The 115343-nt window shown below is 70.9% G+C and carries 101 protein-coding genes, 1 pseudogene and 1 riboswitch (1 of these 103 only partly in view); of the genes and pseudogenes, 49 read left to right on the forward strand and 53 right to left on the reverse strand.

Features of this window, described 5'->3' with window-relative positions; genetic code table 11:
- The 3 genes in view from Pka01_RS13850 to Pka01_RS13860 are tightly spaced (at most 10 nt apart) and all read left to right on the forward strand, a layout consistent with a single transcriptional unit that may run on beyond the window.
- Window positions 1-669, forward strand: the 3' portion of a protein-coding gene (locus Pka01_RS13850; RefSeq protein ID WP_203883132.1) for a carbon-nitrogen hydrolase family protein. 123 nt of this gene lie to the left of the window's left edge; 669 of the gene's 792 nt are visible here — the last part of the coding sequence; the start codon falls outside the window, past its left edge; its stop codon occupies window positions 667-669.
- Between the two features lie 10 nt (window positions 670-679).
- Window positions 680-1138, forward strand: coding sequence for a hypothetical protein (locus Pka01_RS13855; RefSeq protein WP_239114955.1), 459 nt, complete (start codon window positions 680-682; stop codon window positions 1136-1138).
- A complete protein-coding gene (locus tag Pka01_RS13860; RefSeq protein ID WP_203883133.1) occupies window positions 1135-1566 on the forward strand; it encodes a UCP033725 family protein in 432 nt (143 codons plus the stop codon). The genes Pka01_RS13855 and Pka01_RS13860 overlap by 4 nt, the downstream gene beginning before the upstream one ends.
- Here Pka01_RS13860 and Pka01_RS13865 read toward each other — a convergent pair.
- The 6 genes from Pka01_RS13865 to Pka01_RS13890 all read right to left on the reverse strand — a co-directional run bounded on the left by Pka01_RS13865 (window position 1545) and on the right by Pka01_RS13890 (window position 9334).
- Window positions 1545-3035 (reverse strand): carboxyl transferase domain-containing protein, encoded by a 1491-nt coding sequence (locus tag Pka01_RS13865; RefSeq protein WP_203883134.1) that lies wholly within the window; start codon window positions 3033-3035, stop codon window positions 1545-1547. The genes Pka01_RS13860 and Pka01_RS13865 overlap by 22 nt on opposite strands.
- A complete protein-coding gene (locus Pka01_RS13870) occupies window positions 3032-4204 on the reverse strand; it encodes a CaiB/BaiF CoA transferase family protein (RefSeq protein WP_203883135.1) in 1173 nt (390 codons plus the stop codon). The genes Pka01_RS13865 and Pka01_RS13870 overlap by 4 nt, the downstream gene beginning before the upstream one ends.
- Window positions 4205-4393: 189 nt before the next feature.
- Window positions 4394-4549 (reverse strand): hypothetical protein, encoded by a 156-nt coding sequence (locus Pka01_RS13875; protein WP_203883136.1) that lies wholly within the window; start codon window positions 4547-4549, stop codon window positions 4394-4396.
- A gap of 145 nt (window positions 4550-4694) precedes the next feature.
- On the reverse strand, window positions 4695-6530 hold the full coding sequence (locus Pka01_RS13880) for a hydantoinase B/oxoprolinase family protein (protein WP_203883137.1): 1836 nt from the start codon (window positions 6528-6530) through the stop codon (window positions 4695-4697).
- Entirely contained in the window at window positions 6527-8569 is a 2043-nt protein-coding gene (locus Pka01_RS13885; protein ID WP_203883138.1) for a hydantoinase/oxoprolinase family protein, read from the reverse strand. The genes Pka01_RS13880 and Pka01_RS13885 overlap by 4 nt, the downstream gene beginning before the upstream one ends.
- Before the next feature lie 99 nt (window positions 8570-8668).
- Window positions 8669-9334, reverse strand: a complete 666-nt coding sequence (locus tag Pka01_RS13890; RefSeq protein WP_203883139.1) for an SRPBCC family protein — start codon at window positions 9332-9334, stop codon at window positions 8669-8671.
- A gap of 361 nt (window positions 9335-9695) precedes the next feature.
- Here Pka01_RS13890 and Pka01_RS13895 point away from each other — a divergent pair, with 361 nt between their 5' ends.
- Complete coding sequence (locus Pka01_RS13895) at window positions 9696-11129, forward strand: cytochrome ubiquinol oxidase subunit I (protein WP_203883140.1); 1434 nt, start codon at window positions 9696-9698, stop codon at window positions 11127-11129.
- An 11-nt stretch (window positions 11130-11140) separates the two neighbouring features.
- On the forward strand, window positions 11141-12085 hold the full coding sequence (gene cydB / locus Pka01_RS13900) for a cytochrome d ubiquinol oxidase subunit II (protein WP_203883141.1): 945 nt from the start codon (window positions 11141-11143) through the stop codon (window positions 12083-12085).
- Here cydB and cutA read toward each other — a convergent pair.
- From cutA to Pka01_RS13930, 6 genes are all read right to left on the reverse strand, one after another.
- Window positions 12043-14445, reverse strand: coding sequence for an aerobic carbon-monoxide dehydrogenase large subunit (gene cutA / locus Pka01_RS13905; protein WP_203883142.1), 2403 nt, complete (start codon window positions 14443-14445; stop codon window positions 12043-12045). The genes cydB and cutA overlap by 43 nt on opposite strands.
- Window positions 14442-14945, reverse strand: coding sequence for a (2Fe-2S)-binding protein (locus Pka01_RS13910; RefSeq protein ID WP_203883143.1), 504 nt, complete (start codon window positions 14943-14945; stop codon window positions 14442-14444). The genes cutA and Pka01_RS13910 overlap by 4 nt, the downstream gene beginning before the upstream one ends.
- Window positions 14942-15826 (reverse strand): FAD binding domain-containing protein, encoded by an 885-nt coding sequence (locus Pka01_RS13915; protein ID WP_203883144.1) that lies wholly within the window; start codon window positions 15824-15826, stop codon window positions 14942-14944. Before Pka01_RS13915 ends, Pka01_RS13910 begins: the two co-directional genes overlap by 4 nt.
- 18 nt (window positions 15827-15844) lie before the next feature.
- On the reverse strand, window positions 15845-17215 hold the full coding sequence (locus Pka01_RS13920; protein ID WP_203883145.1) for a uracil-xanthine permease family protein: 1371 nt from the start codon (window positions 17213-17215) through the stop codon (window positions 15845-15847).
- A 313-nt stretch (window positions 17216-17528) separates the two neighbouring features.
- Window positions 17529-17747, reverse strand: coding sequence for an RNA-binding S4 domain-containing protein (locus Pka01_RS13925; protein WP_203883146.1), 219 nt, complete (start codon window positions 17745-17747; stop codon window positions 17529-17531).
- A gap of 15 nt (window positions 17748-17762) precedes the next feature.
- On the reverse strand, window positions 17763-19370 hold the full coding sequence (locus Pka01_RS13930) for a PucR family transcriptional regulator (RefSeq protein ID WP_239114956.1): 1608 nt from the start codon (window positions 19368-19370) through the stop codon (window positions 17763-17765).
- Window positions 19371-19528: 158 nt separating this feature from the next.
- Here Pka01_RS13930 and Pka01_RS13935 point away from each other — a divergent pair, with 158 nt between their 5' ends.
- The 4 genes from Pka01_RS13935 (at window position 19529) to Pka01_RS13950 (ending at window position 25381) form a co-directional block, all read left to right on the forward strand.
- Window positions 19529-20446: an oxamate carbamoyltransferase subunit AllH family protein gene (locus tag Pka01_RS13935; protein WP_203883148.1), complete on the forward strand. Its 918-nt coding sequence runs from the start codon at window positions 19529-19531 to the stop codon at window positions 20444-20446.
- Window positions 20447-21811, forward strand: a complete 1365-nt coding sequence (locus Pka01_RS13940) for an AllF/FdrA family protein (RefSeq protein ID WP_203883149.1) — start codon at window positions 20447-20449, stop codon at window positions 21809-21811.
- On the forward strand, window positions 21808-23193 hold the full coding sequence (locus Pka01_RS13945; protein ID WP_203883150.1) for a YlbE family protein: 1386 nt from the start codon (window positions 21808-21810) through the stop codon (window positions 23191-23193). Before Pka01_RS13940 ends, Pka01_RS13945 begins: the two co-directional genes overlap by 4 nt.
- A 154-nt stretch (window positions 23194-23347) precedes the next feature.
- Window positions 23348-25381, forward strand: coding sequence for a serine/threonine-protein kinase (locus tag Pka01_RS13950; RefSeq protein ID WP_239114957.1), 2034 nt, complete (start codon window positions 23348-23350; stop codon window positions 25379-25381).
- A gap of 28 nt (window positions 25382-25409) precedes the next feature.
- Here Pka01_RS13950 and Pka01_RS13955 read toward each other — a convergent pair whose 3' ends face one another.
- From Pka01_RS13955 to Pka01_RS13965, 3 genes are read right to left on the reverse strand one after another with little or no spacing between them, the layout of a single operon-like run.
- Window positions 25410-27017: a bifunctional 3'-5' exonuclease/DNA polymerase gene (locus Pka01_RS13955; RefSeq protein ID WP_203883151.1), complete on the reverse strand. Its 1608-nt coding sequence runs from the start codon at window positions 27015-27017 to the stop codon at window positions 25410-25412.
- Window positions 27018-27049: 32 nt separating this feature from the next.
- Window positions 27050-28555: a metallophosphoesterase family protein gene (locus tag Pka01_RS13960; RefSeq protein WP_203883152.1), complete on the reverse strand. Its 1506-nt coding sequence runs from the start codon at window positions 28553-28555 to the stop codon at window positions 27050-27052.
- 33 nt (window positions 28556-28588) lie between these two features.
- On the reverse strand, window positions 28589-30157 hold the full coding sequence (locus Pka01_RS13965) for an FAD-binding oxidoreductase (protein ID WP_203883290.1): 1569 nt from the start codon (window positions 30155-30157) through the stop codon (window positions 28589-28591).
- Window positions 30158-30243: 86 nt separating this feature from the next.
- Between Pka01_RS13965 and Pka01_RS13970 the strand changes: the two genes are divergently transcribed.
- The 3 genes from Pka01_RS13970 (at window position 30244) to Pka01_RS13980 (ending at window position 33175) form a co-directional block, all read left to right on the forward strand.
- Entirely contained in the window at window positions 30244-31794 is a 1551-nt protein-coding gene (locus Pka01_RS13970) for a glycerol-3-phosphate dehydrogenase/oxidase (RefSeq protein ID WP_203883153.1), read from the forward strand.
- Window positions 31795-31839: 45 nt separating this feature from the next.
- Window positions 31840-32745, forward strand: coding sequence for a ferredoxin family protein (locus Pka01_RS13975; RefSeq protein WP_203883154.1), 906 nt, complete (start codon window positions 31840-31842; stop codon window positions 32743-32745).
- Between the two features lie 115 nt (window positions 32746-32860).
- Window positions 32861-33175 (forward strand): WhiB family transcriptional regulator, encoded by a 315-nt coding sequence (locus Pka01_RS13980; protein WP_076434697.1) that lies wholly within the window; start codon window positions 32861-32863, stop codon window positions 33173-33175.
- Window positions 33176-33261: 86 nt separating this feature from the next.
- Here Pka01_RS13980 and Pka01_RS13985 read toward each other — a convergent pair whose 3' ends face one another.
- From Pka01_RS13985 to Pka01_RS14010, 6 genes are all read right to left on the reverse strand, one after another.
- Complete coding sequence (locus Pka01_RS13985) at window positions 33262-33921, reverse strand: phosphoribosyltransferase (RefSeq protein ID WP_203883155.1); 660 nt, start codon at window positions 33919-33921, stop codon at window positions 33262-33264.
- A 36-nt stretch (window positions 33922-33957) separates the two neighbouring features.
- A complete protein-coding gene (rsgA, locus tag Pka01_RS13990) occupies window positions 33958-35055 on the reverse strand; it encodes a ribosome small subunit-dependent GTPase A (RefSeq protein ID WP_203883156.1) in 1098 nt (365 codons plus the stop codon).
- A gap of 357 nt (window positions 35056-35412) precedes the next feature.
- The gene (gene glyA / locus Pka01_RS13995) at window positions 35413-36672 is read right to left on the reverse strand and encodes a serine hydroxymethyltransferase (RefSeq protein ID WP_203883157.1); all 1260 of its coding nucleotides are present in this window, start codon (window positions 36670-36672) and stop codon (window positions 35413-35415) included.
- Between the two features lie 26 nt (window positions 36673-36698).
- Window positions 36699-36802: riboswitch (ZMP/ZTP riboswitch) on the reverse strand.
- A 26-nt stretch (window positions 36803-36828) separates the two neighbouring features.
- Window positions 36829-38295 (reverse strand): serine/threonine-protein kinase, encoded by a 1467-nt coding sequence (locus Pka01_RS14000; protein ID WP_203883158.1) that lies wholly within the window; start codon window positions 38293-38295, stop codon window positions 36829-36831.
- A 69-nt stretch (window positions 38296-38364) separates the two neighbouring features.
- Window positions 38365-39315, reverse strand: a complete 951-nt coding sequence (locus Pka01_RS14005; protein WP_239114958.1) for a YihY/virulence factor BrkB family protein — start codon at window positions 39313-39315, stop codon at window positions 38365-38367.
- 160 nt (window positions 39316-39475) lie between these two features.
- Window positions 39476-40300: a TIGR03084 family metal-binding protein gene (locus Pka01_RS14010; protein WP_239114959.1), complete on the reverse strand. Its 825-nt coding sequence runs from the start codon at window positions 40298-40300 to the stop codon at window positions 39476-39478.
- Between the two features lie 72 nt (window positions 40301-40372).
- Between Pka01_RS14010 and Pka01_RS41250 the strand changes: the two genes are divergently transcribed.
- From Pka01_RS41250 to Pka01_RS14030, 6 genes are all read left to right on the forward strand, one after another.
- Window positions 40373-40504 carry a hypothetical protein gene (locus tag Pka01_RS41250; protein WP_275414463.1) on the forward strand — a complete coding sequence of 44 codons (132 nt, stop codon included), beginning with the start codon at window positions 40373-40375 and terminating at the stop codon, window positions 40502-40504.
- A 96-nt stretch (window positions 40505-40600) separates the two neighbouring features.
- Window positions 40601-40684, forward strand: coding sequence for a putative leader peptide (locus Pka01_RS41590; protein ID WP_357054749.1), 84 nt, complete (start codon window positions 40601-40603; stop codon window positions 40682-40684).
- A 144-nt stretch (window positions 40685-40828) separates the two neighbouring features.
- Window positions 40829-42511 (forward strand): nitrite/sulfite reductase, encoded by a 1683-nt coding sequence (locus Pka01_RS14015; protein ID WP_203883159.1) that lies wholly within the window; start codon window positions 40829-40831, stop codon window positions 42509-42511.
- The gene (locus tag Pka01_RS14020; protein ID WP_203883160.1) at window positions 42508-42660 is read left to right on the forward strand and encodes a DpnI domain-containing protein; all 153 of its coding nucleotides are present in this window, start codon (window positions 42508-42510) and stop codon (window positions 42658-42660) included. Before Pka01_RS14015 ends, Pka01_RS14020 begins: the two co-directional genes overlap by 4 nt.
- Before the next feature lie 45 nt (window positions 42661-42705).
- The gene (locus Pka01_RS14025; RefSeq protein WP_203883161.1) at window positions 42706-43434 is read left to right on the forward strand and encodes a phosphoadenylyl-sulfate reductase; all 729 of its coding nucleotides are present in this window, start codon (window positions 42706-42708) and stop codon (window positions 43432-43434) included.
- Between the two features lie 153 nt (window positions 43435-43587).
- Window positions 43588-44340 carry a sirohydrochlorin chelatase gene (locus Pka01_RS14030; protein WP_203883162.1) on the forward strand — a complete coding sequence of 251 codons (753 nt, stop codon included), beginning with the start codon at window positions 43588-43590 and terminating at the stop codon, window positions 44338-44340.
- A gap of 57 nt (window positions 44341-44397) precedes the next feature.
- Here the strand turns inward: Pka01_RS14030 and Pka01_RS14035 are convergent, their stop codons facing one another.
- Window positions 44398-45048, reverse strand: a complete 651-nt coding sequence (locus tag Pka01_RS14035) for a maleylpyruvate isomerase family mycothiol-dependent enzyme (RefSeq protein WP_203883163.1) — start codon at window positions 45046-45048, stop codon at window positions 44398-44400.
- A 92-nt stretch (window positions 45049-45140) separates the two neighbouring features.
- Complete coding sequence (locus tag Pka01_RS14040; protein ID WP_203883164.1) at window positions 45141-46043, reverse strand: DUF1707 SHOCT-like domain-containing protein; 903 nt, start codon at window positions 46041-46043, stop codon at window positions 45141-45143.
- A 199-nt stretch (window positions 46044-46242) separates the two neighbouring features.
- On the opposite strand from Pka01_RS14040, the gene Pka01_RS14045 reads away from it, so the two are divergent.
- The 6 genes from Pka01_RS14045 to Pka01_RS14070 all read left to right on the forward strand — a co-directional run bounded on the left by Pka01_RS14045 (window position 46243) and on the right by Pka01_RS14070 (window position 53338).
- Window positions 46243-47847 carry an isovaleryl-CoA dehydrogenase gene (locus Pka01_RS14045; RefSeq protein ID WP_203883165.1) on the forward strand — a complete coding sequence of 535 codons (1605 nt, stop codon included), beginning with the start codon at window positions 46243-46245 and terminating at the stop codon, window positions 47845-47847.
- A gap of 613 nt (window positions 47848-48460) precedes the next feature.
- Entirely contained in the window at window positions 48461-48889 is a 429-nt protein-coding gene (locus tag Pka01_RS14050; protein WP_203883166.1) for an OsmC family protein, read from the forward strand.
- A 262-nt stretch (window positions 48890-49151) separates the two neighbouring features.
- On the forward strand, window positions 49152-51272 hold the full coding sequence (gene glgX / locus Pka01_RS14055; RefSeq protein ID WP_203883167.1) for a glycogen debranching protein GlgX: 2121 nt from the start codon (window positions 49152-49154) through the stop codon (window positions 51270-51272).
- Between the two features lie 160 nt (window positions 51273-51432).
- The gene (locus Pka01_RS14060) at window positions 51433-52296 is read left to right on the forward strand and encodes an AraC family transcriptional regulator (protein WP_239114960.1); all 864 of its coding nucleotides are present in this window, start codon (window positions 51433-51435) and stop codon (window positions 52294-52296) included.
- Window positions 52293-53036 carry an AzlC family ABC transporter permease gene (locus Pka01_RS14065; protein ID WP_239114961.1) on the forward strand — a complete coding sequence of 248 codons (744 nt, stop codon included), beginning with the start codon at window positions 52293-52295 and terminating at the stop codon, window positions 53034-53036. Before Pka01_RS14060 ends, Pka01_RS14065 begins: the two co-directional genes overlap by 4 nt.
- Entirely contained in the window at window positions 53033-53338 is a 306-nt protein-coding gene (locus Pka01_RS14070) for an AzlD domain-containing protein (protein WP_203883169.1), read from the forward strand. Before Pka01_RS14065 ends, Pka01_RS14070 begins: the two co-directional genes overlap by 4 nt.
- A 3-nt stretch (window positions 53339-53341) precedes the next feature.
- On the opposite strand, the gene Pka01_RS14075 is transcribed toward Pka01_RS14070, so the two are convergent.
- Window positions 53342-54418: an ATP-dependent DNA ligase gene (locus Pka01_RS14075; protein WP_203883170.1), complete on the reverse strand. Its 1077-nt coding sequence runs from the start codon at window positions 54416-54418 to the stop codon at window positions 53342-53344.
- Window positions 54402-55139: a pyrimidine reductase family protein gene (locus Pka01_RS14080; protein ID WP_239114962.1), complete on the reverse strand. Its 738-nt coding sequence runs from the start codon at window positions 55137-55139 to the stop codon at window positions 54402-54404. The genes Pka01_RS14075 and Pka01_RS14080 overlap by 17 nt, the downstream gene beginning before the upstream one ends.
- Window positions 55140-55278: 139 nt before the next feature.
- Between Pka01_RS14080 and Pka01_RS14085 the strand changes: the two genes are divergently transcribed.
- From Pka01_RS14085 to Pka01_RS14095, 3 genes are all read left to right on the forward strand, one after another.
- Window positions 55279-55680, forward strand: coding sequence for a hypothetical protein (locus tag Pka01_RS14085; RefSeq protein ID WP_203883171.1), 402 nt, complete (start codon window positions 55279-55281; stop codon window positions 55678-55680).
- Window positions 55681-55738: 58 nt separating this feature from the next.
- Window positions 55739-57808, forward strand: a complete 2070-nt coding sequence (locus Pka01_RS14090; RefSeq protein WP_203883172.1) for an acyl-CoA dehydrogenase family protein — start codon at window positions 55739-55741, stop codon at window positions 57806-57808.
- Between the two features lie 118 nt (window positions 57809-57926).
- Window positions 57927-58163 (forward strand): hypothetical protein, encoded by a 237-nt coding sequence (locus tag Pka01_RS14095; RefSeq protein ID WP_203883173.1) that lies wholly within the window; start codon window positions 57927-57929, stop codon window positions 58161-58163.
- Window positions 58164-58238: 75 nt separating this feature from the next.
- Here Pka01_RS14095 and ligD read toward each other — a convergent pair whose 3' ends face one another.
- Window positions 58239-59252: a non-homologous end-joining DNA ligase gene (gene ligD, locus Pka01_RS14100; protein ID WP_203883174.1), complete on the reverse strand. Its 1014-nt coding sequence runs from the start codon at window positions 59250-59252 to the stop codon at window positions 58239-58241.
- 432 nt (window positions 59253-59684) lie between these two features.
- On the opposite strand from ligD, the gene msrB reads away from it, so the two are divergent.
- Complete coding sequence (gene msrB / locus Pka01_RS14105; RefSeq protein WP_203883175.1) at window positions 59685-60086, forward strand: peptide-methionine (R)-S-oxide reductase MsrB; 402 nt, start codon at window positions 59685-59687, stop codon at window positions 60084-60086.
- Window positions 60087-60143: 57 nt separating this feature from the next.
- Here msrB and Pka01_RS14110 read toward each other — a convergent pair whose 3' ends face one another.
- The 3 genes from Pka01_RS14110 to hemG form a co-directional block, all read right to left on the reverse strand.
- Complete coding sequence (locus tag Pka01_RS14110) at window positions 60144-60713, reverse strand: hypothetical protein (RefSeq protein ID WP_203883176.1); 570 nt, start codon at window positions 60711-60713, stop codon at window positions 60144-60146.
- An 87-nt stretch (window positions 60714-60800) separates the two neighbouring features.
- Window positions 60801-61502 carry a hydrogen peroxide-dependent heme synthase gene (gene hemQ / locus Pka01_RS14115; protein WP_203883177.1) on the reverse strand — a complete coding sequence of 234 codons (702 nt, stop codon included), beginning with the start codon at window positions 61500-61502 and terminating at the stop codon, window positions 60801-60803.
- Between the two features lie 18 nt (window positions 61503-61520).
- A complete protein-coding gene (hemG, locus tag Pka01_RS14120) occupies window positions 61521-62960 on the reverse strand; it encodes a protoporphyrinogen oxidase (RefSeq protein ID WP_203883178.1) in 1440 nt (479 codons plus the stop codon).
- A gap of 153 nt (window positions 62961-63113) precedes the next feature.
- Here hemG and Pka01_RS14125 point away from each other — a divergent pair, with 153 nt between their 5' ends.
- Entirely contained in the window at window positions 63114-64241 is a 1128-nt protein-coding gene (locus Pka01_RS14125; protein ID WP_203883179.1) for a DUF4349 domain-containing protein, read from the forward strand.
- Window positions 64242-64244: 3 nt separating this feature from the next.
- Here the strand turns inward: Pka01_RS14125 and hemE are convergent, their stop codons facing one another.
- A complete protein-coding gene (gene hemE / locus Pka01_RS14130) occupies window positions 64245-65282 on the reverse strand; it encodes a uroporphyrinogen decarboxylase (RefSeq protein ID WP_203883180.1) in 1038 nt (345 codons plus the stop codon).
- A gap of 315 nt (window positions 65283-65597) precedes the next feature.
- Between hemE and Pka01_RS14135 the strand changes: the two genes are divergently transcribed.
- From Pka01_RS14135 to Pka01_RS14160, 6 genes are all read left to right on the forward strand, one after another.
- A complete protein-coding gene (locus Pka01_RS14135; protein WP_203883181.1) occupies window positions 65598-65765 on the forward strand; it encodes a hypothetical protein in 168 nt (55 codons plus the stop codon).
- 69 nt (window positions 65766-65834) lie between these two features.
- On the forward strand, window positions 65835-66431 hold the full coding sequence (locus tag Pka01_RS14140) for a DUF3000 domain-containing protein (protein WP_203883182.1): 597 nt from the start codon (window positions 65835-65837) through the stop codon (window positions 66429-66431).
- A gap of 17 nt (window positions 66432-66448) precedes the next feature.
- Window positions 66449-67672, forward strand: coding sequence for a ribonuclease D (locus Pka01_RS14145; RefSeq protein WP_239114963.1), 1224 nt, complete (start codon window positions 66449-66451; stop codon window positions 67670-67672).
- Between the two features lie 77 nt (window positions 67673-67749).
- The gene (locus Pka01_RS14150) at window positions 67750-68895 is read left to right on the forward strand and encodes a Gfo/Idh/MocA family protein (protein WP_203883184.1); all 1146 of its coding nucleotides are present in this window, start codon (window positions 67750-67752) and stop codon (window positions 68893-68895) included.
- A complete protein-coding gene (locus Pka01_RS14155; RefSeq protein ID WP_275414464.1) occupies window positions 68892-70067 on the forward strand; it encodes a dihydrodipicolinate synthase family protein in 1176 nt (391 codons plus the stop codon). Before Pka01_RS14150 ends, Pka01_RS14155 begins: the two co-directional genes overlap by 4 nt.
- Before the next feature lie 402 nt (window positions 70068-70469).
- Entirely contained in the window at window positions 70470-71327 is an 858-nt protein-coding gene (locus Pka01_RS14160; protein ID WP_239114964.1) for a sugar phosphate isomerase/epimerase family protein, read from the forward strand.
- Here Pka01_RS14160 and Pka01_RS14165 read toward each other — a convergent pair.
- Window positions 71311-72300 (reverse strand): LacI family DNA-binding transcriptional regulator, encoded by a 990-nt coding sequence (locus Pka01_RS14165; RefSeq protein WP_203883186.1) that lies wholly within the window; start codon window positions 72298-72300, stop codon window positions 71311-71313. The genes Pka01_RS14160 and Pka01_RS14165 overlap by 17 nt on opposite strands.
- A gap of 132 nt (window positions 72301-72432) precedes the next feature.
- Here Pka01_RS14165 and Pka01_RS14170 point away from each other — a divergent pair, with 132 nt between their 5' ends.
- Entirely contained in the window at window positions 72433-73617 is a 1185-nt protein-coding gene (locus tag Pka01_RS14170; RefSeq protein WP_203883187.1) for a thiolase family protein, read from the forward strand.
- The gene (locus Pka01_RS14175; RefSeq protein WP_203883188.1) at window positions 73614-75722 is read left to right on the forward strand and encodes a 3-hydroxyacyl-CoA dehydrogenase NAD-binding domain-containing protein; all 2109 of its coding nucleotides are present in this window, start codon (window positions 73614-73616) and stop codon (window positions 75720-75722) included. The genes Pka01_RS14170 and Pka01_RS14175 overlap by 4 nt, the downstream gene beginning before the upstream one ends.
- Before the next feature lie 35 nt (window positions 75723-75757).
- Here Pka01_RS14175 and Pka01_RS14180 read toward each other — a convergent pair whose 3' ends face one another.
- On the reverse strand, window positions 75758-78610 hold the full coding sequence (locus tag Pka01_RS14180; protein ID WP_203883189.1) for a helix-turn-helix transcriptional regulator: 2853 nt from the start codon (window positions 78608-78610) through the stop codon (window positions 75758-75760).
- A 224-nt stretch (window positions 78611-78834) separates the two neighbouring features.
- Between Pka01_RS14180 and Pka01_RS14185 the strand changes: the two genes are divergently transcribed.
- Entirely contained in the window at window positions 78835-80235 is a 1401-nt protein-coding gene (locus tag Pka01_RS14185) for a sensor histidine kinase (RefSeq protein ID WP_203883190.1), read from the forward strand.
- Between the two features lie 67 nt (window positions 80236-80302).
- Entirely contained in the window at window positions 80303-80917 is a 615-nt protein-coding gene (locus tag Pka01_RS14190) for a LysE family translocator (RefSeq protein ID WP_203883191.1), read from the forward strand.
- Here Pka01_RS14190 and Pka01_RS14195 read toward each other — a convergent pair.
- From Pka01_RS14195 to Pka01_RS14225, 7 genes are all read right to left on the reverse strand, one after another.
- Window positions 80889-82364, reverse strand: a complete 1476-nt coding sequence (locus tag Pka01_RS14195) for an amino acid permease (RefSeq protein ID WP_275414465.1) — start codon at window positions 82362-82364, stop codon at window positions 80889-80891. The genes Pka01_RS14190 and Pka01_RS14195 overlap by 29 nt on opposite strands.
- Before the next feature lie 122 nt (window positions 82365-82486).
- A complete protein-coding gene (dxs, locus tag Pka01_RS14200) occupies window positions 82487-84391 on the reverse strand; it encodes a 1-deoxy-D-xylulose-5-phosphate synthase (RefSeq protein ID WP_203883192.1) in 1905 nt (634 codons plus the stop codon).
- Window positions 84392-84655: 264 nt separating this feature from the next.
- Entirely contained in the window at window positions 84656-85861 is a 1206-nt protein-coding gene (locus tag Pka01_RS14205; RefSeq protein WP_203883297.1) for an ROK family transcriptional regulator, read from the reverse strand.
- A gap of 81 nt (window positions 85862-85942) precedes the next feature.
- Window positions 85943-87193: a sugar ABC transporter permease gene (locus tag Pka01_RS14210; RefSeq protein WP_203883193.1), complete on the reverse strand. Its 1251-nt coding sequence runs from the start codon at window positions 87191-87193 to the stop codon at window positions 85943-85945.
- Window positions 87190-87966 carry an ATP-binding cassette domain-containing protein gene (locus tag Pka01_RS14215; protein ID WP_203883194.1) on the reverse strand — a complete coding sequence of 259 codons (777 nt, stop codon included), beginning with the start codon at window positions 87964-87966 and terminating at the stop codon, window positions 87190-87192. Before Pka01_RS14215 ends, Pka01_RS14210 begins: the two co-directional genes overlap by 4 nt.
- Window positions 87967-88030: 64 nt before the next feature.
- Entirely contained in the window at window positions 88031-89146 is a 1116-nt protein-coding gene (locus Pka01_RS14220; protein ID WP_203883195.1) for a sugar ABC transporter substrate-binding protein, read from the reverse strand.
- Window positions 89147-89389: 243 nt separating this feature from the next.
- Window positions 89390-90118 carry a TSUP family transporter gene (locus Pka01_RS14225; RefSeq protein ID WP_203883196.1) on the reverse strand — a complete coding sequence of 243 codons (729 nt, stop codon included), beginning with the start codon at window positions 90116-90118 and terminating at the stop codon, window positions 89390-89392.
- Between the two features lie 165 nt (window positions 90119-90283).
- Here Pka01_RS14225 and Pka01_RS14230 point away from each other — a divergent pair, with 165 nt between their 5' ends.
- Both Pka01_RS14230 and Pka01_RS14235 read left to right on the forward strand, forming a co-directional pair.
- Window positions 90284-90607, forward strand: coding sequence for a hypothetical protein (locus Pka01_RS14230; protein ID WP_203883197.1), 324 nt, complete (start codon window positions 90284-90286; stop codon window positions 90605-90607).
- The gene (locus Pka01_RS14235) at window positions 90573-90911 is read left to right on the forward strand and encodes a type II toxin-antitoxin system PemK/MazF family toxin (RefSeq protein ID WP_203883198.1); all 339 of its coding nucleotides are present in this window, start codon (window positions 90573-90575) and stop codon (window positions 90909-90911) included. Before Pka01_RS14230 ends, Pka01_RS14235 begins: the two co-directional genes overlap by 35 nt.
- 49 nt (window positions 90912-90960) lie before the next feature.
- On the opposite strand, the gene Pka01_RS14240 is transcribed toward Pka01_RS14235, so the two are convergent.
- Together Pka01_RS14240 and Pka01_RS14245 are read right to left on the reverse strand one after the other, a co-directional pair.
- Window positions 90961-93735: an aconitate hydratase gene (locus Pka01_RS14240; RefSeq protein WP_203883199.1), complete on the reverse strand. Its 2775-nt coding sequence runs from the start codon at window positions 93733-93735 to the stop codon at window positions 90961-90963.
- Between the two features lie 164 nt (window positions 93736-93899).
- Complete coding sequence (locus Pka01_RS14245; RefSeq protein WP_239114965.1) at window positions 93900-94616, reverse strand: metal-dependent hydrolase; 717 nt, start codon at window positions 94614-94616, stop codon at window positions 93900-93902.
- 850 nt (window positions 94617-95466) lie between these two features.
- Between Pka01_RS14245 and Pka01_RS14250 the strand changes: the two genes are divergently transcribed.
- The 5 genes from Pka01_RS14250 (at window position 95467) to Pka01_RS14265 (ending at window position 98965) form a co-directional block, all read left to right on the forward strand.
- Window positions 95467-96198: a PadR family transcriptional regulator gene (locus tag Pka01_RS14250; RefSeq protein WP_203883201.1), complete on the forward strand. Its 732-nt coding sequence runs from the start codon at window positions 95467-95469 to the stop codon at window positions 96196-96198.
- Between the two features lie 5 nt (window positions 96199-96203).
- Window positions 96204-96758 (forward strand): DUF1707 SHOCT-like domain-containing protein, encoded by a 555-nt coding sequence (locus tag Pka01_RS14255; RefSeq protein ID WP_239114966.1) that lies wholly within the window; start codon window positions 96204-96206, stop codon window positions 96756-96758.
- A 151-nt stretch (window positions 96759-96909) separates the two neighbouring features.
- Complete coding sequence (locus Pka01_RS14260) at window positions 96910-98004, forward strand: HesA/MoeB/ThiF family protein (protein ID WP_203883202.1); 1095 nt, start codon at window positions 96910-96912, stop codon at window positions 98002-98004.
- 113 nt (window positions 98005-98117) lie between these two features.
- Window positions 98118-98243, forward strand: coding sequence for a hypothetical protein (locus Pka01_RS41255; RefSeq protein WP_275414466.1), 126 nt, complete (start codon window positions 98118-98120; stop codon window positions 98241-98243).
- 107 nt (window positions 98244-98350) lie between these two features.
- Window positions 98351-98965 (forward strand): DUF6879 family protein, encoded by a 615-nt coding sequence (locus tag Pka01_RS14265; protein WP_203883203.1) that lies wholly within the window; start codon window positions 98351-98353, stop codon window positions 98963-98965.
- On the opposite strand, the gene mug is transcribed toward Pka01_RS14265, so the two are convergent.
- The 4 genes from mug to Pka01_RS14285 form a co-directional block, all read right to left on the reverse strand.
- Window positions 98908-99537, reverse strand: coding sequence for a G/U mismatch-specific DNA glycosylase (gene mug, locus Pka01_RS14270; RefSeq protein WP_203883204.1), 630 nt, complete (start codon window positions 99535-99537; stop codon window positions 98908-98910). The genes Pka01_RS14265 and mug overlap by 58 nt on opposite strands.
- A gap of 57 nt (window positions 99538-99594) precedes the next feature.
- Window positions 99595-102075 carry a polynucleotide kinase-phosphatase gene (locus Pka01_RS14275; RefSeq protein WP_203883205.1) on the reverse strand — a complete coding sequence of 827 codons (2481 nt, stop codon included), beginning with the start codon at window positions 102073-102075 and terminating at the stop codon, window positions 99595-99597.
- 61 nt (window positions 102076-102136) lie between these two features.
- On the reverse strand, window positions 102137-103666 hold the full coding sequence (locus Pka01_RS14280; protein ID WP_203883206.1) for a 3' terminal RNA ribose 2'-O-methyltransferase Hen1: 1530 nt from the start codon (window positions 103664-103666) through the stop codon (window positions 102137-102139).
- Window positions 103667-103729: 63 nt separating this feature from the next.
- A complete protein-coding gene (locus Pka01_RS14285) occupies window positions 103730-104647 on the reverse strand; it encodes an LLM class F420-dependent oxidoreductase (RefSeq protein WP_203883207.1) in 918 nt (305 codons plus the stop codon).
- 93 nt (window positions 104648-104740) lie between these two features.
- Here Pka01_RS14285 and Pka01_RS40755 point away from each other — a divergent pair, with 93 nt between their 5' ends.
- Entirely contained in the window at window positions 104741-105814 is a 1074-nt protein-coding gene (locus tag Pka01_RS40755; RefSeq protein ID WP_239114967.1) for a glycoside hydrolase family 18 protein, read from the forward strand.
- A gap of 23 nt (window positions 105815-105837) precedes the next feature.
- Here Pka01_RS40755 and Pka01_RS41595 read toward each other — a convergent pair.
- From Pka01_RS41595 to Pka01_RS14300, 3 genes and pseudogenes are all read right to left on the reverse strand, one after another.
- A pseudogene (locus Pka01_RS41595) lies at window positions 105838-106476 on the reverse strand (helix-turn-helix domain-containing protein); the annotation flags it as partial.
- A gap of 6 nt (window positions 106477-106482) precedes the next feature.
- Window positions 106483-107718 (reverse strand): class I SAM-dependent RNA methyltransferase, encoded by a 1236-nt coding sequence (locus tag Pka01_RS14295; protein WP_203883209.1) that lies wholly within the window; start codon window positions 107716-107718, stop codon window positions 106483-106485.
- Between the two features lie 30 nt (window positions 107719-107748).
- The gene (locus tag Pka01_RS14300; protein WP_203883210.1) at window positions 107749-109794 is read right to left on the reverse strand and encodes an APC family permease; all 2046 of its coding nucleotides are present in this window, start codon (window positions 109792-109794) and stop codon (window positions 107749-107751) included.
- A gap of 107 nt (window positions 109795-109901) precedes the next feature.
- Between Pka01_RS14300 and Pka01_RS14305 the strand changes: the two genes are divergently transcribed.
- Window positions 109902-110570, forward strand: coding sequence for a potassium channel family protein (locus Pka01_RS14305; RefSeq protein WP_203883211.1), 669 nt, complete (start codon window positions 109902-109904; stop codon window positions 110568-110570).
- A complete protein-coding gene (locus Pka01_RS14310; RefSeq protein ID WP_203883212.1) occupies window positions 110570-111229 on the forward strand; it encodes a potassium channel family protein in 660 nt (219 codons plus the stop codon). Before Pka01_RS14305 ends, Pka01_RS14310 begins: the two co-directional genes overlap by 1 nt.
- A gap of 45 nt (window positions 111230-111274) precedes the next feature.
- Here the strand turns inward: Pka01_RS14310 and Pka01_RS14315 are convergent, their stop codons facing one another.
- The 5 genes from Pka01_RS14315 to Pka01_RS14335 all read right to left on the reverse strand — a co-directional run bounded on the left by Pka01_RS14315 (window position 111275) and on the right by Pka01_RS14335 (window position 114894).
- Window positions 111275-111949, reverse strand: coding sequence for a DUF3159 domain-containing protein (locus Pka01_RS14315; protein ID WP_203883213.1), 675 nt, complete (start codon window positions 111947-111949; stop codon window positions 111275-111277).
- A 16-nt stretch (window positions 111950-111965) separates the two neighbouring features.
- A complete protein-coding gene (locus Pka01_RS14320) occupies window positions 111966-112358 on the reverse strand; it encodes an OB-fold nucleic acid binding domain-containing protein (RefSeq protein WP_203883214.1) in 393 nt (130 codons plus the stop codon).
- Window positions 112359-112505: 147 nt separating this feature from the next.
- Window positions 112506-113171, reverse strand: a complete 666-nt coding sequence (locus Pka01_RS14325) for a DUF3710 domain-containing protein (protein WP_203883215.1) — start codon at window positions 113169-113171, stop codon at window positions 112506-112508.
- Window positions 113172-113215: 44 nt separating this feature from the next.
- Window positions 113216-113653, reverse strand: a complete 438-nt coding sequence (gene dut / locus Pka01_RS14330) for a dUTP diphosphatase (protein ID WP_203883216.1) — start codon at window positions 113651-113653, stop codon at window positions 113216-113218.
- An 11-nt stretch (window positions 113654-113664) separates the two neighbouring features.
- Window positions 113665-114894 (reverse strand): AI-2E family transporter, encoded by a 1230-nt coding sequence (locus tag Pka01_RS14335; RefSeq protein WP_203883217.1) that lies wholly within the window; start codon window positions 114892-114894, stop codon window positions 113665-113667.
- Window positions 114895-115343 lie beyond the last annotated feature (449 nt).

Consider the following 115343-nt stretch of genomic DNA (forward strand, 5'->3'; position numbering starts at 1 on the left):
CTGACCCGTTTCGGCAGGGGTGTCACCGAGGCGGCCGAGCCTCTCGACGGCCCGTTCGTCACCGGGCTCGCCGAGGCCGCCAGGGAGCACGGCACGGCCGTCATCGCGGGGGTGTTCGAGCCGGCCGAGGGCGGCCGCGTCTTCAACACGGCCGTCGCCCTGGACCGGACGGGGCGGCTCGCGGGCGCCTACCGGAAGATCCACCTGTTCGACTCGTTCGGCGCCCGGGAGTCCGAACTCGTGGCGCCCGGGGACACTCCGGTGGTCGTGGAGCTCGCCGGGCTGAGGATCGGCCTCATCACCTGCTACGACATCCGGTTTCCCGAGCTGGCCAGGGAGCTGGTCGATCAGGGGGCCGACGCCTTCGCCGTCATCGCGGCGTGGGGCTCCGGCCCGATGAAGGAGGATCACTGGGTCACGCTGGTCAGGGCGCGGGCGATCGAGAACACGACCTGGACGATCGCCGTCGGACAGGCTCCGAATCCGTCCGCCCGCGACTCGTTCGGCGTGGGCCGCAGCATGCTGATCGATCCGATCGGCGCCGTCCGGCACGATCTCGGTCCGGGGCCCGCCGTACAGGTCGGGGAGATCGACGCCGGCCTGACCGAAATCGTGCGAAGGACCCTTCCGTCACTGGAACATCGCCGGCTCGGAATCGGCGGCTCGTAAACTTGTGCCCATGAGCGAGCCGGGACACAGGACACAGATGCAGAAGGTGATCCCGCCCAGGCTGCTCGTGCCGTACCTGGGAAGCAAACGGACGATCATCTCCGGGTACGTCTACCGAGTGCAGGACTGCGGCCGTCTCACCACTCCCGGGTCGCTCGTGGAAGCCCTCGACCTGGGCTTCGAAGGATCGGAGCTGACGCCGGACGTGCCCGAGCTGTACATCATGCGGTGGTACGCGCGTGACATCGACACCTACGTCGTACCGTACGGCCCGCACATGGGCGGGGATTGGAGCGATTCACCGCCGTTCACGGGCAACGGGTTCACCACCTCCCGGGAGCATGTGGTGCCTCAGTTCCACACCATGCCGATGCCGATCCCGGCCGGAGCGGAGATCATTCATCTCACCGGCGCCGGGGAACGCCCCTTCGCCGGCTACGACGGCCTGACCTGGCGGCCCGCGTCATGACGGACATCGAACCCGCCGGTCTGGGGTTCGTCGCCGAGTACCGCGACCAGACCTACGCCGCGGCCATCGGGCCGGACAGCGACGACGTCGTCCTGTTCAGCGAGTCAGCCGACGAGGGCTTCGCCAAGGTCGGCAGCTACTGGCGCCTGACGGTGCGCCGCTCCGACCTGCGGTCGCTGACGCTGCTGCGCACGGTCGGGGCGTTCGGCGGCGAACCGTGCCTCGTCCTCGACGAGGACGACGGCGACTCCGACGGCCTGCACATCGCCTACACCGGGCACAGCGGGATGAAGGCGGAGGCCCTCGGCTACTGGCTGGTCGACCACGGCGCCTACGAGGTGGTCGTCCCCCGGGACGAGGTGCACTCGATCCGGGTCGAGCGGGTGCCCGTCCCCACCACCGGCGATCAGGACCCCAGCGACCGGTAACGCGCCAGCCTCGCGGCGAGGCGCTCGGGGGCGGGCGTGTCGAGCAGGCCGATGATCTCGTACTCGAGTGTCCGGGCGACCCGGCGGCAGAAGGCCTCGGGCTCGTAGGCCGCGTCAGGGCGTTCCGGAACGATCCGGTCGACGATGCCGTCCCGCATCAGTTCCACGGCCCGGACGCCCTGGGACCGCGCGATCTCCGGCGCGAAGTCGACGGTCCGGTAGAGGATCGCCGACGCGCCCTCCGGCGGAAGCGGGGACAGCCATCCGTGTTGCGCGCACACGACCCGGTCGGCGGGCAGCAGGGCCAGCGCCGCCCCGCCGGCGCCCTCGCCGAGCAGCAGGCAGACGGTCGGCGCGTCCAGCATGACAAGGTCGGCCAGCGAACGGGCGATCTCCGCCGCGAGGCCGCCCTCCTCCGCCGCCTTGGACAACGCCGCGCCCGCCGTGTCGATCACCGTGACCAGGGGCAGGCCGAGTTCGGACGCCAGGCGCATGCCGCGGCGCGCCACCCGCAGCCCCGCCGGGCCGAGGGGCGCCCCGGCCCGCTGGCGCCTGCGGTCCTGGCCGAGCACGACGGCGGGCGCCGTGCCGAACCGGGCGAGGGCGAGCATCAGGCCGGGCTCGTGCTCCCCCGTGCCGGTGCCGTTGAGCGGCGTGACGTCGGCGGCGCCCAGCTTGAGCAGGCTGCGCACCCCCGGCCGGTCGTCGCGGCGGGAGCGCATGATCGCTTCCCACGCCTCCGCCCGCTCGCCGTCGTCCTCCGGTTCCGGGCCGCGGGCCAGCCCCTTCCTCGGGGCGCACAACACGGCGAGCGCCCTGATGGCGATCTCGCGTGCGTCCTCGGCGGAGACCACGGCGTCGATCAGGCCGTGGGCGTACAGGTTCTCGGCGACCTGCACGTCCTCGGGGAACGGGAAGCCGTAGAGCGACTCGTACACCCGGGGGCCGAGGAAGCCGATGAGCGCCCCCGGCTCCGCGGCGGTCACATGGCCGAGCGAGCCCCACGACGCGAAGACGCCTCCAGTCGTGGGGTGGCGCAGATAGACGACGTACGGCAGGCCCGCGTCGCGATGGGCCGTCACCGCGACCGTGATCTTCACCATCTGGGCGAAGGCGAGCGCGCCCTCCTGCATGCGGGTCCCGCCACTGGCCGGGGCGGCGAGCAGCGGCAGCCGTTCGGCGGTGGCCCGTTCGACGGCGCGGACGAGCCGCTCGGTGGCGGCGACGCCGATCGACCCGGCGAGGAAGGAGAATTCGCAGGCCACGACGGCCACCCGCCGGCCGTCGAGCGTGCCCTCCCCCGTGATCACCGCCTCGTCGTAGCCGGTGGCCGCCCGGGCGGCGGCGAGTTCCTCCGCGTACTGCGAACCCGGGGCGGCCCGGTCGAGGGGAGGTTCGTCCCACGATTTCCATGAGTGGGCGTCGAGCACCCGGACGATGAGGGCTCGCGCGTCCGGGCGTGCGGTCATCGTTCGCGCTCGCGGAGCCATTCGAGGACGGCGTCGTTGTCCTGGCCCAGGGCGGGAGGCGGCGTGTGGTCACGCGGTTCGTCCCCGTCGAAGCGCAATGGCGGCCCGGGCAGGTCGATCGGGCCGAGCACGGGATGGTCGACGGTGACCACCAGCCCCTGCGCGTGCACCTGATCCCAGGCGTAGACCTCGTCGATCGAGCGGATGGCGCCGGAGGGGACGCCGAGTTCGCCCAGCGTCGTCAGCCAGTGCGCCCGGGTGTGCGCGGCCAGCGCCTTCTCCATGTCGGCGATCAGCTCCTCCCGATGCGCGAACCGATCCCTGTTAGTGGCATATTTCGGGATATCTGGATCTATGTCCAGGAGCTGAGCGATCTTGCGCCACTGGCCGTCGTTGGCGACCGCGAGCTGGATCATGCCGTCCGCGCAGTGGAACGCCCCGTAGGGCGCTATCGAGGCGTGGTGATTGCCGCTGGCGCGCGGAACGGTCTCCCCCACGGTCCAGGCCGTCCCGTGGTAGGAGTGCACGCCCACCACCGAGGCCAGCAGCGACGTGCGAACAACCGTGCCGCGGCCGGTCCGCTCCCGGTCGTAGAGGGCGGCGGCGACGCCGTACGCGCCGTGCATGCCCGCCAGCAGGTCGGCGATCGAGGCACCCACCCGGTACGGCTCGTCCGGCGACGGACCCGTGAGCGACATGAGACCCGCCTCGCCCTGGGCGATCTGGTCATAGCCGGGTCTGCCGCCCTCGGGCCCGTCGTGCCCGAATCCCGTGATCGACAAGACGATCAGGCGCGGGTTGAGCTCGTGCAGGCGCTCGACGGAGAACCCGAGCCGGTCGAGCACTCCCGAGCGGAAGTTCTCGACCAGCACGTCGCTCTGCCGTACGAGCCGTTCGACGAGGTCCCGGCCCTCGGCGGACTTCATGTCCAGGATGATCGACTGCTTGTTGCGGTTCGCCGCCAGGTAATACGTCGAAATATCGTGATCTGGCCCGACGAACGGCGGACCCCAGTGCCGCGACTCGTCCCCGGACGGGTGCTCGACCTTGATCACGTGTGCTCCCAGGTCACCGAGCATCTGGGCGCCGTGCGGGCCGGCCAGAGCCCGGGACAGGTCGAGCACGACGACGCCGCTGAGAGGTCCCTGGCTACGGAGAGGTCTCTGCACGGTCAGCCTCCACGGAAGACGATTCCGGCTCCTCCGGCAAGACTGCCAGTTGACCCGGATCACTTCCACTGAAGGCGCCGCCCGGTCATCAGGCGACGTCGTCGTGACAGGCCGCCGGCCGTACGGTGGCCCGTTCCACGGCGAAGTTCCGCACCGCGCCGACAGCGGGTGCGGAAAGGAACCGTGAGGTCAGTGGGGCTGCTTGTGTCCGCGCATCCGATCCATCAGCCGCTGGAGCCGTTCCCTGTTGCGCGGGTCACGGGCCATCGTCTTCGCCTTCTCCGTCATCCGCCGGCCCTGCGGCCCGCGGAGATACTCCTTGATCCGCTCGATTAGCTTCGCCATCTGTCCGTTCACCGCCCTCGTATCGTTTTGTCGTTATTCGGCTACCCAGAGGCGTCGCCTCCAATCACGAGGGCACGCCTGGCGGCCGCCATACGGTTCCCCTGGACCCGATCGGCGATGCGGAGCGAGGCGCAGCGAGGCGGTCTCAGAGGTGGTCGACGTCGGCGTGCGCCAGGCCGCCGGAGAGCCTCGGGTAACCCGGCCCCCGGTCGAAGAAGGCGTCCCGCGGCGTCGGCGCGTCCGCCCGTGCCGCCGCCCGTAGCCGCGCCGTGGCCTCCTCGTCGATCCGCGGATCGTCACGAGGGCCGTGCAGGACGACGCCGTAGTCGTTCTTCGCGGCCTCGACGGACACCTTCCCGTCGCGGACGTCGGCGGCCACCCGCGCGGCCTCCCGCTCGTACGGCGAGCCCCACCCGCCGCCCCCCGTGGTCTTGACCCGCACGATCTCCCCCGCCTTCACGGGGAAGTCGTCCACCAGGCCCTCCATCTCCTCGCCGTTCACCGTGACGAGGAAGGGACGGCCCGCCCGGCCGCCGTTCACGCCCCAGCACGACAGGATGGACCGGTCGGCGATCGACATGAACGACGCGTCCCGCAACATCCGGATGTGCTTGTCGTAGCCGAGGCCGCCCCGGAACTGCCCCGGCCCGCCGCTGTCGACGGCCAGCCCGAGCCGTTCGACCAGGAACGGCCAGCGCGACTCGGCGAACTCGACCGGGATGTTGCGCGAGTCGGGGACGACGTGGATGGTGTCCTCGCCGTCGGCGTACCAGCGCCCGCCGGAACCCCCGCCGAGCACCTCGCGCATCAGGTACGGACCGTCGTCGGACTCGCCGTAGACACCGGTGTAGCGGATGGTCTCCTGGTCGGCCGGCATGCGCCCCCCGGTGGCCTTGGCGAGCACGCCCGCCAGCACGCCGAGGAGCCGGAGGATCACGAACGTCCTGGCGTTGGTCGGCGCCGGGAAGATCGGCGTCAGCAGCGTGCCCTTCTCCGGGAACACCATCCTGATCAGCGGGACGACTCCCTCGTTGACGTCGAGTTCCGCCATCCGCTCGGGCGTGTCCGCGAGGTTGCGCAGGACCGGCGCGAGCCACTTCTTCAGGAACACCCCGTCGGCGTAGTCGCCGGCATGGTTGATCGGCCCCTTGGCCTGGGCGGACGTCCCGGTGAAGTCGATCGTCAACGGCACCTCGGCCGAGTGGTCCACGGTCAGGGTGATCCGCTGGGTGTGCAGCCGGGGCTCGTCGACGCCGTCGTGCTCGGCGTAGTCCTCCCAGACGTGCACTCCCTCGGGGATCTTCGACAGCAGCTCCCGCCGGAACGTCTCCGTCGTCTTGGCGATGATCGCGTCGAAGCAGGCCTCGACGGCCGCGCGGCCGTACCGGTCGAAGATCTCCCCCAGCCTCCGTGCGCCCATCAGGCAGGCCGAGCACTCCGCGTCGAGGTCGCCCGCGAGCGAGTCGGGCATCCGCGAGTTGCGCGTCATGATCGTCAGGGCCGCGCGGTTGGGCACGCCCTGGTCCCAGAGCTTGATCGGGGGGACCATGAGGCCCTCTTCGAAGGCGCTTCGCGCGTGCGAAGGCATCGAGCCCGGCACGGCGCCCCCGATGTCGTCGTGGTGCCCGAACGCCTGGACGAAGGCCACCACCTCGCCCTCGTGGAAGACCGGCACGGTGACGCACAGATCGGGCAGGTGGCCGATGCCGCCCTCCGACAGGTAGACGTCGTTGTGGAAGTAGACGTCGCCCGGCCGCATCGTCTCGATCGGGAAGTCCCGCACGACCGGGTGGACCAGCGCCGAGTACGACCTGCCGGTCAGCTTGCGCAGCCGTACGTCGTGGATGCCCGCGCGGAAGTCGTGCGCGTCGCGGATCATCGGAGAGCGGGCGGTCCTGGCGATCGAGGTCTCGACCTCCATCTCGACCGACGCGAGAGTCCCCTCGACGATCTCCACCAGGATCGGATCCACGTCGCTCATGAGTCGCTCACCACCACGAGGTTGCCGTAGTCGTCCATGGTCGCCGTGAAGCCGGGGTGCACCGGCAGGGTCGAGCCGTACTCCTCGACGACCGCGGGGCCGGTGACCACGGCGCCCGCGCCGAGGTCGGCGCGGCGGTAGATCACCGTGCGGCCCCACCGTTCGTAGAAGACGTCCCGCGTCGCGATCGGGCTCGGCTCCTCCGGCTGGTACGGCACGCGCGCGATCGCCGGCCTGGTGATCGGGCCGATGCCGGAGACCCGCAGGTTCACCCATTCGACGGCGTGTCTGGGGTCGTCGCGGTAGCCGTACCCGTAGAGCCGCTGGTGCGCCTCGTGGAAGCGGTCCACGACGGCGGCCCGCCAGCCGTCGTCCAGCGGCCCGTCGGGAGCGGGCACCCTGACCTCGTAGGCCTGGCCGTAGTAACGCAGGTCGGCGCTGCGCGCGTACACGTGACTCGTGAAGCCCTCGCGGTCGAGCGCGGCGGCGGCCTGGCCCTCGAGTTCGGCGAAGACGGCGCGCAGCGTCTCCCGCGAGGGGTCGCGGGAGACGTGGGTGCGGACGTAGTCGTTCTTCACGTCGACCGTGAGCAGGCCGAACGCCGACACGTTCCCCGGGTTCGGCGGGACGATCGCGGCCCGGAGACCGAGGATGTCGATCAGCCGGCAGGCGAGCAGCGGCCCCGATCCGCCGAACGCGACCATGGGGAAGTCCCGCACGTCGAGGCCGCGTTTGACGGTGATCTGGCGGATCGCGTTCGACTGGTTGAACGCGCTGATCTCGAGGATGCCGGTCGCGCAGCGCTCGGGCGACAGGCCGAGCTTGCCGGCGAGGGCCTCGATCCCCGCCCGCGCCGCCGACACGTCGAGCGGGATCTCCCCGCCGAGGAGGTGGGGAGGCACCCGGCCGAGGAAGACGTGGGCGTCGGTGACGGTGACCTCAGTGCCGCCCCTGCCGTAACAGAGCGGCCCCGGGTCGGCGCCCGCCGACCGCGGCCCGACCTTCAGCGTGCCCTCCGGGGAGATCCACGCGATCGACCCGCCCCCCGCGCCCACGGTCACGATGTCGATCATGGGGATCTTGCAGGGGTACCTGCCGATGGTGCCCTCGGTCGTCAGGGACGGCTCGCCGTCGACCACCACCGCCACGTCGGTGGAGGTGCCGCCGCCGTCGAGCGTGATCACACCGGGGTGGCCGGCCGTCCCGGCGATCAGGGCGGCGCCGAGTGCGCCCGCCGCGGGCCCGGACAGGACCGTCGTGATCGGCTGGTGGACCACCTCGGACGCCGACAACACGCCTCCGTTGCTCTTCATCACCGAGAACGGCCGCCCGATCCGGTCCGACAGGTTGCCGATGTACCGCCGCATGATGGGCTTGACCGCCGCGTCGACGAGCGTGGTCACCGACCGCTCGTACTCCCGGTACTCCCGCAGGACGTCGCTCGACAACGACACCACCGCGTCCGGGTGCTCCCGCTCGATCACCTCGCGCATGCGCCGTTCGTGTGCGGGGTTCGCGTAGGAGTGCAGAAAGCACACACCGATCGCGGTGACGCCGTTCTCGGCGAACCAGCGGGCGGCCTGTACGGCTCCCGCCTCGTCGAACGACCGCACCTCGCGCCCGAGGTGGTCGAGCCGCCCGCCGACGGTCCGCACCCGGCGCACCGGGACGATCCGGGGCGGCTTGACCCAGAAGTAGGAGTTGCCGTAGCCGTCCGGCACGCTCTGCCTGGCTATCTCCAGGATGAACTCGAAACCCTCGGTCGTGACGAAGCCCAGGTGCTCGGTGCCGTCGGGGCGGTCCTCGAGCAACTGGTTGGTGGCCACCGTGGTGCCGTGGACGATCGCGGCCACGCCGCCGAGGTCGTCCGAGCCAGCGTGGAGCTCCAAGACCTTGTGGACACCTGCCATGAATCCGTCCGCCGGATTGGCAGGTGTCGAGGGGGTCTTGGTCGTGACGATCTCACCGGTCTCCTCGTCGACCAGGACGACGTCCGTGAACGTGCCCCCGGTGTCGACCCCGATGCGGACGCTACCCATGCTCCAGTGTTTACCGACAGCGACCGGCCCCCGGAACCGGCGCACTCTGCCGAAGAAAACTCAGCCCGTCGTCAGACCCTGCCACCATGGGCGAAGACGCTAGCGCCGCCGCCCGGACCGGCCGAGAAGCCAGCCGATCACCGCGCCTCCCAGCGCGATCCCCGCGCCCATGCCGAACGCGGTCAGCACCGGCCACACCGGCGCGCCCGCCCGGGCCGCCGGCTCGGCGGGCCGGGTGAAGACCTGGGCGCCGGGCGCCGCCTCGGCGGCCGCGGCGGGGACGGCCTCGGCCGCCTTCTCCGGCACGGCGGGCACCGCGGCCGGCCCGGACACGAGGTGCCGCTCGACGGCGGTGAAGAACTCGCCGGCCGTCCTCTTGGCCACCGAGCCGAGCATGCGCTGGCCGACTCCGCCGATCATCCCGCCCACGACGGCCTCGGCGTCGTAGTCGACGCGGGTGCCGCCCTCCTCCGCCTCGCTGAGCCGTACGCGCACGGTGGCCTCGACCGTGCCGGGGGCGCCCTGCCCTCGCGCAGTGAGCACGAAGCGCTCGGGTTCGTGCTGGTCGGCGAGGACGACCTCACCCTGATAGACGCCCCTGATCGAGGCGACCCCCGCGGCGACCGTCATCTTGTAGGCGTCGCCGCCGATCTCCTCCAGCCGCTCGCAGCCGGGGATCGTCCGCACCAGGACGGCGGGGTCCTGAAGCGCGTCCCAGACCCGCTTGCGCTCGGCTGCGAGCACTGCACTGCCAACGACCTTCATGGGCACCTCCGATGCCGAGCACACTAGACAATCTCCGGGACCGGCGAGTACGGCAACATCTGCCTCTCCGTCACGGCGGTGTTACCCAGAAGTTCACACGTCGCCCGGTCGTCGCAGCCGTACTCATGCCCAATCGGTCGGTCGGCGTACAAGCGGGTCACCGGTGTCTATTGCCTCGCCTCCGGCTCGGCGTGCTCGGGGCGCCCTAGAGGCCGGGTCGCAGTACCTCCGGGAGACGCACGACCTCTGTGACGAAGATCGCATCGGTTCCCGGCACCGCACTCGCTCATTGCTCTACAGCTTGTAGTACTACTAGAGGTAGAACTACAAGCTGTAGAGCTCCGGCACCCGCGAGGGGGACATGGACGCGCTGGACCTGGCACGGTGGCAGTTCGGGGTCACCACCGTCTACCACTTTCTCTTCGTACCCCTGACGATCGGGCTCGGCGTCTTCGTCGCAGGACTGCAGACGGCCTGGCTCCGGCGGACGCGCCGGGGCGGGGACGGCGAGCACCTGCTGCGGCTCACCAAGTTCTTCGGCAAGCTCTTCCTGATCAACTTCGCGATGGGGGTGGTCACGGGGATCGTGCAGGAGTTCCAGTTCGGCATGAACTGGAGCCAGTACTCGATCTTCGTGGGGGACGTCTTCGGAGCGCCGCTCGCCATGGAGGCGCTGCTCGCGTTCTTCCTGGAGTCGACCTTCCTCGGCCTGTGGATCTTCGGCTGGGAGCGGCTTCCGCGCGCGGTCCACCTCGCCTGCCTGTGGGCCGCGGTCATCGGCTCCAACCTGTCCGCGTACTTCATCCTCGCCGCGAACGCCTGGATGAAGCACCCCGTCGGCTACGAGGTCGTCGGCGGCCGGGCCCGGATGACCGACCTGTGGGCCGTCCTGACCAACTCGACGGCGCTCGCCCAGGTGCCCCACGTGGTCGCCGGCGCCTTCGTCGTGGCCGGCGGGTTCGTGATCGCGGTCAGCGGTTACCGGATCCTGCGCGAGGGCTCAGGGGGATCGAAGGGCTCGAAGGGCTCGGAGGGCTCGAAGGGCTCGGAGGGCTCGTACGGCGAGGCCGGGATGTGGCGGGCGAGCCTGCGCGGCGCGCTCGTGATGACCGCGATCGCCGGGATCGTGGTGGCGGGCACGGGCGACCAGTCGGCGCGCCTGCTCAGCGAGCAGCAGCCGATGAAGCTCGCCGCCGCGGAGGGGCTGCGCCACGACACCGCGGGAGCGCCCTTCAGCGTGGTCCCCGGGGTCGAGGTGCCGAACCTGCTGAGCCTCCTGGCCGCCCACGACCCGCGGGCCGTGATCCAGGGGACCGACGACATCGAGCGGCGCTACGCCGCCGCCTTCGGGCCCGCCGACTACACGCCGAACGTGCCGGTGGTCTTCTGGTCGTTCCGCGTGATGATCGTGTTCGGCATGGCGACGGTCGCGCTGTCGTTCCTCGGCCTGTGGCTCACCCGGCGCCGGGCCCGGCCGCCCCGCTGGTTCGCCCGCCTGTGCGTGCTCGCGCTGCCCCTGCCGACGACGGCGATCGTCGCGGGCTGGCTGCTCAGCGAGATCGGCCGCCAGCCCTGGACGGTGCAGGGCGAGCTCATGACCGCGGCCAGCGTGTCGCCCGGGGTCGCCCTGGCGGAGGTCGCGGCCACCCTGGCGGGCTTCACCCTGCTGTACGGCGTGCTCGCCGTGGCGGAGGGCGTCCTGCTGGTGCGCCACGTCAAGGCCGGTCCCGAGCCTCTCCCCGTCGAGCCGGTCCCCTCCGGCGAGGCGCGGCTGACCCCGACCCTCATGTACTGAGGAGCATTCCCATGACGCTGACGACGTTCTGGTTCATCATGATCGCGTTCCTCTGGACGGGCTACTTCGTGCTGGAGGGATTCGACTTCGGCGCGGGCGCGCTGATGCCGCTGCTGTCCAGGTCGGAGGCGGAGCGCAGGCAGGTCGTCACGACGATCGGGCCGGTGTGGGACGGCAACGAGGTCTGGCTGATCACCGCCGTCGGCGCCATGTTCGCCGCCTTCCCCGTGTGGTACGCCCACATGCTCAGCGGCTTCTACCTCCCCGTCTTCGTGGTCATCGTGGGGCTCATCGTGCGCGGCGTCGGCCTGGAGTGGCGCGGCAAGGTGACCTCCCGCAGGGAGCTCGCGCTCTGCGACGCCGGGATCGTGGCGGGCAGCGTGCTCCCCGCATTCCTCTGGGGCGCGGTCTTCGGGCACATGGTGTACGGCACGGCTGTCGCGACCGCGGTCGGCGGCGCGTTGTCGCTGGCGATGGCGACGCTGCACGGCGCGGTGTTCGTCGCGCTCAGGACGACGGGGCCCGTCCGCGCCCGCGCCCGGCGTGCCGCACTCCTCGTGTCCGGGGCCGCGGTCCCCCTCGCCGCAGTGGCGCTGCCGTCCCTTCCCGGATCCTCCGCCCTGACCGTTCCCGACTGGTCGGCGTCGCCGTTCCTGTGGGCCTCGGCGCTGGCCGCGATGGCCGCCCTGGCCTCGGGCGTGGCGCTGGCCTGGCGGCGCAGGGAGGGCTGGGCGTTCACGGCGACCGCCGCCGCGATCGTGTTCACGACGGCGACTGTTTTCGGGCGGTTGTGGCCGGCTCCGATGCCGGGCATCTCGGTCGCCGAGGCGGCATCCGCGCCCTACACCCTGACCGTGCTGACCTGGCTCGGCGCGTTGGCCCTCCCCGGGGTGATCGCCTACCAGGCCTGGACCTACTGGATCTTCCGCAGGCGCGTGTCCGTCCGCAGCGAGTAGAGATCGGAGGGGGAGATCGGCATCCGGTCGATCGTGATGCCCTCGGCGTCCTCGATCGCGGCGGCGACGACGGCGGAGACGGGGATCACCCCCGCCTCCCCTGCGCCCTTGACCCCCAGCGGGTTCAGCGGCGAGGGCGTCTCCAGATGCGCGGTCTCGATCCGCGGCACCTCGGTGGCGTAGGGCATCAGGAAGTCCATGAACGAGGCGTTCAGCAGCTGCCCGTGCTCGTCGTAGGCCATCTTCTCGTAGAGCGCGCCGCCCACGCCCTGGCCCACTCCCCCGTGGATCTGCCCTTCGACGATCATCGGGTTGATCAGCTTGCCGCAGTCGTGGACGACCACGTATCGGAGGATCTTGATCTCGGCGGTGAGCGGGTCGGTCTCCACGATGGCGGCGTGCATGCCGGACGCGAACGTCGACCGGATCGGCGAGTAGTAGTCCCTGCCCTCCATCCCGGGTTCCTCGCCGTCCTCCACGGGCGGGCGGTCGTCGGAGGACGGCCCGGCGAACTGCGTGGCCCGCTGGGCCTCCTGGTCGAAGGCGTACCTCAGCGGGTTGGACAGCACCGCGACCGTCGCGAGCGGGATCGACGCCGACGGCGCGCCGGCCACGTGGACGACCCCGTCGGTGATCTCCAGGTCGCGGGGGTCGGCCTCGAGGGCGTCCGCGGCGACCTTCAGGGCCTTGTCCCGAACCTTCCTGCAGGCCAGGGCGATGGCGTTGCCGCTCATGACCGCCGCCCTGGAGGCGAACGTCCCCACGGCGTAGCCGAACCGCCGGGTGTCGCCCGTGACGACGGACACCCTCTCGATGGGCACGCCGAGCTCGGTCGCCGCGATCTGCGCGAACACCGTCTCGTGTCCCTGCCCCTGCGAGGTGAGCCCGGTCGAGACGTGCACCCGCCCGTCCGAGGTGATCTGCACGTGGCCGCCTTCGTACGGCCCGACCCCGGTGCCCTCGACGTAGCAGCCGACGCCGATGCCGATCGTGCGCCCCTCGGCGGCGGCCTCGGCCTTCGTCGCCGGGAAGGAGTCCCAGCCGATGAGTTCCTTGAGCATCCGCAGCGACTCGGGATAGTCGCCGCTGTCGTAGATCAGCGGGCGGCCGTCCTGGAAGGTCATCCCCTGGTCGTAGGGGAACTCGCCGGGCTGGATGAAGTTGGCGGCGCGCACCTCGGTGCGGTCCCGTCCGAGGTGGGCGGCGATCCGGTCCATCGTGCGCTCCATGCAGAACACGCCCTGGGGCCTGCCGGCGCCCCGGTACGGCGTGACCTGCACGGTGTTGGTGTAGATCGAGGTGAACTCGACCCGGTAGGCCCCGATCTTGTACGGCCCGACCAGCTGGGTCGAGGTGATGATCGGCACGATGATTCCGTACGGCGTGTAGGCGCCGTGGTCGTGCAGGATGTTGACGTCGAGGCCGAGGACGCGGCCGTCGTCGTCGAAGCCGACCCGCACGTGGTGCACCTGGGCGCGCTCGTGGGCCGAGGAGATGAAGTGCTCACGCCGGTCCTCTGTCCACTTGACCTCACGGCCGAGCAGGCGGGCGGCCCACGGCACGAGGATCTCCTCCGGCCACGGGTGGACGATCTTGACGCCGAAGCCGCCGCCCACGTCCGGCGCGATGACCTCCACCTTGGGCAGCGCAAGACCGAGCTTGGCCGCGACGGCCATCCGCACGCTGGTGGAGGTCTGCGTGGAGGAGTAGACCCGCAGCGACTCGTCGTCGGCGTCCCAGCGCGCGTAGACGCCCCTGCCCTCCAGGGGCATGGAGGCGCTCCGCTCGATGTCGAGCCTGAACGCCAGCGTGTGGGGCGCCGCCTCGATGGCCTCCCGCGCGGACGTCCCCGCCGCCGAGTGCACCTCCTGCACCAGGTGCGCGCCGATGTTGCCGGGCACGTCGGCGTGGACGAGGTTGACGGCCTCCGCGGCCTCCTCGACCCCGACGACCGGCTTGAGCAGTTCGTAGTCGACCTCGATGAGCGCGCAGGCGTCCTCGGCCACGTAACGGTCGGCGGCCACGACCATGACGACGGGTTCGCCGACGTGCCGAACCACGTCGCGCGCGAGCGCGTGACCGGTGCGGCCGTGGGTGAGCGCGGGGTGCGGGATCAGCAGCGGCAACGGCTCGGCGATCAGGCCGGGGAGGTCCTCCCACGTGTAGATCGCGACCAGGCCCTCCACGTCCAGCGCGGCGGAGACGTCGACGTCCCGGATCCTGGCGTGCGCGTGCGGCGACCTGACGAACGCCGCGGCCAGGGCGTTCGCGCCGAGGTCGTCGAGGAACCGCCCCTGACCGGTGATCAGGCGGGCGTCCTCCCGTCGCCGGACCGGCTCCCCGAACAGCTTCGTCGTCACCCGGACTCCTCCGCCTGGATCTCCGCGGCCCGGTGGACCGCCTTGATGATGTTCTGGTAGCCGGTGCACCGGCACAGGTTTCCCGAGACGGCCTCGAGGACCTCCTCGTCGGTCGGCGTCCGGTTGTCCCGCAGGAACGCGGTGACCGTGCAGAGGAAGCCGGGGGTGCAGAAGCCGCACTGCAGTCCGTGGCACTCCGTGAACGCCCGCTGCACCGGGGACAGGGCGCCGCCCTCGGCCAGCCCCTCGACCGTGGTGATCTCGTGGCCGTCGACCGTCACCGCGAACGTCAGGCACGACCGGATCGGCTCGCCGTCCAGCAACACCGTGCACGCGCCGCACACGCCGTGCTCGCAGCCGACGTGGGTGCCTGTGAGCCCGAGGTCGTGGCGCAGGCAGTCGGACAACAACCGCCGGGCGGGCACCGTCACCTGGTGCAGCACGCCGTTGACTGTCAGCGTGACGGCGTGAGCCCTGTGCGCGCCGGTCGTCTCGCTCATGCCGGTCCCTCCCCGCCCTCGGCCGCTTCGTGGGCCGCGCCGCGCAGCGCCTTCGTGACGAGCACCCCGGTGAGGTGGCGCCGGTAGTCGGCCGTCGCGTGGATGTCGCCCTCGGGTTCGATCCGGTCCTGTACGGCTCTCGCGACCGCGTCCCAGTCGACGGACGCCGGGGGCCGCCGGCCGCAGACGCCGGTCACGTCCACGACCACGGGCACCGGGCCGACGCTGACGCAGACCACCCGCGCCGCGGAGATCCGGAAGTCCTCGTCGAGCGTGACGGCGGCGGCCACTCCGGCGACCGCGTAGTCGCCGTGGCGCCGGGCCACCTCGCAGAACGCGGTCCCCGACCGCTCGGGCAGCGCGGGGAAGAACGCCGACACGGCCAGCTCCCCCGGCAGGCAGGCCGACTCCAGCGGCCCGACGAAGAAGTCCGCCGCCGCGACGTCGCGCTCGCCGCCGAGGCTCGCCAGGCGTACCGAGCCGCCGAGCAGGGCCAGGACGGCGGGCATCTCGGCGGACGGGTCGGCGTGGACGAGGCTGCCGACGACGGTGCCGCGGTTGCGGATCACCGGGTGGGCGACCAGCCTGAGCGCCTGGGCGAGCAGCGGCTGCGCGGCGCGCGCCGAGCCGGATCGTTCCACCACGGCGTGCCTGGCCAGGGCGCCCACCCGCACTCCCGACGCGTCCGCGGCGATCGTGCCGAGCTCGGTCAGGCCGTTGATGTCGACGAGGTGCCCGGGCGCGGCCAGCCGCATGTTGAGCAGCGGGATCAGGCTCTGGCCGCCCGCCAGGACCTTGCCGTGCGCGCCGGCCTCGGCGAGGGACCGAAGCGCCTCGCCGAGGCCGGCGGGCCGGTGGTAGTCGAAGGGGGGCGGCTTCACGACAGGGGGACCCGCCCCTCAGCCCGCCGCAGCGTCTCGCTCGAATCCGATCTCCCCACCGGAGACCTCCTTGTCGGGACGGCGCGCCATCGCGCGGAGCAGGTGATATCCACCAAGTACCACTATGGTGCCGAGCGTGATCCCGGCGAGCGAGAAATCGCCGGTGATCTGATGCGTCACGGGGCCGACCGCGAGGATGATCCCCGCTCCGATCGGGACCATGTTGACCGGATCGGAGAAATCGACCCGGTTCTCGATCCAGATCTTCGCGCCCAGCAGGCCGATCATGCCGTACAGGATGACCGTGACACCGCCGAGCACGCCTCCGGGCGTGGCGGCGACGAGCGCGCCGAACTTGGGCGAGAAGCCGAACAGAATCGCCACGAGGGCGGCGATGTAGTACGCGGCGGTCGAGTAGACGCGGGTGGCGGCCATGACGCCGATGTTCTCCGCGTACGTCGTGGTGGGCGAGCCGCCGACGGCGCTGGCGAGGGCGGTGCCGACGCCGTCGCCGATGATGGCCCGGCCCATCAGGGGATCGACGTCCGTGCCGGTCATCTCGCCGACCGCCTTGACGTGGCCGACGTTCTCCGCGATGAGCGCGATGACCGCGGGCAGCACCAGGATGGCGGCCGAGGCCTGGAAGCTCGGCGCGTGGAAGCTCGGCAGGCCGAACAGGTTCGCCGACGAGACGGCGTCGAAGTTCACGCGGGGGTGCGTGTCGATCTGGCCGGTCCCGGCGTTGAGGGCGGTGATGTTCCCCCAGATCTTGTCGACCACCCAGGACAACGCGAACCCGAAGATCAGGCCGAGGAGGATGCCGATCCGGCCGAGGAAGCCCTTGAAGATCACCAGGAACAGCCCGGTGGCGATCATCGTCACGAGCGCGATCCAGTGATCCTGCGGCCAGTAGATGTCCGCGACGACGTACGCCAGGCCGAACCCGATCAGCATGACCACCGCACCGGTCACCACCGGCGGGAAGACCTTGTGGATGATCTGGACGCCGAGGAAGTGGACGGCGACGCCGACGGCGGCCAGCACCACACCCGCGACGAGGATGGCACCGGTCACCCGGCCGTCGTCGCCGCCGGCCGCGCGGATGGCCGCGACGGCGCCGACGAACGATGCCGACGTTCCGAGATAGCTCGGGACCTTGCCCTGGACGATGAGCAGGAACAGGATCGTCGCGACGCCCGACATCATGATCGCGAGGTTGGGGTCGAGCCCCATGACCAGTGGGAAGACGAACGTCGCACCGAACATCGCGATCACGTGCTGCGCGCCGAAGCCCAGCGTCCGCGGCCAGCTCAGCCGCTCGTCGGGCCGGACGACCTCGCCCGGCGCGAGTGCTCGTCCCTCACCGTGGACCGTCCATCGAAATGCCATGTGAGCCCCTCCAGCTAAACGGGCCGTGGGCCGGTGGCCACCCCGCCGGCGTCCCGCCGCGGCGCTTCGTGCGGTCGATCTCGACCGTTTGCCGGGACTGTAAGACGGCCGGGGCCGTTAGACATGGGCATGATCTGCCAAAGCCGAACCCGGTTGACGCCGAAACCTCGCTCACCGTTCGGAATCGATCCCGGTGCGTCAGCGCGGGGGATCGACGCCGGCGGCCCTCATGAGGTCGGCCATGGCGTGCTCTCGGTCCACGCGGAACGGCAGGACCTCGCCTGAGGGCGGGGAGGAGCCGCCGATCGGCCGATCACGAGGTGGCGATCACCCGGATCTCGAACCCGTCCCCGCTGACGACCTGACCCGCCCGGATCTTGCACGCCTTGCGCAGCTCCACCTCGCCGTCCACCAGGACGTTGCCCTCGGCGATGAGATGTTTGGCCGCGCCGCCGCTCTCGGTGACGAAGCAGAATTTCAGCAGGTCGCACAGCGGGATGTAGTCGCCCCTGAGCTCGAAGGTCTCTTTCACGGCGTCAATATAGGGTCAGATGCCGCGCATGCGGAGCACGTGGAGCGCCAGGGTCAGGTTCAGCCTCAGGTGGGCGTCCTCGGTGAAGTTGCCGAGCAGCCGCTCCAGCTTGCCGATCCGGTAGCGGAGCGTGTTGTAGTGGAAGTGCAGCCGCCGGGCCGTCTCCGCCACGTTCAGGTTGGTGTCCAGCAGCACCTGCAGGGTCCTGCGCAGGTCGGCGTTCTCCACGTCGTCGTCGCCCGCGAGCGACCCGAGCGTCTCCCGGACGAACGCGTGCAGTTCGTCGGTGTCGTTGACCAGGGACAGGAGCCGGTAGACGCCGAGTTCGTCGAAGTGGGCGACGGCTCCCGACCCGTGGAGCTGGCGTCCCACCCTGGCGGCCTTGAGCGCCTGGCCGTAGGCCGCGGGGAGGGAGTCCGTCCCGGTCGAGACCCGGCTGAGCCCGGTCGAGAACGTGCCGTCGGCGATGGCGGTCAGCGCGTCCCTGGCGAGCTTGGGAGCGTCCACGTCGGCCCCGACGATGGCGACGACCTCGTGGGAGAAGCCGGCGACCGCTCCCCTCGGGTCGAACCTGCGCACCGCGGCCTGCCAGGCCGCGAGCATGCGGTCCTGCGCCGGGCGCTCGTCGGCGTCCGGGTCGATCTCCGCCACGAGCACGCTCACCGGGCGTTCCAGGTTCCAGCCGAACGCCTGGGCGCGCTCGGCGACCCGCGTGCCGCCCCGGCCGGTGAGCACGTCCCGCAGGAAGTCGGCGCGGTACTTGCTCTCGACGGCGGTGACCGCCTCCTGCCGGGTGATGACCAGGGCGGCGACCGTGGCCGCGCGCTCCAGGATCCCGATGTCGCTCGGGGTGAGCGTGCCCGCCGCGCTGAAGGCGACGATCCTGCCGTGGTGGTGGCCTCCGGCCACGACCGGCACGGCCACGTAGTGCCCGTCGGCCCTGGTAACGGGCTCGACCGTCGGCGAGGCCGCGCCGGCGCCGTGCGCCTCCCGCAGCATCGTGACCTGCTCGGCGTCCCCCGCCGTGGCCAGGAGCCGGCCGGACGCGTCCACCGCCGCGACGGCCGCGTGCAGCAGACCGGCGACCTCGGCCGTCACCTCGCGCATCCCTCCGCCCGCGAGGACGATCTGCACGAGGGCCCGGTGCGCCTCCTCCGTCCGCGCGAGGATCGCCGCCTGCCGGTTGAGGATGTCGGTGAGGACCTGGTTGAGGATGTCGTCGAAACCGACGTCGTTGGGCAGCAGGATCAGCGGGAAGCCCAGTCTGTCGGCCTGCTCGACCATCTCCCCCGGCAACTCGTCCAGGTAGCGCCCGAGCTTGATCGCGAGAGCGGCGAGCCCCCGCTCGTCGAGGTCGGCGACGAGGCGGTCGAGCGACTGGGGCGTGTTCCGCAGCGGATAACCCGTCGTCAGCAGCAACTCGTGCGGTTTCACCCACGCGAGGATGTCGGGGACCTCCATGACGTTCAGCCGCTGGACGATGCGGTCGAGTCCGCTCTTGCCCGCGATCAGCCGGGCCTCCGCCAGGGTCGACACCCCGAGCACCTCGCCCACGGAAACACCGTGGAGGATCGTTCCCGTGCTGGCCAGGCGCATCGCCGGGGGGGCCGGATCCATCGTCATCATGCGCTCCGGGGTGTCAAGGTCTCACGCCGATTGTGCATGATCGACCCGACTGTCAGGAAGAGCCAAGCATTTGGCGGACTGTTGGCAGCTTTCTCCGTACGGACCGTGCCAACCTCGTTCTAGCGTCGGCAGGAACTGGCTTGTCGGGAGGTTCGGTGACTGTTGGAACACGCCCGAAAGCCCGGCGGACGACGTCGCCCGCCTTCCGGGGCGTCGGCGGCCCCGCATACGTGACCGGGGCGGCCAGCGCCGCGCTGCGCGACGCCCTCGAGTCGCCGCGCCGCCCGGCTCGGGTGCTCGCGGCCTTCCCCCTCGCGGTCTACCTCGAGGTGAGGAGCGAGACCGAGCCCCATGTCGTGACACTCGTGACCGGCCAGGGCGTCCGCCTGCCCAACGCCGTCGTGGTCGTGGACCCGCTCGACGGCATCGCCGCGGGCGACGACGGCTGGGTCGGAGACGGGGCCGTCGAGATCGGCGGGCTGTCGGTCCGGGTCCGCCGCTGGTGGGACCCCGCGCCGCCCCTCGGCCCCGCCGACCTCGTACGGCTCTCGCGGTCGGCCGCGCGGCTCGGCGAGATCAGGCGCCGGACGCCGAGACGGCCGGGACTCGACCAGGAAGGGGCTCCGAGCCTCCTGGAGGCCGGCTGCCGGGCCGGCTCCCTCGCCGACGCCATCACGGCGGCAGAACGCCTGATCGGGCTCGGCCCCGGGCTCACGCCGAGTGGCGACGACATGCTCTCCGGCCTGCTGGTCGCCCTGCGGCACCTGGGGGAGGCGACCGGCACGCCGAGGGCCGTCTGGCTGGCCGACTGGCTCGCCACGGCCGTCACCTACGACGCCCGCACCCGGACCACGCCGATCTCGGCGACGCTGCTCCACTGCGCCGCGAAGGGCCAGACGACCTCCGAGGTCGTCGGGGTGCTGCGGGCCGTGACGGGGCGGCAGCCCCTCGAGGCCGCGGCGCACCGCCTGCTCCAGCTGGGGCACACCTCGGGCGCCGACATCGCCTGGGGCGTCCACATCGGCATGTCCGCCGTCCTGTCCCACGCCGTCCGTTCCAACGGGGAGCCCTAATTGAGCGATCTGGTCGAAGTGCGTGCCGGGGTCTACCACGACTCGGTGAGCCTCATGCGGGTGAGTCAGGCCCTCGCCGCTCGCACCGACGTCGAGGCCGCCCTCGTGGCGATGGCGACCGAGCTCAACGTGGACCTGGCCCGCGACCTCGGCTTCGCCGTACCGGCGGCGACGGGAGGCGACCTGCTCGTCGCGATCAGGGCGTCCGGGGACGAGCAGCTCGAGCAGGCGGCGGCCGAGCTCGACCGGCTGCTCACGGCCGGGTCGCCGGGCGGCGGTTCGCGGGCGCGCGACCAGCTGCCGCGCACCACCCGTTCCGCGAGCAGGGCCTGGGACGCGACGGTGGCCCTCGTGAGCGTCCCCGGCGAGCACGCCTTCGTGGAGGCGTGCGACGCCGTCGAGGCGGGCCTGTCCGTCATGATCTTCAGTGACAACGTCCCGGTCGAGCTGGAGATCGTCCTCAAGGACCGCGCCAGGGACAGGGGCGTGCTCGTGATGGGCCCCGACTGCGGAACCGCCGTGATCGGCGGGGCGGGTCTGGGCTTCGCCAACGTCCTGCGCCCCGGCCCGGTCGGCGTGGTGGCCGCATCGGGCACAGGCGCGCAGCAGGTGACGAGTCTGCTCGACCTGGCGGGCGTGGGCGTCAGCCACCTGCTCGGAGTGGGCGGCAGAGACCTGTCCGCGCAGGTCGGCGGGCGCTCGACGAAGCAGGCGCTGCTGGCACTCGACGAGGACCCGGCGACCGAGCTGATCGTGCTGGTCTCCAAACCGCCCGCCCCCGAGGTGGCGGCGGCCGTGCAGGAACAGAGCCTGGCCAAACCCGTCGTCCGCGCGCTGCTCGGGCCGGGGCAGGACGACCTGACGACGACCGTGGAGAAGGTCCTGGGAGCCCTCGGCGTCCCGGTGCCCGAGTGGCCCTCGTGGGCGGCCGAAAACCCGTCCGTCCCCGGAGGACCGCTGCGCGGCCTCTACTCCGGAGGCACGCTCTGCACCGAGGCCGCCCTCATCGCGGGCGCCGGTGAGTTCACCGACTTCGGCGACGACGAGTACACACGGGGGCGCGCCCACCCCATGATCGACCCCGCCCTCCGTCTGGAGGCGCTCGCGGCGGTGGAGTCGGGCGCCGTCCTGCTCGACGTGGTCCTCGGCCACGGCGCCGATCCCGACCCGGCCGCGTCGCTGGCGCCGGCCGTCGCCGGCGCGTGCGAGCGCGGCGTGGCCGTGGTGGTCGCGCTGGTCGGCACCGAGGGCGACCCGCAGGGCCTGCGTTCCCAGGCCGCCCGCCTGAACGAGGCCGGAGCCGCCGTGTTCACGTCCAACGCCGCCGCGGCCCGCCACGCCCGCCTCCTGATCGGAGCCTCATGACCCTCTCGATGTTGCTGGGCGAGCCCCGCGTGATCACCGTGGGCGCGTCCGTGCTCGGCGAGGCCCTCGACCAGCAGGCGGTGCCGCGCGCGCCGGTCGACTGGCGGCCGCCGCTGCCCGGCACGCCGGCGGCGCTGGCGCGCGTGCTGGCCGATCCGCGCCGGGAGCGCGCCAACGCGCTGGCCGTCGGGCGGCTGCTGTCGGCCCGGCCCCGGCTCGTCGACGTACGGCCGGCTCGCGACGTCCTCGGGCTGGAACCCGGCACGTTCTTCCACGCCGGGCCGCCCGTCACCTGGGAACGCGCCTCCGGCCCGATGCGGGGCGCCCTCATCGGCGCGATGTTGTTCGAGGGCCTGGCCGACTCCCCCGAGGAGGCGGAGCGCAGGCTCGCGGCCGGCGACGGGATCACCCTCGACTCCTGTCACCACCACCGCACGGTGGGGCCGATGGCGGGGGTCGTCAGCCCGTCGATGTGGATGCTCGAGGTCGCCGACGCCGAGCACGGCGGCACCGCCTACTGCTCGCTGAACGAGGGCCTGGGCAAGGTGCTGCGGTACGGCGCCTACGGCTCCGAGGTGGTCGAACGGCTGCGCTGGATGGGCGAGGTGCTGGGCCCGGTCCTCCAGGCGGCCCTCCGCCGCACCGGCCCGCTCGATCTGCGCTCGCTCATCGCTCAGGCCCTGCAGATGGGCGACGAACTCCACAACCGCAACCGGGCGGCCACCTCGCTCCTGGTGCGGGAGCTCGCCCCGGCGATCGTCGAGGCCGCGCCGGAACGGGCCGCGGAGGTCCTGCGTTTCGTCAATGGAAATGATCATTTCTTCTTGAACGCGGGAATGGCTGCGGCGAAAGTGAGCGCCGACGCGGCGCGGAACGTTCCTGGGTCGAGTCTCGTCGTCGCCATGGCTCGAAATGGAACGGAATTCGGTATCCAGGTGTCCGGGCTCGGCGATCGCTGGTTCACCGGGCCCGCCGGCGTCCCCGACGGCCTCTACCTCGGCGCGTACGGCCCCGGCGACGCCAATCCGGACATCGGCGACTCGACGATCACCGAGACGGTGGGGCTCGGAGGCTTCGCGATGGCGGCGGCGCCGGCCATCGTGCGGTTCGTCGGCGGCGACGTGCCGGACGCCATAGCGGCCACGACCTCGATGTACGAGATCACGCTGGCCGAGCATCCGGCCTACCAGATCCCGGGGCTGGGCTTCCGGGGGACGCCCGTGGGCATCGACGTCACCCTCGTCGCCAGGACCGGACTCCTGCCCGTCGTGAACACCGGCATAGCGGGCCGCGTGGCGGGAACCGGGCAGGTCGGGGCAGGTCTGGTGACTCCGCCCGCCGAGGTCTTCACGGCGGCCCTACAGGCCTTGACTCAGGCATGAATTCCCTTTGGGGCCGACTTGACCCTAATATCGGTAGCCCAAACCTCACATATCCAGTGGAATTCGCTTGATCCGTCGGGGGATCTCGCGGATCGAACGATGAATTGGGGACCGTCCTATGTCGACCGATGGCCTGCTCGGTATGGTCCCCCCTATGCCCGAGGGCCAGGGACATATGGGAAACGTCCCCACTGAGGCGACGCCGGACGGACAGGGACGGCTCGTCGGCCGGCGCTACCGCCTGCTCTCCCCCGTCGGCCGCGGCGGCATGGGCATGGTCTGGCACGCCCACGACGTGCTCCTCGACCGTGACGTCGCCGTCAAGGAGCTGATCCTTCCTTACGGGCTCGACCAGTCGGCCACTCAGGTCGCCAACCGCCGTGTGCTCCGCGAGGCGCGCTCCGCCGCCCGGCTCAGCCACCCCGGGATCGTGACCGTTCACGACGTGGTCGAGGAGGACGGCCGGCCCTGGATCGTGATGGAACTGGTCCGCGCGTGGTCCCTGGAGCAGGCCGTCCGCCAGAGCGGCCCCCTCCCCGTGATCCAGGCGGCCGAGATCGGCATCCGGGTGCTCGACGCCATCCGGCACGCCCACGCCGCCGGCATCCTCCACCGTGACGTCAAGCCGGGCAACGTGCTCCTCACCGCCGACCGCGTCGTCCTGACCGACTTCGGCATCGCCGCCATCGAGGGCGACGTCACGATCACCCAGACCGGGCTCCTGATGGGCTCGCCGGCCTACATCCCGCCGGAGCGCCTGCAGGGCCGCCCCATCACCCACGCCGCCGACCTGTGGTCGTTCGGCGCCACCCTGTACGCGGCCGTCGAGGGACGGCCGCCGTACGAGGGGGCCGACGCGGTCGCCGTCCTCGGCGCGGTGCTCACCCAGGAGCCGAACCGGCCGCAGCGGGCGGGCGCGCTGCTCCCCGTGATCGAGGGGTTGCTGCGCAAGAACCCGGCCGACCGCATCGCGGCGGCGCAGGTGGCCGAGATGCTGGAGCGGGTGCTGCACAGCAGCGGAGCCGGCCTGCCCGGGCGCGGCGTCTCCTCGCTGTCCATGCCGACGCCCCAGAACCCCACGCCCGCCGGACTGCTGCCGCCGCTCGACCTCCCGTCGGGACCGCTTCCCTCCCGCATCATCGAGACGCCGTCGGGCCCGGTACGCGTGCCGTTCGCCCCCGAGGACATGCCCGGGTCCATGAGCGGCCCGCAGCCCTACACCGCCTCGGGTCCCCACGCGACGCCGGCCTTCGACGCCCTGGCCTCTCCTTCGGGCTCCACCCACGCGCCGGAGCGGTCGCGTGAGGCGATGTGGCCGACGCCGTCTCCCGGCGACCTCCCGGGCGACCTGGCGGGCAGGCCGGGCCGCAACGGCACCGGCGAGCACCGCATGACCGGGCCCTTCCGCACGCCCGCACCCGGGCACTCCACGGGAGCGCACTCCACCGGCCCGCACTCGACAGGTCCGCACTCCACCGGCCCGCACTCGACGGGGCCGCACTCCACCGGGGGACGCTCCGTAACGAGCCCGCAGACCGGCCGCAGGCGCAGGGACGAGGACGAGCAGGTCGAGGAGCGCGAATCCCGTCCGACCGTCCTGATCGCCGTGATCGCCGTGGCGGTGATCGGCCTGGTGGTCACCCTCCTGTTCGTCCTGATGCCGGGCGGATCGGACGACTCCACACAGGAGGTCGCCCAGGGGGTCCCGTCCGTGAGCGGGCAGAAGGAGCCGTCCGACGAAGCGTCCGCGGTCCAGGTGCCCAAGGGCTTCACCCCGCACAGCGAGAACGGCGTGTCCGTCGCGGTGCCCAAGGACTGGACGGTGGCCGATCAGGGCGGCTCCGTGACCTACTCGGGCCCGAAGGACAGCGCCCAGCAGATCAAGATCCAGAAGATCAAGGACGGCAGCCTGGCGGCGCTCCAGGCGGTCGAGCAGAACCTGAACGCCCAGGACTACCCCGACTACACGCAGGTCCAGCTCGCGAAGGTCGACTACCGGTGGCCGGCGGCCGACTGGGAGTACACCTACACCAACGCCGACCAGGTGACCGTCCACGCCGTCACCCGGTACGTGGAGGCCGACGGTCAGGGCTACTCGATCACGTTCTCCTCCCCCGACTACGACTGGGGAGAGTCGGCCGCGCCCGTCCGCCAGGCGCTCTGGAACACCTTCACCCCGGCGGCGTGACAGGCCCGGGCCGTCCGCTCGCCGGCCGTCACTTCGCGTCGGCGTAGCAGGCGACGGCGACCGCCTCCATCGGGAAGCGCACCGGAGTCTGCCCGAACACGAGCCGCGTCGCCTCCTCCGCCGCCCGCGCGACCGCGGCGCGCACCTCGGGCGCCAGGTCCTCGGGGCAGTGCACCATGACCTCGTCGTGCTGGAAGAACACGAGCCTCGCCGGCTCCGGCAGCAGGCCCCTGAGCACGGCCATGAGCGTCAGCGCCCACTCCGCGGCCGTGGCCTGCACGACGAAGTTCCGGGTGAACCGGCCGCGGTCGCGGGCCGCCCTGACGCCCTCCGGGCCGGAGACCAGCTCGCGCCACCGGGCGGACGGCGGCGGGCTCGTACGGCCGAGCCACGACCTGACCAGCCTGCCGTCCTCCCCCGCCCGCGCGGCGTCCTCCACGAACCCGTACGCCTGCGGGAAACGCTGGCGCATGACGGCGAGGAGCTTGGGCGCGTCGCCGCTGGTGCCGCCGTACATCGCGGACAACATGGCGATCTTCGCGGAGTCGCGGGCGCCGCCGAACGCCTGGGCCAGGGCGGCGTACAGGTCGATCTCGCCGGCCGCCCGGGCCAGCCCGCCGTCGCCGGCCATCGCCGCCAGGACCCGCGGCTCCAGCTGGGCCGCGTCGGCCACGACCAGCGTCCAGCCCTCGTCGGCCACCACCACGCGGCGCATGACCTTGGGGATCTGCAGGGCGCCCCCGCCGCTCGTGGCCCATCGGCCGCTGACGACGCCTCCCACGACGTACTCCGGGTGGAACCGGTCGTCCCGCACCCACTGGTCGGCCCAGACCCAGCCGTGGAAGCTGTAGAGCCTGGCCAGCTCCTTGTAGGCGAGCAACGGGCGCGTACCCGGATGCTCGACCTCCTTGATCACGTATGACCGAGTGGAGGGGATCGCGATGCCCGCGCCCTTGTACGCCTTGACGATCTGCTGGGGGGAGTCGGGGTTCACCGGGTGGCCGAACGCGGCGGAGATCTCGTCGGCGAGCGCCTGCAACCTGGCCGGCCGCATCCCGTGCGCCGGGCGCGGCCCGAGCAGCTCCGTCAGCAGGGCGTCGTGGACGTCCCGCCGCCACGGCATGCCGTCGTGCGCCATCTCCGCGGCGATGAGCGCCCCCGCGGACTCGGCCGCGACGAGCAGGCGGAAACGCCCCGGGTCGGGGGTCAGGGCGATCCGGCGCAGCTGGTCGTCGAGCACCTCGGCGACCAGGTCGGCCTCCGCCACGTCCGGCCCGTCCTTCGCGGGCTCGAAGAGCGCGACCTGAGCCGCCTCCGCGCTCTCGTGGACGTCCGCGGGCACGGGAAGGCCGTGGAGCCGCGCGTAGGCCGCCGCAGGCTGTCTGGGCTCGCCGTAGCGCCCGTCCGCCGCCAGCAGGAGGCCCTCGGTCAGCGTCACGTCATGGCAGCGCGACAGCCGTACGCCTCCGGCCAGCAGGGCCGGGTAGACGCGGCGCGCGTCGGCCCACGCCCAGCGGGGGCGCCCGGCCTCCAGCTCCCGGACGGCCTGCGCCAGGTCGGCGACCCTGACGGCCTCGCTCCCGGCCTGGCGGATCGACCCGCCGCCGTCGGAGTCGGCCGCCACCACTACGTGCACGCCCCAAGAGTGCCAGGCGGCACCGACATCGGTCAGAGGGGTATCTCGACCTCGTCCTCCAGCGGCGGGTCGATCTCCTGCGCCAGGCAGCCCGTCGCGGCGAAGCACCTGATCTTCAGCCGGTCGGCCGTGACGGACACGTGCAGGAAGCTCTTGAAGAACGGCGGGGTGTCCCAGTCGGACAGCTCCGAGATCCACCGGTGGAAGACCCGTCCGACGGGCAGGCGGAAGGGCATCGGCCAGCCGCCGAGCAGGCGCGCGGCCCACCGCGTCCGCGCCGTGACCCGCGCGCCGGGGGTGGGCCTGGGCGGCGTGTTGCCCACCCGCCGCGACATGAGCTCGAGGCCCTGCTCGGGGGTGATGTAGAGCCAGCGCATGCGCAGTCGCCTGCTGTAGAGCAGGCTGTAGAACGACAACGAGTCGCCGCGCAGCGGATAGCACTTGAACTCGTCCTCGTGCACGCCTCCGACGTCGACCCTGGGGGTCGTGTGCGTCGCGTGCATGAACGCGCCCCCGCCTCCGGAGACGATGTACTGGATCGTCCGGCCGCCCACGTGGACGGGATAACGCTCGTAGTTGTGGACGTCCCCGCCGATCGCGGCCACGTAGTTGTTCGCCGGGTCGCGGACGACGTCGTCGACCGTCCCCCCGCCCTCGATCGCGCAGGGGTGGTACTCGTTGCGCACGTAGATCGGCTTGCCGGTGATGAGGATCTTGGGCCGGGGGTCGGCGGACACGCGGCGCAGCCACTCCCCCTGTTCGCGGTCGATGTCGCCCTTGATGCCCGTGTCGATCCCGACGACGACCAGCCTGCCGAGGTCCAGCATCCAGTACGGCGCGGGCAGCGTGGCCTGCTGCTCGGGGAGCGAGCGCATCTTCCGCGCCTGTTCCAGGGCCGCCTCGTCGATGACGTCCGGCTTCTTCCAGAGCAGTCCGCGGATGCCCGCGGGCGACAGCCGGAACCCCTGCCGCTGGACCTCGAGCGGCCGCGCGTCGCAGAAGACCCGCATGAAACCGCCGAGCCCGTCGTACCAGTCGTGGTTGCCGGGGACCGCGTAGATCGGGGCCGCGTAGTCCTGGTAGGGGCGGAAGAACTTGTCGCCGTACTCGTTGCCCGAGCCGGTGGGATAGATCACGTCGCTGGCCACGACGGCGAACGACGTGTCCTCCCCCAGCTTCAGCATGCCGGGGACCACCGCGTACTGGGAGGCGTCGCCCTCGCCGGTGTCACCCAGGACCAGGAACGAGAACTCCTCCCCCACCTCGTGCGCGACCCGGAGGTCGGGGTCGGCGCCGCGCTCCCGCTGCGCGGCCATCCACCGGCGCCTGACCTCGGACGAGGGGTCGCCGAAGAGCTGGGCGAGGATCTCGTTGCGTGACCGCCACAGGGTCACGGGATTCAGCCAGGTGAAGGTGTTCCTGCTCGGCCGCAGCTTGTCGAAGGTGCCGATCTGCTGACAGTTCCACCCGGCCCCCTCCTCCGACACCCGTGAAGAGACCTGCTTTCCGCGCGCCGCCGCGGTGCCGACATCCACCATGGGACAATCTTGACGCTTCAGCAGCGAAGGGATCTACGGAATCATCACCCCGGGATTGAGCACACCCGCCGGATCGAGACGTTCCTTGACCGCCCGCAGGATCTCCGCGCCCAGTTCCCCGATCTCCGCGCCGAACGCCTCACGGTGGTCGCGCCCGACGCCGTGGTGGTGGGTGATGGTCCCTCCGGCGCGCAGGATCGCCTCGCTCGCCGCCCGCTTGGCCGCGGCCCACTGGCCGACCGGATCATCCGTCTGCGCGGTGACCACGGTGAAGTACAGGGAGGCGCCCGTGCCGTACACGTGCGAGACGTGGCACATCACCAGCGGTGAGCCGAGCGCGGCCGTGAGGGCCTGCCGTACGGCCTCGTAGAGGCGCGGCACGGCGGACCAGAAGCAGGCCGTCTCCAGCGTCTCCACGGTCGCGCCCGCGGCGAGCAGCGAGTCCCGCAGGTACGGCGCGTCGAACCGCCCGTGCGCCCACTTCTCCCCTGGCTCGGGACCGAGATGGACGCCGCCCGTCGCGGCCAGGACCGCCGCCGCACGCTCCCCCCGGTACGACACGTCGTCGGGGCCGCCCTCGTAACCGGCGACGACGAGGCAGCCGGAACCCGTCGCCGACGAGCCGAGCTCACCGGGCTGGGCCAGGCCCACCAGGGTCTCCGTCTCGTCGGACAGCCGCAGGACGGTCGGCGCGGGGCCGTCCTGCGCGAGCCGCCGGACGGCCGCCAGCCCCTCGGCGAACGTCGCGAACCGCCAGCCCTCGTAGACCCGCCGCTCGGGAGCCCGGCGGACGCGCAGCCTGAGCGAGGTGATCACCCCGAAGGCGCCCTCGGAACCGAGGATCACCTGCCGCAGGTCGGGGCCCGCCGCCGACTTGGGGGCGCGGCCCGTCTCCAGCGTGCCGCGCGGCGTCGCGACGGTCATGCCGACGACCATGTCGTCGAACCGGCCGTACCCGGCTGACGCCTGCCCGCTCGACCTGGCCGCGGCGAAACCGCCGAGCGTCGCGTACTCGTAGGACTGCGGGAAGTGCCCGAGCGTAAGGCCGTGGGAGGCGAGCAGTTCCTCCGCCTGGGGCGCGCGGAGGCCGGGCTCCATCTCGGCGACCATCGACTCCACGTCCACCGAGACGAGCCTGTTCAGCCGGGACAGGTCAAGGGCCGCCACCCCCGCGAATCCCTCGCGGGAGGCGACCAGGCCGCCGACGACCGACGTCCCCCCGCCGAACGGCACCACGGCCACCCTGTGCTCAGCGCACACGCGCAGAACGGCGGCCACCTCGTCGTGCGAGCCGGGCAGGACGACGGCGTCGGGGGCGTCCGAGCCGTCTCCCGCCCGCATCCGCAGCAGGTCGGGCGTGGACCTGCCGCGGGTGTGGCGGATGCGGGCGTCGTCGTCGGTGCGCACGTACCCGGCCCCCGTGATCGCCGCGAGCGCGGCCAGAACGGCCGGCGGGAGGGCCGCTGCCGGCAGCCGCACCTCGCCGAAGGTGGCGGCCGGGGCGGCCGGCCCCTGTACGCCGAGGAAGTCGGCGAGCAGCTTGCGTACGGGTTCCGGCAACTCCGTCGCCTTGGCGGGATCACCCCAGCCGGACCAGAGCATCGGTTCCGCGGGGGTCGAAGGGGTCTCCACGTCGTGCACGCCTCCAGATAGGTTACTCAAGGGTAATACGCGGCCCAAGGAGCGGTATGGACACTTCGCTGAACGCCTCCCGGCGGGCTCGCGAGCTCGCCGAGGTCCGGGACACCGTGGTCGACGTCCTCGTCGTCGGCCTCGGCGCCACAGGCGCGGGAGCGGCGCTCGACGCCGCGTCGCGCGGCCTGACGGTCGCCGCGATCGACGCGCACGACATCGCCTTCGGCACCTCCCGATGGAGCTCGAAACTCATCCACGGCGGGCTGCGCTACCTCGCGAAGGGCCAGATCGGCGTCGCGCACGAGAGCGCGGCCGAGCGTGGCGTGCTGCTGCGCCACACCGCCCCCCACCTGGTCCGCGCCCAGCCGTACCTGCTGCCGCTCACGCCGGCGGTGCCGCGCTCGCAGGCGGCCGTGGTCATGGCGGGCTACCGGCTGGGCGACGCGCTGCGGGCCGCCGTCCGCACGCCGCGCGCCGTCCTGCCCGGGCCGTCGCGCGTGCCCGCCGGGCGCGCGCTCGCCCTTGCGCCGCCGCTGAGCCCGCGCGGCCTGCGCGGGGCGCTGCTGTCCTGGGACGGAAGGGTCGTGGACGACGCGAGGCTCGTCCTCGCCGTGGCCCGCACCGCCGCGGGCCACGGGGCGCGGATCCTCACCAGGTGCCGCGCGCTGTCCCTCGCCGGAGACGGAGCCCAGGTCCGCGACGAGCTGACCGGCGCCGAGTTCGGGATCAGGGCCCGCGCCGTGATCAACGCGGCCGGGGTGTGGGCCGGTGAACTCGTCCCGTCGGTACGGCTGCGCCCCTCCCGCGGCACCCACCTCGTGCTCGGGCCGGAAGTGCTCGGCGGGCTGCGCGCCGGGATGCACGTGCCGATCCCCGGCGAGCCGAACCGCTTCGTGCTCGTCCTCCCGCAGGCCGACGGGCGGGTCCACGTGGGCCTGACGGACGAGCCCGTCGACGGTCCCCTCCCCGACGTCCCGGAGGCGCCGGAGAGCGACGTGGCCTTCCTCCTCGACGTCCTGAGCTCGGTCCTGTCCGAGCCGGTCGGACGGGAGCAGGTGGCCGGCGCCTACGCCGGGCTGCGCCCGCTGGTCGACTCGGGAGGCGGCAGGACGGCTGACGTCTCCCGCAAGCACGCGGTGCTGCGGTCGCCCGACGGCGTGGTGACCGTCGTGGGCGGAAAGCTCACCACCTACCGCCGCATGGCCGAGGACGCCGTCGACGCCGCCTGCCCGGGCGCGCCGCCGAGCCGTACGGCACGGCTTCCGCTGGTCGGCGCTCCCGGTCCGGCCGCCAGGGTCGCCGTCCCCTCGTCCGAGGGGATCCCGGCCAGGCTGGCCGAGCGGTACGGCACGGAGGCCCCTGCCGTACAGGCGCTGGCGCGGGAGGATCCGGCGCTGGCCGAGCCCGTCGCGCTGGGGGTGACACGGGCGGAGCTGGTGTGGGCGGTCAGGCACGAAGGCGCTCTCGACCCGGGCGACCTGCTCGACCGGCGCACGCGGATCGGGCTGGTCGCCGCCGACCGCGAGGCGGCGCTTCCGGCGGCCGAGGAGGCACTCACGGCTTCCTGGGACCCACCCGTCACACCGTTTGACTCGATTAGCTAAGGTAAGACTTACCTAATCGAGCGTGAGGGAGGCGGGGGACCACCGATGGCCAACGGCTGCGAGCATTCCGCCGCGTGCCACACCGGCACCGCCCCCGTCTACGCGAGCGCGACCACCGGCGCGCGGTTCTGGCTGCTGATCGAGCACTCCGGGCCGTGGGCGGCCTACCTCGAAGAGATGAAGCTGCCCGAGCCGGTGCTCGCGCTGATCGACCGGGCCCGGTCGCTGGGCGTCCGGCCCCAGTTGATCCGCCGCCCGGGCCGCCGCACCAGCCGGACCGGTCCAGTGCACGTGTTCGTGGCCTCGTCCGTCGGCGCCGAGCCGTGGCTCGCGGAGGGCTTCTTCGAGAACCCCGACGATCTTGACCTGGGCTCCGTCGTGCACGGAGTGGTTCCGGAGTCCTGCATACTGGTGAACGAGCCGATGTTCCTGGTCTGCACGCACGGCAAACGCAACGCGTGCTGCGCCCGTTTCGGCCTTCCGCTGGCCCGGTTCCTGGACGGGAACCTGCCCGGAGGGGCCTGGGAGACCACTCATGTTGGCGGCGATCGATACGCCGCTAACCTCGTATGCTTGCCACACGGGCTTTACTACGGCAGCATGTCTCAAGCTGCTGCGATCGCGGCGGCAAACGCGTACCGGCACGGCGAGGTCGTCCTCGACCGTTTCCGGGGGCGCGCGGGTATCCCTGAGCCATTGCAAGCCGCCGAGCATTTCGTCCGGTCCCACACGGGTGAGGTCTCGGTCGGCGGAGTGGCCGTGGAATCCTCCCGGTCGGAAGGCGACACCACGGTGTGCGTCGTGCGAAGCACGTCACAGCGGGGGACGTCGCGATTTCGGGTTGTGGTCGAACGTGCGGTGTTGTCGGCACCGTGCGGGATGACCTGCACCGACGAGATCTCGACCTACAGGTTGGCCGAATTGAGGCAGCTCACTGCGGCTCTGACCTGAGGCCACCGACCGGAACGGGAACATCACGGCCAGTCCTCGCGTTGGATACAGGGACGCCACAAGCGTCCAATGCGGCACGAACCCTTGAAATACCTCTCACCAAAGGTGGTTTCTCATGTCTCAGGTACGTCGGCAGCTCGCCCGCCCGCGCCCCAGTTGGGGATGGCAGGATGATGCCGCGTGCCGGGGAGAGGACCTTGTGCTGTTCTTCGGTCCTGACGGTGAGCGTCAGCCGGAGCGCGACATCCGTGAGCGCAAGGCCAAGGCCATCTGCGCTCAGTGTCCCGTGCGCGCCGAGTGCCTCGACTACGCCCTGTCCCGTCCCGAGAAGTACGGGACCTGGGGCGGGCTGAACGAGGACGAGCGCGCCTCCGAGCGTCGTCGCCGTATGCGCCGCGCGGCGAGCGCCGGTATCAGCGCTGTCGCCTGAGCCGTCTTCCCCCTCCCCCGACACGCTTCAGCAGGCCTCCGGGTGTTCCGCCCACCCCTCCCCAGGGAACGCGGGACACCCTCAGGTCACGGCCGTTCCCTGAGCAGGTCGAGAACATCGTCGTCGGTCAGTTGGTCGAAGGATTCGTACCACTGCCCGACCGCGCGGAAACCCCACGGAACCGCGAGAATCACGACATTGTCGGCTTCTTTCCGCATGCGCTCCACGGTATCCCCTGCGGCGACCGGAACCGCCAGAGTCGACGTGCCCTGCCCCTCCTGCCGCGCCCGCACGGCCCGCAGCGCCGCCGTCGCGGTTCCCCCCGTCGCCATCCCGTCGTCGACGACGATCACGTCCTTGCCGCGGAGATCGGGCGCCGGCCGCGTGCCGCGGTAGACCTTCACCCGCCTGGCCAGTTCGAGCCGTTCCCGGTCCACGACCGGCAGGACGTCCTCCGGCTCGAGTCCGAGCTTCTCCAGCAGATCCTGGTGGAACACCGGCTCCCCGCCCTCGGCGATCGCGCCGACGCCGAGCTCCGGCTGACCCGGGCATCCGATCTTCCGTGTCACGAGCACGTCGAGGGGCGCGTCGAGCATGTCCGACACGGGCGCGGCCACCGCCACCCCGCCTCGCGGCAGGGCGAGCACCACCGGATCCCTCCGGCGCATGCCGTACAGGGCGTGGGCGAGAAGCGTTCCCGCCTGGGCCCTGTCCGTGAACGGCAGCCGCACCCGCATCGGCTTCATAAATTCCTCATACCCGACAAATCTCGCCAGGCACCTCTAGGGGCGGGCCCGGCCCGACCTGCGCATCTCCTTGTGGATGATCTTCCATTTGCGGGTCTCCTCACTCTGGAGACGGGCGTCGGCCCTGCGGGCCATCCAGGCGGCCTCCCGCTGCAGCTTGTGCCAGCTCTGCAGCCGCCGCACGGGCAGCTCGCCCGACTCGACCGCCTCCTGCACGGCGCATCCTGGCTCCTCGCCGTGTCCGCAGTCGGAGAACCGGCACTGCCCGGCCAGCTCCTCGATGTCGGAGAACACGAGGTCCACCCCGTCGCTCATCTCGTACAGGCCGACCCTGCGGATGCCGGGGGTGTCGATGATGAGCCCGCCGCCGGGCAGCGGGATGAGCTCCCGGTGGACGGTCGTATGCCTGCCCCGGCCGTCGGCCGCCCTGACCTGCTGGGTCTCCATCACCGCGTCCTGGGCGAGCGCGTTGACCAGAGTGGACTTGCCGGCCCCCGAGGGACCGAGCACCACCGCCGTCCTTGAGCCGGCGAGATGGGCGCGGACGAGGTCGACGCCGTCGCCCGCCAGCGAGCTGACCGCGTGGACGTCCACCCCCGGAGCCGAGGCGGCGACATCGGCGAGCAGGTCGTCGAGCCCCATCTCGAACAGGTCGGTCTTGGTGATCAGGACGACGGGCGTGCCGCCACTCTCCCAGGCCAGCGCCACGAGGCGCTCGATCCTGCCGAGATCGGCGAAATCGGTGGAATGCATCGACGGCTCGGCGACGAACACGACGTCCACGTTGGCGGCCAGGACCTGGCCCTGCCCGTCGCCGGACAGGCCGCCCCTGGACGTACGGCTCACGCCGCCACGGACGAAGGCCGACGTACGGGGAAGCACCCCGTCGAGCTCGTAGCGGCCCTCAGGAAGCCGCCGGAGGGCCACCCAGTCGCCCACACAGGGAAGGGCGATCGGATCGGCCGCGGCGGCCCTGCGGACGTGCGAGCCGTACCTGGCCTGGAGTGTGCCGTCGGCGGCGATGACTTCGGCGGCGCCGCGGTCGACCCTGGCCACCCGGGCGGGAACGGTGCCCGCGGGAAGCTCGGAGTATCGGTCGTCCTGCCAGCCGAGAAGCGAAAGATCGAACAACATCGGTGAAGACACCCTTCGGAGACGGGTGCCTCAGCGAGAACTAGGCGGGCACCCGGAGGTTGATGGACGGCATGCTCGTCAGAAAGACCCGCATGTTCCTCACCTCCCACAGCTCCGAGGCCGCGTTCGAAGCGGCGTTGCCAGAACCCTACGGAGCCCCCGACCGCTCCGCAACCCACTTTTCCCCGCACACTTTTTTGGGGGTGATCATGCACAGATTCGCCGAAAGGCCCTCCGCCTGCGGCGTTCCCCGCCGTGATCATGCACAGATTCGGCCCGGTCACCGCTGACCAGGCGATTGCCTCAGCGTGATCATGCACAGGTTCCGGGGAACCTGCGCATGATCACGCCCGGAGGTCAGGAGAGGCCAGGGGCGGGGAACTGGGCCGTGAGGTCGCTGACCTCACGGTGGACCCGAGCGATCACGTCCTCGGCGTCGCCCTTGGCCAGGGCCGTGACGACCTCGTCGATCCAGGCGCCGATCTGCCGCATCTCCGCCTCGCCCATGCCCCGCGACGTCACCGACGGCGTGCCGATCCGGATGCCGGAGGGGTCGAACGGCTTGCGCGGGTCGAAGGGCACCGTGTTGTAGTTCGTCTCCAGGCCGGCCCGGTCGAGAGCCTGAGCGGCCGGCTTGCCGCCGATCCCCTTGGGCGTGAGGTCCATCAGGATCAGGTGGTTGTCGGTGCCGCCGGAGACGAGGTCGAACCCCCTGCCCGCCAGCTCGTCGGCGAGCGCCTGGGCGTTCTTCACGACCTGCGCGGCGTAGGCCTTGAAGTCTGGCTGGGCGGCCTCGTGAAGGGCCACCGCGATGGCGGCGGTCGTGTGGTTGTGCGGTCCGCCCTGCAGACCCGGGAACACGGCCTTGTTGAGGGCGGTCGCGTGCTCGTCCGAGGTCGCCATCAGCATGGCGCCACGCGGGCCGCGAAGGGTCTTGTGCGTCGTGGTGGAGATCACGTCGGCGTGGCCGACCGGCGAGGGGTGGGCGCCGCCCGCGACGAGGCCGGCGATGTGCGCGATGTCGGCCGCCAGGACCGCCCCGACCTCACGCGCGATCTCGGCGAACGCCGGGAAGTCGATCGTGCGCGGGATCGCGGTGCCGCCACAGAAGATCAGCTTGGGCCGGTGCTCCAGAGCCAGCGCGCGGACCTCGTCCATGTCGATGCGGCCGGTGTCCTTGCGCACGCCGTACCGGACGGCGTTGAACCACTTGCCGGTGGCCGAGACCGACCAGCCGTGGGTGAGGTGGCCGCCGAACGGGAGGCCCATGCCCAGCACGGTGTCACCGGGGTTCAGGAACGCCAGGTAGATCGCCAGGTTCGCGGGCGATCCCGAGTACGGCTGGACGTTGGCGTGGTTCACGCCGAACAGCGACTTGGCCCGCTCCACGGCCAGAGTCTCGATCTGGTCGATGACCTGCTGGCCCTCGTAGTAACGCTTGCCCGCGTAACCCTCGGAGTACTTGTTCGTGAGAACCGTCCCCGTGGCCTCGAGAACGGCCTTGGACACGTAGTTCTCGGACGCGATGAGCTTGACCGTGTCGGCCTGCCGTCGTTCCTCTGCCGCGATGAGCCCGGCGAGTTCGGGATCGACGGCGTTCAGCGAGTTCCCAGCCATGGCGCTTCCTTGTCCGTATCGGCGGTGACGGCGGCCCAGGCGCACGGCCTCCGCGAGAATGCTCCCCGGTGGTGACCCACCTTCGACGCGGCCCCTCGGGGACACGTCAGCGCCAGTCGCGACTTCCCTACTTTATCGGGAGCGGTCCGGTACGGCTCACCCATCCGTGATTGGGATGTCGGGAATGAGGCCGAATCCGGGGATGTCGACGCCGACCGTCTCCACGCTCTCCGGCACGTCGGAATAGCTCGCGTAGACGGCCAGGGTGTCCCCGGACTTCAGCCACTGCTTGGGCATCGAGGTGCACAGGCAGTCGCCGTCCTTGCTCGCCGGGGTGAACTTCGATCCGCTGGGCGCGTCGATGAGGCTGACTCCGGAGGCCGCGTCACCGAACAGGTCTCCCGGCCACCACTGCTTGGCGCCGCTCACCTGGACCGAGAACCGGACGCTCACGGAGGTCCCCTGCCGCGTCGCCGCGTCGATGGTCGCCTTGAGGGGGATGCCGCTGATCTGCACGTCATGGGTCGCCAGCGGACCGCTCGGGTTCTCCTTCTCGCCCAGGCCGAACGGATGGAAAACCACGACGGCCGTCACCGCCACCGCGACGGCGGCGACCGCTCCGGCCAGCACGGCCGGGAGCCGGCGGCGTGACACGGCACCGGCCTGGGACGTACGGCCCGCCGCGTCCCCGGCGGCCGGCGCGGCGGCCGAGCGCACGGTGCCGCCGGAGTCCGGGCCGGCCCCGTCCGGCTCCGGGCTGGTCCACGCCTCGCTCACGATCCGGGTGGCGGCCTCGACGGCGACCTCCTCCCGGCCGAGCAGCCGGTCGAGGAGCTCCTGCGCCGACGGCCTCCGCTCGTGGTCCTTGTCGAGGGCCCTCTCGACGAGCGGCCGCAGGCGTTCGTCCAGCCCCCGGAGCTCGGGCACGTGGTGGGCGACCCGGAACAGCACCTCGGGTGTGCTCCCACGGCCGAACGGCGGCCGCCCGGTGCCCGCGTACCCGACGACGCATCCCCACGCGAAGACGTCGGCCGCGGCGGTCACCGTCTCGCCCCGCGCCTGCTCCGGCGACATGTAGCTCGGCGTCCCGATCACCGTCCCGGTCTGCTCCGCCAGGGTGTCCGCGAGCTGGGCGATGCCGAAGTCGATCACCCGGGGGCCGACCGGCGCCAGCAGGATGTTGGACGGCTTGAGATCGCGGTGGACCACCCCCGCCCGGTGGATGGCCGCCAGCGCCGTCGCCACTCCCACCGCGAGCGCGTCGAGGTTGGAGCCGCTCATGGGCCCCTGCGCCTCCACCACCGCGGACAGGTCGGGACCTTCGACGTACTCCGTGACCAGGTAGGCCTGCTCGCCGTCCAGACCGGCGTCGAGGAGGGGCGCCGTGCAGAAGCGGGCGACGCGCTTGGCGGCCTCGGCCTCCTTGCGGAACCGGCTCCTGAACTGCTCCTGCGACGCGAGCTCGGGCCGCATCACCTTCACGGCGACCTGCCGCCCCGCGGCGTCGTGGGCGAGGTAGACGATCCCCATACCGCCCTCGCCGAGCCGGCGGACCGGGACGTACGGACCGATCGTCCTGCGGGCGACCGGCGTCGTGTCCTCTGCGGATGGCTGCGCGTTCATCGCAGACATCATTACGGATCACCCGTCGTTTCGCGACAAATCAGGCCACGCCGGGGATCGGTTGATCGTTCAGCCGGATCGCTCGTGGCGGGCCGTGCCGTTCAGGGGCCACATCCGGTCCACTTCGGCGTTCAGTGTGGCGCCGATCAGCACGGCGAGGGCGGTGATGTACAGCCACAGCAGCACGGCGATCGGGGCGGCCAGCGATCCGTAGATCGACAGCGGCGTGAACCAGGCGGCCAGCACCTCGCGGAGAACGGTCGCGCAGAGGATCCAGATGATCAGAGCGAGGACGGCCCCTGGCGTCTCACGCCACCAGCGCGTCCGCCTCGGAACGCTCACGTGGTAGAGCAGCGTGAGCATCAGGACCGATCCGACGATGACCACAGGCCAGTAGAAGACCGCGACGAGCACGCCGTACCGGCTGAGGGCGTTGGACAGCAGCGTGGGCCCGATCACCAGGGTGGGCATGATGACGAGGCCGATCAGGAGCGCGGCCACGTACAGGCCGAACGACATGACCCGGGTGCGGATGATCCCGCGCGTCTCCCCCAGGCCGTACGCGATGGAGATCAGGTCGACGTACACGAACAGCGCGCGGGAGCCCGACCACAACGACAGCAGGAAGCCGACGGAGATCAGCGACACCTGGCCGCCGGTCAGCACGTCGTTGAGCAGGGGCGTGACCACCCGGTCCACGGTGTTGCTGGTGAACAGCAGTTCGGCCTGGTCGACGACCCACTGCTTGATCTCCAGGACGGTGTCCGCGCCGAGCATCCCGCTCAGGTGGCCCATGACGCCGAGCAGCCCCAGGACGAAGGGCGGCAGCGACAGCAGCGCGAAGAAGGCCGCCTCACCCGCGAGGCCGGTCACGCGGTAGTTGACGCCCGCCATGGTGGTCGCCTTCACCAGTGCCCAGCCGCTGGTGTCGCGGACCCAGCTCATGCGGGCACGGGCCCGCGCCATCGCCAGGCGTGAGACATGCCTGGGCCTGCGCGTCGAAGCGTCCGTGGACGTCATGGCACCCAACCGTATACACACAGTGATGGCGTCCGCGGCTCAGCGTGATCTTTCATGCGAACACCGGCTGTTAGATCTGAGCACTACCCGCATCCGGCGCGAATACCGCCGCCCGGCTCGGCCCGGGCCTCGACGCCGTCGTCAGGCCAAGGATAGGGGGTCATACCCGGCGTTTCGCCAATGCCGGGGTGTTCCCGGGACTCCGGCCTGCTCCCGGCGGCCCGGCGAACGCCTGCGCGATCTTCAGCCACGCCGTCGCCGTGGCGCCCGCGGCCTCGAGAGCGGTGTCGTCGAGATGACAGCGCTGAGTGACCAGCAGGCAGAAGTCGAGCGCCGGTCCGCGGACGACGTCGTCGGCCCCGGCGGGCCCGGCCGTCCACACGTCGCCGCCGGGCAGGGTCAGCTCGACGCGCACCGGGTCGGAGGGGAGCGCGAGGCCGCGCACCGCGAAGCCGTACGGCAGGGCGCGCACGCCCAGGCTCGCCACGTGCCGCAGGCGGACGCTCGGCACCCGGGCGATCCCGAGCGCGTCGGCCACGTCCTGGCCGTGCGCCCACGTCTCCATCAGGCGAGCCGTCGCGGACGACGCCGCCGACATGTCGGGCCCGTACCAGGGCACCCTCAGGCGGGGGTCGGTCCGCTCGAACTCCCCGATCATGCGGGCGCGGGCCGTCACGAATCCGTCCATGAGCTCGCGGGGGCTGCGGCGGTCGGCGTGCGCCAGCTCGTCGATGAACGACTCGCCCTTGGCGAGCAGGCCGTCCCTGGCGGCGCGGAACCCGCCGGGGTCGGTCAGCGCGCGGGTCGCCGCTTCGTCGAACCACGCCAGATGACTGATCTGATCCCGTACGGCCCAGCCGGCCGCCGGGGTCGGCAGGTCCCAGCCGGCGGCGTCGAGGTTCTCGACCATCCCGGCGAGGTCGGCCGTCTCCGCCCGGAGGTCGGCGACGAGTTCGGCCATGAGCCCGGATCCTGTGACACCCATCACATCTCCCGTGACAGACCCGCCGGCGACAGGCGGCTCACGTCAGCGTAACCGGCGGAGAACAATGAAGACATGATCTGCGAAGCGTGCAAGGACCGCAGGCACGACGACTGCAGGGGCGGGTCGTGGTGCGACTGCCAGCATCAGGAGCGGCCGGACGGCCGGCGGACCGAGCCGCCGGAGAACTGGGTGAGTCAGGGGTGACGACCCGTCTCGCCTGGAGAAATGAACGAAAGATTACAGTCCCGCATCGTGGACACGAACTTGGACATCTGGGATCTCCGAGGTATCGTCTAGGACATGCCAGCGGACCCACTGCTCGTCGTGCGACGTCACGTCGACCTTCTGCGCGTCCGTAGTGCCATCTGTATCGACGCCGGCTGACCGCTCCCACTGTTGACCCGGGGCGCATGGCAGGCGTCTTTTTCATGCCCTCACACTCGATGACGAGGTGAGAGGCCGCCTGTCCCCGCGCGTCCCGGACCGTAGTCCGATGCTCAGACCGATCACTCGGAAAAGGACGTGCCCATGAGCACCCCGGCCCGCCCGGCGAACCGCCACCACAAGCGCCCACGCGGCGAAGGACAGTGGGCTCTCGGTTACCGTGAGCCGCTGAACAAGAACGAGGAGAACAAGAAGAACGACGACGGGCTCAACGTCCGTCAGCGGATCATCGACGTCTACTCGAAGCGTGGTTTCGACTCGATCGACCCGGCCGACCTCCGGGGGCGGTTCCGGTGGTTCGGGCTGTACACCCAGCGCCGGCCCGGGATCGACGGCGGCAAGACGGCCATCCTCGAGCCCGAGGAGCTCGACGACCGCTACTTCATGCTCCGCGTCCGGATCGACGGCGGCCAGCTCAGCCTGGAGCAGCTCCGGGTGATCGCCGACATCTCCAACGAGTACGGCAGGGGCACGGCCGACATCACCGACCGGCAGAACATCCAGTTGCACTGGATCGAGGTCGAGGCGGTCCCCGACATCTGGGAGCGGCTGGAGGCCGTCGGCCTGTCGACGATGGAGGCCTGTGGTGACACGCCCCGTGTCATCCTGGGCTGCCCGCTCGCCGGCATCGACGCCGACGAGGTGATCGACGGCACCGTCCAGATCCACGAGATCAACGAGCGCTACATCGGGAGCCCGGAGTTCTCCAACCTCCCCAGGAAGTTCAAGTCGGCGATCAGCGGCTGCACGGCACACTGCACCGTCCACGAGATCAACGACATCGCCTTCGTCGGCGTCGTGAACGAGCAGGGCGAGCAGGGCTTCGACGTCTGGGTGGGCGGCGGCCTGTCGACCAACCCGATGTTCGCCAAGCGGCTCGGCGCGTTCGTCCGGCCCGAGCAGGTCCACGAGGTCTGGGCGGGGATCTGCGGCATCTTCCGCGACTACGGCTACCGCCGCCTGCGCCATCGGGCCAGGATCAAGTTCCTGGTCAGCGACTGGGGGGCGGAGAAGTTCCGGCAGACCCTCGAGACCGAGTACCTGCACTACGCGCTGGCCGACGGCCCGGCTCCCGAGCTGCCCCGCGGCGGCCGCCGCGACCACGTGGGCGTCCACCCGCAGCGCGACGGCAACTTCTACGTCGGTTTCGCCCCCAAGGTCGGCCGGGTCGACGGCGACAAGCTCCACGAGATCGCCGACATCGCCGAGCGCCACGGCGCGACGCGGGTGCGGACGACGGTCGAGCAGAAGATGGTCGTCCTCGACGTCGCGCCCGACCAGGTGGAGTCGATCGTCAGGGAACTCGAGGCGGCCGACCTCCAGGTCAACCCCTCGACCTTCCGCCGCCAGACCATGGCGTGCACCGGCATCGAGTTCTGCAAGCTGGCGATCGTCGAGACCAAGGCCACGGCCTCCGACCTGATCGACGAGCTGGAGAAGCGGCTCCCCGACTTCTCCGAGCCGCTGACCATCAACGTCAACGGCTGCCCCAACTCCTGCGCCCGCATCCAGGTCGCCGACATCGGGCTGAAGGGCCAGCTGGTCACCAACGACAAGGGCGAGCAGGTCGAGGGCTTCCAGGTCCACCTGGGCGGGTCCGTCGGCCTCAACCCCAACTTCGGGCGGAAGGTCCGCGGGCTGAAGGCCACCGCCGAGGAGCTGCCCGACTACGTGGAGCGCGTGGTCCGGAACTTCGAGAAGCAGAAGAACGAGGGCGAGACCTTCAGCGAGTGGGTCCAGCGCGCCGACGAGGCCGACCTCAAATGAGCGAGAGAGCGGCGCCGTTCTACTGCCCGTACTGCGGCGAGGAGGACCTCGAGCCGTACGTCACCGAGGAGGAGAGCTACGGGTGGTACTGCCGCTCCTGCGCCCGGGCCTTCCGGGTGAAGTTCCTCGGTCTGGGCGTCCGTTCGTGACGAGCCTAAAAGCGATCTTAGAGAAATGACGTTTGAGGAGTAGCGATGACCGTCGTGGAGATAGAGGCCAACCTACAACGCCAGCGGGTGACGCTCGACCTGCAGAGCATCGTCGAGTCCGCGGCCGAGTTCCTTGAGGACGCGCCCGCGCGTGAGATCATCCGCTGGGCCGCCGCCACGTTCGGCGACCGTCTCTGTCTCACGTCCTCGATGAGCGACGCGCTGCTGATCGATCTGGTCAGCCGGGTCAAGCCCGGCGTGGACGTGCTGTTCATCGACACCGGCTACCACTTCGCGGAGACCATCGGCACGCGTGACGCCGTACGCCAGGTCTACGACGTCAATGTGATCGACATTCAGCCGTCGCGGACGGTGGCCGAGCAGGATCGCGACCTCGGCCCCCGGTTGTTCGGCCGCAACCCTGACCTGTGCTGCTACCTGCGCAAGGTGGAGCCGCTCAACCGGGCGCTCGAGCCGTACCTGGCCTGGATCTCGGGCATCCGCCGCGACGAGTCGCCCACCCGGACGAACACCAAGGTCGTCGAGTGGGACGCCAAGCGGCAGATGGTCAAGGTCAACCCGATCGCCCGGTGGACGCAGGAGGAGGTCGACAACTACATCGCGGACAACGGTGTGCTGATCAACCCGCTGCACTACGACAACTACCCCTCGATCGGCTGCGGGCCCTGCACCCGTCAGGTCGCGCCCGGCGAGGACCCGCGGAGCGGCCGCTGGGCGGGCCTCGGCAAGATCGAGTGCGGCATCCACCTCTGACCCCCCACCCCGCCGGGGGCGGGGGGCGGGGGGCGGGGGGCGTGATCATGCACAGGTTCGGAGAAACGGCCACTGACCTGCTCCTCCACCGGACGTGATCATGCGCGAATTCGTGAAAACACCCGACTACCAGGCGGAACTCCACTCGTGACCATGCACAGCCGTCCAGCCGACCGGGCACCGCTGATCGCGGTGGCGCACGGGTCCCGCGACCCGCGCGCCGCCGCGACGGTGGAGGAACTCGTGCACGCCGTACGGCTGCGCGAGCCCGGTCTCGAGGTCAGGACGGCCTACCTCGATCACGCCCCGCCGACGCTGGCGTCGGCCCTGTGCGGCCTGGACGAGGCCGTCGTCCTCCCTCTGCTTCTCACCGCGGCCTACCACAGCCGGGTGGACATCCCCGCCGCGCTGCGTGAGGCGTCCGCGCGCCGCCCGAGACTCCAGGTCGCGTACGGTGACACCCTCGGGCCGCACCCGCTCCTCGTCGGGGCGCTCGAACGCCGGCTCGCCGAGGCCGGGGTGACGCCGGGCGACCCGGGCACCGCCGTGGTCCTCGTGTCCGCGGGCTCCAGCGACCGGCGGGCCAACCTCGTGATCGCCCGGATGGCCCGTGAATGGGCGCGGGCGCGCCCCTGGTGGTCGGTCACCGAGGCCTTCGCCTCCGCCGCCGCCCCCACCCCGGAACAGGAGGTGGCGCGGCTCAGGCGCGCCGGAGCGCCCAGGGTCGTCGTCGCCCCCTACCTGCTGGCGCCGGGCCACTTCGCCGACAAGGTCGCGCGCGACACCCGGGAGGCCGGAGCCGACGTGGTCGCCGGCGTCCTCGGGGCCGCCCCAGAAATCGTCAGCGTCGTCCTCGAAAGGTACGGCCAGGCCGTACGGCGCCCGGCTGCCGTCGCGACCGCCTGAGGCGTGTCACGCGGATCCCGATGGCGCCCGCGCGGGCCTGCTTTCAGCCGCGCGGGCCTACTTCAGCCGGGCCACGGCCTCGGCGATCCCGTCGCCGGTCAGCCCGCCCGGTCCTGTCCGCCGTCCCGTGGCGAGGAGGAGCAGGTCGCCGGACGGTCCCCGCACCTCCCGCGGACCGTCGCCGGCCGCCCAATCGGCGTCGCTGGCGACGAACCGCAGCCCGGCGAAGCGCTTGCGCGTGCCGTAGAAGAAGCTGTCCCACACGTGCCGCAGCACCGGCAGCACCCGTTCGGCGGGCATCGGGCGCTCTCTGCCGAGCGGCCGGGCGATGTCCTGCCCGTGCACCAGGATGTCGGTCAGCGGGTCCAGTGAGCCGCTCATCGGGAACCGCCGGGGCCGCCCCGCCGTTTCCCGCAACTGTGTGACGAGTTCGGCGGGGCTGTAGCGGAGGGCCCGTTCGCGGGCCATGTCCGCGGTCGCCCCGTCGAAGTCGCCGCGAACCCGGATCACCCGGAGCATCGTGGCGGTGAACTCGCGATCGGCGAGCGTGAGATGAGCGACCACGTCGCGGACGGTCCAGCCGGCGCACAGCGACTGCACCTGCCATTCGCGGTCGTCGAGTGTGTCGAGAAGGCCGGCGAGATCGAGCCGTTCGGCCTCCACATCGGCCACCATGGCGACGCGGGTGCGGCGGGGAGGTTCGCTCATGACGGGGCTCCTCGGGCGGATCAGCGTCTGGGTCGCCGGAGGTGGCGCCGGCGATCTCCCCCAGACCGCCATCGAAGATCCACGGACACTACTCAGTAGGGCGCGGAAGGCGGGGGGTCGCCCTGGCGCCCCTCCCGCCAGGCGTCGCGCTCCTCGCGGCGGGACTCCCTGCGGGCCTCCTGGTCGTCGCGCATCATCTGCCGGCGGACCTCCCGCTCGCCTCGCATGGCGTCGCGGAACCCGTGGCGGAACTCCCTTTGGGCGTCCCTGTGGGCCTGCATCATCTCGCGGTGGGCCTGGCGGCCCATCTCGATCGACTGGCGGATGTCCCGATGGATCTGGTGGCGCCCCTCCTTGCGGCGGTCCCACCACCACTCACTCCAGGCGAACCATCCCCGCTTGATGGGCGTGGCCAGCGAGTCACCGATGATCTTCACATCGCCCATGAGGACGAAGGCCTTGACCTTGACGACGGGGGCGTTCTGGCCGGCCGGCGCCTCCACCACCTGGACCTTCTTGTCGCCCATGATGGCCACGCCGGAAAGCTGTACGTCGACGCCGTCCGGCACAATGATCTTCAGGTCGCCCATGACGCAGGTGGCCGTGATCTCCACCTCGGGCGTGCGCACCTCGGCTTCCCGGAGGTCGAGCGTCACGTCGCCCATCACGCTGACGGCGCCGATCTCCTGGTCGATGCGCCAGGTGCCGTTGCGCTTGGCGTCGCCCATGACCGCCACGACCCAGGTCCGGACCTTGCCCATGGGCTTGACCGGCTGAGGGCCGGGGCCGGGGGTGGGTCCGGGGGCCGGGGCTCCGCCGGGCAGATCAGTGGTGAGCTGGGCGAGCTCCGCGTGGGTCCGGGCCAGATAGGCCGCCTCGGTCCGCTCGGTCAGCTCGGCGAGGGTCAGCCGACCTTCGACCGAGGCCTCGCGAAGTCTTTCGACCACTTGCTCCCGTTCCGCGTCGGAAGCACGCATCTCACCCGGATCACTCACGGCGTCCACGCTATCCCGACAGACGCGATCGACCTATCCTCCCTGGGAAGGAATCCGATTCTCCCAGGGGACGAACTTCGTGCCCGCCGCGCCTGACGGCCGCCGGGTGTGATCGCGGAGTTATTCCCGTCGACCCCCGCATTTCATCATCCACTTGAAATGTTGAGATGGATGGCGAGGACCCGGACAGGAGGCCCAAGTGACCCACGACGTGATCAACCAGGCACCGCCGCTGATCGGGCACGACGTGTCGAACGACCGCGCCCTGCTCGACGGGCTGGACCGGGAGGGCGCGGACTGGGCGACCGGGGAGCTCCGACAGCTCGGCCTGCTGGCCGGTTCCGCGAAGGCCCAGGACTGGGGACGGCTGGCCAACGAGAACCCGCCGATCCTGCGGACGCACGACCGGTACGGCAACCGCGTCGACGAGGTGGAGTTCCACCCAGCGTGGCACGAGCTGGTGGCCGTCGCGGTCGCGAACGGCATGCACGCCTCCCCGTGGACCTCCGCCCGGCCCGGCGCCCACGTGGCCAGGGCCGCGAAGTTCTTCACCTGGTCACAGGTCGAGGCGGGGCACGGCTGCCCGATCTCCATGACGTACGCCGCGGTGGCGGCGCTCAGGCACTCCCCCGACCTCAGGTCCGAGTGGGAGCCTCTGCTCGCCTCCCGGAGTTACGACTACGGGCTCAGGCCCGCGCACGACAAGCGCGGCGTGCTGGCCGGCATGGCCATGACCGAGAAGCAGGGCGGATCCGACGTCCGCGCCAACACCACCAGGGCCGAGCGGCTCGGCGACGGCACGTTCGCCCTGACCGGCCACAAGTGGTTCAACTCCGCGCCGATGTGCGACGTCTTCCTCGTCCTGGCCCAGGCTCCCGGCGGGCTTTCGTGCTTCCTGCTGCCCCGCGTGCTCCCGGACGGCTCCCGCAACGCGATGCGGCTCATGCGGCTGAAGGACAAGCTGGGCAACCGGTCGAACGCCTCGGCCGAGGTGGAGTACGACGGCGCCATCGCCTACCTCGTCGGCGAGGAGGGGCGAGGCGTCCGCACGATCATCGAGATGGTCAACATGACCCGGCTCGACTGCGTGATCGGCTCGGCGGCCGGCATGCGGTACGGCCTGGCCCAGGCGATCCATCACACCACCCACCGCAAGGCCTTCGGCAAGCCCCTCATCGAGCAGCCGTTGATGCGGAACGTGCTCGCCGACCTGGCCCTGGAGTCCGAGGCGGCGACCACGCTGATGATGCGCCTGGCGGGCGCCACCGACCGCGCGGTGCGCGGCGACGCCGCCGAGGGACTGTTCCGCCGTACGGCACTCGCCGCATCGAAGTACTGGATCTGCAAGCGGGCCCCCGTCCACGCCGCCGAGGCGCTCGAGTGCCTGGGCGGCAACGGGTACGTCGAGGAGTCGCAGATGCCGCGGCTGTTCCGCGACTCGCCGCTCAACGGCATCTGGGAGGGCTCGGGCAACGTCGCGGCGCTCGATCTCGTCCGGGCGCTCACCCGGGAGCCGGAGGGGCTGGAGGCGTTCTTCGCCGAGGTCGCGCTGGCCGGCGACCGCCGGGTGACCGACGCCGCCGAACGGGCGCGCAAGACGCTCGCGTCGGCCGGGGAGGGCGATGCCAGGCGCCTGGCCGAGGAGCTCACGCTGCTGCTCCAGGCGTCCCTGCTCGTACGGCACGCTCCCGCGGCGGTGGCGGACGCGTTCTGCGCCTCCCGGCTCGGCGGCGAATGGGGAAGGGCCTTCGGGACGCTACCGACCGGCCTCAACCTGGAGTCGATAATCGAACGAGCATCCTGAGCCCGTGCCATGATCATGCACGAACTCACGGCGCGTGATCATGCACTTCTCGGGCGTGATCACGCACTTCTCGGGCGTGATCATGCACAGGTTCGTGATCACGCCTCGCGACCTGCGCCCGCCCCCTTCGTGATCATGCACGGATTCGCGATCATGCCTCGCGACCTGCGGCTTCGCCGTACGTGATCAGGCACGACTTCGCGATCATTCGGGATGAACAGGGGTTTCAGTCAGGGTGATCATGCAGGCGAGAAGCGCTCGTTCCGACAGAGCGCGAAGACTCCTGCATGATCACGCACAGGGAAGCCGCAGGTCCGCACGGCCCCACGCGAAAGTGTGCATGATCACAAACTGCGTCGTCGCAGGTCACGGACCACGCCAACGAACTCGTGCATGATCACCCGCGAGGAGAGCGGGGGCTGGGCATCGAAGCCATGCATGATCACACCCAAGATTTGGGCTGCTCAGAGGGCACATCCACGAACCTGTGCATGATCACCACCAACAGGGGGGCAGGGTGGGAGGGGCTTGGGCGAACCTGTGCATGATCACCACATGGGGAGGCTCTAAGCTCGCTCCTGGATGTGACTTAACCGATGAAGGGACAATCGCCATGGCGACCACGCGTACCGCGACCACGCAGTGGAAGGGCGCTCTCCTCGACGGCTCGGGCGTCGTCTCGCTGGACACCTCCGGCGTCGGCACCTTCGACGTCACCTGGGCTTCCCGCTCCGAGACGGCCAACGGCAAGACCAGCCCCGAAGAGCTGATCGCGGCCGCCCACTCCTCCTGCTTCTCGATGGCCCTTTCCCACGCCCTGGCCGGCGCGGGCACCCCGCCGCAGTCCCTCGAGACCAAGGCCGACGTCACCTTCCAGCCCGGTGAGGGCATCACCGGCATCGTGCTGTCGGTCCGCGGCCAGGTCCCCGGCCTGTCCGCCGAGGACTTCCAGCAGGCCGCCGAGACGGCCAAGGCCAACTGCCCGGTGAGCAAGGCCCTCACCGGCACGACGATCACCCTGAACGCCGAGCTGGTCGGCTGATCTCCCCCGACAGCCGGGCAGAGCCCCCTCCGGACGCGGTCCGGTGGGGGCTCTCGCGCGTCTACCCCGGGCCGACCCCGTCCCCCGGCAGAAGACGGTCCAGAACAATGTTCGATCGGCGGTTTCCAGGAAAGCTTTCCGGTGATGATCTACCGAGGACGTTCCCGGCGATGGGCCCGGTGAGGGTTTCCTGACGAGGTCTCCGACCGCGTCGTACCTCTCCAGGTGCGCGATCGACCGCGGGAGTGGAGAATGAGGTCACATGCGTGAAGTTTGGCCAGGAGAGCCGTACCCGCTGGGAGCCACCTGGGATGGAGTGGGCACCAGTTTCTCGGTGTTCTCCGAGGTGGCCGAGCGGGTCGAGCTGTGCCTGTTCGACGACGACGGCGCGGAGAGCCGCATCGACCTCCCCGAGGTCGACGGGTTCGTCTGGCACGGCTACCTGCCGGGGATCATGCCCGGTCAGCGGTACGGCTTCCGCGTGCACGGGCCGTACCGGCCGGGGCACGGCCACCGGAACAACCCCGCCAAGCTCCTGCTCGACCCGTACGGCAAGGCCGTCGAGGGCTCGGTCCGATGGAACGAGTCCCTGTTCTCCTACCACTTCACCGATCCGGCCCGGCTGAACGTCGACGACTCCGCCCGCTACATGCCGAAGAACGTCGTCGTCAACCCCTTCTTCGAGTGGGGCAACGACCGGCCGCCCCGCACTCCGTACCACGAGACGGTCATCTACGAGGCCCACGTGCGCGGCCTGACCATCCGGCATCCGAAGGTGCCGGAGGAGCAGCGCGGCACGTACGCCGGCCTCGCCCACCCCGCCGTCATCGAGCACCTGCAGTCGATCGGCGTCACCGCCGTCGAGCTGATGCCGGTCCACCAGTTCGTGCCCGAGCACGCGATGGTGGCCCGCGGGCTCACGAACTACTGGGGCTACAACACGATCGCCTATCTCGCGCCGCACAACGCCTACTCCAGTGCCGGGCAGCGCGGCGAGCAGGTCCAGGAGTTCAAGGCGATGGTCCGCGCGCTGCACGAGGCGGGCATCGAGGTCATCCTCGACGTCGTCTACAACCACACCGCCGAGGGCGACCACATGGGCCCGACCCTCGGCTTCCGCGGCATCGACAACGTCGCCTACTACCGGCTGCGCGACGAGGACCGCCGCTACTACCTCGACTACACCGGCTGCGGCAACTCGCTGAACGTCCGCTCGCCCCACGCGCTGCAGCTCATCATGGACTCGCTGCGCTACTGGGTCCTCGAGATGCACGTGGACGGCTTCCGCTTCGACCTCGCCGCCGCGCTCGCCCGCGAGCTGCACGACGTCGACCGGTTGAGCGCGTTCTTCGACCTCATCCAGCAGGACCCGGTGATCTCGCAGGTCAAGCTGATCGCCGAGCCGTGGGACGTCGGTCCCGGCGGCTATCAGGTCGGAAACTTCCCGCCCTTATGGACGGAGTGGAACGGCAAATATCGGGATTCCGTCCGGGATTTCTGGCGGGGCAGCTCCCGCACCATGCCCGAGTTCGCCTCACGGCTGACCGGGTCGAGCGACCTCTACGCCACCAGCGGCCGCCGCCCCGTGGCCTCGATCAACTTCGTGACCTGTCACGACGGTTTCACCCTTGCCGACCTGGTCTCCTACAACCGCAAGCACAACGACGCCAACGGCGAGGCCAACCGCGACGGCACCGATGACAACCGCTCGTGGAACTGCGGCGCCGAGGGCCCCGTCGAGGACCCCGGGATCGTACGGCTGCGCCGGCGGCAGCGCCGCAACTTCCTGGCCACCCTTTTCGTCTCCCAGGGCGTCCCGATGGTGCTGGCCGGCGACGAGTTCGGCCGGACCCAGGGCGGCAACAACAACGCCTACTGCCAGGACAACGAGACGTCCTGGATCGACTGGTCGCTGGTCAAGCAGGAGGAGGACCTCCTGGAGTTCGTCCGCGCGCTGGCGGCGCTGCGGCGCGAGCATCCGGTGTTCCGCCGGCGCAGGTTCTTCCGCGGCCGGGTGCAGGACGGCACGCGCGACATCGTGTGGCTGACGCCGTCGGGCCAGGAGATGGCGGACTCCGACTGGAACGCGGGCTACGCCAAGTCGCTCGCGGTGTTCCTGAACGGAGAGGCGATCAGCGAGCCCGGGCAGCGCGGAGAGAGGATCAGGGACGACTCGTTCCTGATGCTGATCAACGCCCATCACGACGAGCTCACTTTCAACCTCCCCGGCGCCGAGTTCGGCCAGGCATGGCACCTCGTCCTCGACACGGCCGACGAGAGCCCCCGGGAGGAGGCGGCCGGCGAGGAGACCTTCCCCGCGGGCGCCAAGGTGCCCGTCACAGCCCGGTCGCTCCAGCTCCTGCGCCGCGCCGGCGAAGGCTGACCCACGGCGATGAGCGCACGCAAGCGGCCCACGCGAGGGGTACGGCGATGAGCCCGCGGGGGCCGGCCACTCGAGCGGGCACGGCGATGAGCGCATGGAAGCCGGCGCGGCTGAACGCATGGGAGCCGGCGCGGCTGAACGCATGGGAGCCGGCGCGGCGATGAGCGGACGGGAGCGGGCACGGCACTGGCGGCATCCCGGGCTGCCGGGAGTCGACCTGCTCGACGCCCGCTACGTCAGAAAGACCTTCGCCCGGCACACGCACGAGTCGTTCGTCATCGCCGCGATCACCTCGGGCGTCGAGGAGTTCCACCACCGCGACTCGATCGAGCGCGCGGGCGCGGGCCACCTCGCGCTGGTCAACCCCGACACGGTGCACACGGGCCAGGCGGGCGTGCCGGAGGGCTGGACGTACAGCGTGATCTATCCGTCGGCGGCCGTCGTGGGCGAGATCGCCGCGGAGACGACCTCGATCCGCGGGAACCCCGGTTTCTCCGTCGCCGTGACCCACGATCCGCATGCCGTGCGCCTGATCACCCAGGTGCTCCGGGCCGCCGACGGTCAGAACGCGCTCGCCGCCGACACGATGCTCCGCCTGGTGGTGGCCCGGCTGCTGCGTTCCAGCGGGACGTCCCTGCCCGCCCGCCCCGCCCGGGCCGCGGCCCCGCGCGACGCGTCGCGGGCCAGGGAGATCCTCGAGTCCAGGATGGCCGCGCCTCCGTCCCTGCGGGAACTCGCCGCCGAGCTCGGCGCCGGCCCGTTCGCGTTGCTGCGGGCCTTCCGCGACGCGTACGGCATGCCGCCCCACGCGTGGCTCACCGACGCGAGGGTGCGGCGGGCCCGGCACCTCCTCGACTCCGGCGTGTCGCCCGCGGACGCCGCCGTGACCGTGGGTTTCACCGACCAGCCGCACCTCAACCGGCACTTCACCCGCATCGTCGGCGTACCGCCGGGCGCCTACCGCCGGGAGCGCAAGAACGTACAAGACACCCGAAAGGCCGCGGACCTAACGTCAGCCGGGTGACCGCATCCCCCACCCCGGCCTCCCTTCCCGCCAAGCCGCGAGCCGCGGTCGTCCGCGACGCCCTCGGCGTGGGGATCGCGGTCGGCCTGTCCGGCTTCGCCTTCGGCGTCACCTCGGCGGGAGCCGGAATGAGCACGGCGCAGACCTGCGTCCTGTCGCTGCTGGTCTTCACCGGCGCGTCGCAGTTCGCCCTCGTCACGGCCATCGGAGCGGGCGGCGCCCCGTTCGCCGCCGCCGCGGGCGCCCTCTTCCTCGGGGCGCGCAACGCCTTCTACGGGTTGCGGCTGGCGCACCTGCTCGACCTGCCCCCGAAGGTCCGCCCGCTGGCCGCGCAGTGGGTGATCGACGAGACCTCGGCCGTGGCCCTCGCCCAGCCGGACCGCGCCTCCGCGCGCCTCGGCTTCACCGTCACCGGCGTGAGCCTCTACCTGGGCTGGAACGTCACCACCCTGGTGGGCGCCCTCGGCGCGTCCGCGCTCGGCGATCCGTCGGCCTGGGGCATCGACGCCGCCGGCCCGGCGGCCTTCCTGGCCCTCCTTGCGTCGATGACGCGCGGCACGGGCTCGAGCGGATCGTGGCGACGGGTCCGTGACCGGCCCGAGCCGGTGACCGCCGCCGTCGCCGCCGTGCTCGCACTGCTCTGCCTGCCCGTCGTGCCCGCCGGAGTGCCCGTGCTCGTGGCGGCGCTCGCCGCGCCGGCCGTCCTCATCGTGACCCGCCGCCGAGGAGACAACTCATGATCTGGGCCGCCATCGCCGTCGTCGCCGCGGGCTGCTACGCCGTGAAGGTGCTCGGCCTGTCCGTCCCGGCCTCAGTCCTGGAACGGCCCCTGATCCGCAGGCTGGCGGCGCTCGTACCCATCGCGACCCTCGCCGCCCTCATCGCGCTGCAGACGTTCGGCGAGGGGCGCGCGCTGGTCGTGGACGCCCGGGCGGCAGGCCTCGCCGGGGCCGCGGTGGCCCTGCTCCTGCGGGCACCGTTCCTCGTGGTGGTGGCGGTCGCCGTGGTCGTCACCGCCGGCGTCCGGGCCCTCACGGGCTGACGGCTATTTGGCCAGGATCTCGCCGAGGTCGTACCGGACCGGCCTGTCCAGCTGCTCGTAGGTGCAGGAGGACGGCGTGCGGTCCGGGCGCCAGCGGCGGAACTGGGCCGTGTGCCGGAACCGGTCACCCTCCATGTGGTCGTAAGCCACCTCGATCACCAGCTCGGGCCGGAGCGGGATGAACGACAGGTCCTTCTTCGCGTTCCACCGGGAGACCGCGCCAGGCAGCCGCTGACCGTCGGATCCGCCCTGCGCGAACTCGGCCCACGCGCCCCAGGGATGCTCGCTGAGATCGTCCAGCCGGTACGGCGCGAGCTCCGCGACGAGCTCCTCCCGCCGCTTCATGGGGAACGACGCCGCCACGCCCACGTGGTGCAGCCGCCCGTCCGGCGAGTACAGCCCCAGCAGCAGGGAGCCGACGATCGGACCGGACTTGTGCTCCCGGTAGCCCGCGACGACGCAGTCGGCCGTGCGCTCGTGCTTCACCTTGAACATGACCCGCTTGTCCGGCGCGTACGGCAGGTCGCCCGGCTTGACCACGATGCCGTCGAGCCCCGCGCCCTCGAACATGTCGAACCACTCGGCGGCCACCTTGTCGTCCTGCGTGACGGGCGTGAGCCGCACGGAGTCGCCCGCCCCGGTGAGGATCTCCTCCAGCCGCGCCCTGCGCACCGAGAACGGCTCCTCCATGAGGTTCTCGGACCCGAGGGCCAGCAGGTCGAAGGCCACGAACGACGCGGGCACCTGCTCAGACAGCAGCTTCACCCTCGAGGCCGCCGGGTGGATGCGCTGCTGGAGGGTGTCGAACTGGAGCGCGTCCCCCTGGATGATGATGATCTCGCCGTCGACGACGCAGCGCGGCGGAAGTTCCTTCTTCACCGCCTCGACCAGCTCGGGGAAGTAGCGCGTGAACGGCCGCTCGTTGCGGCTGCCGAGATAGACCTCGTCGCCGTCACGGAAGACGATGCAGCGGAAGCCGTCCCACTTCGGCTCGTAGTAGAGCGAGCCGTCCTGGGGCGGCATGCCCTTGACCGCCTTCGCGAGCATCGGCGAGACCGGCGGTTCAACCGGCAGTGCCATCCTGGACCTCCCTGACGTATCGGCAGAAGAGGAAGCCGTCCTCTTCCAGCACCTGGGCGAGCACGAGGGGAGTCTGCGACCCCACGCCGTTGAGGATCCGGGCGGCGTCCCCCCCGAGGAGCACGGGGCTGAACGACAGGCAGAGCTCGTCGACCAGCCCGGCGGCGGCGAGCTGCGCGTTCAGGCGCGGACCGCCCTCGCACAGGATCCTGCCGAGCCCTCTGCGGCGCAGCTCGCGGACGGCGCGGGCCAGGTCGACCCGGTCGTCTCCGGCGATGACGACGTCGGCGTTCTCCGCCGCCTTCTCGCGGCGGTCCAGCGGGGCCGCCTCCGTGGTGATGACGATGGGCCGCGCGTACGGCTCGGCCTCGGTGAACAGCGGACCGCCGAGGTCGAGGTCGAGCTGCCGGGTCACGACGGCGATGGGCGGCGCGGGCGGGCGGCCCTGCCTGAGGGCGGACCACGACTCGCGGGGGCGGGCCGGGCGGTACCCCTCGGTGCGGACGGTCGCCGCCCCGGCGAGGACCACGTCGGCGAGACCGCGCAGGACGCCGAAGATCTTCCTGTCGCCCTCGCCGGACAGCCCGGCGGACAGACCCTTCATCCACGCCGCGCCGTCGGCGCTGGCCACCATGTTGAGTCTCAGCCACTCGTCACGCGGGCAGGCGTAGGAGACGACCAGATCGGGATCGTCCTCGACGTCGGGATGGATACGGCGCACGGTTTCTACAGTGGCACACGCGGGCGACAGACCGGCACGGCGGAGACGAGCCGATAACGGTTCGATGTCACAGGGTGTGAGATCGCGGCGAATTGACAAAAGACCTCACAGGCAAGTTCGGAAACCTGTCGGAGGGCCCGTGCAACTCGCCGCACTCACCGTATGGCTGGTCTCTACCCTGGCCGGGCTGTACCTCATGATCCGGTGGCTGGCGGAAGGCGGCCTGCGTCCGCAGGGCACCAAGGTCACCCGCTATCCCCGCACTCTGATCGTCGGCCACCCGGTCCTCGCCGTCGCCGGGCTCGTCCTGTGGGTGGTCTTCCTCGTCACCCACGACGAGACCTACGCCTGGGCCGCCCTGGTCGTGATCACCGCGGTCGCGCTGCTCGGATTCACGATGCTGACGCGCTGGCTGGGCGGAGGGCGCCACGCGCGGGGCGCGGGAAGCAGGCGCCCGATGCTCGCCATCCTCCTGCACGGCGTCACGGGCATGTCCACCTTCGTGCTCGTCATGCTGATCACGACGACGATCCGCTGGTAGCGCCCGGAGGGCCGCCGGCGATCTGGCGCGGGGCCGGACGGCGATCTACAGTGCGCGCATGGGCATCGGGCTGACCACCGACCACCGGGACCTCGCGGCGTCCGTACGGCGTTTCGCCGAACGGCGGATCCCCGTCAGAGCCGCCGACCACCGCGAGTTCTGGGACGACCTGGCCGCGCAGGGGCTGCTCGGCCTGCACCTGCCCGAGGAGCACGGAGGGCAGGGGTTCGGGACGCCGGAACTGGCCGTCGTCCTTGAGGTGCTCGGCGAACGCTGCGCCCCCGGCCCGTTCCTGCCCACGGTGATCGCGTCAGCCCTCGTCGCCGGATCGGGGACGGAGGCCCTCCGGGCCGAACTGCTCCCCCGGCTGGCCGACGGCTCGCTCACCGCGGCCGTCGCGTTCCCGGAGACCTCCCAGGAGGGGCTCGCCCTCGGCGAGCCCGACGCCGGCATCGTGATCACGCCCGTGGGCGGCCGCTGGGCGGTCCTGGACGCCGCGGACGTCACGATCGAGGCGGCCGCCGGCCTCGACCTCACCCGCGGGCTCGTCCACGTGTCCGTTCACGCCGCAGACGACGTGGACGAGGACCGCGTTCTGCCGGACGTGACCTCGGCGACGGTCCGCGACGTGATCGCCGTGCTCGCGGGGGCGGAGGCCTGCGGGGTCGCGGCGTGGGCCGTGTCGACGGCGGCCGAGTACGCCAGGACCCGGGTCCAGTTCGGGCGGCCCATCGGGCAGTTCCAGGGCGTCAAGCACCGCTGCGCCTCGATGCTGGTCGCGCTGGAGCAGGCAAGGGCGGCCGTGTGGGACGCGGCCCGCGCCGTCGAGGACGGCCACGGAACGCGGATCGCCGCAGCGGGGGCGGCCGTCGTCGCCCCGGACGCGGCGGTGCGCTGCGCGGCCGGCGCGATCCAGGTGCTCGGCGGCATCGGCTACACCTTCGAGCACGACGCCCATCTGTACTACCGGCGGGCCCTCGCGCTCCGCGCGCTGGCGGGCGATCCCGGGGTGTGGGCCGGTCAGGTGACGCGCCTCGCGATGGCGGGCGGCCGCAGGGACCTCGAGCCCGACCTGCCCGACGAGGCCCTGCCGCTGCGGGAGCGGATCCGCGCGGAGGCGGCCCGGCTCGGCGCGCTGGATCCCGCGGAGCGGCGTGCCGGGTTCGCGAGCGGAGGCTGGATGATTCCGCACCTGCCCGAGCCGTGGGGCAGGGCCGCCTCGCCGCTGGAACAGGTGATCATCCAGCAGGAGTTCCGGCATCTCGGCCGCCCCAACCTCGGCATCGCGGCGTGGGCCGTCCCCTCCATCGTCCGGTACGGCACCCGCGAGCAGCAGGAAGAATTCCTCCCCGGGACGCTCAGAGGCGAGATCGTCTGGTGCCAGCTGTTCAGCGAGCCGGGGGCGGGCTCCGACCTCGCGTCGTTGACGACGAAGGCGGTACGGGCGGAGGGCGGCTGGCTCATCAGCGGCCAGAAGATCTGGACGTCCCTCGCCCAGTACGCCCGTTGGGCGATCTGCCTGGCCAGGACCGACCCGGACGCGCCCAAACACGAGGGCATCACCTACTTCCTCGTGGACATGTCCTCCCCGGGTGTGGAGGTCCGCCCGCTCAAGGAGATCAACGGCGACGAGATCTTCAACCAGGTCTTCCTCGACGACGTCTTCGTGCCGGACTCGCTGGTGGTCGGAGAGCCCGGCCAGGGATGGCGGGTCGCGAGGGACACCCTGTCGCACGAGAGGGTGTCCCTCGGCGACTCCTGGGGCCCCGGCTCGCAGCACGGCGACATGGCCGCCCATCTCGCCAAGGCCGGGCCGTTGCGCGAGTCACAACTCGAGGAGGCGGGCCGGCTCTACGCCGAGGGTCACGCCATCTCCGCCCTCGGGCTGCGGGTCACCCTGGCCCGGCTGGAGGGGACGGACTCCGGCGCCGCCTCCAGCGTGCGCAAACTGCTCGGCATGGGCCAGGCGCAGCGGGTCTCGGAGTTCTGCTGGTCGCTGAACCCCTCCGACCCCCACTGGAGCCGGATGATCCTCACCACGAGGGCCTTCACGATCGGCGGCGGCACGACCGAGGTGCAGCTGAACATCATCGGAGAGCGCGCCCTCGGCCTCCCCCGCGACCCCTGACCTCCCGGCCCCGGGGCCACGCTTCGGCGGCGTCCCGGACGTTCGATACCCGGTGGCCACGTGAGCTGCCGAGGCGTACGGTGAGTGAGTACGTGATCGCCCCCCGTAAGGAGCGCCGATGGAGGCTTCGTCGGACGGCCGGATCCTGCTCTTCATCGCCATCGGCATCGCTCTGTTCGTCGCGGGGCGCAAGTTCCAGCTCATGCTCAACGCGTGGCGGGACTGGCGGAAGGCGGTGGAGGGCCTCCCCAAACTCCGTTCCACGGCCTGGGGCGGCGTCGGGACGATGATCAGGGTCGGGTTGGTCGCGGCCTTGGTGCTCGTGGTCGCGACCATGGTGGACCGCCACGTCTGACCGGGCCGTAGACGCCGGCCGGACCGGGGGCGTCGACCGGACCGGGAGCGTCGACCGATGATTCCTGGCGCGGGCTCAGGCGTCCGCCTCGCCGGCGGACGGCCTCGCCTTCGACGGCTGGACCCGCTTGGGCTCCCCCGGCATCTTGGGGTAGTTCGGCGGGTACGGCATGTCGCCCCGGTCGTCGGCGGCGTACCACTCCAGCAGCGTGTCGAGGGCGAACACCTGGTCGCCGATGCCCCGGTGGACGTCGCCCAGTTTCGCGAACCGCTCCGGCATGGTCCTGATGTCGAAGTCGCCGGGGTCGCAGTCCTCCAGCTCGTCCCAGGTCACCGGCGCGGAGACGCGGGCGTCGGGGCGGGCGCGGACCGAGTAGGCGCCGACCACCGTGCGGTCCAGCGCGTTCTGGTTGAAGTCGATGAAGACCCGCTCGCCGCGCTCCTCCTTCCACCAGGCCGTCGTCGCGAGGTCCGGACGGCGGCGCTCCACCTCGCGGGCGAGGGCGATGCCGGCGTGCCGGACGTCGACGAACGACCAGCGGGGCTCGACGCGGATGGTGATGTGGATGCCGCGGTTCCCCGACGTCTTCGGGAAGCCTTCGACGCCCAGTTCCCCGAGGACCTCCCTGGCGGTGAACGCGACCTTCCGCGCCTCCTCGAACCCCGTCCCCGGCTGCGGGTCGATGTCGATGCGCAGCTCGTCGGGATGTTCCAGGTCGGGCCGGCGCGCGGCCCAGGGGTGGAAGTCGATCGTGCCGAGGTTGGCGCACCACGCGAAGGCGGCGACCTCGGTCGGGCAGAAGGCGTCGGCCGTGCGGCCGCTGGGGAAGCGCACGGTGGCCGTCTCGATCCAGTCGGGATGCTTGGGCATCCGCTTCTGGTAGATCGCCTCCGACTCGACGCCGTCCGGATGCCGTTTCAGGTACGTGGGCCGGTCGCCGAGCGCGCGGAGCACGCCGTCGCCGACGCTGATGTAGTACTCCACCAGGTCGCGCTTGGTGGCCCCGGCGGCGGGAAAGTAGACCTTGTCCGGGTTCGTGACCTTGACGGTCCGTCCACCGGCGTCGATTTCGATGTACGGCGATGCCATGGCTCGGACACTACCCCGGAAGAGGCGGGAAAGAGGGTCCGTCCCGGGCTGCCAACGGCGGCCGGACCGGGAGCACCCACGAGCCACCCCGCCCACCCGGCGCGGGGCCCGTGGCCGCGGCGTGGACGGCGCTCACGTGACGAGCGCCGTCTCCCCCGCGACGGGACGGACACGACGGGCCGCCCGGACGGGCGGCATCCTCTTGCCGTCCGGCGGCGCCCAGCACGGGTAGGGCGCTTCGCCGCCGGGACGGCGGGACAGGCCGGCCCCCTCCGGAACGGATGGTCGGACGGCCTCCTCACCAGTGAAGACGCAAAAAGAATGGCGAATGGATGCTTCGCCGGAAAGAACTCTTGCGGGAAGATCCCCCGGGTGCGCGTGGTTCTTAGTACGTAATCCCCACAGGGGGCGGCCGCGCTTAGGCTGGTGAACATGGACAAGGTGGTCAAGAGCGACGCCGAGTGGCGCGTGCAGTTGTCGCCCGAGGAGTTCCGCGTGCTCCGGCAGGCCGGGACGGAGCGGCCCTTCACCGGTGAGTATGTGGACACCAAGACGACGGGCGTCTACACGTGCCGCGCGTGTGGAGCAGAGCTGTTCCGCTCGGACACGAAGTTCGAGTCCCACTGCGGATGGCCGTCGTTCTTCGAACCGTCGAAGTCGGAGGCGGTGACCCTCATCGAGGACGACTCCCTCGGAATGAGCAGGGTGGAGGTCCGCTGCGCCCGGTGCGACTCCCACCTCGGGCACGTCTTCCACGGGGAGGGCTATCCCACTCCCACGGACGACCGCTACTGCATCAACTCGGTGTCGCTGACCCTGACGCCCGCGGAGTGACCTGAGAAGTGACCCGGTCCGTACGGCGTGCACGCACAGGCGCCACGCCGTACGGCGTCACCGGGGCTCGGGGCTGGTGACCTGACAGTCGGGATCATCCGGGCCGAGGACGTTGGCGAGGACCGGGTTGCCGTTCTCCCCGAGATCGGCCTGGACGAAGACGACCCGCGAGGTGTCGCCCGCCGCCGCCAGGTACTCCAGCCCCCGCTCGCACAACGTGATCGCGGCGTCGGAGTCGTCGGCGGCCTCCGGGAGGTCGGTGTAGATCCGCAGGTATCCCCCGGTCGTGCGGATGTCGCGGACCAGGGCCGACGTGCGGTCCCGCCATCGGGTACGGAAGAAGGCGACGGCCTTGTCGTCGGTGTAGTCCGACCGCGTCGGCGCCGCCATCCCCACCGTCTCGTCCGGCTCGCGCGGGGCGTCGTCCCGCGCGCGGACGTCGATCCGGGTGACCGGCCCCGCGTCCGGTCCCGCGGGCGCGATGGCCGTACGGGATCCGGACGGCCACAGCTGGACCGGCCCCATCGTCACGAGGACGGCTGTCGCGATCACCGCCGCGCCGACGCTCCCCTCGACGACCCAGCTGCGTGACCGGGTCTTGCGGCGGCGCCCTCTGGAACGTGCCACATGCCTCGACACGGCGGCCTCACCTGGATAGGGGATTTCCACCGAGTATGACAAAGATCACAGTGTGACACCGGCGGTTTCCCCTCATCAGGGCAGTGCGGCGATGAGCTCGCTGACGGGCTTGCGGGTGCCCGTGTAGAAGGGGATCTCGACCCGGGTGTGCCGCCGGGCCTCGGCTCCGCGCAGATGGCGCATCAGGTCGACGATCCGGTGGAGCTCGTCGGCCTCGAAGGCGAGCATCCACTCGAAGTCGTTGAGCGCGAAGCAGGCGACGGTGTTGGCCCGCACGTCGGGATAGTCGCGCGCCATCTTGCCGTGCTCGGCGAGCATCCGCCTGCGGTCGGCGTCGTCGAGCAGGTACCACTCCAGCGACCTGACGAACGGGTAGACGCAGACGAAGCCCCGCGGCTCCTCCTCGGCCAGGAAGGCCGGGATGTGGGACTTGTTGAACTCGGCGGGCCGGTGCAGGGCCATCGCCGACCAGACGGGCTCGCTGGCCCGGCCGAGCTCGGTGCGGCGCAGACGCGTGTAGACCTCCTGCAGGTCCTCCGCGGAGGGGGCGTGCCACCAGAACATGTAGTCGGCGTCCGCCCGGAAGCCGGAGACGTCGTAGCACCCGCGGGTCACCACGTCCTTGCCCGCCGACTGCTCCAGGAGCTCGCTCACCTCACCGGCGACGGCCTCGCGGCCGGGCGGGAGCTGGTCACGGAGCCTGAAGACCGACCACATCGTGTAGCGGATTACCTGGTTGAGATCACGCGCCTTGGGCCGCGCGGTGCCGTCCGTCATAGGCCCCATTCTGCCGTCTCAGGCGTCCGGTTCCTCCCGCGCCCCGGCCGTGGACCGGGCGTTGAGGTGGTCGAGGACGCGGGCGGCGGCCGTACGGCCCGTGGCGATGCAGGCCGGGATGCCCACACCGTCGTAGGCGGCTCCGCACACGGCCAGGCCCGGTTGGTCCGCAACCGCGGCGCGGACGCGCGCGACCCGGTCGAGATGACCGACGTCGTACTGGGGAAGCGCGCCACCCCACCGGGTGACCCGGGTGTCGATCGGCAGCCCGCGCACCCCCATGGTCTCGGTCATCTCGTTCATCGCGAAGGCCACGAGCTCGGCGTCGTCCCGCTGGAGCAGGGCCTCCTCCCCCAGCCGGCCGATCGAGCAGCGCACGAGGACCAGGTTCGGGTCGGCCCCGGCGAGGTGCGGCCACTTGGTGGTGCTGAACGTCACGGCCTTGACCGGCCTGCCCTCGACCGGCGGCACGAGGTATCCGCTGCCGGACGGCGGTTCGGGGAAGGCGGATGCCGGATACGCGAGGGTGACGATCGCCATGCTGGCGTACTCGATCCCGGCCAGTTCCGCCGCGGCCCTCGGCGCCTCCCGCTCCAGCAGCCGCGCGGCGGCGGTGGCGGGCACGGCCAGGATGACGGCGTCGGCCTCGACGGCCTCCTCCTCCCGGGTGGGCCCGGTGATCAGCCGCCAGCCGTCCGGGGTGCGCACGAGGTCGCGGACCATCACCCCGGTGCGCACCTCGGCGCCCGACGCCGCGGCCACGGCCCCGGGCAGGCCGCCCAGGCCGCCCTTGAGCGTGATGAAGACCGGGCCCGCGTCCTTCGGCGCCTTGGCGGCCAGGTCCCTCGCCGCCTTCAGCAGGGACCGCTCCGTGCGGGCCGCCGCCGCGACGCCGGGCATCGTGGCCTCGAGGGAGAGCGTCTCGGCCCGGCCCGCGTAGACCCCGCCGAGCAGCGGTTCGATCATCCGGTCCACGACCTCGCCTCCGACGCGCGCCCTGATGTACGCGGCGACCGAGACGTCCGTCGTGACCAGCGTCGGGGGAAGCACCTGGTCGAGCGGCACCCGCGCGAGACCTCCGGGCGACAGGATGCCCGAGCGGGCGAGCGCCGCCACGTCGGACGGCACTCCCATCACGTGCCCCTTGGGCAGCAGGCGCAGCGCCCCCCTGGACAGGATGGCCGACGTGGTCGTGCCGGGGTTCACGAGCGTGTCGCCGAGCCCGGCCTGCCGCGCGAGTTCCTTGCCCTCTGGCCGCCGCGCGAGCATGGCCTCGGCCCCGGCGTCGATCTCCACGCCGCCGACCTCAGAGGAGAACAGCTTGCCTCCCGTGCGCGACGCGCCGTCGAGCACAGTGATCCGCAACGTCGGGTCGCCGCGGTGGAGATGCCACGCGGCGGCCAGGCCGGCGATGCCCGCCCCCACGACGACCACACGACGGCCAGAGGTCCCTTCCATATCGACTGAAGTTACCGTCCCTTTCCTTCGGCCCCGGCACCGCCGTGCAAGGTCACGGGCCGGGCTCCGGGCGATGGCTCAGCGAGATCGACACGTGACGGCATCGTGACGCCGGTAGCGAAACCGGCCCGTGAGGGGATCCGTCTCAAGGACATGAGACGAATCCGGTACGGCGTCGCCCTCGTCGCGGCGACCGCTTTCCTGATCTCGGGATGCGGCGCCGGCTCAGAGTCGGGCATGTCGAGCACGGCCGACGGGGCGGTCGCCCCAGTGGCCCCTGAGTCGGTCACCGCCGAGGACGCCGCCGGCGGCCCCGTGGGGTCCGGGGGATCCGTGGCATCCGGGGGCTCCGTGGGGTCCTCCGCGGGTCCCGGAGCGCCCAGGGCGGGCAACGCCAAGATCGTGTCCTCGGACAGGTCCCTCGTCCAGACGGCGGAGCTCACCGTGCAGGCCAAGGACGTGACGGGCACGGCGGACAAGGCGCGCCAGATCGTGACCGCGGCCGGCGGCTACGCATCCGACGAGAAGAGCACCTCCCAGCCGGGCAACGACATCGCGGTCGTCACCTTCAAGGTCCCACCGGCCCAGTACCCGGACGTGCTCGCACGGCTCGGCCGCGACCTGGGCAAACGGATCTCGCAGCAGCAGGGGACCGAGGACGTCACCGGGGAGGTCGCCGACGTCGCCAGCCGGGTGAAGTCGGCCGAGTCCTCGCTCGCCCAGTTCCGCCGGCTGCTGTCGAAGGCCACGGCGATCGGCGAGATCCTGGAGATCGAGCGGGAGATCGCCGGCAGGGAGGCCGACCTCGAGTCGCTGCAGGCCCGGCAGCGGGCGCTGTCGGAGCGGACCGGCATGGCGACCATCACGCTCACCGTGGTCCTGCCGCCGACCCCGGCGCAGGCCGCGGAAGTCGCCGAGCCGGAGGGGCCGAGCTTCCTCTCGGGTCTGGAGAAGGGCTGGGAGACGCTGGTGGCGTCGACCGGCGTCGCCCTCGCCGTGCTGGGCGCGCTGCTCCCGTGGCTGGTCGTGGCCGTCGTCGGCTGGCTGGCCGTCGTCACGGCCATGCGCCGGCTCAGGCCACGCCGTACGGCAGGCACACCGGCGAAGAGATCGGGCGGCGAGCCGCCCGTGCCGGTGATGGCGGGCGGACCACCCCCAGGAACGGCCGCAGGAACGCCTGCGGGAACGGCCGCTGCGGCACCTCCAGGGCCGCCACCCGGCCCGCCGCACGGTGACCGGCCGGGCGACGGCCCACAGGAGGGACCTCCGCCCGGGCGGTGAGACTCAGCGCGCGGACACCTCGTGAACGAGTTCGGTGAGGCGCGCCAACTGGCCGGGGTCGGTGGACGGGAGCACGCCGTGCCCGAGGTTGAACACGTGCCCCTCCGCCACCCGGCCGCGCTCCACCACCTCGCGGGCGCGCTCGTCGACCACCTTCCACGGAGCGAGCAGGATCGCGGGGTCGAGGTTGCCCTGGAGCGCCTTGCCCGCGCCGACCCGCAGGGCCGCCTCGTCCAGCGGCACCCGCCAGTCGACCCCGACCACGTCGGCCCCGGCCTCGCCCATGAGGCCGAGCAGCTCACCCGTCCCGACGCCGAAGTGGATCCGCGGCACCCCGAGGTCCTCCAGCTCCGTGAAGATCCGGCTGGTGTGGGGAAGCACATAGGTCCGGTAGTCCTGCGGCGCGACCGCGCCGACCCAGGAGTCGAACAGCTGCACCGCCGACGCGCCCGCCGCGGCCTGAACGCGCAGGAACCCCAGGGTGATCGTGGTGAGCCGGTCCATCAGCTCGTGCCACAGCTCGGGCTCGCCGTACATCATGGCCTTGGTGCGGTCGTGGTTCTTGGAGGGGCCGCCCTCGATCAGATAGGACGCCAGGGTGAAGGGCCCTCCGGCGAAGCCGATCAGCGGAGTCGAGTCGAGCTCCTTGACGAGCGCCTCCACCGCCTCGGTGATGTACGAGACGTCGTCCGGCTCCAGCGGCCGCAGGCGGGCGACCCCGGCGTGGTCGGCGATCGGCGACTCGACGACCGGGCCGACACCGGGCTTGATGTCGAGGTCCACCCCGATGGCCTTCAGCGGCACCACGATGTCGCTGAAGAAGATCGCCGCGTCCACGCCGTACCGGCGGACGGGCTGCATGGTGACCTCCACGACGAGATCCGGGGTGGCGCACGCGGTGAGCATCGCGAGCCCCTCCCTGACGCGCCGGTACTCGGGCAGCGACCGTCCTGCCTGGCGCATGAACCAGACGGGGGTGTGCGGGACGGGCTCGCGCCGGCAGGCGCGGAGAAAAGCGGAGTCGGCCAGCTGGGGATTCACTCCCCCAGCGTCCCATGCCGGGCGACCGCCGGGTGCGCCAACCTCTCAGCTCGGCACGGCATCGGGATGATCTTCGCTCCCCCCGGCACGGCGCGGCACGCCCGGCGCCAATGATCGGTATGGTTGGCACACTCCGTCGTGTGGATCTTCTCGCGGCTCGGCAAAATGTTCGTCAAACGAGCATCCGGCATCGATTCCAATGCCACTTTCGAGACACGCCGAGTGCGTTGCGGGGAAATGTCGGCGGGACATGCCAACGTCGGATCAGTCCTGAGCGACCGACACGACCGCGGATCCGACGAGAGGCCCGGAGCGATGACTTCGATGTGGAGTTCCCCCGAACGCCGCACTGAGCACTGTGCCGGCTGCGACGCCGAGCGCACGTTCGAGCAGCCCACCTGCCCGGACGGCCACGACGAGCGTCCCGAGTTCCTCTGCATGACCTGCGGAGGCACCCTGCTGTTTGCGACGGCGACGGCTTGACCACCATCCATGCCCCCCATCGCCACCCCCGTGCTACGCGCTCTCCCGAATCCGACCTACTCTTCGGTCATGACCCTCGGTGAACCGCCGGCGCCTCCAGCCGCCTTCCGGCGTGCGCTGGAGACGCTGCGCCCCGCCGAGGTGCGGCCGGAGATCGAGCTGGAGGACATCCCCGCCCCCCAGCGCCTCGCCCCCTATTCGGGAGCGGTCGGAGCCTCCGTTTACCGCGACGACGACGAGCTCGCCGTCGGCCGCCTGATCATGCTGTTCGATCCCGACGGCCAGCGGGGCTGGGAGGGCCCGTTCCGCCTGGTCGCCTACGTGCGCGCCGACATGGAGCCGGAGATCACGTCCGACCCGCTGCTCGGGCCGGTAGCGTGGAGCTGGCTCACCGAGGCGCTCGACTCCCACGGCGCGAACTACGCCGCTGCCGGCGGCACGGTCACGCGCGCGGTGTCCGAGGGCTTCGGCAACAAGGCCGAGGACCCCGTCACCACGGAGCTGGAGCTGCGGGCGTCCTGGTCGCCGCTGGACGAGGACCTGTCCGCGCACGTCGCCGCCTGGTGCGACCTGATGTGCCTCGCGGCGGGCATCCCGCCGCTGCCCCCCGACGTCGCGGCGCTTCACCCGCGCCCGGCGCGCCGAGAAGATCCGAAAGTGCCTTGACCTGTGACCGAGAACCTGTGACCGAACCCGAAGTCCAGCCCCTGTTGGAGCCGCGCGAGGGCATCCCCTCCGTCATCGAGGACCCTGCGGCTCTGGAGGCCGTCGTGCGCGCCTTCGCCGGGGGCACCGGCCCCGTGGCCGTCGACGCCGAACGCGCCTCGGGCTACCGCTACAGCGGCCGGGCCTACCTCGTCCAGCTTCGCCGTACGGGCGCGGGCAGCGCGCTCATCGACCCGATCGGCTGCCCCGACCTGAGCGGGCTCGACCACGCCCTCGCGGACGCCGAGATCGTGCTGCACGCGGCGACGCAGGACCTGCCCTGCCTGTCCGAGCTCGGTTTCCGGCCGCGGCGGCTGTTCGACACCGAGCTGGCGGGAAGGCTGCTCGGCTACGAGCGCGTCGGGCTCGGCACGATGGTGGAGGTCGTCCTCGGGTTGCGGCTGGAGAAGGGGCACTCCGCGGCCGACTGGTCGACCCGGCCCCTTCCCGAGGCCTGGCTCCGGTACGCCGCGCTCGACGTCGAGGTGCTGATCGAGCTCCGCGACGCCCTGTACGCCGAGCTCGAGTCCACGGGCAAGCTCGACTGGGCGATAGAGGAGTTCGCCTCCATCGTCGCCGCCCCCGCCCACCCGCCGAGGAGCGATCCGTGGCGGCGGACCTCGGGCATCCACCGCGTGCGCACGCTGCGCGGCCTCGCCGTCGTCCGCGAGCTGTGGACGCTCCGGGACGAGATCGCCCGGACCTCCGATCTCGCGCCCGGCCGGGTGCTGCCGGACTCGGCGATCGTGCAGGCCGCGCTCGACCTGCCGCGAACCACCAAGGCGCTGACCGAGATCGCCCCCTTCACCGGCCGCAGCGCCCGGCGCCACCTGCGTGACTGGCTGGGAGCCGTGACCCGGGCGCGCGGGCTGGCCGAGTCTGACCTGCCGCAACCGGTCGGCCCGGGAGACGGGCCTCCTCCCGCCAACCGGTGGGCGGACCGCGACCCTGCCGCCGCACGCCGGCTGGGGGCCGTTCGCACGGTGGTCGCCGCGCTCGCCGACGAGCACCGCATGCCGATCGAGAACCTGCTCCAGCCTGACGCGGTGCGCCGGCTCGCATGGGAGCCTCCCGCGGACCTGTCCGAGCAGGCCGTCGCCGAGCGGCTGCGCGGGCTGGGAGCCCGTGAGTGGCAGATCGCGCTGACCGCACATCCGATGGCCAAGTCCCTCGAACGCCTGGAGATCAAGGGCGAGGTCTGACCGGCCTCGTTCCTGGTCCCGACCGGTGTTAGGCTCGCCGGGAAAGCGCTTTCCCCCCTCGATCAGGAGTGCTTCGGATGAGCGACCGCGTTCTCGGCGTCGTCATGAACGGCGCGACCGGGCGGATGGGATACCGCCAGCATCTGGTCCGTTCCGTTCTCGCCATCAACGAGCAGGGCGGGGTGACCCTGACCGACGGCGGCCGGGTGAGCCTGCGCCCCGTACTCGTCGGCCGCGGCCTCGGCAAACTCGCCGACATCGCCGAGCGGCACGGCGTCGCCGACTACACCACCGACCTGGACGCCGCCCTGGCCGATCCGGCCAACGAGATCTACTTCGACGCCCAGGTCACGCAGGCCCGGGTGCCCGCGACGCTCAAGGCGATCGCGCGGGGCAAGCACGTCTACACCGAGAAGCCGACAGCCGAGACTCTCGCCGACGCCGTGCGACTGGCCCGGGCGGCCGAGGACGCCGGGGTGAAGAACGGCGTCGTGCAGGACAAGCTCTTCCTCCCTGGCCTGCTCAAGCTCAGGCGCCTCGTCGACGGCGGGTTCTTCGGCCGGATCCTCTCGGTGCGCGGCGAGTTCGGCTACTGGGTGTTCGAGGGCGACTGGCAACCGGCGCAACGCCCCTCGTGGAACTACCGGGCCGAGGACGGCGGCGGCATCGTGCTCGACATGTTCCCGCATTGGACCTACGTGCTGGAGAACCTCTTCGGCCGGGTGGAGTCGGTGTACGCGCACGTCAGCACGCACATCCCAGAGCGTTGGGATGAGAACGGCAAGGCGTACGCGGCGACCGCCGACGACGCGGCCTACGGCGTCTTCGAGCTCGAAGGCGGGATCGTCGCCCAGATCAACTCCTCCTGGGCGGTACGGGTGAACCGCGACGAACTGGTGGAGTTCCAGGTGGACGGAACCCACGGCAGCGCGGTCGCCGGGCTTCGCGAGTGCCGGATCCAGGACCGCGCCGGCACGCCGCGGCCGGTGTGGAACCCCGACCAGCCCGCCACCGAGTCGTTCCGCGACCAGTGGCAGCGGGTGCCGGACAACGCCGACTTCGACAACGGCTTCAAGACCCAGTGGGAGATGTTCGTCCGGCACGTGCTTGAGGATGCTCCGTTCCCCTACTCGTTCGCCGCCGGCGCCCGCGGCGTCCAGATCGCCGAACTCGGCCTGCGTTCCCACGTGGAGGGCCGCCGCCTCCGGGTGGAGGGGCTGTGACCTCGGCTGGGCGGGTCATCTCGCTGCCCGGGACGCGAGAGCCGTACGAACTGGGGGAACCGGTCGCCTGGGCGCGCCCGGGCGGACCGCCGGTGCGCCGGGTCGCCTACGCGGCGGCGCACGTGGTCGCGGACGCCCGCGCGGACAACGGCCCCGGCAGGCCCGCCGCGGTCGACTGGGACGCCACCCTGCGCTTCCGGCGCCACCTGTGGTCGTACTCCTTCCGCGTCGCGGACGCCATGGACACCGCGCAGCGGAACATGGGCCTTGACTGGCCCGCGACCCGCGAGCTGATCGCGCGCAGCGCCGCCGAGGCGCGGTCGCTGGGCGATCCCGCCGACCTGCTGGCCTGCGGCGCGGGCACCGACCACGTGCCGGACGCGGGCACGCTCGACGCGGTCACCATCGCCTACCTGGAGCAGATGGAGGCCGTCCGCGCGGCGGGCGCCGGGCTGATCCTGATGGCCAGCCGTCAGCTCGCCCGGGTCGCGTGCGGGCCCGAGGACTACCACGCGGTGTACGGCAGGCTCCTCGGCCAGGCGGACCGGCCGGTGATTCTGCACTGGCTGGGCGAGATGTTCGACCCGCAGCTCGCCGGGTACTGGGGGTCGGCCGACGTGGACGAGGCCACCGAGTCGTTCCTCGCCCTCGTCCGCGAGCACGCCTCCAGGGTCGAGGGCGTCAAGGTGTCGCTGCTGGACGAGGACCACGAGGTGCGCCTGCGCGCGGCCCTGCCGGAGGGCGTGCGGCTCTACACCGGGGACGACTTCAACTACCCCTCGCTCATCAGGTCGGGGTCGCACGCGCTGCTGGGGATCTTCGACGCCATCGCCCCGGCGGCCGCTGCGGCGCTGGAGGCGCTGGATCAGGCCGAGACGGCCGATGAGGCGGGTGCCAGGGCTCGACATTTCGCCATTTATGAGGAGATATTCGGGCCGACGGTGGCGTTGTCGAGGAAGATCTTCGAGGCTCCGACCTTCCATTACAAGACGGGGATCGTGTTCCTCGCCTGGCTGGCGGGGCACCAGGACGAGTTCGTCATGGTGAACGGGGCCCAGTCGGCCCGGTCGATCGAACATCTGGCCGAGGTCTTCCGCCTCGCCGACCAGGCCGGCCTCCTCCCCGACCCCGACCTGGCCGCCCACCGCATGACCACCCTCCTCTCGGCGTGATCACGCACAGCCCTCCCCTTGGCGTGATCATGCACAGGTTCGCGATCATGCCCGCCGACCAGCACACCCCTTGGTGGTGATCATGCGCAGATTCACGCGAAGACCCCCCGACCTGCGCCAACGTTGCACGTGATCATGCACAGATTCGTGCACGGCATCCCCGACCTGCGGAAACACCTTGCGTGATCATGCAGGGGCGAAGCCTCGAGCGCGACACCGCATGATCACGATTGACGTCGCCCCAGCCTGGGCGCCCTGATCACGAATCTCTGCATGATCACCAAAGGGATCAGTCCAGCTCAGGAGGCCTGATCACGAACCTGTGCATGATCACCCCAAAGAGGGGAGCCGGTGAGGGGACATGATGACGAACTTGTGCATGATCACGCGGGAGGGGTGCGGGTGGGGCTCGGACGGTTGTCGTTGAAACGGTTGTCGTTGAACCAGTGGACGACCAGGCGGTGGACGGTGGCGGAGGCCGTCGACGGGTGCGTACGACACGGCCTGGAGGCCATCGGCCTGTGGCGGCAGGAGGTGGCCGCGCAGGGCCTCGACGAGACGGTCGCCCTCGTCGGGAACGCGGGCCTGCGCGTGTCCTCCCTCTGCAGGGGCGGGTTCCTCACCTCGCCCGATTTCGAAGCGGACAACCGACTGGCCGTCGACGAGGCGGCCGCCCTTGGGGCCGCCTGCCTGGTCATGGTGGTCGGCGGCCTGCCCGGGGTCGTGCCGGGCGAGCCCCTGGGCGAGATCTCACGCGACCTGCCCGCCGCCCGGGCGAGGGTCGCCGAGGCGCTGGCCGTGCTCGCCCCCTATGCCGCGGAGCGCGGCGTGCGGCTGGCCCTCGAGCCGCTCCATCCCGTCTACTGCGCCGACAGGGCGGTGCTGTCCACCCTCGGCCAGGCGCTCGACCTCGCCGCGCCGTACGCGCCGGAAACGGTGGGAGTGGTGATCGACACCTTCCACGTCTGGTGGGACCCCCAGGTCTTCGAGCAGATCGCGCGCGCGGGCGCGGAGGGGCGCATCGCCTCCTACCAGGTCTGCGACTTCCTCAGCCCGCTCCCCGCCGACGTGCTGCTCGGCCGCGGCATGATGGGCGACGGGGTGATCGACTTCGGATCGCTGACCGGCGCCGTCACCGCGGCCGGGTACGCGGGCGACGTGGAGGTCGAGATCTTCAACGCGGACGTCTGGGCCGCGGACCCCGACGACGTCGTCAGCACGATGAAGGCCCGCTACGTCAGTCTCATCGAAGGCGCCTGACGCTGTCGCGCAGCACGACCCGGCCCTCGACGTCGACCACGGTCGCCGGCGCGTCGGACAGCGCCAGTTCGACCGCGCGTGCGCCCATGTCCGCCAGCGGCAGCCGTACGGTCGACAGGGCCGGCGCGAGGTCGCGCAGGGTCGCGATGTCGTCGAAGCCGGCCACCGAGACGTCGTCGGGCACGCGCACTCCCCTGTCCCGCAGGGCGGCGAGCGCGCCGACGGCCATGACGTCGTTGACGGCGAACACGCACGTGGCGTCCGCGATCTCCTGGACCGCGGCGTGGCCGCCGTCGCGGTCGAACGAGCCGTGCACGATCCGCGGTTCCGGCAGGCCGAGCTCCGCGAGCGCCTCGGTGAAGCCGGTGCGGCGGTCGATGGCCGTGTGCAGGTCGGGCGGGCCCGCCAGCACGGCGAACCGGGTGTGCCCGAGCGCGGCGAGGGCCCGGGCCAGGTCGGCCGCGCCCTCGCGGTTGGCGGGGGCTACCGTGGCGACGCCGAGCAGGTCCTGCCCGACGCAGGCGACGCGGCCGCCCGTTTCCTGGTAGCGGCCGAGTTCGGCCCGCAGCCGACCGGTCACGCCGTCGTCGGTGACGCGGGATCCGGCGATCAGGACCGCACGCGCCCGCTGCGCGTGCAGGGTCGAGACATAGGCGATCTCACGTTCGGGGTCGCGGCGGGTGGTGCCGACCATGACCATGTGCCCTCGGGCGTCCGCGGCCCGCATGGCGCCGTCGGCGATTACCGCGAAGTAGGGGTCGACGAGGTCGTGGACGACCAGCCCGATGACCTCGCTCGCGCCGCGGGCGAGGGTCTGCGCGGCCACGTTGGTCCGGTATCCGAGCTCGGCGGCGGCCTTCTCCACCCGCTCGCGCATCACCCGCCCTACCTGGCGCGAGCTGCCGTTGAGCACGCGCGACGCCGTCGCGAGCGAGACCCCGGCATGCCGTGCGACGTCCTCGAGCGTGACCACACGACCTCCCGCGGCGATCAGGAAAGCGGTTTCCAGTATGGCAAGCCGATCCGCGCACCCCCCGATCCGGGCATTGGTTACTGGCCAGTAGCATTGGCTTCGGAAGCTGCCGAGCAACAGGAGCGAATCCCCGTGCCCGCATCCCGTGAAGTCGTCTTCGTCGACGGCGTCAGAACGCCTTTCGGCAAATCGGGCCCCAAGGGCCTGTACGCCGAGACGCGCGCCGACGACCTGGTCGTCCGTGTCATCCGTGAACTGATGCGGCGCAATCCGAACCTCCCGCCCGACCGGGTGGACGAGGTCGCCATCGCGGCCACCACGCAGATCGGCGACCAGGGCCTGACCATCGGCCGGTCGGCCGCCGTGCTGGCCGGGCTGCCCAAGTCGGTCCCCGGCTACGCCATCGACCGCATGTGCGCGGGCGCGATGACCGCCGTCACCAGCGTCGCGGGCGGCATCTCCTTCGGCGCCTACGACGTGGCCGTCGCCGGCGGGGTCGAGCACATGGGCCGGCATCCGATGGGCGAGGGCGTCGATCCCAACCCGCGGTTCCTGTCCGAGCAGCTCGTCGACGGATCCGCCCTGGTCATGGGCATGACCGCGGAGAACCTCCACGACCGGTACCCCTCCATCACCAAGGACCGCGCCGACGCGTTCGCCGTGGCCTCGCAGGAGAAGGTCGCCAAGGCGTACGCCGACGGCAGGATCCAGCCCGACCTGGTCCCGATGGCGGCCCGCAAGGCCGCCGAGGGCTGGGGCCTGGCCACCGTCGACGAGGCGCCCCGCCCGGGCACCACGCTCGAGGGGCTGAGCGCGCTGAAGACCCCGTTCCGGGCGCACGGCAGGGTCACCGCGGGCAACGCCTCCGGCATCAACGACGGCGCGACGGGATGCATCGTCGCCGCGGAGGAGGTCGCGCGCGAACTGGGCCTGAACCCGAAGATGCGCCTGGTCTCCTACGCGTTCGCCGGTGTGGACCCCGAGGTCATGGGCGTGGGCCCCATCCCCTCCACCGAACGGGCGCTGCGCCTGGCGGGGCTGTCCATCGGCGACGTCGGCCTGTTCGAGATCAACGAGGCGTTCGCCGTCCAGGTGCTCGCCTTCCTCGAGCACTTCGGCATCGCCGACGACGACCCCCGCGTCAACCCGTACGGCGGCGCGATCGCGTTCGGCCACCCCCTCGCCTCCTCGGGCGTGCGGCTGATGACGCAGCTGGCGCGGGAGTTCTCCGAGCGCCCCGACGTCAGGTACGGCATCACGACGATGTGCGTCGGCATGGGCATGGGCGGCACGGTCATCTGGGAGAACCTGGCATGAGTAACGTCGAGAACTGGAAGTCCCTCCTCACGGGGAAGAACGCCGACGAGGTCGTCACCAGGGCACTCGTCCGCGACGTCGACCTGCCGTACGGCGCGGGGACCATGGCCCTGATCACGCTGGACAACGGCTTCGACCACACCAAGCCCAACACCTTCGGCCCGCAGGGGCTGCTCGCGATCGACGAGGCCCTCGACGGCGTCGCGGCCCGGACGGACGTCGTGGCCGTGGGGGTCGTCGGCAAGCCGTTCATCTTCGCGGTCGGGGCCGACCTCACCGGGGTCGCCTCGGTGAGCTCCCACGCGGAGGCCAGGGCCATCGGCGCGCTCGGCCACCACGTCTTCGGCCGCCTCGGCGAGCTGGGCGTGCCCTCGTTCGCGTTCGTCAACGGCGCGGCGATGGGCGGCGGCCTGGAGATCGCGCTCCACTGCACCTACCGGACGATCTCCTCCGGTGTGCCGGCCGTCGCACTCCCCGAGTGCTTCCTCGGCCTGGTCCCCGGCTGGGGCGGCACGCAACTCCTCCCCCGCCTCGTCGGCCCGGAGAAGGCCCTCAAGCTGATCATCGAAAACCCCCTCTCGCAGAACCGCATGATCAAGGGGCGGGACGCCTTCGAACTGGGTGTCGCCGACGCGATGTTCGAGCCTGCGGACTTCCTCGAAGAGTCGCTGCGCTGGGCGGCCCAGGTGCTGCGCGGCGAGGTGACCGTCGAGCGGGCCTCCCACACCGACGCGGACTGGACTCCCGTCATCGACCAGGCGCGCACGCTCGTCGACCTCAAGCTGCGCGGCGCCTCCCCCGCGCCCTACCGGGCGCTCGACCTCGTGGCCCTGGCCCGTACGGCGTCGCGGGCCGAGGGCTTCGCCGCGGAGGACGAGGCCCTGGCCGACCTCCTGATGGGCGACGAACTGCGGGCCGGACTGTACTCCTTCGACCTGGTGCAGCGCCGGGCCAAGCGGCCCGCGGGCGCGCCGGACAAGGCGCTCGCGCGCAAGGTCACCAAGGTCGGCGTCGTGGGGGCCGGGCTGATGGCCTCCCAGCTCGCGCTGCTGTTCGCGCGCAGGCTCGAGGTGCCGGTCGTCCTGACCGACCTCGACCAGGACCGCCTCGACAAGGGCGTCGGCTACGTCCACGCCGAGATCGGCAAGCTGCAGGCCAAGGGCAGGATCTCCGGCGACCAGGCCAACCGGCTGAAGGCGCTGGTCACCGGCTCGCTCACCAAGGACGCGTTCGCTGACGCCGACTTCGTCATCGAGGCCGTCTTCGAGGACCTCAAGGTCAAGCAGCAGGTCTTCGCCGAGGTCGAGGCCGTCGTCGCCGAGACGTGCGTGCTCGCCACCAACACCTCCTCGCTGTCGATCACGGAGATGGCCGCCGGGCTCCGCCACCCCGAGCGCGTGGTCGGCTTCCACTTCTTCAACCCGGTCGCCGTGCTGCCGCTGCTCGAGATCGTGCGCGGCGCGGCCACCGACGACGCGACGCTGGCGACCACCTTCTCCGTCGCCAAGTCGCTCAAGAAGTCGTCGGTGCTGGTCAAGGATGCCCCGGCGTTCGTCGTCAACCGGCTGCTGACCCGCTTCATGGGCGAGGTGATCGCCGCCGTCGACGAGGGCACCCCCGTGGAGACGGCCGACCACGCGCTCGACGGCCTCGGGCTGCCGATGACGCCGTTCGCCCTGCTGCAGCTCGTCGGCCCCGCCGTCGCGCTGCACGTCGCGGAGACCATGCACGCGGCCTTCCCCGACCGCTACGGCGTGTCGGAGAACCTGGCCAAGCTGGTCGCGGCGGGCAAGCCGGGCCTCTACGGGGCCGACTTCCAGATCGATCCGCAGGCCCGGGCGCTGTTCGAGGGCGGTTCCCGGCCGTCGACCGGCGAGCAGGTGCGCCTGCGGGCCCTGCGGGCGCTGGCGCAGGAGATCCGGCTCATGCTGGACGAGGGCGTCGTCTCGGCGGCCGAGGACATCGACCTGTGCATGATCCTCGGCGCCGGCTGGCCGTTCCACACCGGCGGCGTCACGCCGTACCTGGACAGGACCGGGATCTCCGAGGAGGTCACCGGCGGCCGCTTCCTGGCCCCCGGCGTCGCGTCCGTCCCCGCCGTCTGATCACGACGTGGTGCCGCGGCCGCCTGGTCGCGGCACTACGCGTCGCCGTCGTCCGGCGATTCGACCAGGTGCCTTTCTGCGGCGAGCCGGGCGAGCTCGACACGCGACGCGATGCCGAGCTTGCCGAAGACATGGCGCAGGTGGGTGGACACCGTGTGGGGTGACAGGAACATCTGCGCGGCCACCTGCCGGTTTGTAAGGCTCTTGGCGACCAGCTCCACGACGGCGCGTTCGGTGTCGGTCAGACTTGCCCAGCCTGAGGTCGGGCGCTCGGCACGAGTCCAGTGGCGATGGCGAACGCCCAGCTCCCGCAGCCGGGCCCTGACGCGGGCCGCGTCACGCAGCGCACCGACGTTTTCGTAGCCGTGGAGCGCCTCCTCGAGGCGGGAGACGGCACGGGGCCTCTCATGGGGATCGGCGGTCAGCACGACCCCGAGGTCTTCGGCCGCCGAGGAACGGCCCCACGGATCGGGATGATCGGCGGCGGCACGGGCCAGGGCGGCCGGGGCGCGGTCGAGTACGCCGCGGGCGTGCGCCGCCGCGGCGGCGAGCACGGGGAAATCGGGGTTGCCACGTGCCAGCGATTCCGCCGTGTCGACGACCTTCTCAGCGAGGGGCCGGTTCTCAGTGGTCAGCGCCACCCTGGTCATCCAGGCGGCCGCGAGGGGTTCCAGGACGAGCGTCCAGCGCCTTTCCCGCGTACCGGTGTAGGCGGTCCGGAGCACGTCCACGGCGCCGCGGGGGTCTCCAGAGGCCTCCGCGACCACTGCCTCGATCCACCTCCCCCAGGCCGCGCTGTACATGATCTCCCGCTCGCCTGGGGAGCGACCGATGTGCCTGGCCGCGGACTCGAGGTCGCCGCGCCGCACGGACACGAGCGCCAGCACGCAGAGCCCCGCCAGATCGGATCCGTGACCGCCCAGCTCCTCGCTGATGGTCAGCCCTTCCTGCGCCTCGGCCACCGCGTCGTCGAGCCGGCCGACGGCCAGGCACAGGCAGCTGCGGAAGAACGCCGGCTGGGCGGCCTGTGCCGATTGACCCAGCCGCTCGATCTCCTCCGTGAGGACCCGGACGGTCCGTTCGGCTGCCTCGAACTGCCCCGTGAACTTGTAGTTCTTGCTCAGCAGCATGAGGGGGTACGGCCGTTCGCACGCCTCCACCGAGCCCGTCGTCGTGATCCGCACCGCCTCCTGCAGATGGCCGAAGGAGTCGTGGACCTTCCCGTCGACCACGGCGCACTGCGCGAGCAGCATATGGGCGCCGACCAGCGCCGTGTCGTCGCGCTCCGCCGAATCGGCCAGAACGGCTTCCGCGTGTGGGCGTCCGTTCCAGAAGTCTTTGAGTGACAGGAGTCCCACGAAGAGGGCCGATTCGGCGATTCCGCGAAGCTCTGCGGACACGTCGCGCAGGGCCAGCACTCTTTCGGCCTCGGCCACCGCGGCGGCCGACCGGCCGCTCAGCAGCAGCGCGTACGCAAGCGCACATCGCAGGCGCGGGGCCGCGCCGGGGGGCGCCGTGTTGAGCGCCTCCTGAGCGAGGAGGATCGCCTTTGGTGCCCGTCCTGTGACCGCCAGAGCCTGGACCGCAGTCGTGACACGGTCGAACCGGTCAGGATCGGTCAGATCGCTGATCTCGAGCGCCCGCATGGACAAGTCGACCGAGGTCTGCGGGGAGAACGCGAACACCTCCAGCGCCGCGCGGTCGAGCCCCCTGAGGGCCTCGACGTCGCCGTGCAGCGCGCTCTTGATGAGGTGCGGGGCGGCCGGTACGGCGGAGCCCCGGCTGGCGAGCAACATCTGACCCGCCTCCCGGTGCAGCGCCAACCGGATCGGCGGCGCCAGCGTTTCGATCACTGCGTGTCGCAGCAAGTCGTGGCGGAAGGCCAGGTGTGCCTCTGCGGCGAGCAATATGCCCGCCGACATCGCCTCGTCCAGCAGCCGCACGAGGGCAGCGGCCGGCTTTCCGAGCAGCGCGCCCAGATCTATCACGGTGAACGCGCGGCCCAGGATCGCGGCGACCTGGACCAGCTCGCGAGTAGGCGGAGAAAGCTCGTCTATGCGCTTGGACGTGATCGTCTGTACGCCCGGCCGCTGTTCCGACCCCAGGCGCGCATGACCTCCTGTCACCTCGATCACGCCCTCTGAGCTCAGCTTGTCGAGAGTCTCCAGGAGCTGAAAGGGGTTCCCCTCCAGCAGGGCCGACAGCGCGAGCACATCGGGGCCGGGTGCGGCACCCAGAATGTCCGAGGCGATCTCAGCCACCGCCTGCTCGTCCAACGCCTCCATCACGACGCGAGTCGCGCCGTCGCGCTCCAGGCAGTCGTACAGGTGGTCCAGAGGTGGCACAGGGCCGTCGCCCGAGGTGCGCGACAACATCCAGACGAGCGGATACGAGACCAGGTCCCGGACCATCCGCCGGATCGCCAGGAGCGTCAGGTGATCGGCCCATTGCAGGTCATCGAGGGTGACCAGGGCCGGCCCGTATGCGGCTTGTCTCTCCAGCGGTTCACTCAGCTGCTGCATCATGGCGAGCCGCACATCCGCCGTCATGGGGATCGTCGTCGACGGGGCCACGGAGACACCGGTGATCTCCCGCACCGCCGATCTCAGGGGGACGAGCGGAACGAAATCTAGTTCGTCCGCGGCGCCCCGGCCGACTGCGAAGCGGGCCCATGCCGCCGCACCGGCGGCCTCCTTGAGCAGGCGGGTCTTCCCCATCCCTGACCGGCCCTCGACCAGCAGGACGGCACCCCGGCCGGTGCGGGCCTCCCGCAGCGCGTCGGCCACGACGCTCCATTCGCGTGCCCTGCCGCGCCACCCCGGCCATGACGACCACCCGGAGTCGAGCCCGCCCGCGGCCGCCCATTCGGGGGAATAAGCGCCCGCCACACTGCCAGTTTACGGTTCCGGCCTGTCCCGGCGATGGTCCCGCCCCATTCCGACCTGCATCGATGCCGGTGCACAACCTAGTCCAGATATGCGATGTGACGTGCGTGTCAGAGGGTCACGATGCTCATGCCGTGTCGGGCGGCGAGGACCGAGCCAAGGCCCCGGTGATCAACCGGCACAAGCGGTCCAGTGCAGAACATTGATCACTTGCCAGGGAGGTTTCTTTGCGCCCCACGACTCTCCCCACGACTCTGTCCGACCGTTGCACCCGGCTGTTCCTCCGGTCGATACGGCCCCGCACGACCCTCCTGATCGCGGCACTGGTGGCGCTCTTCGCCGTACCGGCCTTCGTCCAGGAAGAAATGCTGACGGGCCAGGCCGAGAACGACACCGCCTGGATGGACGTCCAGCGTCAGGCCACCATGACCGCATCCACCGTCCGTTCCGGACGGGCGAGAGATCCGGTCAGGCCGGACATCACAGGTGTCGACGTCATCCAGGTCGTCGGGCCGGACCGGCGCGTGCTCGCTGCGACCCCCGCCGCCCGTGGGCTCGCGCCGCTGACCGACGTGTGGCCGTCGGCCGGCGCCCCCCAACTGGACCTCCGCACCTGCGCGTCGCAGCCCCTGGGGTGCGTATACGTCGCGGCTCTCCGGGTGGATCCCACGCCTGGCTCCGCCGTCGTCTACGCGGCCAGTCGCACGACCGGCACCACGCGAGGCCAGTGGCTGTTCGCGCTCCAGGCGGCCGCGCTCATCGTGCTGGCCGCATGGGTGGTATGGAAGATCATCGGTCGGCTGCTGTGCCCGATCGAGGCCATCCGCGGGACGTTGACCACGATCAACAGCAACAATCTCAGCTGCCGCGTACCCGAGCCGCGCGGCAACGACGAGATCGTCCAGCTCGCCAGGACGATCAACGGCACTCTCGATCGCCTGGAGGTGGCGAAGGAGGGGTCCGAACGAGCGCTCGCCCAGCAACGGCGATTCGCGTGTGACGCCTCCCATGAACTGCGCACTCCCCTGGCCGGGTTGCGTGTCCTCCTGGAGGAGGCGCAACTGCATCCGGACGAGACGGCGCTCCCCGACCTGCTCCGCGACGCGTTGGGCGACGTCGACAGGCTGCAGACGATCATCGCCGACCTGCTGCTGCTCTCACGTTTGGAAGCCGGAATGCCGATCGAAGGGGAAGCGATGGATCTGTCTCTCTTGGTCGAGGAGGAGATCGCCCTGCGCTCGGACCGCCTTCCCGCGCGGCTGCGACTGGAGGCCGGCACGACTGTCAGGGCCTGCCGGATCCAGTTGGCACGTGTGCTGACGAACCTGCTGGACAACGCCCAGCGGCACGCGGCTCAGACGGTGCACGTCGACGTTTACCGCGAGGGCTCCGCCGCCGTGCTCGCGGTCTCCGACGACGGAACGGGGATCGCCGGCGCCGACAGGGAGCGGATCTTCGAGCGGTTCACCCGCCTGGACGCCGCACGAAGCCGCGACCAGGGCGGCACCGGGCTCGGCTTGGCCATCGCACGTGACATCGCGCAGGCCCACCGGGGAACCCTGACGGCCGAACGTTCGGACATGGGTGGCGCCCGGTTCGTGGTGAGGATCCCGCTCGCGGAGAACTGATCACCCCGATTCCCCCACCGGCGGCCTTCCCGGTAACCTCACCAGGACAGATCGGGAGGATCGCCGCGTGACGGAGTTGCTGCTGGGGCTCAGCCTCGGGCTGGGCGCCGGAGTCACTCCGGGCGCGCTGCTGAGCCTCGTGATCGCCGCCAGCCTGCGCGGCGGCTTCCGGTCCGGAGTGCGCCTGGCCTGCGTGCCGCTGCTGTCCGACCTTCCCGTCGTGCTGCTCTCCCTGACCGTGGTCGGCGCGATGCCGGGGACGTTCGTCCGCGTGCTGTCGGTCGTCGGCGGGCTCTACGTCGTCTACCTGGGCGTCTCGACCATCCGCGAGTCCCGTACGGCGGAGCCTCCGCGGCCCGGCGAGACGGAGCCCTCCTCGGTGCGGCAGGTCCTGAGCGCGGTCGCGGTGAACCTCCTCAATCCCCATCCCTGGCTCTTCTGGATCGCCGTCGGCGCGCCGGCCTTCGACGCCGCGTGGGAGCACTCGCCCGCGTCGGCCCTGGCCTTCGTGGGCGGCTTCTACCTGGTCCTGTGCGGCTCCAAGGTGGCTCTCGCCTGGGCCGTGGGGGCGGGCAGGCACCGTCTCGGCCTCCGGGGCTACCGGCTGCTCCTGGGCGGCAGCGGGCTCCTGCTGACCGTCGCGGGCGCCGTCCTCAGTTTTCGAGGACTGGCTCCTCAGTGACCGGCACCCGGCTGCGGCGGCGGCCGTACCCGAAGTAGACGCCGGCGCCGATGACCATCCACACGAGGAACCTGAGCCAGGTCTCGACCGGCAGGTTCAGCATCAGGTAGACGCACGCGAGGACCGCGAGAACCGGCACGACCGGCACCCACGGGGTCCGGAAGGCCCGCGGCAGCTCCGGCCGGGTGCGCCTGAGGATGATCACCGCGATCGAGACCACGACGAACGCGAACAGCGTGCCGATGTTGACCAGTTCGGCGATCGCCGCAAGCGGGATGAACGCCGCCAGGAGCGCCGTCACCACCCCGATGACGACCGTGATCCGGTACGGCGTGCGGAACCGGGGGTGGACGCGGGCGAGGGGCCGCGGCAGCAGGTTGTCGCGGCACATCGCGAACAGCACCCGGCTCTGCCCCAGCATGAGGATCATCACGACCGTGGTCAGTCCCGCGATGCCGCCGACGCTGATGAGCGTCGCCAGCCACGGTGCTCCCACCGCTCTGAAGGCGTCGGCGAGCGGCGCCGACACGCTCAGCGAGGAGTAGTGCTGCATGCCGACCACGACGAGGGAGACCGCGACGTAGAGGACCGTGCACACGGCCAGCGAGGCGATGATGCCGATGGGGAGGTCACGCTGGGGCCGGCGGGTCTCCTCGGCCGCCGTGGCGACCACGTCGAACCCGATGTAGGCGAAGAAGACCAGCGCCGCACCCGTGAAGATCCCGAAGACGCCGAAGACCACCGGCTGCACGCCGAACAGCACCTGGATGAGCGGCGCGGCGAGTCCGCCCTTGCCGTCGACCTCGTGGGCCGGCGGGATGAACGGCTGGTAGTTGGCGCCCTTCACGTAGAACAGCCCGGCGACGATGACGAGCAGGACGACCGCCATCTTGATCGCCACCATGGTCGCGTTGAAGCGCGCAGAGAGCTTGATCCCGGCGACCAGGACGGCCGTCAGCGCCAGCACGATCAGCGCCGCGGGCACGTTGACGACGGCGGCGTCGCCGGCCAGGGAGGCCGGCAGGTCGACCCCGAAGTTCTTCAGCAGCGACGTGAGGTATCCCGACCAGCCGGAGGCGACGACGGCGGCGCCGAGGGCCATCTCGAGCATGAGGTCCCAGCCGATGATCCACGCGGGGAACTCGCCGATCGTCGCGTAGGCGAAGGTGTAGGCCGAACCCGCGACGGGGACGGTGGACGCGAACTCGGCGTAGCAGAGCGCCGCGAGCCCGCAGGCGATCCCGGCGACGACGAACGACAACGCGACGGCCGGCCCTGCCGTGTTGCGCGCGGCCACGCCGGTCAGCACGAAGATGCCCGTGCCGACGATGACGCCGATCCCGAACACCGTCAGATCGAGCGCGCTGAGACTCCGCTTCAGGCGGTGTTCGCCGCCCTCGGCGTCCCGGATCGACTGCTCAACCGTCTTGGTACGGAACACACTCATCCGCAGGCTCCTCATCGTGCCGATGACCTGCAGACTTCCCGTAATCGCCGGTGTTACGCCCGGTTACCGTCGGCGGCCCCCGGCCCGGCGGGCCGGTCCGGGGCCGCCGGATCACACGGAGATCACTGTGCCTGGCGGGCGGGATGCCGTTCCAGCACGGGCGAACGCTTGGCGACCGCCTCGGTGATCTCACGGGCGAGGTCCTGCCCGGTGAGCCCGATGTCGGAGAGGATCTTCTGGCGCTTGGCGTGGTCGAGGAAGCGCTGGGGGATCCCGTAGGTCCGCACCGGCACGTCGACGTCGGCGTCGCGCAGCATGCGGGCGACGGCGTCGCCCACGCCTCCGGACCGCCCGCCGTCCTCGACGACCACGACCAGCTTGTGCGCCGCCGCCGCGAGCACCAGGGCCTCGTCCAGCGGCTTGACCCAGCGGGGGTCGACCACCGTGGCGGAGATCCCCTGGGCGTCCAGCAGGGTCGCCGCGTCCATGCAGATGTCGGCCATGGGGCCGACGGCGACCAGCAGGACGTCGGGGTCGCCCGCCCGCAGCACGTCCATCCCGCCGAGGTGGCCGACCGCCTCGATCTCCCGGGGCAGCGCGCCCTTGGGGAAGCGGACGACCGACGGGCCGTCCTCGATGCCGACCGACTCGGCGAGCAGTTCGCGGAGCCGTACGGCGTCGCGCGGGACGGCGATCGACAGGCCGGGGACCACCTGGAGCATCGACAGGTCCCACATGCCGTTGTGGCTCGGCCCGTCGTCTCCGGTGACGCCCGCGCGGTCGAGCACGACCGTGACGGGGAGCCGGTGCAGGGCGACGTCCATCAGCAGCTGGTCGTAGGCCCGGTTGAGGAAGGTCGCGTAGATCGCCACCACGGGGTGCAGGCCGCCGAGGGCGAGACCCGCGGCGCTGGTCAGCGCATGCTGCTCCGCGATGCCGACGTCGTAGATCCGCTCGGGGTGGGCGTCCGCGAACGCGGCGAGCCCGACCGGGTGGAGCATGGCCGCGGTGATCGCGACGACGTCCTCCCGCTGCGCGCCGATCTTCACCATCTCCTCGCTGAACACGTTGGTCCAGCTGTGCGGCCGCGCCCGCTCCTCGCCCGTCTCGACGTCGAACGGCTGCGGGCTGTGGAAGCAGTCCTCGTCGTGGTTCTCCGCGTGCGCGTAGCCGTGGCCCTTGTGCGTGATCACGTGGACGATGACGGGCCCGCGGTAGGCCCGCGCCCGGCGCAGCGCCGCCTCGACGGCCGCCTCGTCGTGTCCGTCGATGGGGCCGACGTACTTCAGGCCCAGGTCCTCGAACATGACCTGCGGGGCGAAGATGTCCTTCAGCCCCTTCTTCACGCCGTGCAGGGTCTCGTACAGCGGCGCGCCGACGACGGGGACCCGGCCGAGGTTGTTCTTGACCAGCTCGAGCGCCTGCTCGTACCGCTGGGTCATGCGCAGCGTCGACAGGTGGGAGGCGAGGCCGCCGATCGTCGGGGAGTACGAGCGCCCGTTGTCGTTGACCACGACGATCAGGGGCAGGTCCTTGCGACCGGCGATGTTGTTCAGCGCCTCCCAGGCCATGCCGCCCGTCAGCGCGCCGTCGCCGATCACGGCGACCGCGGTGCGGTCGGTCTCGCCGCGGAGCGTGAACGCCTTGGCCAGGCCGTCGGCGTAGGACAGCGCGGTGGAGGCGTGGGAGTTCTCGATGACGTCGTGCTCGGACTCCGCCTGGCTGGGGTAGCCGGACAGCCCGCCCTCCTGGCGCAGCGTGCCGAAGTCGCCTGCCCGGCCGGTCAGCATCTTGTGGACGTACGCCTGGTGGCCGGTGTCGAACATGATCCGGTCGCGCGGAGAGTCGAAGACGCGGTGCAGGGCGATGGTCAGCTCCACGACGCCCAGGTTGGGGCCCAGGTGACCCCCTGTGCGGGCCACGGTGGAGACCAGCAGGTCCCGGATCTCGGCGGCGAGCTCCGGCAGATCGCCGGACGCCAGCTTCTTCAGATCGAGCGGATCCTTAATCGTCTCCAGAATCCCCACCGAGTCATCCCTTTCGCTCGTCTTCGAACAGACCAGAGTGTAGTTCGCGAGAGCGGCTCTCCCTCTAGGAACTGCACTGAACCTTCACACCCCGAGAGGGAATTCTCGTTAATTGTGCTTTACCGCGCATTCACCTCGACACCCGGGGCCCCCATCCGTGACCGGCGCATCCTTATGGGGTGGGATGCCCACTCGAGCTTCCTCTTAGGCTTTCGCCCGGCCCTGTGGGAATGTGAGGCAGATCACGCGGATTCGGGCGCCGGATCACGAGGTGTGGCGGGACAGGACGTCGAGCGGATCCGCGAGCACCTGGCCGAAGGCCAGCTCGGCGGCTCCCAGGAGGGGCGCGTCGTCCCCCAGGCCCGACGTGCGCAGCCGCAGGTTCTCCCGCGACGCGCCGAGGGTGCCGACGTTGATCTGGCTGCGCACCTGAGCGGCGGACCCCAGGTACATCTCCCTGAGCGTCCCCCCGAAGATCACCATCTCCGGGTTGAAGATGTTGACCAGGTTCGCGACGCCGAGGCCGAGCCAGTTCCCGACCCCGTGGAGCGCCTCCTGGGCGACCACGTCGCCCCGGTCGGCGGCGTCGACCACCGAACGCACGCAGTCACGGCCGACCGCGTCGCTGCCGTTGCGCCCGGCGCGGTCCATCAGCGCCCGCTCCCCCACCTCGGCCTCCAGGCAGCCGCGGGACCCGCAGCCGCACGGCCGCCCGCCGGGGTTGACGATCATGTGGCCGACCTCGCCGCCGTAGCCGGCGAACCCCCCGAGGAGCTGGCCGTTCACCACGATGCCGCCGCCGATTCCCACGTCGCCGTGCAGGTAGACGAGGTCGCGGCAGCCCTGGCCGATCCCCCGCGTGTGCTCGGCGAGCGCGCCGAGGTTGGCGTCGTTGCCGACGTTCACCGGCAGCGCGAGGTCGAGCTTCCCGGAGAGCTCCTCGCCGAACGGCGTCTCCTCCATGCCGATGTTCGGCCCGATCCTGACGACCCCGTCCGACTTCCGCACGGCGCCGCAGAACGCCGCCGCCGCCCCGACGCAGACCGTGTCGGGGCGGGTCTTGCGGAGCATCTGCCGGGCGAATCCGGCCAGGATGCCGACGACCTGGGCCATGTCGAACGACCCGCGCTGCCGGACGGCCACCCGGCGGTCCAGGATCACCCCGCCGAGGCCGACACGGGCGGCGGCGAGCCGGTCCACGCCCACGTCGAACGCCAGCACGTAGACCCGCGACGACTCCGGCCTGACGACCAGCGACGGGCGGCCCGCCTTGCCGGTGTCCTTCGGGAGCTCTTCCCTGACCAGGCCCGCGGCCGTCAGATCGGCGGTCAGCGCCATGATGGTGCTGCGGTTGAGCCCCATCAGGCTGGTCAGCTCCGCCCGGGAGGTGGGGCCTCCCAGGTGGACGTGGCGGAGCAGTGTGCCGAGGTTGTGCTTGCGGATCTCCTCCTGTGAGGGACCTGCGCGCATCATCTGGACAGCCTCGGTTCTCCTTGTTGGTCAGGGATCGGGGATCACCCTACGTGGAGATCGCCCTTTTACGTCGGGGGGTCATCGGCGGCCGGTCGAGGCCGCCCGTCTCCTGGACAGGGCGTCCACGCCGGCCGCGAGCAGCAGGACCGAGCCGGTGACGACGTACTTCACCCCCGCGCTGTAGCCCATCAGGCCCATGCCGTTCTGGATGACGGCCACGACGGCGCCGCCCAGAACCGCGTCGAGGGCGCGGCCCTTGCCGCCGAAGAGGCTGGTGCCGCCTATGACGGCCGCGCCCACCGCGAACAGCAGCACGTCGCTTCCGCCCGTGTTCGGGTCGACCGAGTTGGCGCGGGACGCCGCGATGATGCCGCCGATGGACGCCATGAACGAACAGATCACGAACGCCGAGATGCGGATGCGGTCCACGTTGATGCCGGCGCGGCGCGAGGCCTCCGCGTTGCCGCCGACGGCGTAGATGTGCCGGCCGTACGCCGTGCGGCGCAGGACGAACGTCCACACGATCAGCAGCACCACGATGATCGGGACCACGATCGGCACGCCCTTGAGCGACACGATGAGGGCGTTGCGGCTGCGCTCCAGATTGAGCACGTAGACGGCCACGCCGCTGATGACGGCGAGGGACAGGACGCGGAAGGCGATGAGCGTGAACGGGTCGGCCTTCAGGCCTCGGCCGATGCGGCGCCGGGCCCTGAAGAGCTGGATGCCCGCGTAGACGGCCACGCCGACGACCAGCACGATCCAGCTCACGATCGGCGGCACGTTCTTGTTGGCGATCGCGAGGATCGTGGTGTCCCTGATCGAGATGTTCGTGCCGCCCTTGACCAGGAGCAGCAGAATGCCCTGGAAACCGAGGAAGGCGGCCAGCGTCACGACGAACGACGGGATGCCCAGCTTGGCGACCAGTGATCCCAGGGCCACGCCGATGACGACGCCGGTGACCATCGCGGCCAGCACCGCCACGTACCAGGGGTACCCCTGGTTGGTCAGGGACACGGCGAGGACGGCGGCGCACACGCCGCTGGCGTAGCCCGCGGACAGGTCGATCTCGCCCAGGAGCAGGACGAAGATCAGGCCCATCGCGATGACCACGACCGCCGCGCCCTGGGTGAACAGGTTCGCGAAGTTCCCCGGCGTCAGGAAGGCCGGGCGGAGGATCGAGAAGATCACGCAGAGCACGATGAGCCCGAAGACCGCGGGCAGCGCGCCGAGCTCGCCGCCCCGCACCCGGTCGACGTAGCCCCCGGCGTAGGCGGTGATCGAGGTGTCGTTCCTGCGCTGCTGCTCCGGGAGCGTTTCCGTGGTCATGCTGCCGCTCCGTTGTCGTTCTTGATGCCGAGCTCACCGCTGCGCCCGGCCGTGATGAGTTCCACGACCTGCGAGTGGGTGACCTCGGAGGTCTTGACCTGGGCGGCCATCCGCCCCAGGTAGAGGGCCGCGACCCGGTCGGACACGGCGAAGACGTCGTTCATGTTGTGCGAGATGAGCACCACGGCGAGGCCGTTGTCCGCGAGGCGGCGGACCAGCTCGAGCACCTGGGCGGTCTGCGCCACGCCGAGGGCGGCGGTCGGCTCGTCGAGGATGACGACCTTGCTGTTCCACAGGACGGCCTTGGCGATCGCCACCGTCTGGCGCTGGCCTCCGGAGAGGCTGGACACGTGCTGGCGCAGCGAGGTCACCGTGCGGACCGACAGACCGTCGAGGGTCTTGGCCGCCATCTCCTCCATGCTCGCCTCGTCCAGGACCAGGCCGCTCTTGCGCTCGCGGCCGAGGAACATGTTCTGCACGATGTCGAGGTTGTCGCACAGGGCGAGGTCCTGGTAAACGATCTCGACGCCCAGGGCCGCGGCGTCCCGGGGTCCGCCCACGTGGACCTTCTCGCCCTCGAAGAAGTATTCGCCGGTGTCGCTGGGATGGATCCCACCGATGCACTTCACCAGCGTGGACTTGCCGGCGCCGTTGTCGCCGACAAGTGCTGTCACCTCTCCTGAGTAAGCCGAGAAGGCGACGTCGTGAAGGACCTGCACGGCACCGAAGCTCTTGTTGATGCCGCGCAGTTCCAGGACCGGTCCCTGGGACACGATGGATGACTCCGTACTTCAAGGGGCCGGTACGGCGCCGCCGTACCGGCCCGGCGAGTGGAACTCAGCTGACGCCGGCCTCGGTGCACTTGGCGGCGAAGTCGCCCGTGCACAGCTCGTCCTTGGTCACGTAGCCGTCGGTGACGACGTCCTTGACGTTGTCGAAGTAGATCGCCTGCGGGTCGAGCAGGACCGACGGGACGTCACGGTTCGACTCCGGGTCCTTGACGCTGGCCGGAGCAGCCGGCTTCTCACCCTTGGCCAGGGCGATGGCCAGCTGCGAGGCCGCGTCGGCCTCCTTCTTGATCGCCTTGTAGACCGTCATGCACTGGTCGCCGGCGAGGATGTTCTGCAGACCCTGCACGGTCGCGTCCTGGCCGGTGACCGGGACCTTGCCGTTCAGCTTCTCCTTCTTCAGCACCGCGATGGCCGCGTTGCCGAGGCCGTCGTTGGCGGCGAGGACACCGGCGATCTTGGGCTGCTGGGTCAGCTGCTGCTCGAAGATCGTGCCGGCCTGCGCGTTGTCCCAGTCCGGAACCGAGTCGTCCGGGCCCTTGACGTACTCGCCGGAGTCGTACTTGGGCTGGAGGACCGAGTCGTAGCCGTTCTTGAACAGCGTGGCGTTGTTGTCGGTCGGCGAGCCGTTCAGCTCGGCGATGATCGGCTTTTCGACCTTGTCGTCGGTGAGGCACTTGACCAGGCCCTCACCCTGCAGCTGGCCGACCTTCTCGTTGTCGAACGACACGTAGTAGGAGGCGCTGCCGCCGAGGGTCAGGCGGTCGTAGTCGATCGTGGCGACACCCTGCGACTGGGCCTTGTCGAGCACGGCCTTGCCGGTGCCGCTGTCCAGGTTGACGATCACCAGGACCTTGGCGCCGTTGGTGATCATCTGGTCGGCGATCGTCTGGAACGCGGTCTTGTCGCCCTGGGCGTTCTGGATGTCCGACTCCACGCCCGCCGCGTCGAAGGCCTCCTTGAGGTACTTCCTGTCGGCGGTCTCCCACCGGGCCGACGACTTGCTGTCGGGAAGGATTACGCCGATCTTGCCGATCGAGGCACCGGACGCCGCAGGCGCCCCGCTCGGCGCGGCCGTGGTGCCACCGTCGTCGCCCCCGCAGGCGGTGAGACCAAGAGAGAGCGCCGCGACTGTGGCGCCGATGGTGAGGATCCCCTTGCGCATTGGCGTGGGTCCTTTCTGGCTGGGGGTCTATGAGGAGGTGCGACCGGCCACGTGTCGATCCCAGAAGCCGGCACTGAGATTGCTGGTCGGCCGCCCTGTTCGGCAACGCCGGGTCACGGCACTCACCGCTCCAGGGAATGTTGTTTGAGACAACGTAAGACAGAACAAAGCGGGGGGTAAGACACAGGACGGTAACTTTTGTTGTCCGCGGTAACAATGGAGAAACGAGAATTGGCCGGGCCTTCACCACCTGGCAAGACTCTGGCCGATCAGGGTGCACGCGGACACGGCCGCCACCGTGAGCACGGCGACGCGGAGCCTTCCGCCGTCAAGACGCCGGCGCAGGGGGCCGGAGACGGCGAACCCGAGGATCATGAACGGGATGAGGGCGGCCCCGATGCCGAGCGCGCGGGCCGGCAACTTTCCCACGACGGCGAGGATGCCGAGCGACTGCAGGGCGCCGAACAGGAAGAAGAAGGCGAGAGTGGCCCTGACCTGCGTCCCTCTGGCGCTTTGGTACACCAGCGCCATCGGCGGGCCGCCGATGCCGGTCGCCGTCCCGGTGATCCCGGACAGGAAGCCGGCCGACGCGATCGTCTTGCCGTTGCGCGGCACGGCCGGCGCGCGCGCCGTCAGCACGACCGCGATCACCACCATCACGCCGACGAGCACACCCAGCGCGCGGGTGCTCACGTAGACCACGACGACGGCCCCGATGACGCTGCCGGGCAACCGGCCGAGTACGGCGAAGCCCAGGCCCTTCCAGTCGACTCCGCGCCACTCGACGGCCAGTGTGAACAGCGGCAGCGTGGCGTTGACGACCTGGACGGCGCCCGGCATGGCGTCCGGGTTCGTGATGGCGATCAGCGGAGAGGCCATCAGGCCCAGGCCGAAGCCCACCCCTCCCTGCACGACCGCGCCGACGAACACCGCCACGCCCCCGGCGAGCAGGGGAAAGAGCTCAGACCACATGTCCGGCAACCCTGCCGTCCGCCGTCCCCCTCAGGCAACCGGATATGCCGCCAATCACCGTCAGTAATCGAATTCTCTTGCGAGAGTGATCGGTCGACTCGTATGGTTGTATCTCGACGACATTGTCATAGACCCATCTGTAGACATCGGCGTAGCCTCTTTCGTATGACCGGCGAGCAGAAGCACACGACGATCAGGGTCAGCACCATTACTCGCGACAAGATCGCGCAAATCGCCGAACAGGAAGGCAGACCCATGACCGCAGTGATCGACGATGCCGTCTCCGATTACGAGCACAAGAAGTTCGTCCAGGCGTGTGCGGCGGCCGTCGCCCGCACACAGGCGGATCCCGAGGCCTGGGCCGACTATCTCGCCGAAACCGCGATCTTCGACAACGCCGTCGCGGACGGCCTCGAGCCGGAGGACTTCTCCCATCTCACCCCTCAGGAGCACGATGAGAATCGATCAGGGCGACATCTGGCTGACTGACTTCGGCCAGACGCTCGGCCGCGAGCAGGCCGGCACACGGCCTGCGGTGATCATGAGCGGGCCGGCGCTCAACGGTGTCCCCCTCGGCCTCGTGGTGACGGCACCCGTCACCACGACGGCGCGCGACTGGCCGTTTCACGTAGCGATGGACACCTTGGAAACAGGTCTGAACAAGCCGAGCTGGGCCATGTTGGAGCAGGTGCGGAGCGTATCCGTGCGTAGACTCCATCGGCGGCTGGGGTCCGTGGACGACGCGGTGTTCGACCAGTTGAAAGCCGTTCTCCAGCATCTGCTGCGGAAATGACAAAAGCCGCCCGGACGGAGGTCGTCCGGGCGGCTCACTCGTCGTCGGGTCAGCTCTTGGCGAGCAGCGACCGCAGGACGTACTGCATGATGCCGCCGTGGCGGTAGTAGTCGGCCTCTCCGGGGGTGTCGATCCGGACGACCGCCTGGAACTCGACGCCGCCCGCCTTGACCGTCACGGTCGCCGGCGTGGTCCCGTCGTTGAGCTCCTCGATGCCGGTGACGTCGAAGGTCTCCTCACCGGTCAGGCCCAGCGACGCCGCCGTCTGGCCCTCGGGGAACTGCAGGGGCAGCACGCCCATGCCGATCAGGTTCGACCGGTGGATGCGCTCGTAGGACTCCGCGATGACGGCGCGGACGCCGAGCAGCGCGGTTCCCTTGGCCGCCCAGTCACGGGACGACCCGGAGCCGTACTCCTTGCCGGCCAGGACGACCAGCGGGACGCCGGCGGCCTGGTAGTTGCTCGAGGCGTCGTAGATGAACGCCTGCTCGCCGCCCTTGGTGAAGTCGCGGGTGAAGCCGCCCTCCACGCCGTTGAGCAGCAGGTTCTTCAGCCGGATGTTGGCGAAGGTGCCCCGGATCATCACCTCGTGGTTGCCGCGGCGGGAGCCGTACGAGTTGAAGTCCTTGACCTCGACGCCGTGCTCGCGCAGGTAGCGGCCGGCCGGGGAGTCCGCCTTGATCGAGCCCGCCGGCGAGATGTGGTCGGTCGTGACCGAGTCGCCGAGCAGCGCCAGCACCCGGGCGCCGGAGATGTCGGACACCGGCTCGGGCGACGCGGGCATCCCGTCGAAGTACGGCGCCTTGCGCACGTAGGTCGACGACGGGTCCCACTCGAAGGTGTTCCCGGTCGGGACGGGCAGCGACTGCCAGTTCTCGTCGCCCTTGAAGACGTCGGCGTAGTCGCGCAGGAACATGTCCTGGCCGATCGACTCCGACACCACGGCGGCGACCTCCTCCGGCGCGGGCCAGATGTCGGCGAGGAACACCGGCTTGCCGTCCGAACCCGTGCCGAGCGGCTCGTTATTCAGGTCGATGTCCATCGTGCCGGCCAGGGCGTAGGCGACGACCAGCGGCGGCGAGGCCAGGTAGTTCATCTTGACGTCGGGGTTGATCCGGCCCTCGAAGTTGCGGTTGCCCGACAGGACCGCCGTCACCGCGAGGTCGGACTCCTGGACGGCCGCGGAGATCTCCGGCTCCAGCGGGCCCGAGTTGCCGATGCACGTGGTGCAGCCGTAGCCGACGAGGTTGAAGCCCAGCTTGTCGAGGTACGGCGTGAGCCCGGAGCGCTCGAAGTAGCCGGTGACGACCTGCGAGCCGGGAGCCAGGGAGGTCTTCACCCAGGGCTTGCGGGTCAGGCCCCTGTCCACGGCGTTCTTGGCGAGCAGGGCCGCGCCCAGCATGACGTACGGGTTGGAGGTGTTGGTGCACGAGGTGATCGCGGCGATCGTGACGACGCCGTGGTCGATATCGAACGACGTGCCGTCCGACAGCGTGACCGGCGTCGGCCGGTGCGGCCGCTCACCGTTGAGGTGCGCCGCGTGCGGCACGTCCCCGTTGCCGGAGTGGGAGATCGCCGGAGAGTCCGAGGCGGGGAACGACTCCGCCGAGGCCTCGTCCGCGGGGCCCTGGATGCTGTCGTCGGGCGCGTAGTCGCGGACGGCGGCCCGCCACGCGGCCTTGGAGTCGCTCAGGGCGATGCGGTCCTGCGGGCGCTTGGGCCCGGCGATCGACGGGACCACAGTCGCCAGGTCGAGCTCGATGTACTCGGAGAAGACCGGCTCGGGCGCCGACGGGTCGAGCCACAGGCCCTGCTCCTTGGCGTACGCCTCCACGAGCGCGACCTGCTCGGCGGAACGGCCGGTCAGCTTGAGGTAGTCGGTCGTCTGCTCGTCGATCGGGAAGATCGCGCAGGTGGAGCCGAACTCGGGGCTCATGTTGCCGATCGTGGCCCGGTTGGCCAGCGGCACGCTGGAGACGCCCTCGCCGTAGAACTCGACGAACTTGCCGACCACGCCGTGCTTGCGCAGCATCTCGGTGATCGTGAGCACGAGGTCGGTGGCGGTCGCGCCCGCGGGCAGCTTGCCGGTCAGCTTGAAGCCGACCACCCGCGGGATCAGCATCGAGATCGGCTGGCCGAGCATCGCGGCCTCCGCCTCGATGCCGCCGACGCCCCAGCCGAGGACGCCGATGCCGTTCTCCATGGTGGTGTGGGAGTCGGTGCCGACGCAGGTGTCGGGGTACGCCTTACCGTCCCGGATCATGACCACGCGGGCCAGGTGCTCGATGTTCACCTGGTGGACGATGCCGGTGCCCGGCGGCACGACCTTGAACTCGTCGAAGGCGGTCTGCCCCCAACGCAGGAACTGGTAGCGCTCGCGGTTGCGCTCGTACTCCCGCTCGACGTTGCGGGCGAAGGAGTCGGGGTGGCCGAAGTAGTCGACGATGACCGAGTGGTCGATGACCATCTCGGCGGGGGCGAGGGGGTTGATCCTCGCCGGGTCGCCGCCCAGGTCGCGCACGGCCTCGCGCATGGTGGCGAGGTCCACGACGCAGGGGACGCCGGTGAAGTCCTGCATGATCACGCGGGCGGGCGTGAACTGGATCTCCACGCTCGGGGTGGCGCCGGGGTCCCAGCCCGCGATGGCGCGCACGTGGTCGGCGGTGATGTTCGCGCCGTCCTCCGTGCGGAGAAGGTTCTCAAGAAGGATCTTCAGGCTGTACGGGAGGCGCGCCGACCCCTCGACGGCGTCCAGCCGATAGATCTCGTACGACGCGTCACCGACGCGGAGCGTGTCACGGCTGCCGAAGCTGTTCGCGGACACGAAGGATCGCCTCCCCAGGTTTCCGGGCTTGTCTCACGTTGTATGCATCCTGCCGCACCTGCGGCACGCGCCGGCCAACGAGGTGGGTCCGGCGCGTCCGGATGTCTCGACATCAAGGTATCTCCAGAGATATCTCGACATCAAGTTAACCCCTCAGAGGCCGGTCAGGCGGGCACGAGGCGCAGGCAGAGCAGCGCGACCACCGCGACCGACAGGACCGGCCCGACGATCTGGTTCTCGAACTTCTTGCCCGTCTTGAAGCCGATGTCCCACGGCAGCAGCCACCGCGCCTTGATGGGCCACAACACCGGGCAGCCGCGTTCGGTCAGGCAGTCGCCGACGATGTGGGCGAGACAGCCGATCCCGATCGCGAAGCCCAGCCAGGAGTACGTGACGCCCATGATGAAGAAGGCGCCGAACAGTCCCGCCGTCAGCGCGACGTTGAGGACCGCCGACGTTATCGTCTTGTTCGGGATGCCGATCCCGATCGCCCGCAGCGCCAGGCCGATCATCAGCGCGATGAGGATGTCGCGCCCGACCGGGGTGTAGTGCGCCAGCAGGTGGGAGCCGACCCCGGCCAACGCGGCGAACAGCAGGGAATGGGTGGCGTGCCGGTGCCCGCCGCTGATGAAGTTGACGCCCTTGCTCAGCAGCCAGGTGGCCGGCCCGAAGGTCTGCGCGATGGTCGCGCTCGGATGGTCGAGGTCGGGCAGCATCGCCGCCCCCGCGCAGATGACCGCGCCCGCGATCAGCTCCGGCGGAGACGCGAGAGGCCCCGTCACGGTGGCCAGTTCCGGAGAGGTCAGACCAGGTAACGCTATGAGTGCCGGCGAGACCGCCAGCCAGGCGACAGCCCCGCTGAGGGCATGCGAATGCCCCATCATGACAAGATCACGGCCGAGATCGTACGGCACCGGGCCGACAAAATCATCGAACCGAACATTTGCCGCGTGTCGCCTGATATGGCCTGTAGATACGGCAGACGGGATTGCTCCTCTCCGAGAGCACCCCCCAGCCCTCTCAGAGCAGAACAACCCCGTCTGCTCGAAATAACGTGCCGGTCTCAGGTCCTGTTCCCGTTTCGGCGGATATTCTCGTGATCTGCATCACTATGCTCCCCGGTATCCGATTCGGCGGCCTGGCGCAGCTCCGCGGGCGTCGCGACCCACAGAAACGGCACGGTCAGCACGGCCACCACGACGGCACCCCCCGCCGCGTGATCATGCACAGACTCGCGCGTGACAGCCCCGACCAGCCCCCACCCCAACCGTGATCATGCACAGCCTCGCGTACGGCCAGCCCGACCAGCCCCCACCCCAACCGTGATCATGCACTGACTCGCGTACGGCTGGCCTGACCTGCGCGGCCTCATTTCGTGATCATGCGCGAATTCGTCGATGTGCGCGGTGACCAGCGGAAACGTTGTTCGTGATCTGGCGCTGGACGCTGCATGGTCACGAACCACGTCACCCCTGATAGGGCTACCGGTCCGCGAAGGTGTGCATGATCACAAAGTGAATCGGTCCAGGTGAGCGCTCGTTCTCCGAATGCGTGCATGATCACGCCAGAGGTCTGCTGAGCTCGACGGCCGGCAGCGGCAGCGTGATCTTTAGCACTGGCACACGACACCTAGGTTCGCCGAAATTTCGAGATATGGCTTGTTCTTCAGAACGGTCGCGATATATCGTTGAAGCATCAAGAGATAGTCGAGACCGTTCCAAGGAGGACACCATGACAGCGGCTTTCGCCATGAACGGGCCATGGGCCCATCGAGAGGAGTACCACCGGTTACGGCACGCGCTGCGCGCCGCCATGAGAGGAGCAGCCATGTGGCACGACGAGCATCACAACCCTGGACCGCAGGAGCACAGGCACAGGGGCGGCCACCGGGGGCGCGGCCCGTGGGGCGGCTTCGGGCCGGGTGGCCCCGGCGGGCCGTTCGGGCCGGGTGGACCGTTCGGGCCGGGCGGAACGCCCTTCGGCCGGGGGTTCGGCAGGCCGCGGAAGGCCAAGCGCGGTGACGTGCGCGCCGCCATCCTCGCGCTGCTCGCCGAGGAGCCCCGCAACGGCTACCAGATCATCCAGGAGATCGCCGAGCGCAGCGAGGGCGGCTGGAAGCCCAGCCCCGGCGCCGTCTACCCGGCTCTCCAGCAGCTCACCGACGAGGGCCTGGTCCGCGCCGAGGAGTCGGACGGGCGCAAGACCTTCCAGCTCACCGAGGCCGGCCGCGCGTACATCGAGTCCCACCCGGAGGAGGTGCGGGCGCCCTGGGAGGAGATGACGCCGGACATCGGCGACAACGTCCACGAGCTGTTCGACCTGTCCCGCCAGGCCGCCTCGGCCCTGTTCCAGCTCGCGCACAGCGGGACCGACGGCCAGGTCAGGCAGGCCAAGCAGGTGCTGACAGAGACGCGGCGCAAGCTGTACCAGATCCTCGCAGACGGCGACCCCGCCGAGGAGTGACGGCCATGGCCTCTCCGGACGAGATGCGAATCGGCGACAGGGAGCGCGACGAGGTGACCCGGAGCCTGCACGACGCGTTCGTGCAGGGCCGGATCACCCGTGACGAGCTCGACCAGCGCCTCGACGCCACGCTTACCGCCCGCACCGCGGGCGACCTCCGGCGGGTCACCGCCGACCTCCCGGGCGCCGATCTCCCGGGCTCTGATGTGCCGCACGGCATCGGCGCCGCGCCGTACAGGCCCACGCGGGGAACGCACGGCATGCCGTGGGAGCACGACGGGCCACCATGGCAGCGCCGTCACGGCGACCTCGCGACCTGGGGGCCGCACCTGGCCGCGGCACGCCGGCGGGCACATCGCGGGCGGGTCCACCGGGGCGGACCTCCGGCCCCGCTCCTGGTCGTCGGCGGCCTGGTCCTCCTCGCGATGCTGACCGGCACGGCCTGGCCGCTGTTCGCCGTGCTCAAGGTGATGTTCGTCATCTGGCTGATCATGGCCGTGGCGGGCCTGGCTCACCATCGCCGCGGTCATCGTCACCGGCCGCCCGGAATTGGGTCTTGAACAACCGGGCACCAGATGATGACTTGGCGAGCGAGGCCTGTCCCGGTCAGCTGCCGCACACGTCGCCACACCGGTTCGACCGCGTGACCTTCGGGCAGGCGGCGGGGCGGGCGCCCGCTCCGCCGGCCGACGTGCGAGGGGGTCCGGACAGGTGCTGCTGCCACGCGTCAAGCGCACACACGAGCCGCACAGGCTCGACGACGGCACGGTGCGCATCGGAGGCGAGATCTACGGGATCGCCTCGGAGATCACCGATCCCCTCGGGGGTGCGTGGGCCGCGCTGACCCTGATGGACGGCACGCGGACGCCCGACGACATCGTGCGGACGATCTGCGGCTCGGTGCCCGGCATCTCCGCGCCCGAGGCACGCGAGATCGTGGGCACGCTGATCGGCTCCGGCCACGTGGAGGACGCGTCCGCCCAGGTGCCCGACGAGATCAGCGCGCGGGAGCGCGACAGGTACGGGAGGAGTCAGGCGTTCTTCCACCTCGTCGACCTGACGCCCCGGCCGCACGCCTGGGAGGCGCAGGTGCGCCTGAAGAAGGCCCGTGTCGTCGTCCTCGGCCTCGGCGGCACCGGCAGCCACGCCGCCTGGGCCCTCGCGGCGACCGGCGTCGGGCGCATCCACTGCGTCGACGCCGACGTGGTGGAGTTGTCGAACCTGAACCGGCAGGTCCTCTACAACGAGGAGGACATCGGCCGCATGAAGGTCGACATCGCGGTGGAGCGCCTGCGCCGGCTGAACTCCGACATCGAGATCACCGGCGAGAGCCGCAGGGTGGACGGCGAAGCGGGCCTGCGCCGCCTCGTCCAGGACTGCGACGTGCTCGCCCTGTGCGCCGACGAGCCGAAGGGACGCGGCCTGGCCGAGGGGATCAGCGTCTGGGCCAACCGCGTCTGCGCGGCCTCGGGCGTGCCCTGGGTCGGCGGCGGATACAACGGCCCGCTCGTGACCGTGGGAACGTTCGAACGCGGCCGCGGAGCCTGCTACGAGTGCCTCGTCGAGGGCGAGGCGCGCAGACGGCGGCCCGACCTCCCCGCGGACCTCGGCGGACCAGGGGTGATGGCCATCTCGGCCGGCATCTCCGGCCAACTGGTCGCGCACGCCGTGATCTCCCTGATCACCGAGGTCCCCCAGCCGACCACGGGAACGTTCCTGGGGCTGAACCTCATCGCGCCCGAACACCACGTGTGGGTACGCCACCCGCCGCGCCCGGGCTGCTCCGTGTGCGCGCCCTCCGGATGACCGCGCGAGCGCAACAGAATTGGGTCTTGACCGGCGATGGCCCGCGACGAACCATCAACCTGTCGCTTTCGGGGGAAAACGGGCGCGGTCACAGCGAAGTACGGAGGGCGAGGATGCATCCGACCGAGGCAGAGCCCGAGTCAGAGGACAGGACTGAGCGGCAGGCCATCACGAAGATCCTGATCAGAAGGCTGGGCACGGCGGAGACGACCGTGTGCAGCAACTCCACAGGGAACTGAAGACCACCACTTTCGTCAGGACGAACCACGCGAGGTTCCACGATCCGGGCTGGGGCCTCGACGCGGGTCCCGTGACTCGATCTCGGCTGTACGCCGGAGGAGGCCCCATGCCCGGAGAGGCGATCGAACACGTCAGGCAGGCCGCGGGAGTGACCCTGCGCGTCACCGACTACCTCACGGAGTTCTACGAGTGCTTCCAGGACGTCGAGGGGGTCGTCTGGAAGCTCGAACGCGCCCAGCACTTCCACGAACCCGACGTGCCCAGCTGGGTCGCCATGATGGACGGCGACTGGCACCGCGCCCTGACCTTGATCGGGGAGATGCGCTTCGCCCGCGATCTGCCCTCGCGGATCGAGCTCCGGCGGCTGCGGATCGTGGAGACGCCGCTCACGCCGTACATGCAGTGGGAGCTGGAGCTGCTCGCGGCGCGGACCCACGCGGGCGAGCGGGCCCGCGTGCTGCCCGCCTCCGCGGTGCGGTGGCTGGAACGCGCCGCCCCGCTTCCCGAACTCGTGATCCTGGGGCCCGACCTCATGTACGAGGTGCTCTACGACCGGACGGGCGCCCACACCGGAGGGCGGCGCATCACCGACACCCCCATGATCGAGGAGTGCGTGGGCATCCTGGCCGAACTGTACGGCGCGGCAGAGGATCTGCTCGACCACTATGAGCGGGAGGTCGCCCCGTTGCCCCCGCCGTCGATCACCAGGGTCTCCTCCTGAACCCCGGCGATCACCCGGGTCTCCCCCGGAACGCCGCCGGGCGCCGGGCGCAGGCGGGCCATCTCCGCGGCGATCGCCTCCAGCCTCCAGTGGGCGTTGAGGCCGCTCGGGTTGGGCAGGACCCACACGGCCGCGCCGCCGATGACGTCGTCCTGCGGGCCGATCGCCGCCTTGGGACGGCCGAAGGCGACGCGGTAGGCGGAGACGCCGCAGACGGCCAGGACCCGGGGACCGCTGCTCCGCACGAGATCCGCGAGCCGTGCGCCGCCCTCCCGGATCTCCCCTGGCGTGAGCTCCTCCGCCCGCGCGGTCGCCCGGGGCGCCAGGTTGGTGATGCCCAGGCCGTACGACGGGAGCAGCCCCTGCTCGTGTGGCGCCAGCAGGCGCGGGACCAGGCCCGACAGGTGCAACGCGGGCCAGAAGCGGTTGCCGGGGCGGGCGAAGTGGAAGCCGGTCGCGGCGGAGTACAGGCCCGGGTTGATCCCGCAGAACAGCACGTCGAGCCCGGGCCCGATCACGTCCGGGATCGTCGCGTCCCTGGCCGCCTCGAGCTCGGCCTTGGTCGGAGGCATGACCAGATCGTAGGCCTCGCCGCATCGCCGCCTCAGCGGCGAGGCCCCACGTTCACCTCACAGACGAGGGTCGACGGGCTCGGATTCCAGCGCGAGCACGGCGAACACCATCTCGTGCACGCGCCACAGAGGTTCGCCCTCCGCGAGGCGGGTGAGCGCCTCCAGGCCGAGCGCATGCTCGCGCGACGCCAGCGACCGCTTCCTGCCGAGGAACCGCCCGCGCAGCTCACCGAGCGACTCCGTGTAGTCCGGGCCGTAGATGATCCGCAGGTACTCCCGCCCGCGCACCTTGATCCCCGGCTGCACCCGGCCGGGCGTGTGCTCGACGGGCTTGACCACCATGCCCTCTCCGCCTGAGCCGGTCAGCGCCGACCACCAGTCGACCGCAGCCGCCCGCTCCTCCTCCGAGTCGAGTGACACGTACACGTGCCTGGTCGGCGCGAGGATGCCCGATTCCAGCCGCCCGAGCACGTCCAGGTGCCACGAGTGCGGTTCGAGCACGGCCGTCGCGCGGCCCTCGCAGGCGAGGATCTGGAACGGCGCGAGCCGTACGCCGTCGAGGCCGGAAACCGGCCAGCAGTATCGGGCATACGCGTCGCGAAACAGGGCAGCGTTGTCCAGACGGCGTCGGGTGCGGTCGACCAGGCCGCCTACATCCAGGCCGCGCCCGGCCGCCGTCTCGAGCACGGCGAGCGCCTCGGGCAGGGCGGTCCGCGCCGCGGCGCCGACGGAGGCGTACTGGTCGCGGATCAGTCCTTCGGCCTTCGCCGACCAGGGCAGCAGCTCGCAGTCGAGCACGACCCAGTCGGTTTCCAGCTCGTCCCAGAGCGGGCTCACCGCGTCCCGGAGCCGGTCGACGAGTTCCCCGGTGAGGGAGTCGAAGAACGGCCGCCCGGTGCGCGTGTAGACGCTGCCGGTCGTCCCGTCCGTGACGCCGAACCGCTTGGCCGCAGCCTCGGGGGTCCTGGCCAGTACGGCTATCGCCCGCGAGCCCATGTGCTTCTCCTCGCACACGACCCGGGACACGCCCGCCCTTGAGTACTCCTCGAACGCCTGGTCCGGATGCTCGAGGAACCCGTCGAGCGCCGAGGTCTCCGGCGGCGCCATGGTCGGCGGAAGGTACACGAGCCAGCGGGGGTCCACGGAGAACCGGCTCATGATCTCCAGCGCGGCCGCCGAGTTCTCCTGTGCGATCTTGACCCGTCCGCCGTACCTGGTCTCCACGTACCGGGTGCCCGTCACGTCGCCGATGTCGAGGACGCCGGGGTCACGGGAGTACTGGGAGGTGAGCGGCCTGACCGGCTCGTACCAGACCTTCTCCGCCGGGACCGAGACGATCCGCCGTTCCGGGTAGCGGAGCGCGGTCAGGCTTCCGCCGAACACGGCCCCCGTGTCCAGGCAGATCGTGTTGTTGACCCACTCGGGCTCCGTGGTCGGCGTGTGGCCGTAGACGACCATCGCGCGCCCCCGGTACTCGTCGGCCCACGGGTACCTGACCGGCAGGCCGTACTCGTCGGTCTCGCCCGTCGTGTCGCCGTAGAGCGCGAAGGCGCGCACCCGGCCGGACGCACGCCCGTGGTAGGCCTCCTTGAGGCCGGCGTGCGCGACGACGAGGGCGCCGCCGTCGAGCCGGTAGTGGCTGACGAGGCCGTCCATGAACGCCTTCGCGGCGTCCCTGAACTCCTCGGGTTCCCCGGCGAGCTGGGTGAGCGACTCCTCCAGGCCGTGGGCGACGCGGACCTTGCGCCCGTTGAGCGCGCGGACGAGCTTCTGCTCGTGGTTGCCGGACACGCACAGCGCCGTGCCCGCCTCGACCATGCCCATGACCAGGCGCAGCACGCCCGGGGTGTCGGGGCCGCGGTCGACCAGGTCGCCGACGAACACGGCCGTGCGGCCTTCTGGGTGGACGGCGCCCGTGGGCGTCACCGTCCAGCCGAGGGTCCGCAGCAGGGTCTCCAGCTCGGAACGGCAGCCGTGAACGTCGCCGATGATGTCGAAGGGGCCGGTGAGCTCGGTCCGGTCCGACCATGCCCGCTCGTAGGTGATCACGGCGTCGTCGATCTCCTCGCCGCGCAGCACGTGAACCCGGCGGAAGCCGTCCCTGCTGATCTTGCCGAGCGAACGGCGCAGGTCCTTCCTCTGCCGGGTGATCACGTGCGCGCCGAAGGCCCGGTCGGGCCTGGCGGCGTTGCGGGCGATCGCCACCTCCTCGGGGACGTCGAGCACGATCGCGTCGACCAGCACGTCATGGCTCTTGGCCAGCTCGATCAGCTGCTTGCGCGCCTCCCACTGGACGTTGGTGGCGTCGACGACCGTCAGCAGGCCGCGCCTCAGCCGCGTGCCCACGATGTAGTGGAGGACGTCGAACGCGTCGGGCGTCGCCGACTGGTCGTTCTCGTCGTCGGAGACCAGGCCGCGGCAGTAGTCCGAGGAGATGACCTGGGTGGGCGCGAAGTGCCTGGCGGCGAAGGTCGACTTCCCGCTGCCCGAGATCCCGACGAGCAGCACCAGCGCCATCCGCGGAACACTGATCTCCATCACGACCACCTCTTCCGTAACCCGTTGTGCATGTGTACGCCGCAGCCGAATCCGTGCATGATCACGGCGTGGGAGGCTGGGCGGGGAGACGGAACACGGCCATCTGGGTCGGCGGGCCCACCTCGGGGTCGTCCTCCCCCACCGGCCTGAAGGCCGCCTCGTAGCCGTACGCGTCGCAGACCCCGGCCGCCCACGCGGCGAACTCGGCCCGGGTCCACTCGAACCTGTGGTCCGGATGACGCATCCGTGAGGGGCCCCCCTCCGGATCCGCCAGGCCCTCGTATTTGACGTTGTGCTCCACGTTCGGCGTGGTCACGACGACATGGCGCGGCCTGGCCACGCCGAAGACCACCCGCTCGAGAGCGGGGAGCCTCGGCGGGTCGACGTGCTCGACGACCTCCATCAGCACCGCCGCGTCATGTCCCGCGAACCGGGCGTCCGTGTACGTCAGCGACCCCTGGAACAGCTCCACCCGGGCCCGCTTGGCGTCCGGCATGCGGTCCAGCCTGAGCTTCCGCGCCGCCATGGCGAGCGCCCGCGCCGACACGTCCACCCCGGTGACCCTCGTGAACGACGGGCGGCTCAGCAGCGCCGACACCAGTTGGCCCGATCCGCAGCCGAGGTCGACGACGGAACGGGCGCCGATCTCCTCCAGCACCGACACCACCGTGTCACGGCGCACGGTGTTCAGCGGCGTCCGGGGCCCGGCCGCCTGAGACTCCTCGGCGGCCTCACCGGCGCCATCGGCGCCATCTGCGTCAGGGGCGGCGTCGGTGCCGGTGGTGGTGTCGCTGTCGTGCTGCGCGTCGGCGATCTCCTCCTCGGCGGGCGGCTCCAGCGACTCCTCGACGTCGTCGCCGATCTCGGCCAGGCGGGCGAAGGCCGTCCGGGCCAGCGCCCAGCGGCGGCCGAGGTACCGGCGCGTGATCAGCACCCGCTCCGGATGCGCGCCGAGCCAGCCGCCGCCCGCCCGGATCAGCTTGTCCACCTCGTCGCCCGCGATCCAGTAGTGCTTGGCGTCGTCCAGCACAGGGAGCAGCACGTACAGGTGGTTGAGCGCGTCGGCCAGCCGCACCTCGCCGCGCAGCGTCAGCCGGACATAGCGCGAGTCGCCCCATTCAGGGAAGTCGTCGTCGAGCGGGACGGCGGTCGCCTCCACCTGCCAGCCGAGGGGTTCGAACAGCCGGCGCGCGAGATCCGCGCCGCCCCTGCACGGCAGCGCGGGCAGCCCGAGTTCCAGCGGGATCGGCCCGTCTGCGAGCTCCTGCCGGGCGGTACAGCGCCCGGTCCTCGCCGTACGGAACACGTCGGCCAGGGCGACTGCGAGCAGCGACGACGCGGCGTACGGACGGTCGTTGACGTACTGCCCGAGCGAGAAGTCGGGTGACGACTTCCCCCGGGATCGGACGAGCCGGACCGGGTCGACCTCCAGCAGGAGCGCTGCCGTGCACCGGTGCTCGCTCGCCTCGGGATACAGGACGCGGGCCGTGCCGAACGACTGACCGAACTCCTGCACGCGGTCCGGATGTTTGTGCAGCAGGAAACCCAGGTCCGTGGCAGGCGACATGGTCGTCGAGATGGTGAGGAGCACCCGGCAAAGTGTGCCGGATGCCCCTTTCGTCCGCGACTGGTTTGCCTCGCGCCTTTCGCCGGTTCAGACGTGCGGCATGACCTCGGCCGCGATCAGCTCCAGGTGGTCGAGGTCGGCCAGGTCGAGCACCTGGAGGTAGACCCGCTCCGCGCCGAGCGCGCCGAACCGGCCGATCCCCTCCACGACCTCCTCCGGAGTCCCGGCCAGCCCGTTGCCGCGCAGCTCCGCCACGTCCTGGCCGATGGCCTCGGCCCGCCTGGCGAGTTCGGCCTCGTCCCTGCCCACGCAGACGACCTGGGCGGCCGACAGCAGGACGGTCTCGCGGCCGGCCGCCTCGCACGCCGCCCGCACCCGGTCGTAGGCGGCGCCGGTCTGCTCCACGGTGCGGAAGGGCACGTTGTACTCGTCGGCGAAGCGGGCGACCAGGTTGGGCGTCCGCCGCGCGCCGGCACCACCCAGGATGAGCGGAGGCCGCGGGCTCTGCACCGGCTTCGGCAACGCCGGGGAGTCCGCCACGCTGTAGTGGGCGCCCTCGTACGAGAAGGACTTGGTGGCGCCCCAGAGACCGGTGATGATCTCCAGTTGCTCCTCGAGCCGATCGAACCGCTCCCCCACCGGCGGGAACGGGATGCCGTACGCGTGGTGCTCGTCGTCGTACCAGCCGGCGCCGAGGCCGAGCTCGACCCGCCCGCCGCTCATCTGGTCGACCCCCGCGACGCTGATCGCGAGCGGGCCGGGGAACCGGAACGTGGTCGGCGTCACCAGCGTGCCCAGCCGGATGCGCGAGGTCTCCCGCGCGAGCCCCGCCAGCGTCACCCATGCGTCCGTCGACCCGACTCCCGGGTCGCCCGAACCGATCAGCTGGTAATGGTCGGACCGGAAGAACGCGTCGAAACCCAGTCGCTCGGCCGCCCTGGCCACCACGAGCAGATCGTCGTAGGTCGCGCCCTGCTGGGGCTCAGTGAAGATCCTCAATTTCATCGGGCCATTATCCCTTCCCCCTCGGAGGGCGATTGCTAAAGTGCAAGCCTCCTGTGCGCAACGTAGTCACAAGACGACTGAGGGTGGCGAACGGTGGATTCGGCACGACATGGCCGCGAGGCGGGGAACCCGCCTCGTTTCCTGGTGATGCTGGCCGCGGTCGCACTGGTCACGACCACCGGGGTCGCCCTCTGGCTGCTTCCCGCGCAGATGCGCGGCGACTGGGGCACGGCCGACGGGCCGACGAGATCGCCCGCGGCGGCGCAGTCGCCCCTGGCGGTCGATCCGGGGAGACCTCCGGCGCAGCCGCCCGGCGGGCTTCCGCCGGATCGGACGCACACCAGCCGCCCCTCGGGCTACATGGGATTCGTCGACGCCACCCGGAGCCCGCGGTTCGACCTGGCGGCCAACGCCCGGCGCACCGGGATCGTCTGGTACACGGTCGGCCATCTCACCGCGGGAATCGACGGATGCACCCCCACCTGGGACGGCACGGCCGAGAAGGACGACCAGGTCGCCGATCGCATCGGCCGGCTGCGCGAGCAGGGCGGGGACGCCGGGCTGGCGTTCGGCGGGCCGTACGGACCTGAGCTCTCCGCCGCCTGCACGAACCAGACCCGTCTGACCGCGGCCTACCAGCGCATGATCGACGACTTCGAGCCCGTCGCGATCGACTTCGAGCTCGACGATCCGGGCGACCCCGCGACCGTCGAGCGCCGGGCCCTGGTCATCGGGGTCCTGCAGCACGAGGCGCAGGACGCTGGACGCCCGCTCGGCGTCACCTTCACCCTTCCCGTGACCGAGGACGGCCTGCTGCCCGCTCACGCCGAGATGTTGCGCGCCACCGGCGAGGCGGGAGCGGAGGTCGACACCGTCAACCTGCTCATGAGGTTCGTGCCCGGCTCCCGCGACAACCTGCGCAGGCTCTCCGTCGCCGCCAGGGCGGCGCACGCCCAGCTCGAGGAGGCGCTCGGGGTCACCGGTCGGGCGGGCTGGCAGCGGATGGGGCTCACCCCCGTTCTGGTGAGCCCGGACGACCTCACCGTCTCCGAGGCGGAAAGGCTCCTGGCGTTCCGGACGCGGACCGGGCTCGCGTGGTTGTCGGTCCGGGGCGCCCGCCCCGCGGACGACGTCCTGCGCCTGCTCAGCGCCCCGACCGTCACCTGAACGCCACCACACCCGCGTGCCGACGGGCTGAGGAAGGTCAACCTGATCAGGTTGCCGGTGTGCTCGAAGCCGCTGAAGAGCGCGGTGGCCACCCGGTTCTTAGCCAGTATGTCCAGGCGGCGGTTCACCACTAACGCCGACGTGTCATCCCATCTCTCGATGAACCGCAGGACGCGCACATCGAGCTGATCGGCAAGGGCCTCGGCTGCGTGATCGCCCACTCGCGGCTGGGCGAGCGTGTACAGGTGCTCAGTCGCGTCGGGACTGAGCCGGAAGGCCTGCGCCAGAGAGGCGAGCACCTGAGCCGAAGGGTGGTTGTCCCGCCCCTGCTCCAGCCGCGCATAGTAGTCGGTGCTCAGGCCGGCCAACCTCGCGATCTCCTCGCGGCGCAACCCGGGCGTCCGGCGACGGTCGCCCGCACGCGTCAGCCCCACCTGATCAACGGTCGTGAGGTGACGTCTCGCGCGAAGGAACTCGCCCAGGAGACTGCCGCCAGGGAGAATAAGAGCATTTAAGCCAAAATCCACGCAAAAGGTATAAACCTTACTGTTTCGCCCCACTGGATCCGCATACTCGACACTCGTGCGCTCGCCGTGCGCGGAAACCGGCCAACTTCGTGAGACGTACACCCGGGCCGGAATGACTCCGTCCCGGGTCAGCACCTTGATCTACTCCTTGACCAGCAGTGCCACGCACTCCACATGGTGGGTCATCGGGTACTGGTCGAACGCCCTCAGCCCGGCCATGCGGTAGCCGTGCCCGGCGAACCAGGAGATGTCGCGCGCCAGCGTGGCGGGGTCGCAGGAGACGTAGACGATCCGCGGCGCGCGCAGCGAGGCGACGCGGTCCACGACCGGACGGCCGAGCCCGGCTCTTGGCGGGTCGGCGACGACGAGATCGGCCACCTCGACGTCCAGCCTGTCGAGGGCCTCCTCCACCCTGCCGCGCTCGAACGTGGCCTGGGGGAGGTCACGCAGGTTCCACCGGGCGTCCTGGACGGCCTGCGGCTCCGACTCGATGCCCAGCACCGCTCCCTCGGGGCCGACGGCCCGGGCCAGTCCCGCCGCGAACAGACCGGCTCCGCAGTAGAGGTCGAGGGCCCACTCCCCCTCCTTGGGCTGCCCGAATTCGAGCACCGCGTCGAGCAGCGTCTCCGCCGCCCCGGGGTGGACCTGCCAGAACCCGCTCGCGGTCACCCGGAAGTCCCGGTCGCGTACCCGCTCGACCAGCGACGCCTGCCCTCTGAGCGCGCGGGTGCCGCGCCTGCCCTCGTCGAGCAGGACCGACGCGTCCACGTCCGGTACGGCCACGCGCCGGTGGGGCAGGGGTTCCACGATCACCGCCCGGTCGCCGCTCGCGGCCGCGACCACCTCGACCGCGGCGCCTCCGCGCCAGTCGAGAGTCTCGGCTCCGATCTCCTCGACGGCCGGATGGGCGATCAGGCAGCGGTCGATGTGCTCGATGACGTGCGACCGATGCCGGCGGAGCCCCGCGGTGCCGTCGTCGTCGACGGCGAACTGCACGCGCGTGCGCCAGCCGAGGCCGCCGGGCGCGCCCGGCACCTCCTCGACCTCGCCCTTCCACTCGAGTCCGGCCAGCCGCTGGAGCTGTTCGGCGACGACCTCGGCCTTCAGCCGCCGCTGCGCGTCGAGGGAGGCATGCTGCCAGTCGCACCCGCCGCACCGGCCGGGCCCGCTGAAGGGGCAGGGTGGCGTCACCCGGTCGGGGGACGCCTCGAGGATCTCGACGGCGTCGGCCCTCAGGAACCGGGCGGTCTCCTCGGTGATCTCCGCCAGTACCCGCTCCCCCGGCAGGGCATGCCGGACGAACACCACGCGACCCTCGTGCCTGGCCACGCACCAGCCGCCGTTCGCGACTCGATCCACGGTCAGTTCAACGGGCACCGCGCCCCTCCTTCGTTGTCATGGGGTCAATCATGCCTTGACCTGGTCGTCCTTGGGCGCGGGCGTCGAATAGGAACGGCGGGCCGCGCCGGGCGCGAGACCGACCGGCCGGCTCTTGAGACGGTCGGAGGAGGCAAGCTGCCACGGCACGCTGGTCACCATGACGCCGGGCTTGAACAGCAGCCGGCCCTTGAGCCGCAGCGCGCTCTGGTTGTGGAGCAGGTGCTCCCACCAGTGGCCGACGACGTACTCCGGGATGTAGACGCTCACCACGTCGCGCGGCGAGCGGCGGCGCAGCGACTTCACGTATTCGAGCACCGGCCCGGTGATCTCGCGGTAGGGCGAGTCGAGGATCTTCAAGGGCACGGGGATGCCCCGGCGGTCCCATTCCTCCTGCAGCCTGGCCGCCTCGTCGGCGTCCACGCTGACCGTTACGGCCTCCAGCGTCGAGGGCCGGGTCGCCTTCGCGTACGCCAGGGCGCGCAGCGTCGGCTTGTGGACCTTGGAGACGAGCACGACGGCGTGGTTGCGCGCCGGGAGCATCGACTCGTCGGTCTGGCCCTCCTCGGGCGCGGCCAGTTCCTCGGCGACGCGGTCGTAGTGGTGGCGGATGCCCTTCATCATCAGGAAGAGGACGGGCATCGCGATGCAGACGATGTACGCGCCGTGGGTGAACTTGGTGAGCAGGACGACGACCAGCACGACGCCGGTCATGACGCCGCCGAAGCCGTTGATGACGCGGGCCCTCAGCATGCGGAACCGGGCCCTGGGGTCGGTCTCGGTCTTCAGGTGACGGGTCCAGTGCCGGACCATGCCGAGCTGGCTGAGCGTGAACGAGACGAAGACGCCGACGATGTAGAGGTTGAGCAGCTTACTCACGTCGGCGTTGAAGGCCCAGATCAGCAGGCCCGCACCGGCGGCCAGCAGGACGATTCCGTTGCTGAAGGCGAGGCGGTCGCCGCGGGTGTGGAGCTGGCGCGGCAGGTACCGGTCCTGGGCGAGGATCGAGCCCAGCACGGGGAAGCCGTTGAAGGCCGTGTTGGCGGCGAGGAAGAGGATGAGCGCGGTCACCGCCGAGATCACCACGAACAGGGCCGAGCCGTCGCCGAAGACCGCCGACGCGACCTGCGCGATGATCGGCTGCTGGTAGTAGTCGGCGCCGGCCGGGTGGCCGTCGATCAGGATGTCCCTGGCGACGTTGGCGGGCTCGGTGACCTTCACCCCGGACTTCAGCCCCAGGAAGATGATCCCGCTGAACATCGTGACGGCGATGCCGCCCATCAGCAGCAGCGTCGTCGCCGCGTTGCGGCTCTTGGGCTTGCGGAAGGCGGGCACGCCGTTGCTGATCGCCTCGACGCCCGTCAGGGCGGCGCATCCGGACGAGAACGCCCGGAGGACGAGGAAGGCGAGGGCGAACCCGGCCAGGTCCGCCTGTTCGGACACGATCTCGTAGCCGGCCGTCGGCGCCCGCAACTCGTCCCCCAGGACGAGCAGCCGGAACATGCCCCACAGGACCATGCCGATGACCGCGATCATGAAGGCGTACGTGGGGACCGCGAACGCGACCCCGGACTCGCGCAGGCCCCGCAGGTTGATGACGGTCAGGAGGACCACGATCCCGATCGCCACGAGTGGCCGGTGCTCGGCCACGAAGGGAATCGTGGCCCCCACGTAGTCGGCGCCGTTGGCCACGGAGACGGCGACCGTGAGCACGTAGTCGACGAGCAGGGCACTCGCCACCGTCAGCCCGGCGTTCGCCCCGAGGTTCGTCGTCGCCACCTCGTAGTCGCCGCCGCCGCTGGGATAGGCGTGCACGTTCTGCCGGTAGGACGCGACCACGACCAGCATGACGATGACGACGGCGGCCGCCACCCACGGGCTGTAGCTGTAGAAGGTGGCGCCGGCCAGTGACAGGATGACCAGGATCTCCTGCGGCGCGTAGGCCACGGAGGACAGCGCGTCACTCGCGAAGACCGGCAGGGCCACGCGTTTGGGCAGCAGCTGATCGTGGAGCTGCGTGCTTCGAAGAGCGCGCCCCACGAGGAGCCGTTTGACAAGATCCGTCACCTTTGACACGTCTGTTGAGCCTAGTACGCGACAGCCCGCCCGGCGCACATGGTTGGGACGAGAGCGCGACATACTGTCTGCAACAGGAGTCCGCCACAAACCCACGGCGGGAGAGTATGCATATCGTGATCATGGGATGCGGGCGGGTCGGATCGACCCTCGCCCACATTCTCGAGGACAACGGCCATTCGGTCGCCATCATCGACCGCGACCCGCAGGCCTTCCGCAGGCTCCGTGCGGGCTTCCGCGGCCGGCGGGTGACCGGCATGGGCTTCGACCGCGACGTGCTCGGGGAGGCGGGCATCGAGTCGGCCGCCGCCTTCGTCGCCGTCAGCAGCGGCGACAACTCCAACATCATCTCCGCGCGGGTGGCGCGGGAGATGTTCGGAGTGGAGAACGTCGTCGCCCGCATCTACGATTCCCGCCGCGCCGAGGTGTACCAGCGGCTCGGCATCCCGACCGTCGCCACCGTCCGGTGGACGGCCGACCAGATCCTGCGCAGGGTCCTGCCCGAGGGCGCGGAACCTCTCTGGCGCGACCCCACGGGCACCGTGATCCTGGCGGAGGTCCCCTTCCACCCCGGATGGATCGGCTCCCGCGCCATGGCCGTCGAGGGCGTCGCGGGTGCCCGCGTGGCCTTCGTCAACCGCATGGGCGAGGCGCTGGTGCCGAAGGAGGACACCATGATCCAGGAGGGCGACATCCTCCACCTGATGGCGGCCGAGAACGAGATGGAGCGGATCAACAAGGTGTTGTCCAGCGCGCCGTCGGACGAGGAGCACTGATGCGCGTCACCATCGCGGGCGCGGGGGCCGTGGGCCGCTCCATCGCGGCCGAGCTGCTGGAGAACGGCCACGACGTCCTGCTCATCGATATCGACCCCCGAGCCATCAAGATCGACAGCGTCCCGCGGGCCGAGTGGCTCCTCGCCGACGCCTGCGAGATCTCCTCGCTCGACGAGGCCGGGCTGAACGGCTGCCAGGTGGTGATCGCGGCCTCCGGCGACGACAAGGTCAACCTCGTCGTCTCGCTGCTCGCCAAGACCGAGTACGGCGTGCCGCGCGTGGTCGCGCGCATCAACCACCCGAAGAACGAGTGGCTGTTCAACGAGTCGTGGGGGGTGGACGTCGCCGTCTCGACCCCGCGTCTGCTGTCGGCGCTGGTCGAGGAGGCCGTCAGCGTCGGAGACCTGGTCCGGCTGATGACCTTCCGCCAGGGCCAGGCGAACCTCGTCGAGCTCACCCTCGCCGACGACGCGCCGGTGGTCGGGCAGCGGGCGGGTTCGGTGCCGTGGCCGGAGGACGCCGCCCTGGTCGCCATCCTCCGCGAGGGCAGGGTGCTCGTCCCCTCCGTCGACGATCCGCTGGAGGCGGGCGACGAGCTGCTCTTCGTTGCCAACCAGGAGGTCGAGCACGAGCTCGCCCAGCTGCTGTCCTCGCACTGAGCGGATGATCGCTGGACGTGGCCGCCGCGTGACGCGGCGGCCGCGTCAGGCCGCCGGCTGAGCCGGGCCGGGCTGTATGGGGGTACGGCCCCTGGCGAGCAGCCAGAGCATCGCGGCGAGCCCGGCCACCTGCAGGGGCCAGCCGAGCGCGAGCTTGGCGACGCCGAGGGGGGCCACCAGGTCCGCCCAGTAGAGCGGAAGCTGCACCACGACGCGCAGCAGACAGGGCAACATCAGCAGCCACGTCAGCCGGGTGCACAGGCGCACCAGGCCGGGATCCTTGTGCCAGGCGGTCGGGTCGCCGGTCACCGATCCGACGAGGAAGCCGACGATCGGCCAGCGCAGGATGATCGACAGGAGCATGCCCGCGGCGTAGATGCCGTTGTAGTAGATGCCCGGCAGGAAGACGTCCTTGGCCTCACCGGTCCTGGACGCGAAGAATGCGCCGATTCCGATGCCGATGAGGCTGTTGAGCACGAACTGCGGCGTGCTCCGCTGGACCAGCCGTACGAGCAGGAGGGCCACCGCGGCGGCGATGCTGACGATCAGCGAGAGCTTCAGCTCTTCCGTCGTGATCCACATCCCGGTGAAGACGACGGTGGGAACCGCCGCCTCGACGATTCCCCGCTTGCCGCCCAGCGCCTTCGACAGCTGGGCACGGACGGCCGACTCAACGGTTGCGTGCGCCTCCGGCGCGGCCGTCGTGTCCGCTGTGCTCATACCGTCTCCTGAATGATCAAGGGCCACCCGCGGGGCGCAGCTCGTAACGAGGATTGAACATGACCTTGCGGCCGTCCTGGAAACTCACCAGGCCCTCGGCCCGTACGACGCGGCCGGGCTCGATCCCGACGATCTTCCGGCGGCCCAGCCAGACCAGGTCGATCACGTCCGACCCGTCGTACAGCTCGGCCTCCAGAGCGGGCGCACCCCCGCGCGGCCGCAACGTCACGGTACGTAGCGTACCCGCCACACAGAAGCGGCGCCGTTCGCCACACGCGGCGATGGGAGTGGCCCCCTGCCGTCCCAGATCCTCCTGCAGCTCGGCCGCCTCGAGGTCGGCCTGGCTGGTGGCCAGCCGCTGAAAGAAGCCCCGCAGTCCGCCACGTTTGGCAGGCTCCGGCGTGCTCATCGGTCGCTCACCAGCTTCCCAGCTCGCAGTTAAGAGGACCCGTCATCATGCCTTCAAGCGTAGGGGACGCTCTCATCGCAGACTACTTGAGCACATCCGAAGCCTAAAGGACAAGAATGGAGGATCTCCGCATCACGGACAGGATGGTCAGCGGGTCTCGGTGATCTCCGGGCCGCGCTCGAACGGGAACTTCGGCTGTTGCGCGGCCTGTTCCTCCATCGCCTGCCTGGCCTCAGCCGGCAGCCTGAGCTGGATCGGGTCCTTGGGCGCCATGGGCTCGTCGCCCCGGACCACCACGATGTCCCTGACGACGTTCTCCAGGGTCTCCGCCACGGCCGGGTCGACGGCCGCGCGCCCGCTGATGACCGCCCTGAGGAACCAGCGGGGGCCGTCGATCCCGATGTAGCGGACGGGCTGCGGCTCCTGGCCCTGCGTGGGGACCATGGCCGCCAGTTCGACGCCGAACGGGCCCTCGTGCTCCTGGACCGTGCCCCCCACGTTCACGACTTCACGGGACAACTCAGCGCGGACCTCGTCCCAGATGCCGCTGCGCTTGGGAGCCGCGAACGCGTGCACCTGGAGGGCGCTCTCGCTCACCAGGACGAGCGCACCGTCGATCTGGTCCCCCGCCAGGCTGAGCTGCACCTCGAAACCCGGGCCGATCGGGAGGTGGAGACCTCCGAGGTCGACCCGCTCGGCCTCCGGGTAGCCCTCCTGGGCGTCCCACGGGCCCGATGTCCGCGCGGGAGCGGGCCGGTCCTCCGAGACGGCCGGTGCCGCCTCCACCTCCGCGCCTCGCCTGCGTCGGAACACGTCCTTCACACTCCTCTGTCTGCAGTGCCGCGATCTGTCGGCTCTCAGCTACCGGTGGATCCGAACCCGTCGGCGCCGCGCGCCGATCCGGGCAGGCGCTCCACCTCATGAAAAGCGGCCTTCTCCACCCGCTGGACGACCAGTTGCGCGATCCGGTCGCCGCGCTTGAGCCGTACCGCCTCTTTGGCGTCGGTGTTGATCAAGGTCACCTTGATCTCGCCGCGGTACCCCGCGTCGACCGTCCCCGGCGCGTTCACGAGCGTGACGCCGTACTTGGCGGCCAGCCCGGAGCGGGGGTGGACGAACGCGGCGTAGCCGTCGGGAAGCGCGATGGCGATCCCGGTCCCCACCACGGCCCGCTCTCCGGGCAGCAGCTCGACGTCCACGGTCGCGCGGAGGTCGGCGCCTGCGTCGCCCGGGTGGGCGTACGACGGCAACGGAAGCCCGGCGTCCAGGCGATGGATCAGGACTTCAACGCTCATGACGCAAGACCCTACCCGTTGTGCTGCGGAGACACCGCCCCTCCCGCGCTAGACGACGGTTGATCCTCATCCGTGGCGGTGGGTTCGGGGATCGACGGTCTCGAGCGTTCCGGGGAGGGCTCCGAAGCCTGCGGGGGGACGTCCGGCGTGGCCTGTGGAGGGTCGTCCGCGGGGGGCGGGGCCTCGGACCGCCGTCTCAGCTCGGGCAGCGCGCGGTAGATCACCGCGGTCACGGGCACCGCCACGGCCGCTCCGGCGATTCCGCCCAGCACACCGCCGATGGCGAGGACCAGGATGATCGCGAGAGGGTGGAACGCCAGGGCGCGGCCGACGATGAGCGGCTGGAGGACGTGGTTCTCCAGTTGCTGCTCGACGACGAGGACTCCCACGAAGATCAGCGCGTACACCCAGCCCTGCGATCCGAACGTCACGAGGGTCGCGATGGTGCCCGCGAAGAAGATCCCGACGATCGGGATGAAGCTGGCCAGGAACACCACCACCGCCAGCGGCGCCCAGAGCGGGACCTGCATGCCGGCGAGGACGACGCCGATGACGATTCCGTGGATCGCCGCGACGGCCACGGTGCCGTGGACGTAGTGGGAGATCGTGACCCAGGCGGCGCGACCGGCGCGGTCGACGCGCGGCGAGGTGGAGCCGAACGCTCGCAGGAACCAGGCCCAGATGCGGTCGCCATCCTTGAGCAGGAAGAACGTCACGAACAACATCAGGACGATGGAGGTGAGCACCTCGACGATCGCGGTGGCACCCGTGAGCAGCGTGTCGGTGATCTGGCTGCGCTGGTCGTTGATCTGCTGCGTCAGCTGGTCGACCATGTCGGCCAGCTGGGCCTCCTTGAGCTGGAGCGGCCCATGGAGCAACCAGTCCTGCACGCTGCGGGCGGTGAGCTGGATCTGCTCGACCAGCCGCGGGAACTCCTCGTTGGCCCGCAGGCCGATCATGAAGCCGACCCCGACGATGATCGCCAGGCCGAACAGCATGGTGATCCACGTCGCGTAGATGGGCCGCAGGCCGAAGCCGCGCAGCCGCCTGGTCATCGGGAGCAGAAGTGCGGTCAGGAGGAAGGCGATGGCCACCGGCAGGACGACGAAGCTCAGCCGCCCGATGATCAGCGCGAACACATAGATCATCGCGCCGAGCAGCAGCATGCGCCAGCTCCATGCGGCCAGCGTGACGAGAACGCGGGGAACGGCCGCGTCTTCACGCTCCTTAGGCGAGATCACGCGTCAAGCCTGGCATGTTCTCCGCCCCGGCGCGCACGTGTTTCCGCTCACGCTCCGCATTTCCGAATGAACACACCCCCTGGGACACCCCTCTGGGTCGAGACCTGGTTGGGACCGACCCCCTGGGCTGGGATCTGGGTTGGGAACACACGGGCCTGGGCTGGGACCGCACCCCCTGGGCCGGGACCTGGGTTGGGAACACACGGGCCTGGGTTGGAAACCTGGGTGTGATCATGCACACCTTCGTGCACTCCCGCCCCGACCACCCCCTCACTTGGGGTGATCATGCACAGATTCGCGAAACACGCCCCGACCTGCTCGTTTCCACTTCGTGATCATGCACAGATTCGGTGACGTGCCCGCCGACCTGCGCGAACGGCATCGGTGATCTGGCAACGACAACGACATGCCAGATCACGACAGGTCCCGGACCAGCCCAGGGAGCATGC

It is taken from the genome of Planotetraspora kaengkrachanensis (assembly GCF_016862895.1).
Lineage (GTDB): Bacteria > Actinomycetota > Actinomycetes > Streptosporangiales > Streptosporangiaceae > Planotetraspora > Planotetraspora kaengkrachanensis.

Excerpts from the sequence above, each read along its gene's own strand:
- Pka01_RS14140 (WP_203883182.1), top strand. The coding sequence starts at position 65,835 with ATGACCCTCGGTGAACCGCCGGCGCCTCCAGCCGCCTTCCGGCGTGCG.
- Pka01_RS14315 (WP_203883213.1), bottom strand. The coding sequence starts at position 111,949 with ATGAGCACAGCGGACACGACGGCCGCGCCGGAGGCGCACGCAACCGTT.
- Pka01_RS13965 (WP_203883290.1), bottom strand. The coding sequence starts at position 30,157 with ATGCTCTGGTCCGGCTGGGGTGATCCCGCCAAGGCGACGGAGTTGCCG.
- Pka01_RS14025 (WP_203883161.1), top strand. The coding sequence starts at position 42,706 with ATGACCGTCGTGGAGATAGAGGCCAACCTACAACGCCAGCGGGTGACG.
- Pka01_RS13945 (WP_203883150.1), top strand. The coding sequence starts at position 21,808 with ATGACCCTCTCGATGTTGCTGGGCGAGCCCCGCGTGATCACCGTGGGC.
- Pka01_RS14015 (WP_203883159.1), top strand. The coding sequence starts at position 40,829 with ATGAGCACCCCGGCCCGCCCGGCGAACCGCCACCACAAGCGCCCACGC.
- Pka01_RS14060 (WP_239114960.1), top strand. The coding sequence starts at position 51,433 with ATGAGCGGACGGGAGCGGGCACGGCACTGGCGGCATCCCGGGCTGCCG.
- Pka01_RS13895 (WP_203883140.1), top strand. The coding sequence starts at position 9,696 with ATGGACGCGCTGGACCTGGCACGGTGGCAGTTCGGGGTCACCACCGTC.
- Pka01_RS13910 (WP_203883143.1), bottom strand. The coding sequence starts at position 14,945 with ATGAGCGAGACGACCGGCGCGCACAGGGCTCACGCCGTCACGCTGACA.
- Pka01_RS14070 (WP_203883169.1), top strand. The coding sequence starts at position 53,033 with ATGATCTGGGCCGCCATCGCCGTCGTCGCCGCGGGCTGCTACGCCGTG.
- Pka01_RS14275 (WP_203883205.1), bottom strand. The coding sequence starts at position 102,075 with ATGGAGATCAGTGTTCCGCGGATGGCGCTGGTGCTGCTCGTCGGGATC.
- Pka01_RS13860 (WP_203883133.1), top strand. The coding sequence starts at position 1,135 with ATGACGGACATCGAACCCGCCGGTCTGGGGTTCGTCGCCGAGTACCGC.
- Pka01_RS14020 (WP_203883160.1), top strand. The coding sequence starts at position 42,508 with ATGAGCGAGAGAGCGGCGCCGTTCTACTGCCCGTACTGCGGCGAGGAG.
- Pka01_RS14005 (WP_239114958.1), bottom strand. The coding sequence starts at position 39,315 with ATGACGTCCACGGACGCTTCGACGCGCAGGCCCAGGCATGTCTCACGC.
- ligD (WP_203883174.1), bottom strand. The coding sequence starts at position 59,252 with ATGGCATCGCCGTACATCGAAATCGACGCCGGTGGACGGACCGTCAAG.
- Pka01_RS41250 (WP_275414463.1), top strand. The coding sequence starts at position 40,373 with ATGATCTGCGAAGCGTGCAAGGACCGCAGGCACGACGACTGCAGGGGC.
- Pka01_RS13970 (WP_203883153.1), top strand. The coding sequence starts at position 30,244 with ATGGACACTTCGCTGAACGCCTCCCGGCGGGCTCGCGAGCTCGCCGAG.
- Pka01_RS14285 (WP_203883207.1), bottom strand. The coding sequence starts at position 104,647 with ATGAAATTGAGGATCTTCACTGAGCCCCAGCAGGGCGCGACCTACGAC.
- Pka01_RS14135 (WP_203883181.1), top strand. The coding sequence starts at position 65,598 with ATGACTTCGATGTGGAGTTCCCCCGAACGCCGCACTGAGCACTGTGCC.
- Pka01_RS13980 (WP_076434697.1), top strand. The coding sequence starts at position 32,861 with ATGTCTCAGGTACGTCGGCAGCTCGCCCGCCCGCGCCCCAGTTGGGGA.
- Pka01_RS14175 (WP_203883188.1), top strand. The coding sequence starts at position 73,614 with ATGAGTAACGTCGAGAACTGGAAGTCCCTCCTCACGGGGAAGAACGCC.
- Pka01_RS13880 (WP_203883137.1), bottom strand. The coding sequence starts at position 6,530 with ATGAGCGACGTGGATCCGATCCTGGTGGAGATCGTCGAGGGGACTCTC.
- hemQ (WP_203883177.1), bottom strand. The coding sequence starts at position 61,502 with ATGACGGACGGCACCGCGCGGCCCAAGGCGCGTGATCTCAACCAGGTA.
- Pka01_RS13875 (WP_203883136.1), bottom strand. The coding sequence starts at position 4,549 with ATGGCGAAGCTAATCGAGCGGATCAAGGAGTATCTCCGCGGGCCGCAG.
- Pka01_RS14150 (WP_203883184.1), top strand. The coding sequence starts at position 67,750 with ATGAGCGACCGCGTTCTCGGCGTCGTCATGAACGGCGCGACCGGGCGG.
- Pka01_RS14310 (WP_203883212.1), top strand. The coding sequence starts at position 110,570 with ATGCGCGTCACCATCGCGGGCGCGGGGGCCGTGGGCCGCTCCATCGCG.
- Pka01_RS14090 (WP_203883172.1), top strand. The coding sequence starts at position 55,739 with ATGGGCATCGGGCTGACCACCGACCACCGGGACCTCGCGGCGTCCGTA.
- Pka01_RS14245 (WP_239114965.1), bottom strand. The coding sequence starts at position 94,616 with ATGGGGCATTCGCATGCCCTCAGCGGGGCTGTCGCCTGGCTGGCGGTC.
- Pka01_RS14010 (WP_239114959.1), bottom strand. The coding sequence starts at position 40,300 with ATGGGTGTCACAGGATCCGGGCTCATGGCCGAACTCGTCGCCGACCTC.
- Pka01_RS13885 (WP_203883138.1), bottom strand. The coding sequence starts at position 8,569 with ATGGGTAGCGTCCGCATCGGGGTCGACACCGGGGGCACGTTCACGGAC.
- Pka01_RS14050 (WP_203883166.1), top strand. The coding sequence starts at position 48,461 with ATGGCGACCACGCGTACCGCGACCACGCAGTGGAAGGGCGCTCTCCTC.
- Pka01_RS13960 (WP_203883152.1), bottom strand. The coding sequence starts at position 28,555 with ATGGTGGATGTCGGCACCGCGGCGGCGCGCGGAAAGCAGGTCTCTTCA.
- Pka01_RS41255 (WP_275414466.1), top strand. The coding sequence starts at position 98,118 with ATGCATCCGACCGAGGCAGAGCCCGAGTCAGAGGACAGGACTGAGCGG.
- Pka01_RS13865 (WP_203883134.1), bottom strand. The coding sequence starts at position 3,035 with ATGACCGCACGCCCGGACGCGCGAGCCCTCATCGTCCGGGTGCTCGAC.
- Pka01_RS14210 (WP_203883193.1), bottom strand. The coding sequence starts at position 87,193 with ATGACCACGGAAACGCTCCCGGAGCAGCAGCGCAGGAACGACACCTCG.
- dut (WP_203883216.1), bottom strand. The coding sequence starts at position 113,653 with ATGAGCGTTGAAGTCCTGATCCATCGCCTGGACGCCGGGCTTCCGTTG.
- Pka01_RS14220 (WP_203883195.1), bottom strand. The coding sequence starts at position 89,146 with ATGCGCAAGGGGATCCTCACCATCGGCGCCACAGTCGCGGCGCTCTCT.
- Pka01_RS14320 (WP_203883214.1), bottom strand. The coding sequence starts at position 112,358 with ATGAGCACGCCGGAGCCTGCCAAACGTGGCGGACTGCGGGGCTTCTTT.
- glgX (WP_203883167.1), top strand. The coding sequence starts at position 49,152 with ATGCGTGAAGTTTGGCCAGGAGAGCCGTACCCGCTGGGAGCCACCTGG.
- Pka01_RS14255 (WP_239114966.1), top strand. The coding sequence starts at position 96,204 with ATGGCCTCTCCGGACGAGATGCGAATCGGCGACAGGGAGCGCGACGAG.
- Pka01_RS14305 (WP_203883211.1), top strand. The coding sequence starts at position 109,902 with ATGCATATCGTGATCATGGGATGCGGGCGGGTCGGATCGACCCTCGCC.
- mug (WP_203883204.1), bottom strand. The coding sequence starts at position 99,537 with ATGCCTCCGACCAAGGCCGAGCTCGAGGCGGCCAGGGACGCGACGATC.
- Pka01_RS41590 (WP_357054749.1), top strand. The coding sequence starts at position 40,601 with ATGCCAGCGGACCCACTGCTCGTCGTGCGACGTCACGTCGACCTTCTG.
- Pka01_RS13920 (WP_203883145.1), bottom strand. The coding sequence starts at position 17,215 with ATGGCATTTCGATGGACGGTCCACGGTGAGGGACGAGCACTCGCGCCG.
- Pka01_RS13930 (WP_239114956.1), bottom strand. The coding sequence starts at position 19,370 with ATGACGATGGATCCGGCCCCCCCGGCGATGCGCCTGGCCAGCACGGGA.
- cydB (WP_203883141.1), top strand. The coding sequence starts at position 11,141 with ATGACGCTGACGACGTTCTGGTTCATCATGATCGCGTTCCTCTGGACG.
- Pka01_RS14230 (WP_203883197.1), top strand. The coding sequence starts at position 90,284 with ATGACCGGCGAGCAGAAGCACACGACGATCAGGGTCAGCACCATTACT.
- Pka01_RS13985 (WP_203883155.1), bottom strand. The coding sequence starts at position 33,921 with ATGAAGCCGATGCGGGTGCGGCTGCCGTTCACGGACAGGGCCCAGGCG.
- Pka01_RS13975 (WP_203883154.1), top strand. The coding sequence starts at position 31,840 with ATGGCCAACGGCTGCGAGCATTCCGCCGCGTGCCACACCGGCACCGCC.
- Pka01_RS14265 (WP_203883203.1), top strand. The coding sequence starts at position 98,351 with ATGCCCGGAGAGGCGATCGAACACGTCAGGCAGGCCGCGGGAGTGACC.
- Pka01_RS14195 (WP_275414465.1), bottom strand. The coding sequence starts at position 82,364 with ATGAGTGTGTTCCGTACCAAGACGGTTGAGCAGTCGATCCGGGACGCC.
- hemG (WP_203883178.1), bottom strand. The coding sequence starts at position 62,960 with ATGGAAGGGACCTCTGGCCGTCGTGTGGTCGTCGTGGGGGCGGGCATC.
- Pka01_RS14205 (WP_203883297.1), bottom strand. The coding sequence starts at position 85,861 with ATGCGCGCAGGTCCCTCACAGGAGGAGATCCGCAAGCACAACCTCGGC.
- Pka01_RS14095 (WP_203883173.1), top strand. The coding sequence starts at position 57,927 with ATGGAGGCTTCGTCGGACGGCCGGATCCTGCTCTTCATCGCCATCGGC.
- Pka01_RS14225 (WP_203883196.1), bottom strand. The coding sequence starts at position 90,118 with ATGTGGTCTGAGCTCTTTCCCCTGCTCGCCGGGGGCGTGGCGGTGTTC.
- Pka01_RS13855 (WP_239114955.1), top strand. The coding sequence starts at position 680 with ATGAGCGAGCCGGGACACAGGACACAGATGCAGAAGGTGATCCCGCCC.
- Pka01_RS14075 (WP_203883170.1), bottom strand. The coding sequence starts at position 54,418 with ATGGCACTGCCGGTTGAACCGCCGGTCTCGCCGATGCTCGCGAAGGCG.
- Pka01_RS14000 (WP_203883158.1), bottom strand. The coding sequence starts at position 38,295 with ATGAACGCGCAGCCATCCGCAGAGGACACGACGCCGGTCGCCCGCAGG.
- Pka01_RS14125 (WP_203883179.1), top strand. The coding sequence starts at position 63,114 with ATGAGACGAATCCGGTACGGCGTCGCCCTCGTCGCGGCGACCGCTTTC.
- Pka01_RS14250 (WP_203883201.1), top strand. The coding sequence starts at position 95,467 with ATGACAGCGGCTTTCGCCATGAACGGGCCATGGGCCCATCGAGAGGAG.
- rsgA (WP_203883156.1), bottom strand. The coding sequence starts at position 35,055 with ATGTTGTTCGATCTTTCGCTTCTCGGCTGGCAGGACGACCGATACTCC.
- glyA (WP_203883157.1), bottom strand. The coding sequence starts at position 36,672 with ATGGCTGGGAACTCGCTGAACGCCGTCGATCCCGAACTCGCCGGGCTC.
- msrB (WP_203883175.1), top strand. The coding sequence starts at position 59,685 with ATGGACAAGGTGGTCAAGAGCGACGCCGAGTGGCGCGTGCAGTTGTCG.
- Pka01_RS14030 (WP_203883162.1), top strand. The coding sequence starts at position 43,588 with ATGCACAGCCGTCCAGCCGACCGGGCACCGCTGATCGCGGTGGCGCAC.
- Pka01_RS13950 (WP_239114957.1), top strand. The coding sequence starts at position 23,348 with ATGCCCGAGGGCCAGGGACATATGGGAAACGTCCCCACTGAGGCGACG.
- Pka01_RS14035 (WP_203883163.1), bottom strand. The coding sequence starts at position 45,048 with ATGAGCGAACCTCCCCGCCGCACCCGCGTCGCCATGGTGGCCGATGTG.
- Pka01_RS13890 (WP_203883139.1), bottom strand. The coding sequence starts at position 9,334 with ATGAAGGTCGTTGGCAGTGCAGTGCTCGCAGCCGAGCGCAAGCGGGTC.
- Pka01_RS14235 (WP_203883198.1), top strand. The coding sequence starts at position 90,573 with ATGAGAATCGATCAGGGCGACATCTGGCTGACTGACTTCGGCCAGACG.